We start from the raw sequence: 112349 nt of genomic DNA, 5'->3' as shown, positions 1-112349 counted from the left end.
ATCGCCGTCACCGAGGTCGGTGATGCCGTACTTCTCGCGCAGCAGCCGTGCGAACTGGAACGGGGAGGGGAACTTGCCGTTGTTCGTGACGTGCTGGTGGAAGGCCCCGTAGTACGCCTCGTCGCGCGGCATGTCGTCCGGCAGGTTCCCGAGCGGGGCGGCCGTCTCGTACGGCTCGGGCTCGCCGAAGGGCTCGTGGTCCCGCTGCGACGGCACGTAGGGGACCTGGCTGCTGGTGCCCTGTCCGCCGAGCGGCCGGACCCGGCCCCCCGCGCCGACCGGGGCGGTCAGCTGCGACCCGGTGTCCTGCGCCTCGTCGGCCTCCGCCACGGGCTGCTGAACCTGCTGCTGCGGGGCCTGGAGCTGCTGAACCTGCGGCTGCTGGATCTGCGGCTGTGGGATCTGGGATTGCTGGGCCTCGGCGCCCTGCGGCTGCGGCTGCGGCTGCGGCTGTCCGGCGGCCGGGTGCCCCGCGGCCTGCTCGAAGCCGGTCGCCGCCCGCCCGTCGTGCTCATGCGTGGCGGGCTGCTGGTACCCCTGCTGCTGGTACACCGGCAGCGGGAACGAGAGCGGAAGCTCACGCTCCTGGACCCCGGCCCGGTTCACCCCCGGCGCCCCGACGGCTCCCGGCACCTCCGCGCCCCCGGGAATCCCCAGGGCCCCGCCGGCCCCGGCGGCCCGGCCCCCGTAGGGCAGCGCGGCGGGCTGCGGCGTCGGCGTCAGCTCGGCCGGGTCCAGGCCCGCCGCGGCGAGCCCCGCCGGGGCGGTCTCGGCCAGCGGCACCCCGTAGCGCGCCAGGCGCAGCGGCATCAGCGACTCGACCGGGGCCTTGCGGCGCCAGGCGCGGCCGTAGCGGGCCCGTAGCCGGGCGCGGTAGACGAGCCGGTCCTGTTCGAGCCTGATGACCTGGTCGTAGGAGCGCAGCTCCCACAGCTTCATCCGGCGCCACAGTCGGAACGTCGGCACCGGCGCCAGCAGCCAGCGGGCCACGCGGACCGACTCCATGTGGCGGTCGGCGGTGATGTCGGCGATGCGGCCGATCGCGTGCCGGGCGGCCTCGACGGAGACGACGAACAGGATCGGGATGACGGCGTGCATGCCGACGCCGAGCGGGTCGGGCCAGGCGGCCGCGCCGTTGAAGGCGATGGTGGCGGCGGTCAGCAGCCAGGCCGTCTGGCGCAGCAGGGGGAAGGGGATCCGCAGCCAGGTCAGCAGCAGATCGAGCGCGAGCAGGACGACGATTCCCGCGTCGATCCCGATGGGCAGGACGTTGGCGAAGGCGCCGAAGCCCTTGTCGCGGGCGAGGTCGCGCACGGCGGAGTAGGAGCCCGCGAAGCCGATCGCGGCGATCACCACCGCCCCGGTGACGACCACCCCGATCAGTATTCGGTGCGTACGTGTCAGCTGCATCGCGGCCACCCGCGACCCCTCCCCCGTCCTACAACATTCGGCGCGCCCAGCGTCGCATACACGTCAAGGGCGGTGGACGGGGGGACGGGGAAGTGGCGGCGGGGGAAGGGTGTTGCCGGCTATGCGGCGCCGCCGCTGGAAGCGCCCGTTCCGGAGCTCTTCCCGGCGTCCTTCCCGATCGAGGCGACGACCTCCTTGGCGGCGGTCTGGGCGTCCTTGAGCAGCGCCTTGGGGTCGGGCGTCTTCTCGTCCTCGTAGCCCGCGCCGTCGTACTCGAGGGTCACGACCACATTCGCCGTGCGGACCACGACGGTCTGGTTCCGGAACTCGTCGCCGTCCTTCTTCGTCTCCGTGCTGACGGTGATGGCCGCGTCACCGAGGCCTGACACCTGCCCGGACTTGGCGTTCTTGGCGCCGTCCGCCGTGGCGGCCTTCTGGGCCTGGTCGGTGGCGTAGGTCTCGGCGCGCTTGTCGCCGGAGCCCAGCGACACCTCGGATCTGAAGAGCTTGAGGGACACGGTCAGCTGCCGGTACTTGAAGCCGTTGAGCCCGGCCCAAAGGCAGCTGGCCGACTGGTTGGCATCGGCGGAGGGGAGCTCCTTGCCCTTCTTGCTCTCGGCCTTGGGCACCAGCTGGTCGATGGTCTTCGCCGACAGGGTCGGGCAGACCTCGGGGAGCGTCTCGTACTTTGCGGCCGCGACGGTCGGCGTCGGGCTGGGCGTGGCCGACTTCGACGCGCCGTCCGAGTTCTTTCCGTCGTTTCCGTCCTTGTCGGAGCCGGAGGAGCAGCCTGCGACGAGCACCACCGGTACGGCTGCGCTGGCGAATATACGGGCGAGTCGAGGGGCTGTTCGGTGCATGGGTCCTTCGCTCGTTCTCGGTCGATGGGCGGCCGTCCCGCCCGCGTCATTAGTCGGCACGGTACGCGGCCGATGCGCGGGCGGCCCAATTCGGACGTCTTGCGCGGCGCCCCGTCGACCGGTCTATTCGTTGAGCCGCCCGGTCAGCTCCTGGGCCAGATCTTCCGCGTTGACCTGCAATTCTTCGCTGCTGGGAATGTGCGTCTTGTCGGTCGACCACTGGTCGTACTCAATGGTGGCAATCACATTCGAGGACCTGAAGACGACGGTGACATCGCGGTGGATGCCGGAGTCGGTGGTGATGAGCTGGTCGTCGAGGAACGCGTCGTCGCCGAGGTCGTCCAGGCGGCGCGGCGCGGCGGTCTCCTCGCTGTCGGCGTCGCCGGAGGGGCCGGTCCCGGACGTGTCGGTGCCGGAGGTGCCGCTCTTCGGCTCCTCGGTCGAGGAGCCGTCGTCCTTCGAGCCGCCGTCCCGGGGGACGTCGTTCCCGGAGATCCCGGAGGTTCCGGAGGTTCCGGAGGCCGAGGAGGACTCCTTCGACGCGCTCTTGCTCGGCGAGCCGGAACCGGAACCGGAGCCCGAGCCGGAGGGGGTGCCGGGGGAGGCCGAGGCGCCGGGGAGGTGCACGGCGGCGGCCTTCTTCTCGTACCGGTCCTTCGCCTGGTCGTCGTCGCTGACCGTCGGGTCGTACGAGACGACGCGCTCGAAGTCGATGGTGAGATAGCGGGTGCCGCTCCCCGTCTCCAGCTTCCAGCGGCAGCCGACCCGCCGGTCGGTGTCGTAGGTGACGGTGGCCTGGCCGTCGTACACCTCGGCGTCCTCGTCGGCGCCGGGCAGCAGGGTGCGCAGCGTCTTGGAGTCGACCGAGCCGCACGCCTCGGGGAGGGTGCGGTACTTGCCGGGCGCGGCGGCCACCGGCGCCCCGGAGTCGCCGGACTTGCCGTCGTCGAGGCCCGCGTTCGAGGCGGAGCTGGTGCAACCGCTGAGGCCGATGGTGGCGAGGAGGGCGGTGAGCACGGCGGCGGTCCGTGCGGCACCCGGCACATACGCCCTTCGCTGCTGCGCTGGCTGCACCAACCTTGTCCCTCCGCGTCTCTTCTCGCGTCTCTTCGAGCGAAAACTGCTTGCCGCCCGTGGGTGGGGGCTGAAGACAATGTCTATCGCACGCGCCGCCGCGTCTGCCGGTCGCCCGCCGATCTTGGGGGCCTTGGCCCGGCTTTTGCGTTTTCAGTCTTCTGTGGGGGAATGAGTAAAACATGTCGTATGTCGAGCTGCCCGGGGCGCAGGTTCCGATCCGTATGTGGACCGATCCTGCGACGGTCGAGGGCGTGGCCATGCAGCAGCTGCGGAATGTGGCGACGCTGCCGTGGATCAAGGGCCTGGCCGTGATGCCGGATGTGCACTACGGGAAGGGCGCCACCGTCGGGTCGGTGATCGCGATGCAGGGCGCCGTGTGCCCGGCGGCGGTCGGCGTCGACATCGGCTGCGGGATGTCGGCCGTGCGGACCTCGCTGACGGCCGAGGACCTCCCTGGGGACCTCTCGCGGCTGCGGTCGCGGATCGAGCAGGCGATTCCGGTCGGGCGCGGGATGCACGAGGACCCGGTCGACCCGGGGCAGCTGTACGGCTTCTCGGCGCCGGGGTGGGACGACTTCTGGGGGCGGTTCGGCGAGGTCGCCGAGGCGGTCAGGTTCCGTCAGGAGCGGGCCGTGAAGCAGATGGGTTCGCTCGGTTCCGGTAACCACTTCATCGAGTTCTGCCTCGACGAGGCGGGCTCGGTCTGGCTGATGCTGCACTCCGGCTCCCGGAACATCGGCAAGGAACTGGCCGAGTACCACATCGGCGAGGCCCGGAAGCTGTCGCACAACCAGGGCCTGGTCGACCGCGACTTGGCGGTCTTCATCGCGGACACCCCGCAGATGGCGGCGTATCGGCACGATCTGTTCTGGGCGCAGGAGTACGCGAAGTACAACCGCGCGGTCATGATGGCGATCTTCCAGGACGTCGTCCGCAAGGAGTTCAAGAAGGCCAGGCCGGTCTTCGAGCCCGTCATCTCGTGCCACCACAACTATGTGGCGGAGGAGCGCTACGAGGGCATGGACCTGCTGGTGACCCGCAAGGGCGCGATCCGGGCGGGCAGCGGCGAGTACGGGATCATCCCCGGCTCGATGGGCACCGGTTCGTACATCGTGAAGGGGCTGGGTAACGCGGCGTCGTTCAACTCCGCCTCGCATGGCGCGGGCCGGAAGATGAGCCGCAACGCCGCGAAGAAGCGTTTCTCTACGCGGGACCTGGAGGAGCAGACGCGGGGTGTGGAGTGCCGCAAGGACTCCGGCGTCGTGGACGAGATCCCCAGCGCGTACAAGCCCATCGAGAAGGTCATCGACCAGCAGCGGGACCTCGTCGAGGTGGTGGCGAAGCTCAAGCAGCTGGTGTGCGTGAAGGGCTGAGGCGCAGGACTGCCCGTGATCGATGGCCCCGACCGGTCAAGGTCGGGGCCATCGCGTTGCCCGCGCCCTGGCAATTCGAAAGAAATCGTGTCCAATTCACCATCAGTGGCACGTGATTGATCGCCGGCACGCAGCGGAGAATAGCCGTCTGCTTTCTGTTCGTGAATTTCTTGAGGTTCTTCTGAGGTTACCGGAGCGGAGCTACTTCACGGCACAAAGAGCTTGATCGCAGGCGGTTTTCACGGCCGCCTGAGGCCGCTAGCATCTCCGCAATCCAATTCCCTGATTCGCAGAAGAGAACAGGTGAGATTCATTTCCCGTGCCGCTTCCGCGGTCGGTGCCGCTGCTCTGATTGTGGGCGGCTTTTCCGCCGCCCCCGCCTCCGCCGCAGACGGCAAGACCTGCGTCAGCAACCAGCACCCGACCCTCGACGTGTGGACCGGCAGGGGGTGCTTCATCGGCAACGGCGACGACATCGAGGCCACCGACCTCTACGCGGACGGCCAGCGCACCGTGGTCGACTGGTACACCGACTACGGCCGCGAGGGCGAGTGCGACAACGCGCTCGGCACGGGCTGGACGGTCACCTGCGACTACGACATGACGGAGACCGGCCGGATCAAGTTCCGCGTCTGTGCCCGCAGCGGCGGAATCAACCGTGACTGCACCGGCTGGACCGGCTGGATCAGCATCCGCACCGGCGAAGCCGCCTGACCCGCGCACCGTCATCGACGACGGCCCGCCCCGGTGTTGTACCGGGGCGGGCCGTCGTCGTGCGCGTGAGAGGGCGGGTCAGCGCTCCCGGTGCACCTTGTGCTGGGCCGCCTGGGCGCGCGGGCGGATGACCATCAGGTCGATGTTGACGTGCGAGGGGCGGGTGACCGCCCACTCGACGGTGTCGGCGACGTCGTCGGCGGTGAGCGGCTCGGCCACGCCCTCGTAGACCGCGGCGGCCTTGTCCTCGTCGCCGCGGTAGCGGTTCACCGCGAACTCGTCGGTCCGGACCATGCCCGGGGCGATCTCGATCACCCGCACCGGGTCGCCGGACAGCTCGAGACGGAGGGTGGCGGCGATGGCGTGGGTGCCGTGCTTGGCCGCCACGTAACCGCCGCCGCCCTCGTAGGCGATGTGGCCCGCGGTGGAGGACAGAACGACGACGGTGCCGTCGCCGGAGGCGATCAGCGCGGGCAGCAGGGCCTGTGTGACGTTGAGCACGCCCACCACGTTGACCTCGTACATCGCCCGCCAGTCGGCCGGGTCGGCGGTCGCGACGGTCTCGGTGCCGACGGCCCCGCCCGCGTTGTTGACCAGTACGTCACAGCGGTCCAGGCCGGCGGCGAAGGCGTCCACGGCGGTGCGGTCGGTCACATCCAGCACCTGCGCCACGGCCTCGTGCCCGGCCTCCGTCAACTCGGCGGCGAGCGTCTCGACGCGCTCCTTGCGGCGGGCGGCGAGGACGACGCGGAATCCGGCGGCGGCGAGGCGGCGGGCGGTCGCGGCCCCGATCCCGCTGCTCGCGCCGGTGACGACTGCGGTACGGGTGGTCATCGACCCTCCTGAGGCGACGTAATGGGCATGATCAGCGCACATCCTGCGTGCTTGTGATCCATACGCAGGATATGACGTACAGATTTGACGCCAATCGGGGGACTGAAGATCGAAACCCGCTACGGCGGGAGGGGCCCGGGGAAGGGTGCACTGCGTCCGGCGCGCTGCCGGTCCGGAGCCTCCCTGTGCCAAGGAGTGAAAACAGCCCATGACCCAGCACATCAGATTCACCCAGCGGCCCCGCCGCGCCCTTCGCCGCTGGGGTGTCGCATCAGCCGGAGCTATCGCGGCCGCGGCACTCGTCACCGGTGCGCCGACGGCCGCTTGGGCGGCCGGCAGTGCCACCCCCGGTCCCCATTCCGGGGCGAACAGCAGCTGCCAGCAGGGCAACGAGGAGCAGGACGAGAACAAGCGCGAGCACGAGAACAAGCGCGAGCACGAGAACAAGCGCGAGCACGAGAAGAAGCGCGACCACGAGAATAAGCGCGACCACGAGAACAAGAACGAGGACGAGGACGAGAACAACAACAACGAGAACGAGAACAACGAGCAGAACAACAAGCGCGAGCACGAGAAGAAGCGCGAGCACGGCAACGGCGGTCAGTACGGCGGCGCTCAGCAGCGCAGCCTCGCGCAGCCCTCCGCCGACCGCGCGATGGACGAGGAGCAGGCCGCCGAGTCCGAGAGCGACGACCAGGGCAGCCAGGACAACGCCCTCCGCGCGGTCCCCGGCGTCGGCAAGGCATACGCCGCCCTCGCCCAGTACTCGAACCTCGGGCAGCAGTACGACTCCTCGGAGTCCGAGGCCGCCGAGCAGCCCCGCAAGGAAGCTCAGCCCCAGAACGAGGCCCGCCACGGGGGCGAGGAGCGGCAGGAGGACCAGCGCCGCCACGAGGACGAGGGCAAGCAAGAGGACGAGAACAAGCAGGACGACGAGGGCAAGCAAGAGGACGAGGGCAAGCAAGAGGACGAGGGCAAGCGCAGCGAAGGCCGCGTGACGCTCAACGAGGCCGTCGAGATCGCCGAGTGCGAGGTCGGTGGCCGGGCCATCAGCGCCGAGCTGGAAGACGAGTGCGAGGAGGAGGACGAGGCCGGCAAGGAGCAGAAGCACGGGGAGGACCACAAGCGCGAGGAGTCCAAGCACAAGGGCCCGCAGCAGCGGACCGACGACCACAAGGACCGCGAGAACAAGGACCGGGACCACAAGGACCAGGACCACAAGGACCACGGGAACAAGGACCGGGACCACAAGGACCGCGAGAACAAGGACCACGGGAAGAAGGACCAGGACGACAAGGACCAGGACCACAAGGAGTCCAAGAAGGTCTGGGACGTCGACGTCAAGCGCGGCCACGAGGTCTTCGAGGTCCTGATCGACCCGGACACCGGCTGCGTCCTCAGCGTGACCCGCGAGAACGACGAGGTCACCGCCTAAGCGGCGAATACCTGATCGCAGCCACGCCGGCCAGGCAGACCAGCCCGGGCGAATGACCCGGCGACGCCCCTCCCCTGTGCTCGCGCACCCCTGCCGGTAAAGGAGCGTGCGCTGAGCACGGGGGAGCGGTACGGGGCTCGGCACAGCCGTCCGTACCCCTCCCCGGAGCCGCGCTCTAGAGCCGCTTCGCGCTGCGGAACAGCTTGGCGTAGAAGCCGTTGCCGTCGATGCGCGAGGCACCGCCCTTGTCGCCCATGGTCGGGCCGTTGACCTCCTTGCGGCTGGAGATGAACACCCGGTGGCCGTCGGTGTCCACGCCGAGGTACAGGGCGACGTGGTCCATGTGGTTGCCGGTGCGGTGGTCCATCTTGAAGAAGAGCAGGTCGCCGGGTTGCAGCACGTCGATGTTGGTCGGGCGCGTGTACCACGGCGAGGGGCCCTGGAGCTTGATGATGTCGGTGCCCACGTTCGAGCGGGCCATGCCGTCGGCGGTGCGCGGCAGTCCGTCCCCGAGGGTGTTGGTGGCCCTCAGCGGGTAGCGGGCGCGGTAGCCCCACACCATGCGCATGAAGCCGGAGCAGTCCAGCGCCCGGTAGCGCTCCTTGCGCGGCTGCATGATGGAGCCGTTCCGGAAGGTGTACGGGATGCCCAGGTAGTCGAAGAAGTCGTTCTGCTCCAGGCGGTCGACGCCGTCCGCCTTGAACGGCCCGAAGACGGCGTCACCCGCGTACGGGATGCCCTCGTCGTCCTTCTTGACCGGCGCGCCCTGGATGTACTGGAAGGCGATCGCGAAGACGTCGTCCTCTTCGCTGTTGAAGAACTCCTGGAACCAGTCCTTGAACCACTTCTCCTTCTCCGCCCCCTTGCGCCAGGGCTCGGGCATCAGCCGCACCCAGTCCTCGGTCACCACGCGGGAGGTGGTGTTGGCGGGCTCGGCGAAGGTGCGGCTGGGGCCCTTGAGGGTGGCGGTGCGGGCGCCGTCGGTGAAGGTGGCGAGCACCTGGCCCTTCGAGCCGCGCAGCACGGTGCGCTCCGGGTTCTTCAGCCGCTCCCAGGTCCGCTCCCCGGTGTCCTGGGCGCTGTTCTCCAGTTGCGGGTCGTCGGTGACCTTCTGCACCGCCGGGGCCTTGGCGCTCTCCTCCTTGCGCAGCTCCACGGTCAGGAACGCGCTGGTGCCGAGCAGCGCGATCACGGTCGCGGCGTGTATGACGAGGCGTTTCTTCGAGTTCTTCTTGGCAGACATGGTCGGCTCCGGTGGTGGGGTCAGGAGGACGGCATGACGCCGAGGAGGATCCCGGCGGTGAGGACGACGTACGCCATGAGCGTCACCGAGCCGGTGGCCAGCAGCGTGGGGCCCTTGGGCTGGCGCACCAGCTGGTAGGCGATCAGGCCGGGCACGATGAATCCGAGCGTCTGGTTGCTGTACATCAGCGGGAACTCGATGGTCAGCGCGATCATCACCGTGGCCTGGAGCAGCACGCCGGTGAGCACGACGGCCGCGAACAGCCGCTTGCCGTAGAGGATCACAAAGCGCTGGAGCAGCAGGACGCACACGTAGGTGAGCACCGTGACGCCGACGACCATGGCGGCGCGCTGGAGGTCCTCGACGAGGGTGAGCGCGAGCCAGCCCGGGGTGATCATGCCGCCGGGCGAGAGGTTGGTCGTCAGATAGCAGACGAGCGAGAACAAGAGCCCGAGCGCGATACCGAGCGCGGCGATCTCGGGGGTGAGGACGGAGGGGATCAACGCGGCTCTCCTGGGCTCTGCCACTGCTGGTCTGCTGCGGGGGGCTGGTCTGCGACGAGGGGCGGATCTGCGACGAGGGGTGTGGGCGGTACCCGGGGCTCGAAGAAGCCGCGGGAGCCGGCCGAGCCGTCCTGCACGGGCTCCGGGGCGTACTGCCGCTGCCCGTACCGCGTCTCGTACGCCTCGGGGTAGCGCTGGTAGGGGTCGATACGGGGCGCGTACAGCTGCACCGTGTCGCCGTGTTCGGGCATGGCGGGGAGCAGTGTGCCGTCGGCGTCGGCCGGGGTGTGGCCGGCCGGGACCCCGCCGACGTGGGCCGGGGTGTCCACGGCCGCCGGTCCTGCGGGCGCCGGGTCGGCGGCGGCGTCGGAGGCGTCGGAGGCGTCCGGGTCGTCGTCCGGGGGGAGCTCGGCAAGGTGCTCCAGGAGCAGCTCGCCCTGGCCGTGGATGTTGCCGATGGCGACCAGCGAGGAGTCGGGGCCGAGCATCCCGAGCATCTGCTGCATGAACTCCTCCGGGTCGCGCCGGTCGCCGCCGAGATCGACGGCGCGCGAGCGGTACGCGGCCGGGATGGCGTCGATGGCGGACTTGGCCGGGTGGCCGATCACGAAGACGTGCTCGGGGTCGAGGCCGGGGATGATCTCGCCCATCTGGCCGTTGCGTTCGACGCGGTCGGGGCGGCAGTTGATCACCACGTTGAGCGGGCGGTGGATCGCGCCGAGGTCGAGCAGCTGGTTGATGTTCATCAGCGTCGACTCGGGGTCGTTGGCCGCGAAGACGTTGGCGAAGCGCAGCCGCTTGCCCTCGGGGGTGCGGTAGCGCTCGACCGACAGCACGCCGGGGTCCGGCGGCGCGTCGTACATGCCCTTCAGGGCCGTCTCGCGCTCCACGCCGAGGAGTTCGGCGACGGCGAGCGCGATCGCCACGTTCTCCTTGAACGTGAACCAGCTGAAGCCGCGCAGCTCCTCGTCGCTGACCGTCTCCGGGTCGGCGTAGATCAGGCGGCAGTCGCGGGCGTCGGCCTCCTCCTGGAGGATGTGCAGGCGCTCCTTCTCGGCGGTGACGCAGATGCCGCCCTCCGGCATGGAGCGGCACAGCGAGCGCGCCACGTCGTCCAGGGTCGGGCCCATCTCGGCGAGGTGGTCCTCGCGGACGTTGCACAGCACGCCGATCGTGGAGCGGATCAGCTTGGACTGGTTGATCTCCTGGAGGGCCGGCATGACGGCCATGCACTCGATGACCAGCGCGTCCGGGCGGTACGCGGCGGCGCGCCGCACGATGCCGATCTGCTCGACGACGTTGGCGATGCCGAACTTGCGGTAGACCGGCTCCTCGGTGGCGTCGGGGTGGATGAACCGGGCCGCCGTACCGGTGGTCTTGGCGACGGTGACCAGGTCGCCGCCGCGCAGCGCACCCGCGCACAACCGGGTGATGGACGACTTGCCGCGGATGCCGTTGACCAGCACCCGGGTGGGGATGTTGTCCAGGTTGGCGAAGTGCCGCCGCTGCTCCACGACCCCGGCGACCAGCAGGATCGCGCAGCACACCATGAGCACGGTGTAGAGGAAGAGCACGGTGTTCAGTTCCTTCCGGCGAGGGGGCGAGCGCCGTCGCGTCCGCGCTGCTGCTCTTGCAGCTGCTGCCGGATGAGCTCCAGGCTGCGGACGACGGCGCCGACCTCGTCGTGGTGGCGCGGGAAGAGGACGGTACGCCGGTCGCCGTCCGCGAGCGTCTCGGCCTGGTCGGCGAGGGCGCGCAGCGGGCGGACGACCACGATGTGCAGCCAGCCCAGGCAGGCCGCGGCCGCGGTGAGGCCGAGCAGTCCGACCAGCACGGTGCGGTTCTGGAGGGTGTACGCGGGGATTTCGAGCCGGGACGCGGGCTGCCAGCTGACGACGGTCCAGTCGAGGACCTTCGCCGCGCCGCCGCCCGTCATCGGGGCCGCGGCCGCGATCCGCACGTCGTCGCCGCGCTGGACCTCGGCGTGCGCCCGCTTGGCGTCGAACAGCCCGGTCAGGTGTCCGGGCATCTTCTGGAAGGCCAGATAGCCGGTGTTCCCGGCGATGACCCGGCCCTTGGCGTCGACCACCCGGACCTGGCCGAGGCCGTCGCGGCGCAGCAGCGCGTTGACGAAGTTGATGTCGAACTCGCCCACGACGGCGGCGCCCGCCTGCCCCTGGAGCGGGGCCGTGGCGCGGATGACGGGCTTCTTGCCGCCGTGCCCGGACACCTTGAGGGCCTGGGCGGCGGGGCGTTCGCCGGACGAGTGGTGCGGGGTGGACCCGGCCCGGGCGAGCACCTCGCCGTCGGCGCTCAGGACGTAGACGGACTCGTAGCGGGGGTGCTCCTCGATGGTGCGCTCCAGCACGGTGGTCATGTCGGCGGGCGTGGTGCGGCCGCCGATCAGGGTGGCGACGGCGGACAGGTCCGCGTCGCCCTCGTTGAGCCCCCGGCGCACCCGGTCGCTGATGGTCTCGGTGCGCGCCTTCTGGTCGCGGACCACCTGGGCCGGGATGCGTACGGTCGAGTCGGGGCGGTTGAGCAGCAGGGTCAGCGGGATCGACCAGGTCAGCAGCAGGACGGCGGAGACGGCGACCAGGGCGCGGGTGCCCAGGCGCCGGCCGCCGCGGGCACCGGACGGCGTGCCCTCGGGGGACTCCCCGTGCAGCTGCTGCCGCAGCCGCTCCAGGGCGCGGCCGATCCGGGCGGCCTCGCCGAACCGGGGCACGGTCACCGGGCGGGCCAGGTCGCCGCGGGTGAGCCGGCGGCTCTCCAGGAACAGCCGGATCAGGGGGCGCTGTACGGTGCCGAGCAGCAGCGCGATGGCGAGTCCGCCGATGAGCAGCAGCGCGCCCGCGGCGGCCAGCCCGAACGCCGGCCGGGCCAGCTGGGAGGCGCGCTCGGTGATGCCGACCTGGGTGACGATGCTCAGCCCCAGGCCGCTGGCCACCGTGGACTCGCCCGGCTCGGCGGCGGCGAGCGAGGCGTAGCCGCCGACGGTCCGCCGGTCGCCCGCGGAGTCGCCGGTGAAGCTGCCGCTGACGCCCGCGTAGCCGCCGGAGCCCGGCTCCTTGGAGCTGAGGGGGTTCTGCCGGGCCTTCTTGGCGGCGGTGGTGGCGAACTTCTTCAGCTGGGCCTGGGCCCGCTCGCTGTCGAGGGCGCCGTCGCTGCTGAGGATCGTGCCGGTCGAGTCGACGACGCCGATGCCGCGGCCCGTGCCCAGGCTCACCCCGGGCACCTTCAGATTGCTGGAGGCGATCAGCAACTGCTGGGGCTGGCCCTTCCAGGAGAGCAGGGCGAGGGCGATCAGCCGGGTCTGGCCGTTCTTCAGCCGGACCAGGCGGGGCGCCAGGCCGTCCTCGTCGGAGAGCTTGGTGCGGTCGATCACCGTGAGCGGCACGGTCTCGCCCCGGGCGGCGAGCAGCTTGCCCGACTTGATCTCGATGATCGCGGTGCCGCTCCACTTCTGGTAGACGCTGCCCGTCTTGTCGAGCACGGCGTCCGCGGAGACCGGGTTGCCCTCGTTGAAGAGGATCGCGGTGCGTTCGAGGTCGGTGACCGACTCGTCGAGGGAGGCGCGCAGTGAGACGGCCCCGTCTTCGGCGAAGCGCTGCTGGGAGGTCAGCACCGCCTTGGGGACGAGGACGTTCTCGGTCTTGCCGAAGGTGAGGGCGGTGATTCCCGCCAGGGAGAGGAGCAGAGCCGAAAGTACGGCTATAGGAGGACGAATGCCGCCTATCAGTGACATGTCTGCCCGTCGGCGGATCTTTCGCCGCCGCTTCGGCGCCGAAGCGGCCACGGGGGCTCCTCTCTGGAAATACCTGGATGTTCGCGCCATATGGGGGGGCGCGCCGATGCGCGGCCCCGCGGGCGCGCGGCCGCGCGCAAATACGCGACCCGTGGGGTTTGGATCAACCAGAGAGGTTAAAGGTTGCGTGAGGCGTTGAAAATGTGAGTCAGATCGCTCAATCCCGAGCGGCGCCGGTCGGGAGCGGAACTGGTTGCCCCGCTATCGTCCGTTTCATCATGAGAGCCGACTCCAGCATGAGAGCCGACCGCCCGCCCCGGAAGCCCCCGTTCGCCGCTTCCCGGAGGACCACCCTCGCCCTCGCCGCCCTGGCGCTCACCGCCACGGCCGCCCTGCTGACATGGGCCCTCGCCCTGCGCGGGGGCGGCGGCGACCATGGAACCACCCCCGACGGCGCGCCGGCCGGCACCGACCTGGAGCGCCGGGTCGACGACTACACCGCCCGGTTCGGCGCGGACACCGGCTATCTGCCGCCCACGCGCTCCGACCGCCGGGGCGTCGCCCGCGCCGTCGGGCTCCTCCTGGACGGCCACCGCGCCGAGGCCGCGGAGCGGCTGGACGCCCTGGACTTCGACCTCCGTACGATCACCGACAGCGCCACCGGCCGGCGCTACGCCGAGATCTCCGACCGCACCGACGCCGGCCCCTCGCCCCGCGGCTGGGGCCGCGTGTACCTCGACCTCTCGGCCCCCGTGCGCTGGTCCGTCCAGGTGCCCCACCCGATCGCGGACGCCCGCACCGAACAGCTGGGCGTCGGCGTGCTGCGCGGCACCCCGGGCGGCGTCCTCGTGCTCGCGGGCGCCCACCGCGCCGCCGGCACCGGCGACGCCGCCGACGTCGCCCACCGGCGCGACACCGTCTTCGCCGCAGTCTGCGCCGAACTCGCCGGACGCGGACTGCCCGGCATCCAGATCCACGGCTTCGCGGACGACACGGCCCCCGACTACGACGTGATCGCGTCGACCGGCCGCGCCACCCACCACAGCCGCACCGACGCCCGCGCCCTCGCGAGCGCCCTCCGCGCCCGCGACTTCACGGTCTGCCGCGCCTGGGTCCGCTCCTGCCCCCTGGAGGGCCGCACCAACGAACAGGGCCGCAACGCCGCGGAGGAGGACAGCCCCTTCCTCCACGTCGAGTTCGCCAACGCGGTCCGCACCGACCGCCGGGAGGCCGCCCGCGCCGTCGCGGCGGTGAACGTGGTGACCGCCCGCTGGTCGAAGCGGGCCCCCGAGCCGGGCGCGACCGACTGACCGGCCGCGCCCCGCACGGCTTCGAAGCCCTGGGCCGAAAACATTGCTTGACTCAGGCAAGCATCTGTATGGTGGTGCCATGTCCACACCGCCATCCTCAGCGGCACCCGTCTCGGCGGACCTGGTCGAGATCGAGCGCGCCCTGACGCGTATCGCCTACCTGGCCGGCCGAGCCCGGCAGCACGAGCGCCTGATGGCCCTGGCCGGACTGTCCCTGGACCGGGCCGCCGTGGCGATCCTGCGGCACATCGCCGAGAGCGAGCCGTTGCGCCCGGGGGTGCTGGCGGTCCGGCTGTCCGTGGAGGCATCCCATGTCACCCGGCAACTCGGGCAGTTGGAGAAGGCCGGCTATGTGATCCGCGTCCCGGACCCGGACGACCGCCGCGCCCAGCGCGTCCAGCTCACCGACGCCGGCCTGGCCGCGGTCGAGCGCATCCGGGAAGCCGGCCGCCGCGGCATGGCGATGGCCCTGGCGGACTGGTCGGCCGAGGACCTGGGACAGCTCGCCGGGCTCTTCCACCGCCTGGCCGACGACTTCGTCGCGCACGCCGAGGCGGATGTCGACGTCTCGCCACCGGCCTCATCCTGACGGGGCCGGTACCGGCTGGGGCGACCGCTCCGGCGAGCGACTCAGGATTCCGGAGAGGCGCGGGCGCCCAGGCCGGCCAGGTAGTCGTCCAGGAGCTCGACCTGCCGCTGTGGCGGGAGCGCCGCCGGGTCGAACAGGGCCTGCACCACCAGGCCGAGAACGAAGGACTGGGCGCCGGCCGCGATGTGCGCGGGGTTGCCCGGGGGTAGTTCGCCGAGCGCCTGGGCCGCGGCGACCCGCTCGCTCAGCCTGTCGCGGCTCTGGGCGTACTTGCGGGCGTAGTCGGTGCTCAGGGCGGGGTCGGAGAGTGCGGCGTCCCAGGAGGAGACCCAGATCCGGTTGCTGTCGGCGGCCTCGGGAGTCAGCGGCAGGATGTCGAGCAGTGCGTCCCTGAGGGCGGCCAGGCCTTGGCCCGCCTGGCGGCGGGGTCGGGAGATGGTGCGCTGTTCGAGGAGGTCGAGGGCGTACTCCACCAAGGCGTGCTTGGTGGGGAAGTAGTGCGTCAGCAGGCCGGTGGTCGCGCCGAGTTCGGCGGCGACGGCGCGCAGGGTCAGACCGGCGAAGCCGCGTGTCGCCATCACCTTCCAGACGGCTTCGGAGACATCGCGTCGGCGGGCCTCGTGATCTCCCTTGGTGCGTGGCATGCCGCCACGCTACATTGCCGTAACGAGTGTTATGTGAATGAGGAGGCCGCTCATGTTCTCGCTGTCGCTGCGCGACGGTGCACGCCTCGGTCCGCTGGAGGTCTGGCATGCCGAGGAGTTCGCCGACCATCTGGATCGGGCCCGCGAGCACATTCGCCCCTGGGTCGGACCCACGTTCGTCACCGACGATGTGGACGGCGCGCGGGCCACGCTCAAGCGGTACGCCGAACGCCAGGCCGGCGACGGCGCCCGCCTGTACGGCATCTGGCGGGGTGGAGTGCTGGTCGGCGGCGTGATGTTCACCGATTTCGACGCCGCATTCGGTTCGTGTGAGATCGGCTGCTGGCTGGAGCCCTCCGCCGAGGGCCACGGTCTGGTCACACAGGCGTGTGGCGCGTTGGTGGACTGGGCGTTCACGTCCCGGGGACTGCACCGGGCCGAGTGGCATTGCCGGGCCGACAACGACCGAAGCGCGGCGGTGGCCAAGCGGCTCGGCATGACGCTGGAGGGCGTGCGACGCGAGGCATGGCCGTACGAGGGCGTGCGCTACGACAAGCAGATCTGGGCGGTCCTCGCTCCCGAATGGCGAGCCCTGAGCCGGTGAGGCCGGTCGGCGGCGGGGCCGCCGTGGTCGCCACCGGCTCAACCCGGCGGGCGGCCCATGCGGGCCGGCCTGCCGGACATCGTGACCGGCCCACTGGAGAGGTCATCCGCCGCTACGAGCGTGATCGGCCCCACGAAACCCCAGGTCAGGGCCAGACCAGGCAGTACGGCTGGTGCCCCGCCTCGTGCAGTCGGTGGGAGAAGTCCTGCCACTCGTGCAGCAGCCGGTAGACCGTGAAGGCGTCGCGGGGGCCGCCGCGGTCGGGGACCGTGGACCAGATGAAGGCGGCGGCGCCGACCGCCTCCTCGCCGACGCCGCGGAGCGGGTCGACGGCGGTCATGGGGAGCTTGACGACGGCGTAGTCGGGGTGGAGGACGACGAGTTCGAGCGGCGGCACCTTGTGGAGGGGGACGCCCTCGATGCCGGTGAGGACCATCGCGGCCACGGTCTCCGGCTTGATCTTGGTGAACATGCCATGACCGAGCTCGTCGCCGCCGAGCTCCTCGGGGCGCATGGAAATGGGGACCCGCGCGGCGGTCGCGCCGTCGGGCGCGCCGAAGTACTTGTAGGTCACCCCCATACGACCGCTCCCGCCCCTGTGCGCCCCGCTCGTGTCCCCGCGCCTATGGCGTCCGGGGCGGGCGCGCTCGGGACCTCGGTCGTCGGTCCCTTCACCGAGTTCGCCACCGCGATGCATATCTCCACCCGACCACTCGCGGCTACCTGCCGCGCAACCCGATCATCGTGTCAGAGACCTCCCCCGCGCCAGTCGTGTGAAACGCCCGGCGGCAGTTCTTAGTCAGCCTCTGACAACATGGCATGCGTGAGCTATCCGTACGCAGCACCAGTTTCGCAGACGCTTTTCGACCGCGCGGCCGTCGTGACGCCCGGCGGCGTGAATTCTCCGGTGCGGGCGTTCCGCGCCGTGGGAGGTACGCCCCGGTTCATGGTGTCCGGTACCGGTCCGTACCTCACCGATGCCGACGGTCGGGAGTATGTCGACCTCGTGTGCTCGTGGGGACCGATGATCCTCGGCCATGCGCACCCCGAGGTGACGGCGGCGGTGCAGGCCGCCGTGGCGCGGGGGACCTCGTTCGGGACGCCGGGGGAGGGGGAGGTCGCGCTCGCGGAGGAGATCGTGGCGCGGGTCGTCCCCGTCGACCAGGTGCGCCTGGTCTCCTCGGGGACCGAGGCGACGATGTCGGCGATCCGGCTGGCGCGGGGGTTCACCGGGCGGGCGAAGGTGATCAAGTTCGCGGGCTGCTACCACGGGCATGTGGACGCGCTGCTGGCCGCGGCCGGGTCCGGGGTGGCCACCTTCGGGCTGCCGGACACGCCGGGGGTGACGGGCGCGCAGGCCGGGGACACGGTGGTCCTGCCGTACAACGATTTGGACGCGGTGCGGGCGGCCTTCGCGGCGTACCCGGACGGGATCGCGTGTGTGATCACGGAGGCGTCGCCGGGCAACATGGGCGTGGTGCCGCCGCTGCCGGGGTTCAACGCGGGGCTGAAGGAGCTGTGCGCGGAGTACGGCGCGCTGTACATCTCCGACGAGGTCATGACCGGCTTCCGGGTCTCGAAGGCCGGGTGGTTCGGGCTCGACGGCGTCGAGCCCGACCTGCTGACCTTCGGCAAGGTGATGGGCGGCGGCTTCCCGGCCGCCGCGTTCGGCGGGCGCGCCGATGTCATGGCGCGGCTGGCCCCGGCCGGCCCGGTGTACCAGGCGGGCACCCTGTCCGGGAACCCGGTCGCCACGGCGGCGGGCCTGGCCCAGCTGCGGCTGCTGGACGACGCGGCGTACGCGGCGGTGGACGCGGCGTCCGCGCGGCTGCGGGCGCTGGTGACCGAGGCGCTGGCCAAGGAGGGGGTCGAGCACCGGGTGCAGGCCGCCGGAAACATGTTCTCGGTGTTCTTCACCGGTGACGAGGTCACCGACTACGAGAAGGCGAAGGCGCAGCAGGCCTTCCGGTTCACCGCCTTCTTCCACTCGATGCTGTCCCAGGGCGTCTACCTGCCGCCGTCCGCCTTCGAGTCGTGGTTCCTGTCCACGGCGCACGACGAGCGGGCGCTGGAGCGGGTGGCGGAGGCTTTGCCGGGGGCGGCGCGGGCCGCCGCCGAGGCGACTGAATGATGGGCCCCATGACGAAGAGCGACAACGACATCACCGTCGTGCATGTGATGCGGCACGGCGAGGTCGACAACCCCACGGGGGTGCTGTACGGGCGGCTGCCCGGGTACCACCTCTCGGAGCTCGGTCGGCGGATGGCCGACCGGGTGGCCGAGCACCTGGCCGACCGCGACATCACGCATGTGGTGGCCTCGCCGCTGGAGCGGGCGCAGGAGACGGCGGCGCCGATCGCCAAGGCGCACGGCCTGGACGTGGCCACCGACGAGCGGCTGATCGAGGCGGCGAACGTCTTCCAGGGGAAGGCCTTCGGCGTGGGCGACGGCGCGCTGCGCAGGCCGGCCAACTGGAAGCATCTGACCAACCCCTTCCGCCCCTCCTGGGGCGAGCCCTATATCGACCAGGTCGTGCGGATGATGGCGGCCATCGGCGTGGCGCGGGACGCGGCGCGCGGGCACGAGGCGGTTTGCGTCAGCCATCAGCTGCCGATCTGGATCGTGCGCAGCTTCGTCGAGCGGCGGCGGCTGTGGCACGACCCGCGCAAGCGGCAGTGCACGCTGGCCAGCCTCACCAGCTTCACCTACCGCGGCGACCGGATCGTCTCGGTCGGCTACAGCGAGCCGGCCCGCGATCTGGTCCCGGCGCATCTGCTCGCGGGGGCCAAGCCGGTCAAGGGCGCCGCCAAAGGCTACGGCGCATAACCGGCGTGTAATGGATCGGAGACAGCGCGTCGACAATTCAATTCGGTGGTGCTGACCGGGAACCTCGGTATTCGCATCGCCATCTCACCGGGCGTCCGCGACACCTTGCGGACGTCGGATACGGCGAGAGTGAATTGAGGACGCGTGATGCGGGAGATCAGCCGGAGGGGGATTCTCGGTCTGGGAGCGGGAGCGGTGGCGTCGCTGGCCGTCGCCGGCTGCTCCTCGTCGGATTCCGGTTCCAGGCCGCGGGCGGGCAGGACGACCCAGGCCAGGCCGACGCTCCGGCCGATCGGCGACGGCTCGACCGCGTACTCCGGGAAGCAGCCGAACCAGCCGTCCGCGCCGGAGCGGCTGGAGCCGGGTCAGAAGCCGCCGCAGTTCGTGGTCTTCTCCTGGGACGGGGCGGGGGAGGTCGGCAACGGCCTCTTCCCACGGTTCCGCAAGCTCGCCAAGGACCATGGCGCGGGCATGACCTTCTTCCTGTCCGGTCTTTACTGCCTGCCGGAGTCGAAGAAGAACCTGTACCGGCCGCCGAACAACCCGGCCGGCGCCTCCGACATCGGCTATCTCACCGATGACCACGTCCGGATGACCTTGCAGAACGTGCGCGAGGCATGGCTGGAGGGCCATGAGATAGGCACCCACTTCAACGGCCACTTCTGCGCGGGGAGCGGCACGGTCGCCAACTGGACGCCCGCCCAGTGGCGGTCCGAGATCGACCAGGCTGTGTCGTTCGTCACGAAGTGGCGGACGAACACGGGGTTCACGGACCTCGACCCGCTGCCCTTCGACTACCGCAAGGAACTCGTCGGCGCCCGCACCCCGTGTCTGCTCGGCCAGGACAACCTGCTGCCGACCGCCCGGGAGCTCGGCTGGCGCTATGACGCGAGCTCGCCCGGCGGGCGCCAGGTGTGGCCCTCGAAGAAGCAGGGCATCTGGGACTTCCCGCTCCAGCAGATACCGTTTCCCGGGCATTCCTTCGAGGTCCTGTCGATGGACTACAACATCCTGGCCAATCAGTCGCGGAATTCGACGAATGCCCCGCCGGCCAACTACCCGGGCTGGCGCAAGCAGGCCACCGAGGCGTACATAGCCGGTTTCCAGCGGGCCTATGAGACAAACCGCGCCCCCTTCTTCGTCGGTAACCATTTCGAGAAGTGGAACGGCGGCATCTATATGGATGCCATCGAGGAAGCGATCAAGCACATCGCGGACGAAAAGCACAAGGACGTCCGGCTGGTGTCCTTCCGCCAGCTCACGGACTGGATGGACGCCCAGGACCCCGCGGTGCTGGCGCAGCTGCGCACGCTCGGCGTGGGCCAGCAGTGGAGCGCCGCGACCGCCTGAACGGGCGGGCCGGCGGCGTCGGGTGTGAGCCCGAAAGCAAGGCCGAAAGCAGGGCTGAGGGGGGTGCCGAAGATCCCCGAAAGGCGCATGCGAAACTTTTCACATGAGTGCCTGCCGCGCCCCTCGGCGCCTCGCGACCCGCCGTCGCGCAACCGTGCTGGCCACCGGAGCCGCCGTGGCCGCCCTGACCCTCTCCGCCTGTGGAGCAGGCGGTGCCTCGGGCGGCTCCAGCAACACCAAGTTCATCCAGGGCACCGGCGGGGTGGACACCGTGGCCAAGGGCGACCGCAAGCACGCCCCCGAGCTGGCGGGCAAGACCCTCGACGGCGGCAAGCTCGATGTCGCCGACTACCAGGGCAAGATCGTCGTCCTGAACATCTGGGGCTCGTGGTGCGCGCCGTGCCGGGCCGAGGCGCCCAACCTGGTCAAGGTCGCCAAGGACACCGAGGCGGACGGGGTGCGGTTCGTGGGGATCAACACCCGTGACCCCGACCCGGCCAACGCGATCCAGTTCGAGAAGGAATTCAAGGTCGACTACCCGAGCCTGTACGACCCGATCGGGAAACTGATGCTGCGCTTCCCCAAGGGCAGCCTCAACCCACAGGCCATCCCCACGACCATCGTCCTGGACCGGCAGGGCCGGATCGCGGCCCGCGCGCTCACCCCGCTCAGCGAGGAGAGCCTGCGCAAGATGCTCAAGCCGCTGATCGAGGAGAAGTGACGGCGTGAGCCTCCTCGCCGCCGCCGTCCCCGGCGCCAACGAGACCGTCCTGACCGGGGCGCTGCTGGTGGCGCTGCCGATCGCCGTCCTCGGCGGACTGGTCTCCTTCTTCTCCCCCTGCGTCCTGCCGCTGGTGCCCGGCTATATGTCGTATGTCACAGGCGTCACCGGTACGGATCTGGGCGAGGCCAAGCGCGGCCGGATGCTGGCCGGCGCCTCGCTCTTCGTGCTCGGCTTCACCGCCGTCTTCGTCTCCGCCGGCGCGCTCTTCGGCAACTTCGGCTGGACGCTCCAGGAGCACAAGGAGACGCTCTCCAAGGTGCTCGGGGTCGTCACGATCGTCATGGGCCTCGCCTTCATGGGGCTGCTCAAGGGCTTCGGGCAGCGGGAGTTCCGCTTCCACATCAAGCCCGGGATGGGGCTGGTGGGCGCGCCGGTGCTCGGCGCCCTGTTCGGCGTGGGCTGGACCCCGTGTCTGGGCCCCACGCTCACCGCGGTCAACGCCCTGGCCCTGAACGAGGCGAGCGCGGGTCGCGGGGCCCTGCTGATGGTCGCCTACTGCCTCGGGCTCGGACTGCCGTTCATCGCCGTGGCCATTGCCTATCGGCGCATGCTCGGCGCGTTCGGCTGGGTCAAGCGGCACTACGTCTGGGTGATGCGGATCGGCGGCGGCATGCTCGTCGCCCTGGGGATACTGCTCCTCACAGGTATCTGGGACAGCATCATGGGCGATATGCAGGCCTGGGCCCTGCGCTTCAACGTTGGGATCTGATCGATGTCCACCACCGATACCGACACCGCCACGGAGAACGGCCCCACGGGCAAGGCCGCCGACCCCGCCGACGAGCGTGAGCTCGGCGCGGCGGGGGCACAGCTGTCCACGGCCCCCGCCGAGGAGATCAACGTCCCCTCGATGGGGCCGATCGGCTGGGCCCGCTGGTTCTGGCGCCAGCTGACCTCGATGCGGGTGGCGCTGCTGCTGCTCTTCCTGCTGTCGCTCGGCGCGATCCCCGGCTCGCTGGTCCCGCAGACGGGCATCGACCCCGTCAAGGTGGACGACTTCAAGCAGCGGCACGAGACGCTCTCGCCGATCTACGAGAAGCTCGGGCTGTTCCACGTCTACAGCTCGGTGTGGTTCTCGGCGATCTACATCCTCCTGTTCGTCTCGCTGATCGGCTGCATCGTCCCGCGCACCTGGCAGTTCGTCGGCCAGCTGCGCGGCCGCCCGCCGGGCGCCCCGCGCCGGCTGACCCGGCTGCCCGCGTACACCACCTGGCGCACCGAGGCCGAGCCGGAGCGGGTGCTGGAGGCCGCCCAGCGGGTCATGAAGCGGCGCCGCTTCCGGACCCATACGGTCGGTGGCGCGGTGGCCTCCGAGAAGGGCTATCTGCGCGAGGCGGGCAACCTCCTGTTCCACATCGCGCTGATCGTGATGCTGGTGGCCTTCGCCGTCGGGCAGCTGTACAAGGCCGAGGGCGGCAAGCTGGTCGTCGAGGGTGACGGCTTCTCCAACAGCCTGGTGCAGTACGACGACTTCAAGTCCGGATCGCTCTTCGACAAGAACAACCTCGCTCCCTTCGGCTTCAAGCTGGACCGCTTCACGGCGACCTACGAGCGCAGCGGCCCGCAGAAGCGCACCCCCCGCACCTTCCGCGCCGATGTCACCTACTGGGAGGGCGCGGACGGCAAGGAGCACAAGACCTCGATCAAGGTCAACGAGCCCCTGGAGGTCGCGGGCTCCAAGGTCTATCTGCTGGGCCACGGCTACGCCCCGGTCGTCACGGTCCGCGACGGGCAGGGCAAGATCGCCTACCGCGGCGCCGTGGCCTCGCTGCCGTTCGACGGGGTCAACCTCACCGAGAACGTAGTGATCAAGGTGCCTGACTACCGCGACAAGAGCGGTAAGAAGGACCAGATCGGCTTCCAGGGACAGTTCGTGCCGACCCTCGACCTGAGCACGGGCACGATGTTCTCCCAGTTCCCGGCGCTGGACAATCCGGCGCTCATCCTGACCGCCTACCGCGGCAGCCTGGGGATCGACGGCGGGCTCCCGCAGAACGTCTACCAACTCGACACCTCCCGGATGAAGCAGTTCAAGAAGTCGGACGGGACGCCATTCGCGGACGCGCTCAAGGTCGGCGACACCATGAAGCTCCCGAACGGCGCCGGCACCTTGAAGTTCGAGGGCATCAAGACCTGGGCCACCTTCCAGATCTCCCACCGGCCGGGCAATGACTACGCGCTCGTGGGCGCCGTCGCCGCCCTGATCGGTCTCGCCGCCTCGCTGTTCATCCAGCGCCGCCGGGTGTGGGTCCGCGCGGAGACCGGAGCCGACGGCGTCACCGTCGTCGAGATGGCGGGGCTCGGCCGCAGCGAGTCCGCCAAGCTTCCCGAAGAACTCGCCGACCTCGCCGTGGCCCTCCAGTCCGAGGCTCCGCCCGCGCCGGACTCGGACCCCGAACCTGAAGCGGGCCCGGAACCGGAAACCGGCACCGCCGAAGCCGAGACCGACACCGCACAACCCGCTGATCCTGCCGAAGGAGCGCGCGCGTGAACCTCGCTGCCGAAACCAATGAGTCGCTGGCCCATTTCAGCAATGTGCTGATCTATTCGGCCATGGCGGTCTACACCCTCGCCTTCCTCGCCCATATCGCCGAGTGGGTGTTCGGCAGCCGCAGCGCCGTCGGCCGCACCGCAGCCGCCATCACCGCCGACTCCGCCACCTCCACGGCCTCCACCAAGGTGACCGTGCGGGCCGCCCAGGGCGGCGGCACCGCCGTGCTCGAACGCCCCAAGGTTGTCACCCGCTCCGCCGCGGGCACCCGCGACGTCCCCGACGGGCCAGGCGCCGCGGGCGGCACCGAGCAGGGCGATCTGTACGGCCGGATCGCCGTCGGCCTCACCGTGCTCGCCTTCCTGATGCACGTCGGCGCCGTGCTCACCCGCGCCCTGTCCGTACAGCGCGCCCCCTGGGGCAACATGTACGAGTTCTCCACGACCTTCGCCATGGTCGCGGTCGGGGCGTATCTCACGCTCCTCGTGCTCAAGAAGAACGTGCGCTGGATCGGGCTCCCCCTCGTCACCACGGTCCTCCTCGACCTCGGTCTCGCTGTCTCTGTCTTGTACACCGACAGCGCCCAGTTGGTTCCCGCCCTCCACTCGTACTGGCTGTGGATCCACGTCAGCTGCGCGATCATCTCCGGCGCGTGCCTCTACATCGGCGCCGTCTCCACGCTGCTCTACCTCTTCCGCGACCGGCACGAGGAGAAGCTCGCCAAGGGCGAGGAGCCCGGCCGCTTCGGGTCCGTCCTGGAGCGGCTGCCCGCGGCCGCCACCCTCGACAAGTTCGCGTACCGCATCAACGCCACGGTCTTCCCGCTGTGGACCTTCACGATCATCGCGGGCGCGATCTGGGCCGAGGCCGCCTGGGGCCGCTACTGGGGCTGGGACCCCAAGGAGGTCTGGTCCTTCATCACCTGGGTCGCCTACGCCTGCTACCTGCACGCCCGCGCCACCGCCGGCTGGAAGGGCCGCAAGGCCGCGTACCTCGCGCTGATCGCGTTCGGCTGCTACCTCTTCAACTACTACGGCGTCAACATCTTCATCACCGGCAAGCACTCCTACGCCGGAGTCTGACCCACCGCCGTCCCGAGGGCCGGTTCCCGTGACCAGCGTCACGGGAACCCGGGTCAACGGGGACACCCGGGACAACGCGCCCGAGGTGCTGGGCCGCATCGCGACCGTTGCCGAGCGCTCCGCGGCGCACTCGACGGCGAACTCCGCGGCGAGGCCGACGGGCAGGCCGGGCGAGAAGCCGCCGGCCGACGGGGGCATCCGCGACGACCAGTACGTCTACATCGACAGCAAGGTGGCCTTCGCGACCCAGGAGAACGGCGGGCCCGCCAAGCTGGACCCGCTGCACCGCCGGGAGATCTGGCTGTCGGTGGACGGCCTCCACACGGGGCTGCTGCGCGAGCCCGGCCGGGACGGGAACGCGCACCAGCCCCTGGACCCCGCCCCCGCCTCGGGCAAGTTCGCATACGACAGGTCGACCAGCTACCGCTACCTCCAGACCCTCCCCACCGACCCCGACCGGATGCTGAAGTGGATCTACGGCACGGTGGAGAAGCGCAAGGACCGCGAGCGGTCGCCGGACCAGGACGCGTTCGTCCTCGTCGGCGACCTCATCAGCGAGTCGCTGATGCCGCCGAAGGTGAGCGCCGCGCTCTACCGCGCGGCGGCGAAGATCCCCGGCGTGGTGGTGGTTCCCGACGCCGTGGACGCCGCCGGGCGGCACGGGGTCGCCGTCGCGCGGGTCGATTCCGGCCACTCCACGATCCGCGAGGAGCTGATCTTCAACGAGAAGACGGGCGAGTACCTCGGTGAGCGCAACGTCGCGCTCGAGGACGGCAACGGCTTTCGGACCGGGCAGGTCATCGGCACCGCCGCGGTCCTGAAGCGGGCGGTCGTGGACAGGCCGGACCAGCGCCCGTAGCGACGGCGGGACTGCCGGGCACATGTGAAGAGGCGTACGGGCCGACCGGCCCGTACGCCTCTTCACGTCGCCCTTAAGGGCTCACTCCTTGGCGTCCCCCGAGCCCTCTTCCTTCTCGCGGCGCAGCTCCTCCTCGCGGCGGCGGAGGTCCGCCTCCCAGTCCTTGAGCAGCGACTCGTCCTTCTTGTTCTCATCCTTGAGGGACTTGAGGAACTCGGGGTTGTCGTCCGGGGCCACCCACTGCTGCTGTCGCCGTCCGGCCGGGGAACCGCCGCCGGCGCCCCCGCCGGCCCCCGCGTGCGCGGGCCGGTTCTTGCCCGCCACCAGCCAGGCGATCGGACCGATCAGCACCTCGCCGAAGAGCAGCACGATGAGCACCCAGACCACCTTGGGCAGGTGGCGCACTTCGTCTTCGGGGGTGTTCAGGCAGTCGATGAAGGCGTAGATCCACAGCGCCAGGATGAGCAGGAAGGGCAGATACCTGAGCATGATGGCCGGTCCCCGGGGAATGATGGTGGGCCGTGCGTGGCCCCATGACGGATCCAGAGTAGTGCGTACCGGATACTGGGACGCATGGCTTATGACGATCTTCGCTCCTTTCTGCGGGCGCTCGACCGCGAGGGAGACCTCAGGCGCATCAAGGCCGAAGTCGACCCGTATCTGGAGATCGGGGAGATCGTCGACCGGGTGAACAAGTCGGGTGGCCCGGCGCTGCTCTTCGAGAACGTCAAGGGCTCGTCGATGCCGTTGGCGATGAACGTCTACGGCACCGACCGCCGCTTCCTCAAGGCCCTCGGGCTCGGCTCGTACGAGGAGATCGGCGAGAAGATCGGCGGGCTGGTCAAGCCGGAGCTGCCGCACGGCTTCGGCGGGCTGCGCGAGGCGTTCGGGAAGCTCGGCGCCATGGCGCATGTGCCGCCGAAGAAGGTGAAGGACGCGCCCGTCCAGGAGGTGGTGCTCACCGGCGACGACGTCGACCTGGAGGCGCTGCCCGCGCTGTTCACCTGGCCCGAGGACGGCGGGTCCTTCTTCAACCTCGGCCTGACCCACACCAAGCACCCCGAGACCGGGGCCCGGAACCTGGGCCTGTACCGGCTCCAGCGCCATGACCGCCGCACCATCGGCATGCACTGGCAGATCCACAAGGACAGCCGCAACCACTACCAAGTGGCCGCCAGGCGTGGCGAGAAGCTGCCGGTGGCGATCGCCTTCGGGGCGCCGCCCGCTGTGACGTACGCCTCGACCGCGCCGCTGCCCGGGGACATCGACGAGTACCTCTTCGCGGGCTTCGTCCAGGGCCGGCGGGTCGAGATGGTCGACTGCAAGACGGTGCCGCTCCAGGTCCCGGCGCAGGCGGAGGTGGTCATCGAGGGGTGGCTGGAGCCCGGAAAGACCCTGCCCGAGGGGCCGTTCGGCGACCACACGGGCTTCTACACCCCGCAGGAGCCCTTCCCGGCGCTCACCATCGACTGTGTGACGATGCGGCAGCGTCCGCTGCTCCAGTCGATCGTGGTGGGCCGCCCGCCGACCGAGGACGGGCCGCTGGGGCGGGCGACGGAGCGGTTCTTCCTCCCCCTGCTCAAGATCATTATCCCGGACATCGTGGACTACCACCTCCCGGAGTCGGGCGGCTTCCACAACTGTGCGATCGTCTCCATCGAGAAGAAGTACCCCAAGCACGCACAGAAGGTGATGCACGCCATCTGGGGCGCGCACATGATGTCGCTGACCAAGCTGATCGTCGTGGTCGACGCCGACTGCGACGTCCACGATCTGCACGAGGTGTCCTGGCGGGCGCTCGGCAACACCGACTACGCCCGCGACCTGACCGTCGTCGAGGGCCCCGTCGACCATCTCGACCACGCCTCGTACCAGCAGTTCTGGGGCGGCAAGGCGGGCATCGACGCCACGGCGAAGTGGCCCGAGGAGGGCTATACGCGCGACGGCGGCTGGCCGCACATGGTCGAGTCGGACCCCGACACGGCCGAACGGGTGACAAGGCGATGGAAGGAGTACGGGCTGTGACAGGCGCGTCGAGAACGGAGGCGGGCGGCGCGGGCCTGCTCCCCGCCCCCGCCGGGGTGGCCCGATGAGTGCGAATTCGGCCACCCCCGACCTCCTCGGCCCCGAGCCCGCGCCGCCCGGCCGCGTCCGCGCCTTTCTGCGGCTGGTGATGATCGAGCACTCGGTCTTCGCGCTGCCCTTCGCCTACATCGCCTCGCTGACCGCGATGGAGCTGTGGGACGGCACAGTCCACTGGCTGCGGCTGCTGCTGGTCACGGTCGCGATGGTGGGGCTGCGCACCTTCGCGATGGCCTGCAACCGGATCATCGACCGGGAGATCGACGCCCGTAATCCGCGCACCGCGGGGCGCGAGCTGGTGACCGGCGTGGTGCCGGTGCGCTCGGCCTGGATCGGCGCGCTGGTCGCGCTCGCCGTCTTCCTCGGCGCGGCCGCGCTGCTGAACCCGCTGTGCCTGGCCCTGGCGCCGGTCGCGATCGCCCCGATGGTGGTCTATCCGTACGGGAAGCGCTTCACGAACTTCCCGCACGCGATCCTCGGCCTCGCCCAGGCCATGGGCCCGGTCGGGGCGTGGATCGGGATCACGGGGGAGTGGTCCTGGGACGCGGTGATCCTCGGCCTCGCGGTCGGCATCTGGATCGGCGGCTTCGATCTGATCTACGCCTGCCAGGACGTGGCGGCCGACCGGGCCCACGGGGTGAAGTCGGTGCCGGCCCGCTTCGGCATCGCCGGGGCCCTGTACGGGGCGCGCGTCTGCCATGTCGTCACCACGCTGCTGCTGGGCTGGTACGGGCTGGCCACGGACGCCGGGTTCTTCTTCTGGCTCGGTCTGGTGATCGTGGCGGCGGCGTTCTGGTACGAGCACTCGGTGGTGCGGCCCGGCGATCTGTCCCGGCTGAACCGCGCGTTCTTCACGGTCAACGGCTTCGTGGGGATCGCGCTGTTCTGCTGCGCGCTGCTCGACCTGCTGGTGCGGGGACTGAGCCTGTGAGACGCGCCGGTTAGGCTCGTCATGTGGAGCCGCCGCATGAGCCGTACAGGCCGCACGAAGAAGTGAGCCGGCGCCGGCCCTGGGTGGTCGGTGTCTCCGGCGCGTCCGGGACGCCGTACGCCGCCTCCGTGCTACGCGCGCTGATGGCCGCGGGGGAGGCGGTCGACCTGGTGGTCAGCCGGGCCTCGCGGCTGACGCTGCTGGACGAGACGGGGATCTCCTTCCGGGACGCGCACTGGCGCCAGGACCTCGGCCGCTGGCTGGCGCGGGGCGCGGACGGCACGCCGGACGCCTTCGAGGCGCGGGTGGACGTGGCGGACGTACGCCACTGGGCGGCCGGGGACCTGGCCGCGGGCCCGTCCTCCGGCAGCTATGACGTCAAGGGGATGCTGATCGTCCCGGCGAGCACCGCGTGTGTGGCGGGGGTGGCGCTCGGCCTGTCGAAGGACCTGCTCCAGCGGTCGGCGAGCGTGACGCTCAAGGAGCGGCGCCCGCTCGTGGTGGCGGTGCGCGAGGCGCCGCTGAGCGGCCAGACCCTCCGTCACCTGGTCGCGCTGGACGAGGCGGGCGCGGTCGTGGTGCCCGCGTCGCCCGCGTTCTACGCGGGGGCGACCCATATCCAGGACCTGGTGGACTTCGTGGCGGGGCGGGTGCTGGACGCGGCAGGGGTGCCGCACAAGCTGTACCGCCGGTGGGAGGGGGAACTCCGGGGTGGGACCGGAGACGGCTAGCGGGCCGCACCGCCACGTCGCCTTGACGCGTGGCTCGCCCGCAGGTTCTGCGGGATTTAGAGGGTGCCATGCCCTGATGCCTTAGATTATATGTGTAAACTTGCTATATCTCTGAATAATGGAAGGCGCTCGGCATATGGACGCGGTGGATAGGCAGCTCATCCAGGCCCTGCGGGAGAACGGGAGGGCCTCCTACGCGGAGCTCGGCCGCCTCGTCGGCCTGTCCGGACCCAGCGTCACCGACCGGATCAACCGCCTGGAGGCGGCCGGTGTGATCACCGGCTACCGCGCGACCGTCGACGCCGCGTCCCTCGGCCTCGGGGTCACCGCCCTCATCGGCATCCAGCTCTCCGACGCCGCCGACCACGAGGACGTGGCGGGGCGGCTGCGCGAGCTGGCCGAGATCGAGGACTGCTGGTTCATCGCGGGCGACGACTCGTACATGCTCAAGGTGCGCGCCGGCGATGTGGACGGGCTGGAGCGGACCATCCGCCGGCTGTCCGGCACCAAGGGCGTCGCCCGGACGCGTACCACGATCGTGCTGTCCACCAAGTGGGAGAACCGGGTCGGCGAACTGCCCGACGACGTCGAGGCGTAGGCTCAGAAGGTCACTCAAGCAAAGGCCTACAAAAGCAGACGTATGGGAGGCGGCCGCATGACTGCGTCTATCGAAGATGCGGGTCTCAAGCGCGAACTGGAAGAGAAGGTCCGCGCCGGAGAGCGGCTGTCGCGCGAGGACGGCATCGCGCTGTACGCGTGCGACGACCTGGCATGGCTCGGCGGGCTGGCCCACGAGGTGCGCACCCGCAAGAACGGTGACGTGGTGCACTTCAACGTCAACCGCCACCTCAACATGACCAATGTGTGCACCGCCTCGTGCGCGTACTGCTCCTTCCAGCGCAAGCCCGGCGAGAAGGACGCGTACACCATGCGCATCGAGGAGGCCGTCCGCCTCGCCAAGGCGATGGAGAACGAGAACCTCACCGAGCTGCACATCGTCAACGGCCTGCACCCCACCCTCCCTTGGCGCTACTACCCGCGGTCGCTGAAGGCGCTCAAGGAAGCCCTTCCGCAGGTGTCCCTGAAGGCCTTCACCGCCACCGAGATCCACCACTTCGAAAAGATCTCCGGGCTGCCGGCCTCCGAGATCCTCGACGAGCTGATCGACGCCGGCCTGGAGTCGCTCACCGGCGGCGGCGCGGAGATCTTCGACTGGGAGGTCCGGCAGCACATCGTCGACCACGACACCCACTGGGAGGACTGGTCGCGCATCCACCGGCTGGCGCACGAGAAGGGCCTCAAGACCCCGTGCACCATGCTGTACGGGCATGTCGAGGAGCCCCGGCACCGGGTGGACCACGTGCTGCGGCTGCGCGAACTCCAGGACGAGACCGGCGGTTTCCAGGTCTTCATCCCGCTGCGCTACCAGCACGACTTCGTGGACATGAAGGACGGCAAGATCCGCAACCGGCTCCAGGCCAGGACCACCATGGCCACCGGCGCGGAGGCGCTGAAGACCTTCGCGGTCTCGCGGCTGCTGTTCGACAACATCCCCCATGTGAAGGTCTTCTGGGTGATGCACGGCGTACGGACCGCCCAGCTCGCGCTCAACCACGGCGCGGATGACATGGACGGCTCGGTCGTCGAGTACAAGATCACTCACGACGCCGACAACTACGGCACGCCGAACAAGCTGACCCGCGACGACCTGCTGGAGCTCATCCGGGACGCGGGATTCCGGCCGGTGGAGCGGAACACCCGCTACGAGATCATCCGCGAGTACGACGGACCGGACCCGGACCGGCGCGAGACGCCGCAGGCCATGCGCGTCTGACGACGGATCTCAGGGTCGTCGCCGGGGCGCTCGGCGGGCCGTGATTCACTGGATGGGCAGGATTTCCCAGGAGAACAGAAAGAAGACGGGCCGTGTCCTTCAAGCCGAGCGCGACGTTCCGCTACACCGCCATGCGCCTGGGGATCTTCGCGGGCTGCTTTCTGGTGATGTGGGGCCTGGTGTACTTCCGGTTGCTGCCCTCCGGGCTCGGCAACGCGAACCTCTTCTGGGTCGTGCTGCTGGCGCTGGTCGTCTCGGCGCCGCTGAGCTTCATTCTGCTGCGCAAGCAGCGCGACGACATGGCGGCCCAGGTCGCGGAGCGGGTGGACCGCGCCAAGGAGCGGCTCGCGGCTAACCAGGGCCAGGAGGACGGCGCCTGAGCCGCGCTCGGCCGCCCACCCCGTCCTGTAACGCTCCTCACACGCCTCCGACGCCCCGCCGGCCAGCTCCCGCTGGCCGGCGGGGCGTTGTTCGCTTCCGCCGCCGTGTGTAAAAGCTTGCCTATGGGGAACTCAAAGCCAGGGTGTTAATGTTTTCGTCATGACGACAGCAGCCGCGCCCCGCATCACCACGAGCGTTCCGCTCGTGGCGCGCCTGCACATCGATCTCTGCCGCTGCCGGTCGGCGGCCTGTCGCCGCCGCTGACCGCTTGTCCCCCGTCCCAGCGGCCGGAGATCCAAGCACGGACTCCTGGCTCACCCCTGTCCGCTTCTTCTCCCCCGACGTCGTCCCCCTGACTTCCCCTGCCTTTTCCTGCCCTCGGAGTGTGTCCGTTGTCATCCGTCCCCGAGACGCCGTCTCAGAGATCCTCCATACGCCTGCCCAAGGTGCCGTTCTGGGCGCAGATCCTGCTGGGCCTGGTGCTCGGCGTGCTGCTCGGCTGGGCCGCCCGCAGCGGTGACGTCGGCTGGCTGGTCACCACCCTCGACAAGATTGGCTCGATCTTCGTCCAACTGCTGAAGCTCGCCGTCGCCCCGCTGGTCTTCTTCGCGATCCTGGTCTCGATCACCAACCTGCGGAACGTCAACAACGCCGCGCGCCTGGCGACCCGCACCCTGCTGTGGTTCATGGCGACCTCGCTGATCGCGGTCGCCATCGGCCTGGCGATCGGCCTGGTCACCAACCCCGGCGCGGGCACCGGCCTCACCCCGCAGGACGGCTCCAAGCCCGAGCACGCGGGCTCCTGGCTGGACTTCCTCACCGGCATCGTGCCGACCGACGTCATCACGCCGTTCACCGAGCTGAACGTCCTCCAGATCGTCTTCATGGCCGCCGTCGCGGGCGTCGCCGCCCTCAAGCTCGGCGAGAAGGCACAGCCGATCCTCACCCTCAGCCAGGCCGTCCTGGAGCTGCTCCAGAAGGCCCTGTGGTGGGTCATCCGCCTCGCCCCGCTGGGCACCCTCGGCCTCATCGGCTACGCCATCGCCGAGTACGGCTGGGACCTCATCGGCAAGTACGCCACCTTCACGGCCGACATCTACGTCGGCTGCGCCCTGGTGATGTTCGGCGTCTACCCGCTGCTGCTGGCCACCGTCGCCAAGGTCAACCCGCTGCACTTCTTCAAGGGCGCCTGGCCCGCGATCCAGCTCGCGTTCGTCTCCCGCTCCTCGGTCGGCACCATGCCGGTCACCCAGAAGGTCACCGAGCGCCTCGGCGTCCCCAAGGAGTACGCCTCCTTCGCGGTGCCCTTCGGGTCGACGACGAAGATGGACGGCTGCGCCTCGATCTACCCGGCCATCGCCGCGATCTTCATCGCCCAGATCTTCGATGTGCACCTCGGCGTCGGCGACTACCTGCTGATCGCCTTCGTCTCGGTCATCGGCTCGGCCGCCACGGCGGGCCTCACCGGCGCCACCGTCATGCTGACCCTGACCCTGTCCACGCTCGGCCTCCCGCTGGAGGGCGTCGGCCTCCTCATGGCCATCGACCCGATCCTGGACATGATGCGCACCGCCACGAACGTGGCAGGTCAGGCGCTGGTCCCGGTCATCGTCTCGGCCCGCGAGAAGATCCTCGACCGGCAGGCCTACGACCACGCCTCGGCGTCCCCCCTGGACGACGCGGCCACCGTCGAAGACCGCCAGGTGGTCCCGGCCGCCGCGTAGCGGCCGCCCGGCCCCGACGTCGCCCCGCTCTCATGGCCCTCGGCCGAGAGCGGGGCGACGTGCTTTTCCGGCTACCGGTCGCGCTTGCTGGAACGGCAAGGAAGTTCGCCGTTCCGGCAGGGGCGGCGCATGGTGGGGGGCATGAGTGAGCACAAGGTTTCCGATGAGTTCGATGTCGTGGTGGTCGGAGGGGGTGTCGCCGGGCTGTCGGGCGCGCTGACGCTGGCGCGCGCCCGTCGCTCCGTATTGGTGATCGATTCCGGCGAGCCGCGCAACGCGCCCGCCGCCGCGGCGCATGGACTGCTGTCCCGGGACGGTGTGCCGCCGCTCGAGCTGTTGCGGATCGGCCGGGAGGAGGTGGTCGGCTACGGCGGGCGGATCCTGTCCGACCGGGCGGTCTCCGCGCGGCGGGTGGAGGGCGGCTTCGCCGTCGAGGCCGGGAGCGGCCGGGTCTTCCGGGCGCGGCGGCTGCTGGTGACGACCGGGCTGGTCGACGAGGTGCCGGAGGTGCCGGGGCTGCGGGAGCGGTGGGGGCGGGATGTGCTGCACTGCCCGTACTGCCACGGCTGGGAGGTCCGCGACGCGCCGATCGGTGTGCTGGGCGGCAGCCCGCTCTCCGTGCATCAGGCGCTGCTGTTCCGGCAGTGGTCGCCCCGGGTGACGCTGTTCCTGCACACCGGTGGCGATCTGGCCGAGGAGGAGTGGGAGCGGCTGGCCGCGCGGGGGATCGCCGTGGTCGACGGCGAGGTGACGGGGCTGGACGTGGTGGAGGACCGGCTGGCCGGGGTCCTGCTGGCCTCGGGCCGCCGGGTGGCGGTGGAGGCCTTGGCGGTGGGGCCGCGGATGGTCGCGCGCGGCGAGGTCCTCGCGGGCCTGGGGCTGAGCGCGGTGGAGCACTCCATGGGGGTCGGGACCTGTGTGGCGTCGGACGCGAGCGGGCTCACCGAGGTGGCCGGGGTGTGGGTGGCGGGGAACGTCACCGATCCGACGGCCGGCGTCCCGGTGGCGCAGGCCGCCGGGGTGCAGGCCGCCGCGGCGATCAACGCGGATCTGGTGAACGCGGACACCGAGGCCGCTGTGGCCCGCCGCAGGGCGGCCGTCTCCGGAGGTTCCGGGGGTGTTTTCAGTGCGGTCGCCGAGGCCGAGGTCGCCGCGCGGGTCCTGGGCGAGCGCCGGCATGGCCTGGACCCGCTGCGGCGCTCCGAAGGGCCCGCGCGACCGTAGCGTGGGCGGGGTCAGCCGGGGCGGACACGCAGGTGGGCGCGTTCGCCCTGCTGGCCGAAGATGATCAGGAGCTCGACCGGACGGTCATCCGCGGGGCCGAGCCAGTGGGGGACGTGGGTGTCGAACTCCGCCGCCTCGCCGGGCGCCAGGACGAGGCTGCGCTCGCCGAGGCGGAGGCGCAGCCGGCCGTTGAGGACGTAGAGCCACTCATAGCCCTCGTGGGTCTTCAGGTCGGGTTCGCCGACGCTGGGCGCGATGACGAGCTTGTGGGCGTGCAGACCTCCGGCGCGGCGGGTGAGCGGCACGAACGTCAGGTGGCCGCGGGTGACCGGGTGCAGATGGACCCGGGGGTCGCCGGTGTGCGGGGCGCCGACGAGCTCGTCCAGGGGGACTCCGTAGGCGCGGGCGAGCGGGAGCAGCAGCTCCAGGTTGGGCCTGCGCCCGCCGCTCTCCAGGCGGGAGAGCGTGCTCTCCGAGATGCCGGTGGTGTGGGCCACGGAGGCCAGGGTGAGGCCGCGCTCCCGGCGCAGCTCCCGGAGCCGGGGACCGACCGCGGCCAGCACGTTGTTGAACTCGTCCACACCCCTCATCGTCCCTCATCGTGCTGAGACGGCATGTTCCTTTGCGACAGCGGCCGGTGGGCGGCGCCGGTCAGCCCACGCCGTCCTCGGCCAGGACGCGGGCCATGTTGCGCTCGGCCAGGGCCGTGATGGTCACGAAGGGGTTGACGCCGATCGAGCCCGGGATGAGGGAGCCGTCGGTGACGTACAGCCGGTCGTAGCCGAGGGCCCGGCCGTACGCGTCCGTGGCGCGGCCCAGGACGCAGCCGCCGAGCGGGTGGTAGCAGAAGTCGGCGGCGAAGGAGCGGGTGTCGCCGAAGAGGTCGAAGCGGTAGATGGTGCCGTTGGCGGAGTTGACGCGGTCGAAGAGGGTCTTGGCGGCGGTGATGGAGGGGGCGCTCTGGGTGCTGGTCCAGTTCAGGACGGCCGCGTCCTTGGCCGCGTCGTAGCTGAAGGTGCCGCGCTCGGGGTTCTTGGTGATGGCCAGATAGAGGCTGGCCCAGGTCTCGAGGCCGGCCGGGAGCGGGGCGATCTCGGCGAAGACCGGGTTGGCGGCGTTGGACCAGTCGTCGAGGGCCATCACCGGGATGGTGGACTGGTTGGCGCCGGTCGGGTTCCAGATGTGGTTGGCGCGGCCGAGCATGACGTTGCCGTTGCCGCCCCAGCCCCGGCCGACCTGGGCGCTGAGGGCGGGCAGCGTGCCGGTCTCGCGGGCGCGCAGCAGGAGTTCGGTGGTGCCGAGGCTGCCGGCGCCGAGGAAGAGCGAGCGGCAGGAGACCTCGTCGGTGGCGATGACGGCGCCCGTGTCGTCGAGCCGGTCCACGGTGAGGACGTAGGTGCCGTCGGCGGCTCTCCGGACGGCTCTGGCGCGGCTGAGGGTGCGGATGGTGACGTTGCCCGTGCCGAGTGCCGCCGGGAGATACGTTTTGTCGAGGCTGCGCTTGCCGAAGTTGTTGCCGTAGATGACCTCTTGGGCGAGGGCGGACTTGGTCGCGGTCCCGGCCGCCTCGCGCTGCATGTAGTCGAAGTCGTAGACGTTGGGCACGAAGACGGTCTTCAGGCCCGCCGCCTTCGCCTGGTCGCGGGCGACCCGGGCGTACTTGTACCACTCGGTGGACTCGAACCACGCGGACGGGACGGGGGCGGCGCCCAGCATGCGGTTCGCGCGCGGGAAGTACGTGGCGTACATCGCGTCCGCGTCGACCTGCGGCAGGACCTCCTGGAGGTACGCGCGGGGCGGGGTGACCGCGATGCCGCCGTTGACGAGCGAGCCGCCGCCGACGCCGCGCCCGACGTAGACGGACATGTTGGGGAAGCGGACGCGGTCCAGGACGCCGGGGTAGGGCGTGATGTCCTTGTTGATGACGTCCAGCCACAGGAAGGTGGCCAGCGGGGCCTCGGTTCTGGTGCGGAACCACATGGAGCGCCGGTCGGGCGAGGTCATGGAGCAGTAGACCTTGCCGTCGGCGGCCGGGGCGTCCCACAGCCGCCCCATCTCCAGGACCAGGGTCCGCACGCCCGCCTCGCCGAGCCGCAGGGCGGCGACCGCCGCGCCGTAGCCGGAGCCGACGACCACGGCCGGGGCGTACTCGGTGCTCGCGGTGGCCGTGGGGCGGTCGGCGGCGGCCGCCGGGGAGAGGGCTATCCGGGTGAGCCCGAGGGCCGCGGCGCCGCGCAGGGCGGCCAGACCAAGAATGTGACGACGCGTCAGATTTGCTGTCATGCCCGCATCATGTGCGGAGGGTCAGGTTCCGGCCATACGGTTCACTCATGGTCTTTTGTCGACCACTCACGCCACACGCCCACCAAAGGGTCATAGCAGCCTCTTCCGCCCCATTCGCGTTATCAACGTCGGACGCGTACGGCGTCGGGTGGAGGAACGATGGCGGTAGAGGCGAGGCGGGCGGAGCAGCGGGAGCCCGATCCGGAGAGCCGGAACAGAGTGGGCACGGTCATCGTCGACTGGCTGACCACGACCGACCACAAGAAGATCGGCACCTTGTACATGGTGACGTCCTTCGTCTTCTTCCTCTTCGCCGGGCTGCTGGCGATGGTGATGCGGGCGGAGCTGGCGCGGCCGGGCACTCAGATCGTGTCCAATGAGCAGTTCAACCAGGCGTTCACCATGCACGGCACGATCATGATGCTGATGTTCGCGACCCCGCTGTTCGCGGGTTTCGCCAACGCCATCATGCCGCTCCAGATCGGCGCCCCGGATGTGGCGTTCCCGCGGCTGAACATGTTCGCCTACTGGCTCTATCTCTTCGGCTCGCTCATCGCGGTGTCCGGTTTCCTCACCCCGGGCGGAGCCGCCGACTTCGGCTGGTTCGCCTATACGCCGCTGTCCGACAAGGTGCATTCGCCGAATGTGGGCGGCGATATGTGGGTCATGGGGCTCGCCTTTTCCGGGTTCGGCACGATCATGGGCGCGGTCAACTTCATCACCACGATCATCACCATGCGCGCCCCGGGCATGACGATGTTCCGGATGCCGATCTTCACCTGGAACGTCCTGCTGACCAGCGTGCTGGTGATCATGGTATTCCCGGTGCTGGCCGCGACCCTCTTCGCGCTGGAGGCGGACCGCAAGTTCGGGGCGCGGGTCTACGACCCGGCCAACGGCGGGGCGCTGCTGTGGCAGCACCTGTTCTGGTTCTTCGGCCATCCCGAGGTCTACATCATCGCGCTGCCGTTCTTCGGGGTGATCACCGAGATCATTCCGGTCTTCAGCCGCAAACCGATCTTCGGATACGCGGGTCTGATCGGCGCGACCATCTCCATCACCGGGCTGTCGGCCACGGTGTGGGCGCACCACATGTTCGTCACCGGGGCGGTGCTGCTGCCGTTCTTCGCCTTCATGTCCTTCCTGATCGCGGTGCCCACCGGGGTGAAGTTCTTCAATTGGGTCGGGACGATGTGGAAGGGGTCGCTGTCCTTCGAGACGCCCATGCTGTGGGCCATCGGATTCCTGGTCACCTTCCTCTTCGGCGGGCTCACCGGCGTTCTTCTGGCCTCGCCGCCCCTCGACTTCCACGTCAGCGACAGCTATTTCGTGGTGGCCCACTTCCACTACGTCGTCTTCGGCACCGTGGTGTTCGCGATGTTCGGCGGCTTCTACTTCTGGTGGCCGAAGTTCACCGGGAAAATGCTTGACGAGCGGCTCGGGAAAATCCATTACTGGACGCTGTTCACCGGTTTTCACACCACCTTCCTCGTCCAGCACTGGCTCGGCGTCAAGGGAATGCCGCGCCGCTACGCCGACTATCTGGCCGCGGACGGATTCACCGGGCTGAACACCATCTCGACGATCGGCGCGTTTCTGCTCGGCATGTCCACCCTCCCGTTCCTCTACAACGTCTGGAAGACCGCCAAATACGGGGAGAAGGTGACCGTGGACGACCCCTGGGGATACGGCCGGTCGCTGGAGTGGGCGACCTCCTGTCCGCCGCCGCGCCACAACTTCCTGGCCCTCCCCAGGATCCGCAGCGAGTCCCCCGCCTTCGATCTGCGCCACCCCGAGATCACCGCCGAGCCGGTGCAGCACGAGCGGGCGTAGGCGCGGGTGCCAGGGCGCCGCGAGATGTCCCGCGAGACGCCGCGCGAGGTCGAGTCGGGCATCGCCCGGCTGGAGGGCTATCTGCTGTGCCGGAGCGAGCTCGACGACGCCCGGGCGGACGCCGAGGCGTTCGCGGGCCGCCTGGCCTGGCTCACCGCCGCCCAGCGCGAGGAGGTGGTCCGCCTGTACGCCGAGGAGCGCGTCGAGCTCTCCCGGCGGATGCTGCGCCGCATCGTCGACCGCTGCGAGGAACTGCGCGCCGAGTACACGGCGCGGTACGAGGAGCTGAGGCGGCGTCTGCTGTGCCGGTGCGTCGCGCTGGCCCTGGTGGCGCTGGCGGTTCTGGTGCTGGTGGCGCTGGTGGCAGCCCCGGCCGCCGTAGCGCTTGACCTTGATCTTCCGGACCCGGTGTGAGGGGTCCTCGGCACCCGTAGGCTTGGCGGCGATCAAGGCGGCCGAGGGGCGCCGGGGCACGGGCGAAGGGGGCGGCCGGCGTGGGCGGGGCGACGAAGAACAGGCGGATGCCGAGGGCGGTGCGCGAGCAGCAGATGCTCGACGCGGCCGTACGGACCTTCGCGCGGCGCGGCTACCGGAACGCCTCCATGGACGACATCGCCGAGCAGGCCGGGGTCTCCAAACCGCTGGTTTATCTGTATCTGCACTCCAAAGACGAGCTGTTCGCGGCGTGCATCCGGCGGGAGGCCGCCTCGCTGGTGGCGGCCATACGGGCCGCCGTCGAGTACGACGCGCCCGCCGACCGCCGGCTGTGGAGCGGGCTGCACGGCTTCTTCGCGCACACCGCCGAGCACCCGGACGGATGGGTGCTGCTGCACGTACAGGCCCGTACACACGGCGGTCCCTTCGCGCTGGAGGTCGTCGCGATGCGGGCGGAGATCGTCGAGTTCGTGACCCAGGCGCTCACGGCGGCCGCGCGGGAGAAAGCGCGGTGCGGGTCGGCGCGGGGGACGGGCCGGATAACCGGCGGCGAGGCGTCCGGGCTCGCGTACGCGCTGGTGGGCGCGGCGGAGTCGCTGGCCGAGTGGGCGGGCGACCCGGCGGGCGGGGGGCCTTCGGCCGAAGAGGCGGCGGCCACACTGATGAACTTCGCCTGGACGGGGCTCGGCAGCCTGATGCGGGGCGAGCGGTGGTCGTCCGGGGAGCACACACCGGCGTAGGCGCGCGCCCGTACGCGCAGGGCGTACGCGGACGCGGGCCTCAGCCGATGAGGGCCTTCGCGTACAGGGCCTTGGGGTCCTTGGCCCGGGAAACCCCGGAGGGGTGCGCGTACCGCTGCGTGGCCGGGTGCGCGGCGCCCTCCTGCCACACCGCGGACACATCGGCCCCGCTGCCCGAGCCGCCCTCGGCGGGGGACAGGTCCACCGGAGTGAAGTTGGACGGGGCGGTGTGCCAGCCGTCCGGGGCCAGCCGGGTGGCCAGGACGTAGGTTCTGCCCGGCTGGAGCGCCGGGGCGTCGCCCACCACGATCCGCTGCCGCCGCAGCGGGTCGTCGCCGCCCTCCTGGGCGACCCGCACGCTGCCGCTCACCTCGCCCTTGAGCGTCTTGCGCACCTCGACCACATAGGTCGTCCACAGCAGCCGGTCGCCGTCGGTGCGCCGCGGCCCCTCGCGCGCCGTGACCTCGCCGATGAACACGTCGTCGGCCCAGCCGGCGGCGAGCTCCGGGGTGTCGAGCCGTACCGCGTAGGTGGGGTGGTACCGCGTGGTGCCGTACGGCACGGTGAACCACGCGGCCGCGCTGCCGCCGATGGCGACGAGGGCCGTGCCGAGCGCGATCGCCATGCCGCGCGCTCCCGTGCGCGTCGCGCGCGCTGCTCCGTCGTAGCGAGAGCCGGTGAACACGGCGCCGTTCACCCCCAGATGGCCCGGTAGGCCGTGATGTCGAGGTCCGACGGGGCGATGGCGGTGCGGGTGTCGTCGCAGTACATGACCGCGCCGGAGGCGGTGCGGTGCCCCAGCCGCAGCGCGTGGCCGAGTTCATGGGTGACCACGCCGCGCCGGGTGTCGGCGGAGTAGTCCTTCAGGAAGTGGTCGTTGAGGATGATGTCGTCGGAGCCGAGGTCATGGGACTCCCACATGCCGGACCAGCCGACGTCGTCGCGGTCGATGTCGCTCGCGTCGACGTCCGCGTACGCGGTGTCCTTGCCCTTCGTGCCGGTGCCCGTGCCGGCGTCGGTCCCGGCCTCCGGCCTGATGTCGACCCGGCCCAGGGCGTTCCACTCGGCGCGGGCCCGGTCCCACTCCGCCGTGTACTTGGTGTGCAGCACATAGGTCAGCACCGCGCCGTCCACGGAGCCGACGGTGTCCGGGTCGTCCCCGCAGGCGGCGAGGGCGGGTGTGGCGGGCAGCCCGGCGCACAGCCCCGCGGTCAGCGAGGCGGTCGTCAGAAGGCGTACGGGGAGGCGTAGGGACCGCCTGGTGAGGCGGCCGCCGCCGGTGCGCACCATGTGCACCACCCCTCGTGGGTGTACGGCCCGAGGGCATCAACGTAAACAGGCGCCGCCACACGGCGCATGCGCACAGGTCTTCCCGGGGGAATCCAAGCATGATTACTCTGAAGTAAGGTTACTGACGGGTCAGGAGACGTCATGGCACAGCGGTCAGCACCTCCCACGGCCACCTCCACGGCCCCGCCCGCGGTCGCGTCCCCGCCCGCCCTCGCCCCGCCCGAACTGCGGTCCGTGGACGGCCGGATACGGCAGGCGGCCGTCCCGCCGCTCGCCCCGCACCCCACCCGCGGCAGCCTGGCCGACATCCCCTTCGACAACGCCGCCCAGGCCCCCGACGCCCCCGTCCTCAGCCGCCCGACCCCGGACGGCGGCTGGCGGGACGTCACCGCCGCCACGTTCGCCGCCGAGGTGCTGGCCTGCGCCAAGGGCCTGATCGCGCACGGTCTGCGCCCCGGCGACCGGCTCGCCATCATGGCCCGCACCACCTACGAGTGGACGCTGTTCGACTTCGCCGCCTGGGCCGCCGGTCTTGTCACCGTCCCCGTCTACCCCACCTCCTCACAGGAGCAGACGCTGCACATCCTGCGGGATTCGGGCGCGGTCGCCTGCGTCGTGGAGAGCGTCGAGCAGTCGCGGCTGGTCAGCGCCGTACGGCGGGAGCTGCCCGGCCTCGCCCACCTCTGGCAGTTCGACGCCGGGGCCGTCGCCAAGATCGACGCGGCCGGGCGGGCGGTCCCGGACGCGGACGTGGCGCGCCGCCGCGTCGGCCGCGGCCCCGACGACCTCGCGACCCTCGTCTACACCTCGGGCACCACGGGCCGTCCCAAGGGCTGTGCGCTCACCCATGGCAACTTCTTCGCCGAGGTGGACAACGCCATCGAACTGCTCCACCCGGTCTTCAAGTCGGTCAGCGTGGAGCCCGCCGCCACACTTCTCTTTCTCCCGCTGTCGCATGTCTTCGGGCGCATGATCGCGGTCGGCTGTCTGCGGGCACGGGTGCGGCTCGGCCACGCGCCCAGCCTCCGCACCGAGGACCTCCTCGCGGGCCTGGCCGGATTCCGGCCGACCTTCCTGCTGGCCATCCCCTATGTACTGGAGAAGGTCTTCAACTCGGGCCGCGCGACGGCCGAACGGATGGGCCGCGCCGCCTCCTTCGACCGCGCCGCCGGGGTGGCCCGGCGGTACGGCGTGGCGCTGGAGGAGGCCCGGCGCGGCGGCCGCGGCCCCGGGCCGGTGCTGCGCGCCGCCCACGCGCTGTACGACCCGCTGGTCTACCGCCGCATCCGGGACGCGCTCGGCGGCAAGGTGCGCTATGTGATCTGCGGCGGCTCCCCGCTCGGCCGCCGGCTCGGCGCCTTCTTCGCGGGCGCGGGCATCGAGATCTTCGAGGGCTACGGCCTGACCGAGACGACCGCGGCCGCCACCGTCACGCCCCCGCTGCGCCCGCGCCTGGGCACGGTGGGCTGGCCGCTGCCCGGCAGCGCCGTGCGGATCGCGGAGGACGGCGAGGTGCTGCTGCGCGGCGGGCAGGTCTTCTCCGGCTACTGGGACGCGGGGCTGGGGCGGGCGGTGCCCGAGGGCGGCGCGGAGGCCTGGTTCGCCACCGGTGACCTCGGGGCGCTGGACGACGAGGGCTATCTGGCCATCACCGGCCGCAAGAAGGAGCTGATCGTCACCTCGGGCGGCAAGAACGTGGCCCCCGCCCCGCTGGAGGACCGGCTGCGCGCCCATCCGCTGGTCGGCCAGTGCATGGTGATCGGCGACAACCGCCCGTATGTGACGGCGCTGCTCACCCTGGACCCGGACGGGCTGGCGCACTGGCGCCGGATGCGGCAGCGGCAGGGTGTCCCGATCCGCCGGCTGGTCGAGGACGAGCTGCTGCTCGCCGAGGTCCAGCGCGCGGTGGACGACGCCAATGAGCTGGTCTCGCGCGCCGAGTCGATCCGGCGCTTCACCGTTCTGCCGGTGCCCTTCACCGAGGAGTCCGGGCATCTGACCCCGTCCCTGAAGCTGCGGCGGGCGGCGGTCGCGCGGGACTTCGCGCGGGAGATCGAGGCGCTGTACGCGGGGGCCGCCGTAAAGGTCAGGGGCGAGGGGCGCGACGAGGGCCTATGAGGCCCTATGCGGGCCGATGGGGATAAGCGAGAGAAAACGCCGGAGAAACCCGAAGTGAATACGCGAATGCCGGAATGCGGGGGCGCGGCGGGCCGGAAAACAAAGGCAGGAGCCCCGGCCCCCGCCGAAGCGGGGTCGGGGCTCCTTGGGTACTGCGGATCAGACCGGGCTGACATTCTCCGCCTGCGGACCCTTCGGGCCCTGGGTGACGTCGAAGGTAACGGCCTGGTTCTCCTCGAGCGAGCGGAAACCACTCGCGTTGATCGCGGAGTAGTGAACGAAGACATCGGGGCCGCCGCCGTCTTGGGCGATGAAGCCGAAGCCCTTCTCGGCGTTGAACCACTTGACGGTTCCGGTAGCCATAAGCCCTCCTTGGGCCAAAGGGTTGCCCTGCTCCAGAACCTGCAAGAAGTCTGAAAATTACAAAAGCCCGCGGTTACATGCTCCGCAGGCTTTGTACTGCAAGGAAACCTAACTGCAACTTGCGGTGAGCTTAGCACGCTGCGTGTGCGCGGGGAAAGAGCCGAAGATCACGAATTCGAGGGGTTTCCCGGGCTGGTGGATTGGATAGTACCGCAGGTCGGGGCCTTACAGCCGGGCTCGGGGCGGAGGCGGGGCGGGCCCCGCCGCCGCCGCATGTGACGCGCGGGTCTAGCCTCCGTATGTGGACAATTCACCGAGTTCCCCCGCCCGGAGTACACCCGACGCCACGACCACCGAGGGCTACCACCCGCCCGGTCGTACTCGGCCAAGGGTCGGCCACATCCAGTACCTCAACTGTGTGCCCCTCTACTGGGGCCTGGCCACCAGCGGGGCCCTCCTGGACCTCGAGCTCACCAAGGACACCCCCGACGCGCTCAACGACAAGCTGGTACAGGGCGATCTCGACATCGGCCCGATCAGCCTGGTGGAGTTTCTGCGCAACGCCGACGACCTGGTGGCGCTGCCCGACATCGCGGTCGGCTGCGACGGGCCCGTCATGTCCTGCGTGATCGTCTCGCAACTGCCGCTCGAGCAGCTGGACCGGGCCCGGGTCGCCCTCGGCTCGGCCTCGCGCACCTCCGTACGGCTGGCGCGGCTGCTGCTCGCCGAGCGGTACGGGATCTCCCCGGACTACTACACCTGCCCGCCCGACCTCAGCCTGATGATGCAGGAGGCGGAGGCGGCGGTGCTCATCGGCGACGCCGCGCTGCGCGCCAATCTGCACTACGCCGAGAAGCTCGGCCTCCAGGTGCACGACCTCGGCCAGATGTGGAAGGAGTGGACGGGGCTGCCGTTCGTCTTCGCGGTGTGGGCGGCGCGCCGCGAGTATCTGGAGCGCGAGCCGGAGATCGTCCACCAGGTGCACCGGGCCTTCCTCGACTCCCGCGACCTGTCCCTGGTGGAGGTCGCCAAGGTCGCCGAGCAGGCGGCGCGCTGGGAGGCGCTGGAGGCGCCGGTCCTGGAGCGCTACTTCACCACCCTGGACTTCAGCCTGGGCGAGCGGCAGTTGGAGGGCATCGCCGAGTTCGTCCGGCGCACCGCCCCGGCGGCCGGCTACCCCGCCGACGTACGGGTACGGCCGCTGGACCTGGCCGGCCCGCGCGGGCTGGTGTAACGGCTTCGCGCCCATCAGGTATTGCCCCGGTGGCCTGTCCGGGGCAGCACCTAAGCTGGAGCGGCGCAGTCGAGGGGAGCGGGGGAGGCAGACGGGATGGAGCCGCTGGGGGCGGACGATCCGCGGGTCATCGGCGACTACCGGCTGCTCGGGCGGCTCGGCTCGGGCGGCATGGGCCGGGTCTTCGTGGGGCGCAGCGCGGGCGGCCGGACCGTGGCGGTGAAGGTCGTCCACGCGCACTTCTCGCTCGACGAGCAGTTCCGCGCCCGGTTCCGGCGCGAGGTGGAGGCCGCGCGGCGGGTCGGCGGGGCGTGGACCGCGCCAGTGCTGGACGCCGACCCGGACGCCCGGGTCCCGTGGGTGGCCACCGGCTATGTGGCGGGCCCGTCGCTGAGCCAGGCCGTCGCCGACGAGGGGCCGCTGCCCGAGCCGTCGGTACGGGCCCTGGGCGCCGGGCTGGCGGAGGCGCTGGCCGCCGTGCACGCGCTGGGGCTGGTCCACCGCGACGTCAAGCCGTCGAACGTACTGCTCGCCCTGGACGGCCCGCGCCTGATCGACTTCGGCATAGCACGGGCCACGCAGGGCACGGTGTCGCTGACCACCACCGGTGCCTCGATCGGCTCGCCCGGCTATATGTCGCCCGAGCAGATCCTGGGCAAGGGCGTGGACGGGGCGGCCGACGTCTTCTCGCTGGGCGCCGTGCTGGCGTACGCGGTGACGGGCGAGCCGCCCTTCCCCGGCGACAGCTCGGCCGCGCTGCTCTACAAGGTGGTCCACGAGGAGGCCCGGCTCGGCCCCGGCCTGACCGGTGACCTGCGGGACCTGATCGCCGCCTGCCTGGCCAAGGACCCGTCCGCCCGGCCCACCCCGGAGCGGATCGTGAGCCGCCTCGCCCCGGACGGGGGCGCCGCGAGCCTGGTGCGGCCGGGGTGGCTGCCGGGGCCGCTGGTCGAGCGGGTGAGCCGGCGGGCGGTGGAGCTCCTCGACCTGGACGCGTCGGATCCGCCCGCGCCCCCGGCGGCTCCGCCAACCCCCGCGGCCGTGTCGGCTGTGTCGGCATCGGGCGCGCCCGTGCCGCCCCTGGGTGCGTTCGGCCCGCCCGACCCCTCGTACGGCCGCCCGGCCCAGCAGGCGCCCGGCGCGCCCGCCCCGCCCGATGCGCCGCCGTCCGGCGGGCGGCCGTCCGAGGGCCGCAGGGTCTCGGTCTCCGCCGCCATCGGGCGCCGAAACCGTCCGAAGGCGCTCAGCTGCACGCTGGTGTTGTCCGTCGCGGGCGCGCTGGCCGCCGCCACGACCGCGGCCTTCGTGTTCCACCTGCTGCCGGGCACCGGCGGGGGCGAGGGGACGGGCGCCAAGGACTCCGCCTCGTCCCCGAGCCCGGGGTCGGAACCGACGGCGACGGAGGGCCCCGGCGACTACGGCGACGACCCCGGCGGCGACCCCGTCAAGAGCGTGCCCAAGGCGTTCCTCGGCACCTGGAAGGGGCAGCTCACCACCGAGTCCAGCATCCCCGGAGGCGAACTGACCATCACCATCCGCGAGGGGACGCCGGGGGAGAAGGTGGGCAGCGGCCGGGTCGAGCTGGCGGTGCTCCGCTGTGACAGCAGCTGGAAGCTGGTCTCGGCCACCTCGAAGGAGCTGGTCCTCGACTCGCGGGTCGGCAGCGGCGGCCAGACGCAGACCGGCTGCACCGATGGCTCGGCCGAGGATCGGTTCACCCTCACCTCCGACGGCTCGCTGCGCTACAAGACGGCCGATGAGCAGGGGGGCAACCCGAGCGGCACGCTGCGCAAGGTGACCGCCGGATCAGGGGACCGCTGAGGGCCGCGGCGGGGCCGCGGGGCCTCGGCAGAGGCCCATGACCACTGGCGTACGCTGGGGCAGTCCGTCCGCAACCCGCCGAAAGGGACGCCCCGGTGACCGAGAGCGCATCGCTTCAGGCCGTCCTCGACCGCGCCGCCGCCGGGGGCCGTATCACCCCGCAGGAGGCGCTCGACCTGTACCGGTCCGCGCCGCTGCACGCGCTCGGCGCCGCCGCCGACGAGGCCCGCCGCCGCCGTTACGCGGGCATCGAGCACATCGCGACGTACATCATCGAGCGGAACATCAACTACACCAACGTCTGCGTGACGGCCTGCAAGTTCTGCGCCTTCTACGCCGCGCCCAAGGACACCGCCAAGGGCTGGACCCGCGACCTCGACGACATCCTGCGCCGCTGCGCCGAGACCGTCGAACTCGGCGGCACGCAGATCATGTTCCAGGGCGGCCACCACCCGGACTTCGGGGTGGAGTACTACGAGAAGCACTTCTCGGCCATCAAGAAGGAATTCCCGCAGCTGGTGATCCACTCGCTGGGGGCCTCCGAGGTCGAGCACATGGCGCGGATCTCCGGTGTGCCGGCCGAGGAGGCGATCCGCCGCATCCACGACGCGGGCCTGGACTCCTTCGCGGGGGCGGGCGCCGAACTGCTGCCCGAGCGGCCGCGCAAGGCCATCGCGCCGCTCAAGGAGTCGGGCGAGCGCTGGCTGGAGATCATGGAGACCGCCCACAACCTGGGGGTCGAGTCCACCTCCACGATGCTCATGGGCACCGGCGAGACGAACGCCGAGCGGATCGAGCACATCCGCATGATCCGCGACGTACAGGACCGCACGGGCGGCTTCCGCGCCTTCATCCCGTACACCTACCAGCCCGAGAACAACCATCTGAAGGGGCAGACGCAGGCGACCGTCTTCGAGTACCTGCGCATGATCGCGATCGCCCGGCTGTTCCTCGACAACGTGGCCCATATCCAGGGCTCCTGGCTGACCGTCGGCAAGGAGGCCGGCCAGCTGTCGCTGCACTACGGGGCGGACGACCTCGGCTCGGTGATGCTGGAGGAGAACGTGGTCTCCTCGGCGGGCGCCCGGCACCGGTCCAACCGGATGGAGCTGCTCCATCTCATCCGTACGGCGGGGCGGGTGCCCGCGCAGCGCGCCACCACCTACGAGCACCTGGTGGTGCACGACGACCCGGCGAACGACCCGGTCGACGACCAGGTCGTCTCCCATCTGTCGTCGACGGCGATCGAGGGCGGGACCGCCCACCCCGAGCTGAAGCTCATCGACGCCTCCTGACCCCTCTCCTGACACCCCTTCCGATGCTCACCCTTCACGCGGCGCCCCTCGTCCGGCTCACCCCCGACGACGCGGCGCCGCTGCACGACGCCGCCGTCGCGGTCGACGGCGACCGGATCGCCGCGGTCGGGCCGCTGGACGCGCTGCTCCGCACGTATCCGCGGGCCAGGGTGCGCCACTGGCCCGGCACGCTGGGCCCGGGCCTGGTCCACGACGCGCCGGTGCCGGACGCGCCCAGCCCCCGCGAGCGGATCCACGCGCTGCTGCGGCGGGGCGCCACGGCGGTCGTCGCGGCGCGGGTCGCCGACCCCGAGCTGCTGGCCGCCGCGCGGCGGGGCGGCCTCGCCGTCCTGGACCGGCCGCGCCCGCCCGCGCTGGCGGAGACCGGCCGCGCCGACCTGGCGGCCTTCGACGCGGACGGCGCGTGCGTGGCCACGGTGCTCGCGGGGCGGCTGGTGCACCGGCGGCGTTGAGCGCGGCTCGCGCACCGGCGCCGACGGGCGGCGCGGGCGGGGTCCGGCGCCGGGCGCGGCGGGGGCCAGGTGAACAATGGGGGCATGACCCGAGCATCCCTGGACAAGCAGCCGCACGAAGTCGCCGCGATGTTCGACGGCGTGGCGGCCAAGTACGACCTCACCAACGATGTGCTCTCGCTCGGGCAGGCCCGGCTGTGGCGCAAGGCCGTGACGCGGGCCGTCGCCGCGCGCCCCGGCGAGCGCGTGCTCGACCTCGCCGCCGGCACCGGCACCTCCTCGCTGCCCTTCGCCGCCGCGGGCGCGTACGTCGTCCCCTGCGACTTCTCGCTCGGGATGCTGCGGGTGGGCAAGCGGCGCCACCCGGGGCTGCCGCTCACGGCGGGCGACGCGACCCGGCTGCCCTTCGCGGACGGGGTCTTCGACGCCGTCACGATCTCCTTCGGGCTGCGCAACGTCCAGGACACGGACGCCGCGCTGCGCGAGCTGCTGCGCGTGACCAGGCCCGGCGGACGCGTCGTGATCTGCGAGTTCAGCCACCCCACCTGGGCCCCGCTGCGCACCGTCTACACCGAGTACCTGATGCGCGCGCTGCCGCCGGTCGCCACCGCGGTCAGCAGCAACCCGGACGCGTATGTCTATCTCGCCGAGTCGATCCGCGCCTGGCCCGACCAGCCCGGGCTGGCGGCGCGGCTGGGCGAGGCGGGCTGGGCGAAGGTCGCCTGGCGCGATCTGTCCGGCGGGATCGTCGCGCTCCACCGGGGCGTCAAGCCGTAGGCCCACCAAGGCGTCAAACCGCGGGCGCCGCCGGGTTCTCCCGGGGGTGGCCCTCCGTATCGGCCGCGGCACGCCACATAGACTGCAACCGTTCCAGTGCCCGGCGTGACCGGCACGCCGTTACCGAGCCTTCGGGAGACCCGCGTGAGCGAGACCGCATCCACGGAGCGGACCGCCGATGTCATCGTCGTCGGCGCCGGGCCCGCCGGCTCCACCACGGCGTACTACCTCGCCAAGGCCGGGCTGGACGTGCTGCTGCTGGAGAAGACGGCGTTCCCTCGCGAGAAGGTGTGCGGCGACGGTCTGACCCCGCGCGCCACCAAGGAGCTCGTCGCCATGGGCATCGACGTCTCCGAGGAGGCGGGCTGGCTGCGCAACCGCGGCCTGCGGATCATCGGTGGCGGGGTGCGTCTTGAGCTCGACTGGCCGGAGCTGGCCTCGTATCCGGACTACGGTCTTGTCCGCAAGCGCGACGACTTCGACGAGCAGCTGGCGCGGCAGGCCCAGAAGGCCGGCGCCCGGCTGTACGAGCGCTGCAACGTGGGCGCCCCGCTCCTGGACGACCGTACGGGCCGGATCACCGGCGTCGAGGCCAAGCTCGGCGTGGAGAAGACGCCGGTCACCTTCCACGCCCCGCTGGTGGTCGCCGCGGACGGCAACTCCACCCGGCTCTCGCTGGCCATGGGGCTGCACCGGCGCGAGGACCGGCCGATGGGCGTGGCGGTGCGGACGTACTTCACCTCGCCCCGCCACGACGACGACTACCTGGAGTCCTGGCTGGAGCTGTGGGACCGGCGCGGCCCCCAGGACCGGCTGCTGCCCGGCTACGGCTGGATCTTCGGCATGGGTGACGGCACCAGCAACGTCGGGCTCGGCGTGCTCAACACCTCCGGCTCCTTCAAGGAGCTGGACTGGCGCGAGATCCTCAAGGTGTGGTGCGCCTCGATGCCCGAGGAGTGGGGCTACACCCCGGAGAACATGACCGGCCCGATCCGCGGCGCCGCCCTCCCGATGGCCTTCAACCGTCAGCCGCACTACACCCGGGGGCTGTTGCTGGTCGGCGACGCGGGCGGCATGGTCAACCCGTTCAACGGCGAGGGCATCGCCTATGCGATGGAATCCGGCCGGATCGCGGCGGATGTCATCGTCCAGGCCCAGGCCCGCGCCACCGCCGACCGCCGCGAACTGGCCCTCCAGCGCTACCCGAAGGTCATCAAGGACACCTACGGCGGCTACTACACGCTGGGCCGGGCCTTCGTGAAGCTGATCAGCAACCCGACGGTCATGAAGCTGGCGGCCCAGCGCGGTCTGACCCACCCGATGCTGATGCGGTTCACGCTGAAGCTGATGGCCAACCTCACCGACCCGACGGGCGGCGACGCGATGGACCGCGTCATCAACGGCCTGGCGAAGGTGGCCCCGAAGGCCTGACGCGGTTCAGCCCGCTCAGGAGGCCGTCGTCGCCGGGTTGGCGCTGGTGATGACGGCGAAGTGCGCGCCGGAGGGGTCGGCCAGCCAGGCCATGCGGCCGATGTCCTCGGCGGTCATGGCGGGCATCAGCACCGCCCCGCCGAGCTTCTCGGCCCGGTCGACGACGAGATCGCAGTCCGCCACCTCGACGTACGGCAGCCACTGCGCGACATCGTGCCCCTGCTGGAGCTGCGCCATGCCGCCGAAGGACCCCTCGCCGCCGCGCCCGCCCGTCGAGAGCACGGTGTAGGTCCCGCCGGAGAACGACATCTCCTCGGCGTCCCAGCCGAACACCGTGTGGTAGAAGGCGAGATTGGTGACCGGGTCCGGGGTGTGCAGCTCCACCCAGCACAACGTGCCCTGCTCGGTGACCGCTTCGAGGCCCTCGGTCTTGCCGGGCTGCCAGACGGCGAACCGGGCGCCACCCGGGTCGGTGAACTGGGCCATCCGCCCCTCGTCGAAGACGTCGAACGGCGCGGCGCGCACCGCGCCGCCCGCCTCCGCGACCACCGCGGCGGTGGCCTCGGCGTCGGTGGTGCGGAAGTACGGCGTCCAGGCGGGGCGCGCGCCCTCCTCGTGGAGCGGGCCGACGGCGGCGACCGTCCTGCGGTCCTTCTTGAAGAAGCCGTAGCCGCCCGCCTCGGGTCCGGCCGACTCCCAAGTCCAGCCGAACAGGCTGGTGTAGAAGGCGCCGGCCGCGTCGGTGTCGGGGGTGCCGAGGTCGAGCCAGTTGGGGGCGCCGGGGACGAAATCGGTGGTGAGCATGGGGGCTCCTTCGGCGGATCCTGGTCAGCCGGGGGCGTTGGGGCCGGATCCCGCGCCGCCGTGGGGGCGACGGCGGCCACCCCGGCAGTTCTCAGTCTGGCACCGGGGCCCGGGGGCCGCCGCTGGGGAGCGGGGACGCGGCGCCGGTCGCGAGGGCCCGCCGGCGGTGGTGACATGGAAGGAGGGGGCACCAGTCGGGTACCAGGAGGTACACATCATGACCAAGGCCGCAGACATCATGCACCCGGGCGCGCAGTGGATCCCCAAGACCCAGACGCTGGACCGCGCGGCGCAGCTGATGCGGGACCTGAACGTCGGCGCGCTGCCGATCGCCGACGAGAACGAGCGGCTGTGCGGCATCCTGACCGACCGCGACATCGTCGTCGGCTGTGTCGCCGAGGGCAAGGACTGCTCCAGGACGACGGCGGGGGAACTCGCCAAGGGCACGCCGCGGTGGATCCCGGCCGACGCGGACGTCACCGATGTGCTCCGGGAGATGGAGCAGAACAAGATCCGCAGGCTGCCGGTGATCGACAAGGACAAGCGGCTGGTCGGCATGATCAGCGAGGCTGATCTGGCCCACCACGTCAGCGAGCCCCAGATCGCCGAGTTCGTGGAGAAGGTGTACGCCTAGGCGGCTGGTCGGCTGCCGGCCGGCGCGGACAGGGAAAGCGGGCCGCGGACACGGAATGAGGCCGCCGCCCCGGACGTGGACGTACGGGAAGGCGGCCCCATGCGGCGCGCTCTCGGGTCGTGCTCGGGTCGTGAGAGGGCTCAGAGAAGGCGGACGGCGCCGGACGGCGGGTCGTAGCTCAGGTCGCGCTCGACGATGCCGGTGCTCGGGTTCTGGGCGCCGATGAACTTGCCGCCGCCGATGTAGACGCCGACGTGGTACGCGTTGCCGCGGGCGCCCCAGTAGAGGAGGTCGCCGGGCTGGAGGTTGTCCAGCGACACGGCGGTGCCCTGGTTCGACTGGTCCTGCGACACGCGCGGCAGGCTGATGCCGATCTGGTTGAAGGCGGCCTGGGTCAGGCCGGAGCAGTCGTACGAGGAGGGGCCGCTGGAGCCCAGCACGTACGCCTTGCCCACCTGGGCCTTCAGGAAGTTGATCAGCGTGGCGGCGTTGCCGGTCGCCTTCGTCGCGGTCGACGGGGACGGGGTGCTGTTGCTCGACGCGGTGCTGAGGCTGGTGCGCTCGGCGGTGCGGGACGCCCGCTCGGCCTTCTCCTGGGCCGCGCGGCGGGCTGCGGCCTTGCGCGCCGCCTCCCGGGCCTCCTGTGCCTTGCGGTCGGCCTCGGCCTTGGCCTTCTTCGCCGTGGCCTTGGCCTTGGCGGCGGCCTGGTCCTGCTGCGCCTGGAGCTGGTAGTCGGAGGCCGCCTGCTGGGTGGCGTCGGCGGACTGCGCGGCGGAGCTCGCCAGGGTGGAGCCGAGGGTCGGCATCTCGAGCGTCGACTCGGCGGCGGACGGCTCGGCGGCCAGGGCGGGCGCGGCGGCGCCGGCGACCGCGAGCGTCAGGAAACCACCGGTGACCCCGGCTCGGAGTGCACGCGTGGAGGAGGCGGCACGGCGGGGCTTCCGGTGGCTGGGTATCTGTGCGGTCTGGGACATGGACCCAACCGCTATCAGGGTTAGGAGGGCCGGATCAAGAAAAGTGGAGTGCGCCACATTTGACGCGTACATGCTTAGAAATGAGGGTGTTGGATCTTGATTGAGGCCCTCGGCGCCGTGTCCGAATTTTTCGATCATGCCCATACGCACGGCATTTTGTGGCCCCGGCGGCTACCCGCGCCGCCTACCATCAACCCGGTCCACATGCCAAGGATCCTGATCAAATTGAGATCCACAACCTTTTGCGAGGTGGGATACCTCACTCCCCGGCCCGGCTCGTGAACGAAAGCGCGTAGTAGTGATCAAGGGGGCCGCGGGGCGGGTGGCGGGGGTGGGTGACGGCGCGGCGGTCCGGGTGCGGGGTCGCTCGACGGCATGGTTGTCACATATCAGGTATGAGCGCCCATCGCAAATTTGTGTGTAGGTACCATAGCTTGTAAAGAGCGCAAGCCGCTCACCAGTGGCGACGGATTCTTATGTCACTTCTCGTGATCGATCGGATGCTTCGAGTGCAAGATCACCGCTCATCCGACTTCATGATCCTTCGTCAGGTGGTGGAGATCACAAAGACGTTGTTGCACCCCGTGTCGCAGATCACATAGCGGCGGGCATAGGATGCAGGCGAAACGGGCTTGTGAACTGCCTCACATGTGCGCGATCTTCGTGGGAGCGGTCCGGGAGTCCGTACGGTCCGCCAGCCAGTCACCGTCGACTGAAGGGAGCGGGGACGGTGAACGCATACGCGCCCATCCTCGTACTGGGAGCCCTCGGGGCAGCCTTTGCGATCTTCTCGGTCATCATGGCCGCGATCATCGGCCCCAAGCGTTACAACCGGGCCAAGCTCGAAGCCTATGAATGCGGCATCGAGCCGACTCCACATCCGGCCGGCGGTGGGCGCTTCCCCATCAAGTACTACCTGACGGCGATGCTCTTCATCGTCTTCGACATCGAGATCGTCTTCCTCTATCCCTGGGCCGTCACCTTCGACGCGATGGGGCTGTTCGGGCTGGTGGAGATGCTCCTCTTCGTGCTCACCGTCTTCGTCGCCTACGCATATGTCTGGCGGCGCGGAGGCCTGGAGTGGGACTGAGTGGCCGGTGTGGGACCAAGTGAGAGGAGAACCGTCACATGGGTATCGAAGACAAGCTTCCGAGCGGATTTCTGCTGACGACCGTCGAGCAGGCGGCCGGGCTGGCGCGCAAGTCCTCCGTGTTCCCGGCCACCTTCGGGCTCGCCTGCTGTGCCATCGAGATGATGACCACGGGCGCCGGGCGCTATGACCTGGCCCGCTTCGGCATGGAGGTCTTCCGCGGCTCGCCCCGACAGGCCGATCTGATGATCGTCGCCGGGCGCGTCAGCCAGAAGATGGCCCCGGTGCTGCGGCAGGTCTACGACCAGATGCCGAATCCGAAGTGGGTCATCTCGATGGGCGTGTGCGCCTCCTCGGGCGGCATGTTCAACAACTACGCGATCGTGCAGGGCGTCGATCACATCGTTCCGGTCGACATCTATCTGCCCGGCTGCCCGCCGCGGCCCGAGATGCTCCTGGACGCGATTCTCAAGCTGCACGAGAAGATCCGCGAGGAGAAGTTCGGCGTGAACCGCGAGCGCGCGGCCCGCGAGGCGGAGGAAGCGGCGCTGAAGGCACTCCCGACGATCGAGATGAAGGGGCTGCTGCGGTGAGTGAAGCGCCCAAGGCCAATGGGGTCAACCCGGATCAGGACCTCAACGCCGAGAACCTCCCCGGCCGGCGGGGCGACCAGGGCGAGCCCGTCCGCGTCCAGCGCGGCATGTTCGGCGCCAACAACGGCGGGGACACCTCGGGCTACGGCGGCCTGGTGCGGCCGGTGCGGCTGCCGGGGCCGGCCGGCCGACCGTACGGGGGCTGGTTCGACGAAGTCGCCGACGAACTCGAAGGCGCGCTCGAGGAGCAGTCCCTGGTCCCGGAGAACGCGATCGAGAAGACCGTCGTGGACCGCGGCGAGCTGACCTTCCACATCGCGCGCGAGCACCTGCCGCGGGTGGCCAGGACCCTGCGCGACGACCCGGCGCTCCGCTTCGAGCTGTGCACGGGCGTCAGCGGCGTCCACTTCCCCGGCGACAAGGGCCGGGAGCTGCACGCCGTCTACCACCTGCGCTCGATCACCCACAACCGGCTGATCCGGCTGGAGGTCAGCGTCCCCGACGACGACCCGCATCTCCCGTCGATCGTCGACGTCTATCCGACCAACGACTGGCACGAGCGCGAGACGTACGACTTCTTCGGCCTGATCTTCGACGGTCACCCCGCGCTCACGCGGATCATGATGCCCGACGACTGGCAGGGCTTCCCGCAGCGCAAGGACTACCCCCTCGGCGGCATCCCCGTCGAGTACAAGGGCGCCCAGATCCCGGCTCCGGACCAGCGGAGGTCGTACAGCTGATGTCTGCCACCCACGCAACCCCCTCCGCCTCCGCGCGCGAGACCACCGAAGGCACCGTCTACACCGTCACCGGCGGCGACTGGGACGAGGTCGTGGCCGCGGCGTCGCGGGCCGACGACGAGCGGATCATCGTCAACATGGGTCCGCAGCACCCGTCCACCCACGGCGTGCTGCGGCTCATCCTGGAGATCGACGGCGAGACGGTCACCGAGGCCCGCTGCGGCATCGGGTATCTGCACACCGGCATCGAGAAGAACCTCGAATTCCGGAACTGGACGCAGGGCACCACCTTCGTGACCCGCATGGACTATCTGACGCCCTTCTACAACGAGGCCGCGTACTGCCTGGGCGTCGAGAAGCTGCTGGGCATCGAGGAGCAGATCCCGGACCGGGCCACGGTCATCCGGGTGATGCTGATGGAGCTCAACCGGCTCTCCTCCCACCTGGTGGCGATCGCCACCGGCGGCATGGAGCTGGGCGCCACCACCATCATGATCTACGGCTTCCGTGACCGCGAGATGATCCTGGACATCTTCGAGCTGATCACCGGCCTGCGGATGAACCACGCGTACATCCGGCCCGGCGGGCTCGCCCAGGACCTGCCGCCCGGGGCGGTCGACCAGGTTCGCGCCTTCGTGAAGAAGATGCGCAAGAACCTGCCCGAGTACGACAAGCTGGCGACCGGGAACCCCATCTTCAAGGCCAGGCTTCAGGACGTCGGCTATCTCGACCTCGCCGGCTGCATGGCGCTCGGGGTGACCGGCCCGATACTGCGGTCCACCGGTCTGCCGCACGACCTGCGCAAGACCCAGCCGTACTGCGGCTACGAGACCTATGACTTCGAGGTCCCCACCGCCGACACCTGCGATGCCTACGGCCGCTTCCTGATCCGGCTGGAGGAGATGCGCCAGTCGCTGCGGATCGTCGAGCAGTGCCTGGACCGGCTGGCGCCGGGGCCGGTGATGGTCGAGGACAAGAAGATCGCCTGGCCGGCCCAGCTGGCGCTGGGGCCGGACGGGCTCGGCAACTCCCTCGACCACATCAAGAAGATCATGGGCACCTCGATGGAGGCCCTGATCCACCACTTCAAGCTGGTGACCGAGGGGTTCCGGGTTCCGCCGGGACAGGCGTACACGGCCGTCGAGTCGCCCAAGGGCGAGCTCGGTGTACATGTGGTCAGCGACGGCGGCACCCGCCCGTTCCGCGTGCACTTCCGTGACCCGTCCTTCACCAACCTCCAGGCCGTGGCGGCGATGTGCGAGGGCGGCCAGGTCGCCGACGTGATCGTCGCCGTGGCGTCCATCGACCCCGTGATGGGAGGCGTCGACCGGTGACCGACGTACACGCGGCCGCCGGGCCGCAGACGACGACGAAGGCCGCACCTCTGCGCCGCGTGGGCGGAGAAGGGAACGGGGAGACGCTATGACCGACGTACAGCTGGGGATGCCGCAGCTCCCCGCCCCCGACTACCCGGCAGAGGTCCGGGCGCGGCTCGAGGCGGATGCCGAGGACGTGATCGCCCGCTACCCCGACAGCCGCAGCGCACTGCTGCCGCTGCTGCACCTGGTGCAGTCGGAGGAGGGCCATGTCACCCGCACCGGCGTCCGGTTCTGCGCCGAGGTGCTGGGGCTGACCACCGCCGAGGTCACCGCGGTCGCCACCTTCTACTCCATGTACCGGCGGGGCCCCTCCGGCGACTACCAGGTGGGGGTGTGCACCAACACCCTGTGCGCGGTGATGGGCGGCGACGCGATCTTCGAGGCCCTCCAGCGCCATCTGGGCGTGGGCAACGGCGAGACCACCGAGGACGGCAAGATCACCCTCGAGCACATCGAGTGCAACGCGGCCTGCGACTACGCGCCCGTGGTGATGGTCAACTGGGAGTTCTTCGACAACCAGACCGTGGACTCCGCCAAGCGGATGGTCGACGACCTGCGGGAGGGCCGCACGGTCGAGCCGACCCGCGGCGCTCCGCTGTGCACCTTCAAGGAGACCGCGCGCATCCTCGCCGGCTTCCCCGACGCGCGCCCGGGCGCGGTCGAGGCGACCGGCGGCGCCGGCCCGGCCTCGCTCGTCGGGCTGCGGCTGGCCAAGGGCGAGGCCGCGCCGGGCCGGGTCGTATCGCCCAGGTCCGCGGACTATCCGTCGGACGAGCAGGCGTCCGGCCCGGTTGCTGAGGAGGGGGAGTGATGACCGTGACCGTCGAGCGGGGCGAGAGCAGCCCCGAGAAGCTGCTGGCACCCGTGCTGTCGTCGTTCTGGGACGACCCGAAGTCCTGGACGCTGGGCACCTATCTGCGCCACGACGGGTACGAGGGCATGCGCAAGGCCCTCGCCATGCCGCCCGACGATGTGATCGCGCTGGTGAAGGACGCGGGGCTGCGCGGCCGCGGCGGGGCGGGCTTCCCCACCGGGATGAAGTGGCAGTTCATCCCGCAGGGTGACGGCAAGCCGCACTACCTCGTCGTCAACGCGGATGAGTCCGAGCCCGGCACCTGCAAGGACATCCCCCTTCTCTTCGCCAATCCGCACGCCCTCATCGAGGGCATGATCATCGCCTGTCACGCCATCCGCTCCCAGCACGCCTTCATCTATCTGCGCGGCGAAGTCGTGCCCGTGCTGCGGCGGTTGCACGAGGCCGTGCGCGAGGCGTACGAGGCGGGCTACCTCGGCAAGGCCGACGCGCGCGGACAGAAGCTCGGGCGGGACGACCTCACCGATCTCGACATCACCGTGCACGCGGGGGCCGGCGCGTACATCTGTGGTGAAGAGACCGCACTGCTGGACTCCTTGGAAGGGCGGCGCGGCCAGCCCCGGCTCCGGCCTCCGTTCCCGGCGGTCGAGGGTCTGTACGCGTGCCCCACTGTCGTCAATAACGTCGAGTCCATCGCCTCGGTTCCCGCCATCCTCACCAAGGGCAAGGAATGGTTCCGGTCGATGGGCAGCGAGAAGTCCCCTGGCTTCACGCTCTACTCGCTGTCCGGGCATGTCGCGGCCCCCGGCCAGTACGAGGGCCCGCTGGGCATCACCCTGCGGCAGCTGCTGGACATGAGCGGCGGCATGCGCCCCGGCCACCGGCTGAAGTTCTGGACGCCGGGCGGCTCCTCGACGCCGCTGCTCACCGAGGAGCACCTGGACGTCCCGCTGGACTACGAGGGCGTGGGCGCCGCCGGGTCGATGCTCGGCACCAAGGCGCTCCAGTGCTTCGACGAGACGACCTGCGTGGTGCGCGCGGTGACCCGCTGGACGGAGTTCTACGCGCATGAATCCTGCGGCAAGTGCACGCCCTGCCGCGAGGGCACGTACTGGCTGGTCCAGCTGTTGCGGGACATCGAGGCGGGCAAGGGCCGCATGGAGGACCTCGCCAAGCTGGCCGACATCGCCGACAACATCAACGGCAAGTCGTTCTGCGCGCTGGGCGACGGCGCCGCCAGCCCCATCTTCTCCTCCCTCAAGTACTTCAAGGAGGAGTACGAGCAGCACATCACCGGCGGCGGGTGCCCGTTCGACCCCGCCAAGTCCACCGTCTGGGCCGACGATCCGAGCTCCACTCACCTGGGGGTGACCGCATGACCGTGACCACCAATGCACCCTCCGGAGGCGGAGAGGCGGCGGTGCCGCGCGAGGATCTGGTCTCCGTGACCATCGACGGGATCGAGATCTCCGTCCCCAAGGGGACCTTGGTGATCCGCGCGGCCGAGCTGCTCGGCATCGAGATCCCCCGCTTCTGCGACCATCCGCTCCTCGACCCGGCCGGCGCGTGCCGCCAGTGCATCGTCGAGGTCGAGGGCCAGCGCAAGCCGATGGCCTCCTGCACGATCACCTGCACCGACGGGATGGTGGTCAGGACGCAGCTCACCTCGCCGGTGGCCGAGAAGGCGCAGCGCGGGGTGATGGAGCTGCTGCTGATCAACCACCCGCTGGACTGCCCGGTCTGCGACAAGGGCGGCGAGTGCCCGCTCCAGAACCAGGCCATGTCCGCCGGGCAGGCCGACAGCCGCTTCGAGGGCCGCAAGCGCACATTCCAGAAGCCGGTGCCGATCTCCCCGCAGGTGCTGCTGGACCGTGAGCGGTGTGTGCTGTGCGCGCGCTGCACCCGGTTCTCCAACCAGGTCGCGGGCGACCCGATGATCGAGCTGCTGGAGCGCGGCGCCCTTCAGCAGGTGGGCACGGGCGAGGGCGACCCCTTCGAGTCGTACTTCTCCGGCAACACCATCCAGATCTGCCCGGTGGGCGCGCTGACATCGGCGGCGTACCGCTTCCGCTCCCGCCCCTTCGACCTGGTCTCCTCGCCGAGCGTGTGCGAGCACTGCTCGAGCGGCTGCGCGACCCGCACCGACCACCGGCGCGGCAAGGTCATGCGGCGGCTCGCGGCGGACGACCCCGAGGTCAACGAGGAGTGGATCTGCGACAAGGGGCGCTTCGGCTTCCGCTACGCGCAGCTGCCCGACCGGCTCACCACCCCGCTGGTGCGCGACCGGGAGACCGGCGAGCTGGCGCCCGCGAGCTGGCCCGAGGCGCTGGAGGCGGCTGCCGTAGGACTGGCCGCCGCCCGCGGCCGCGCGGGTGTGCTGACCGGCGGCCGGCTGACCGTCGAGGACGCCTACGCGTACGCGAAGTTCGCGCGGGTCGCCCTGGACACCAACGACATCGACTTCCGGGCCCGGGCGCACAGCGCCGAGGAGGCCGACTTCCTGGCCACCCAGGTGGCGGGCCGGGGCCGCGACCTGGACGGCGTCGGCCTGACGTACGCCACGCTGGAGAAGGCCCCGGCGGTCCTCCTGGTCGGCTTCGAGTCGGAGGAGGAGGCGCCCGGAGTCTTCCTGCGGCTGCGCAAGGCCCACCGCAAGCGCGGCCAGCGCACCTTCTCGCTCGCCACCCACGCCACCCGGGGCCTCACCAAGGCGGGCGGCACGCTGCTGCCCGCGGCCCCCGGCACCGAGACCGAGTGGCTGGACGCGCTCGCGGGCCGCACCGGACTGGACTCCGACGGGGAGCGGGCGGCCGAGGCGCTGCGCCTCGACGGTGCGGTGATCATCGCTGGTGAGCGGCTGGCCGCCGTGCCGGGCGCGCTGACCGCCGCCGTACGGGCCGCCGCGGCCACCGGCGCCACGCTGGCCTGGATCCCGCGCCGGGCGGGGGAGCGGGGCGCCGTCGAGGCGGGCGCGCTCCCCGGGCTGCTGCCCGGCGGCCGCCCGGCCACCGACTCGCGGGCCCGCGAGGAGACCGCCGAGGTCTGGGGCGTCGCCGAACTGCCCGGCCGGGCAGGCCGCGACACCGGCCGGATCGTCGAGGCCGCGGCCGACGGCGGGCTCGGCGCGCTGCTGGTCGCGGGCGTCGAGATCGCCGATCTGCCCGACCCCGCGCGGGCCGCCGAGGCCCTGGAGGCGGTCGGCTTCCTGGTCAGCCTGGAGCAGCGGCCCACCGAGGTCACGGCGCACGCGGACGTGGTGCTGCCGGTCGCGGCGGTCGTCGAGAAGACGGGCACCTTCCTCAACTGGGAGGGGCGGGCCCGGCCGTTCGAGGCGGCCATCAAGCCCGACCAGATGACCCGCCGCCACGTCCTTCCGGACGCGCGGGTGCTGCACATGCTGGCCGACGCGATGGACGTGCCGGTCGACCTGCCGGATGTGCAGGCCGTACGGGCCGAGCTGACGCGTCTCGGCACCTGGCACGGCACGCGCGGCCTGGGGCCGATGGAGACCGGAGGGCCGCTGCCCCGCCCCGGCGAGGGCGAGGCGCTGCTCGCCGGCCACCGGCTGCTGCTGGACCAGGGCCTGCTTCAGGAGGGCGACGCGGCGCTCGCCGCGACCCGGCACGCGGCGGTGGCCCGGCTGTCGCCGGCGACCGCGGCGGAGGCGGGGGTGGGCGACGGGGACACCGTCCGGGTCATCGGCCCGGCCGGGGCGGTCCAACTGCCCCTGGCGGTGACATCGATGCCCGACCGGGTGGTCTGGCTGCCGCTGAACTCCACGGGCGGCGGCGCGTATCGCGACCTGGGCGCGAGCCCCGGTGAACTGGTCAAGATCAGCGCTCTCGCGACCGAACCGGAGGTGACCTCATGAACCTGAGCTACCTCGCCGCAGAAGACCTGTCGATGTTCGGGCGCGACCCGTGGTGGCTGGTTCTGATCAAGGCGGTCTTCTGCTTCGCCTTCCTGATGGTGACCGTGCTGATCTCCATCGTCATGGAGCGCAAGGTCGTCGGGTGGATGCAGCTGCGCATCGGCCCGAACCGGCACGGCCCCTGGGGCATGCTCCAGTCCTTGGCTGACGGCGTGAAGCTGATGCTGAAGGAGGACATCGTCGTCAAGGGCGCGGACAAGGTGGTCTACGTCCTGGCGCCGGTCGTCGCGGCGATCCCGGCCTTCATGGCGGTCGCGGTCATTCCGTTCGGCCCGGCCGGCAACGAGATCTCGATCTTCGGTCACCGCACCACGATGCAGCTGACCGACCTGCCGATCGCGATCCTCTACATCCTGGCCACCGCCTCGGTGGGCATCTACGGCATCGTGCTGGCGGGCTGGTCGTCCGGCTCGACGTATCCGCTCCTCGGCGGCCTGCGCTCGTGCGCCCAGATGATCAGCTACGAGATCGCGATGGGCATGTCCTTCGCGGCGGTCTTCCTCTACTCCGGGTCGATGTCGACCTCCGAGATCGTCAACTCGCAGCACGACCGCTGGTACGCGCTGCTGCTGCCGGTCTCCTTCATCATCTACATCATCGCGATGGTCGGTGAGACCAACCGCGCCCCCTTCGACATGCCGGAGTCCGAGGGCGACCTGGTCGGCGGCTTCAACACCGAGTACTCGTCGATCAAGTTCGCGATGTTCATGCTCGCCGAGTACATCAACATGGTCACCGTCTCGATGGTCGCGGTCACCCTCTTCCTGGGCGGCTGGCGGGCGCCATGGCCGATCAGCACCTTCTGGCCGGATGCCAACCACGGCTGGTGGCCGATGCTCTGGTTCGTCGGCAAAGTCCTGTCGCTGCTGTTCGCCTTCGTCTGGATCCGCGGCACGCTGCCGCGCGTGCGCTACGACCAGTTCATGAAGCTGGGCTGGAAGGTGCTCATCCCGATCTCGATGGTCTGGCTGATGCTGGTCGCGACCGTGCGGGCGCTGCGCAACGAGAACTACGACTACCAGGACATCGTGCTGTACGTCGGCGGCGCGGTCCTCGTCCTCCTGCTGCTGTCGTTCGTCGTCGACGTCTTCCGCGACAAGGAGGCCCGCGACCGGGAGGCGGAGGCGGAGGCCGAGGGGGGCCCGGAGCCCGCCTTCGACCCGATGGCCGGCGGCTTCCCGGTGCCGCCGCTGCCCGGCCAGACCCTGCCGCCCGTACCGCGCCGACGCCCGCGACACGACCGCGAGCTGATTGTCAGTGGCGGGCCCGACACTGTCAGTGACGGAAAGGAGGCCGACGGTGTCTGACTTCCAGAACCCGGTGGCCGGCTTCGGCGTGACCTTCAAGGCCATGTTCAAGAAGCGGCTCACCGAGCAGTACCCCGAGCAGAAGAAGCCGACCGCGCCCCGATTCCACGGACGCCACCAGCTCAACCGCCATCCGGACGGGCTGGAGAAGTGCGTCGGCTGCGAGCTGTGCGCCTGGGCCTGCCCGGCGGACGCGATCTATGTGGAGGGCGCGGACAACACGGACGAGGAGCGCTACTCCCCGGGCGAGCGCTACGGCCGCGTCTACCAGATCAACTATCTGCGCTGCATTCTGTGCGGCCTGTGCGTCGAGGCGTGCCCGACCCGGGCGCTCACCATGACCAATGAGTACGAGCTCGCCGACCGCACCCGCGAATCGCTCATCTACACCAAGGAGGAGCTGCTCGCGGGTCTCGAGGAGGGCATGGTCGACTCCCCGCACGCGATCTACCCCGGCATGGACGAGCAGGACTACTACCGCGGTCTGGTGACCGAGGCCGCGCCGGGGACGGTGCGTCAGGTGGCGGTCAGCAAGGGCGAGACCGCTGCTGAGGGCGCGCCCGAGGACGCGTCGGAGGAGAAGCAGGAGGGGGTGCAGGCATGAGCAGCATGCTGGCCGCCGCCGCTTCCACCACCTCGACCGGCGAGGCCGTGCAGTTCTGGATCCTCGCCACGGTGGCGGTGGTCGGCGCCCTGGGCACGATCCTGATGCGCAAGGCCGTGCACAGCGCACTGTGCCTGGCCGGCACCATGATCGTCCTGGCGATCTTCTACCTGGCCAACGGCGCGTACTTCCTGGGCATCGTCCAGATCGTGGTCTACACCGGCGCGATCATGATGCTCTTCCTCTTCGTCGTCATGCTGGTCGGCGTCACCGCCGCCGACTCGCTGAAGGAGACGCTGAAGGGGCAGCGCTGGCTCGCCGCCCTGTGCGGGCTCGGGTTCGGCATCCTGCTGTGCGCCGGGATCGGCAATGCCTCGCTGAAGAGCTTCAACGGCCTGGGCCAGGCCAACTCCGGCGGCAATGTAGAGGGTCTGGCCACCCTGATCTTCACCAAGTACGTCTTCGCCTTCGAGATCACCGGCGCGCTGCTGATCACCGCGGCGGTCGGCGCGATGGTGCTGACCCACCGCGAGCGCACCGAGCGCGCGCTCAGCCAGCGCGAGCAGGCCGAGCGGCGGGTGCGCACCGGCAAGCAGGTGCCGCCGCTGCCCGCGCCCGGCGTCTACGCCCGGCACAACGCGGTGGACATCCCCGGTCTGCTTCCCGACGGCACCACCTCCGAGCTCTCGGTCAACGCGACGCTGCGCGGCCGCGGTCAGGTGCGGGACGTCTCCGAGGAGGCGCTGGCCGAGCTGGCCGCCCTGGAGCAGCGCTCGGCGCGCTGGCTGGGGCGGGGCGCCAAGGGCGCCAAGGGCGCCAAGCGCCGAGGAGGCGGTCAGAGCGTCGAGGGCGCCGACCGCCACGACAGTGCGAACGGCGCGGACACGAATGCCGCAGGCGCGAACGGCGCCGAGCATCCCGAGGACTCGAAGGGGGTCGCCAAGTGAATCCGGTCAACTACCTGTATCTGTCGGCCCTGCTGTTCACCATCGGCGCGGCCGGCGTGCTGATCCGGCGGAACGCGATCGTCCTCTTCATGTGCGTCGAGCTGATGCTGAACGCCTGCAACCTGGCGTTCGTCACCTTCTCCCGGATGCACGGCAATCTCGACGGCCAGATCATCGCCTTCTTCACGATGGTCGTCGCGGCCGCCGAAGTCGTGGTCGGCCTCGCGATCATCGTGTCGGTGTTCCGCGCCCGCCATTCGGCCTCGGTCGACGACGCCAGCCTGATGAAGCTCTAGAAGGGTCGCGTTCACGTGGAGAACCTCATCGGATTGCTTGTCGCGGCCCCGCTTCTCGGCGCGGCCCTGCTGCTGTGCGGGGGGCGGCGGCTGGACGGCAAGGGCCACTTGCTGGGCACCGCGCTCGCGGTCGCCTCCTTTGTGATCGGGGCGGTGCTCTTCGCCGACATGCTCGGCCGCGACGAGCACGACCGGGCCCTGCACAGCCATCTGTTCAGCTGGATCCCGGTCGGCGGCTTCCGCGCGGACGTCGCCTTCCAGCTCGACCAGCTGTCGATGACCTTCGTGCTCCTGATCACCGGTGTGGGCAGCCTGATCCACATCTATTCGATCGGCTATATGGAGCACGACGAGCGCCGCCGCCGCTTCTTCGGCTATCTCAACCTCTTCCTCGCGGCGATGCTGCTGCTCGTCCTCGCCGACAACTACCTGCTGCTGTATGTGGGGTGGGAGGGCGTCGGCCTCGCGTCGTACCTGCTCATCGGCTTCTGGCAGCACAAGCCCAGCGCGGCCACGGCGGCCAAGAAGGCGTTCATCGTCAACCGGGTCGGCGATGTCGGCCTGTCGATCGCCATCATGCTGATGTTCACGACCTTCGGGACGTTCGCCTTCGCCCCGGTGCTCTCCAACGCCGCTGACGCGGGCGAGGGCAAGCTCACCGCCATCGGGCTGATGCTGCTCCTGGCCGCCTGCGGCAAGTCGGCCCAGGTGCCGCTCCAGTCCTGGCTCGGGGACGCGATGGAGGGCCCGACCCCGGTGTCCGCCCTGATCCACGCGGCCACCATGGTGACCGCGGGCGTCTATCTGATCACCCGCTCGGGCGCGATCTTCAACAACGCGCCGGACGCGCAGACCGCGGTGGTCGCGGTGGGTGCGGTGACGCTGCTCTTCGGTGCGATCGTCGGTTGCGCGAAGGACGACATCAAGAAGGCCCTGGCGGGCTCGACCATGTCGCAGATCGGCTACATGATCCTGGCCGCCGGGCTCGGCCCGATCGGCTATGTCTTCGCGATCATGCACCTGGTCACCCACGGCTTCTTCAAGGCGGGGCTCTTCCTCGGCGCCGGCTCGGTCATGCACGGCATGAACGACGAGGTCGACATGCGCAAGTACGGCGGCCTGCGGAAGTACATGCCGGTCACCTTCGTGACCTTCGGGCTCGGCTATCTCGCGATCATCGGCTTCCCGGGCCTTTCCGGCTTCTGGTCCAAGGACAAGATCATTGAGGCGGCCTTCGCGAAGGGCGGCACGGAGGGCTGGATCCTGGGCGGCGTGGCGCTGCTCGGCGCCGCGATCACCGCGTACTACATGACCCGCGTGATGCTGCTGACCTTCTTCGGCGAGAAGCGCTGGGCCGCCGATGAGCAGGGCAATGAGCCGCACCCCCACGAGTCGCCGAAGTCCATGACCATCCCGATGATCGTGCTGGCCTTCGGATCGGTCTTCGCGGGCGCGCTGTTCAGCCTCAACGACGCGTTCCTGAAGTGGCTGGAGCCTGTCACCAGCCACAGCCACGGGAACTCCCCGCTCAGCGCCGCCACGGTCACCGCCGGGACCATGGTCGTCCTGCTGATCGGCGTCGCGATCGCCTGGGCGCAGTACGGGCGCCGGCCCGTCCCGCGCACCGCACCGCGCGGCAGCCTGCTCACCCGGGCCGCCCGGCGCGACCTGCTGCAGGACGACTTCAACCACGTCGTCCTCGTCAAGCCGGGCGAGTACCTCACCCGCGGGCTGGTCTATGTGGACCACAAGCTGGTCGACGGCGTGGTCAACGGCACCGCGGCCTCGGTCGGCGGCCTCTCCGGGCGGCTGCGCAAGCTCCAGAACGGCTACGCCCGTACGTACGCGGTCTCGATGTTCGGCGGTACGGCGGTGCTCATCGCCGCGACCCTGCTGATGAGGGCGGTCTGAGTCATGTCATTTCCCCTGCTGACGGTCACGGCCGCGGTGCCCGCGCTGGGCGCGGTCGCCACCGCCGCCGTGCCCGCCGCCAAGCGCGCCGCCGCCAAGTGGGTGGCCCTGGGCTTCTCGCTGGCCACGCTCGTCCTGGCGGCGATCGTGCTGGTGCGCTTCGACCCGGACGGCGCCCACTTCCAGCTCACCGAGTCCCACGCCTGGATCAAGGACTTCGGCGTGCGCTACGAGCTGGGGGTGGACGGCATCGCGGTCGCGCTGATCGCGCTGACCGCGCTCCTGATCCCCTTCATCATCCTGGCCGGGTGGCATGACGCCGACCCGCTGGAAGAGGCCGACCCCAACCGCCGCTGGCGGCCCACCCAGGGTTTCTTCGCCCTGATCCTCATGGTCGAGGCGATGGTGGTGATCTCCTTCGAGGCCACTGACGTCTTCCTCTTCTATATCTTCTTCGAAGCCATGCTGATCCCGATGTACTTCCTCATCGGCGGCTTCGGGGACGGGGCCGGGGGACGGTCCGAGGAGGAGACGGCCACCCAGCGCTCGTACGCCGCCGTCAAGTTCCTGCTCTACAACCTGGCGGGCGGCCTGATCATGCTGGCCGCGGTGGTCGGCCTGTATGTGGTCACCGCCGATGACCTGGGCGCCGGCACCTTCTCGCTCCAGCAGATCACCGACGCCCGGGCCAGCGGCACGCTGGACATCGCGACCAGCACCGAGCGGCTGCTGTTCCTCGGCTTCTTCTTCGCGTTCGCCGTGAAGGCGCCGCTGTGGCCGCTGCACACCTGGCTGCCCAACGCGATGGGGGAGGCGACGTCCCCCGTGGCCGTGCTGATCACCGCGGTGGTCGACAAGGTCGGCACCTTCGCGATGCTCCGCTTCTGCCTCCAGCTCTTCCCGGAGGCCAGCAAGTGGGCCACGCCGGTGATCCTCGTCCTCGCCCTGATCAGCATCATCTACGGGGCGCTGCTCGCGGTCGGCCAGCGGGACATCAAGCGGCTGATCGCGTATGCCTCGATCTCCCACTTCGGCTTCATCATTCTGGGCATCTTCGCCATGACGACGCAGGGCCAGGGCGGAGCCACCCTGTACATGGTCAACCACGGCATCTCGACCGCCGCGCTGATGCTGGTGGCCGGATTCCTGATCACCCGGCGCGGTTCGCGGCTCATCGCCGACTACGGCGGGGTGCAGAAGGTCGCCCCGGTGCTCGCCGGCACGTTCCTGATCGGCGGTCTGGCCACCCTGTCGCTGCCCGGTCTGGCCCCGTTCATCAGCGAATTCCTGGTCCTGGTCGGCACGTTCAGCCGCTATCCGGCGCTCGGCATCATCGCGACCGTCGGCATCGTGCTGGCCGCGCTGTACGTCCTGGTGCTGTACCAGCGCACCATGACCGGCCCGGTGAAGCCCGAGGTGCGGGGCATGCCCGATCTCAAGGTGCGCGAGCTGGTGGTGGTGGCGCCGCTGATCGCGCTGCTGCTCTTCCTCGGCGTCTACCCGAAGCCGCTGACCGACATCGTGAACCCGGCGGTCGATCACACGCTGTCCGTGGTGGACAAGAAGGATCCCAAGCCCGATCACCCCGTCACTGACGCGGGCTGGTTCAGCTACAGCCCGATGCACGACGGTGCTTCCGGAGGTGCCAAGTGAGCCACGCGGCCACTGTCCACAGCCTGTGGACGACAGCGGCGGTGTCGCCCCCCGACAAGATCCCCACGCCGCACATCGAGTACGGCCAGCTGGCGCCCACCCTGATCGTCCTCGGTGCCGCGATCGTCGGCGTGCTGATCGAGGCGCTGCTGCCGCGCCGCCACCGCTATGCGGCCCAGCTCTTTGTATCCGTGGTCGCCCTGGCCGCCGCCTTCGCCGCGGTCCTGGGCCTGGCGGCCGGGGACTACGGCACGAGCAAGGCGCGCATCGCGGCCATGGGCGCCATCGCGGTCGACGGCCCCGCGCTCTTCCTGGAGGGCACGATCCTCCTGGTCGCGCTGGTCGCGGTCTTCACTTTCGCCGAGCGGCGGCTCGACCCGGCGGCACACGGCAACCGCGTCGACTCCTTTGCCGCGCAGGCGGCCGCCGTCCCTGGCGGAGACGCCGAAAAAGCCGCGGTCAAGGCGGGGTTCACCACCACCGAGGTCTTCCCGCTGCTCCTCTTCGCGGTGGGCGGCATGCTCATCTTCCCCGCCGCCAACGACCTGCTGACGCTCTTCGTCGCGCTGGAGGTCTTCTCGCTCCCGCTGTATGTGCTGTGCGCGCTCGCCCGGCGCCATCGCATGCTCTCGCAGGAGGCCGCCGTCAAGTACTTCCTGCTCGGCGCCTTCTCGTCCGCCTTCCTGCTCTTCGGGATCGCGCTGCTGTACGGCTACGCGGGCACCGTCACCTACGGGGGCATCGCCGATGTGGTCGACGGCACGGTCCGCAATGTCACCCCGGCGCTCGCCGGGACCATGGGCAATGACGCGCTGCTGCTCATCGGTGGCGCGATGGTGCTGATGGGCCTGCTGTTCAAGATCGGCGCCGTCCCCTTCCATATGTGGACCCCGGACGTCTACCAGGGCGCCCCGACCCCGGTCACCGGCTTCATGGCGGCGGCGACCAAGGTCGCGGCGTTCGGCGCGCTGCTGCGTCTGCTGTATGTCGTCCTGCCGGGGCTGCGCTGGGACTGGCGGCCGGTGATGTGGGGCGTCGCGATCGTCACCATGCTGGGCGGCGCGATCGTGGCGGTGACCCAGACCGATGTGAAGCGGCTGCTGGCCTACTCCTCGATCGCCCACGCCGGCTTCATCCTGGCCGGTGTCATCGCCACGACGCCCGAGGGGATCTCCTCGGTCCTCTTCTACCTCGCCGCGTACTCCTTTGTGACCCTGGGCGCGTTCTCCGTGGTCACCCTGGTCCGCGACGCGGGCGGCGAGGCCACCCATCTGTCCAAGTGGGCCGGGCTCGGCCGCCGTTCGCCCCTGGTGGCCGCGGTCTTCGCGGTCTTCCTGCTGGCCTTTGCCGGGATCCCCCTGACGAGTGGTTTCGCGGGGAAGTTCGCGGTCTTCAAGGCGGCGGCGGACGGGGGCGCTGGGCCGCTGGTGGTGATCGGTGTGATCTCCTCGGCGATCGCGGCGTTCTTCTACATCCGGGTGATCGTGCTGATGTTCTTCAGCGAGCCGCGGACCGAGGGCCCGTCGGTCGCGGTGCCGTCCCCGCTGACCTCGGCGGCGATCGCGATCGGCGTCGCGGTGACGATCGTGCTCGGTGTCGCCCCGCAGTACTTCCTCGATCTGGCGGGCCAGGCGGGGGTCTTTGTGCGCTGAGCCGGCCGCTGTCTTCCGCGGCCGCTCGGCGGCCGTCCGCCCGGTCCCCGCGTGGGGCCGGGCGGACGTGGATCAGGGCCGCGCGGTCAGCCGCCGGTGATGCCGCCCACGCTCTCCAGGCCGGGGATGTCGGTCGGGAAGCCGGTGGGGATGTCGGCGGGCGTGGTCACCTTGGTGAAGGTGTCGTTCATGCCGGCGTCCCAGTCGACCGCGAGGGACTTGCCGTCCGCGCTCGCCTTCACCGAACCCATGGTGCGGTCGGTGTTGCCGTCGGCGCACGTGAGCATCAGCATCTTGTTCGCGGCGCCTGTGTCGGTGTACTTACCGGTACAGCTGTGCTTGCCCGCGACCAGGACCGCCGTGCTGCCGTTGATGGACAGGACCATCGCCTCGCCGTCGGACTTGGACATATAGACCCCGGCCGCGTCGCCGCCCGCGCCCCCCTCCGCCGGGGCGCTCGACTGCTCGGCCGACGGGGCCTTCTTGGACGGGTCCGACTTGCTGTCGCCCCCGTCGCTGTCGCTGCCGCACCCGGCCACCAGCAGGACGGCCGCGGCCGCCGCACCGGCGATGCGCACTGCCTTGATCACGTGTTTCTCCTCGGTTGTCAGGACGGGAACACGACAAGCTAGCAGCCGCTCACGGTGTGGACGGGGCGACGCAACCGGTTACTTCCCCGAGTGCGACACGGCTGTTATCGGGGCCGGGGGCCCAGGCCGTGAGGGTCACCTCGTCGCCGTCCTCCAGGAACGTCCGCTCGCCGCCGGGCAGTCGCAGCGGGTCGCGGCCGGACCAGGTCAACTCCAGCAGACAGCCGCGCTGGTGCGGCTCGGGGCCGCTGACGGTGCCGGAGGCGAAGAGGTCGCCGGTGCGCAGCGAGGCGCCGTTGACCGTCATATGGGCGAGCTGCTGGGCGGCCGTCCAGTACATGGCCGCGAAGGGCGGGTGCGAGACGGGGTGGCCGTTGACGGCGACCTCGATGCGCAGGTCGAGGCCGCCCGGCTCGGCGGCGGAGTCGTCGAGGTAGGGGAGGAGCGGGACGTCGCGGCCGGGCGGGGCGGTGCGGGCGGCGGCGAGGGCGTCCAGCGGGGTGATCCAGGCGGCTACGGAAGTGGCGAAGGACTTGCCGAGGAAGGGGCCGAGCGGGCGGTACTCCCAGCTCTGGATGTCGCGCGCGGACCAGTCGTTGAGCAGACAGACACCGAAGACGTGGTCGTGGAACCCGGAGAGCGGCACCGGTGTATTGAAGGGTGAAGGGGTACCGACGACGAAGGCGACCTCCGCCTCGAAGTCGAGCCGGAGCGAGGGGCCGAACGGGGGGAGTGCGGAATGACCAGGCGCGCCGAGCTGGCCGTGGGGGCGCACGACGGGCGTGCCGGAGACCACGACCGTGCCCGCGCGCCCGTGGTAGCCGATGGGCATGTGCTTCCAGTTGGGGGTGAGCGGCTCGCCGTCCGGGCGGAAGATCCGGCCCACATTGGAGGCGTGGTGCTCGCTGGCATAGAAGTCGACGTAGTCGGCGACCTCGAAGGGCAGATGGAGCGTGACGGTGGTGAGGGGTCGCAGAAGGGGCTCGATCGTGGGCCGGTGCACCGGCTCGGTCAGCCAGGCGCGCAGCTCTTCTCGTACGGCCCGCCAGACCGGACGGCCCGCGGCCATCAGCGGGTTGAGCGTCGGTTGGCCGAGCAGCGCGGCGTGCGGGGAGCCCACGGCGGCCGCGGCGGCGCCCGCGTCCAGCACATGGTCGCCGTAGCGGACCCCGATTCTGCGCAGGTCGGGTGCGTCGGATGGGGTGAAGACGCCATAGGGGAGGTTGTGCGGGCCGAAGGGATCGTGAGGGGGGAGGTCGAGCGGGCTCTGCTGTGGCATGGGGCTGCCTCGCCTTCTCGTCGTCGCCGGGGGTTGCCGGGATCGCCGGGCCACACCCTATGGGGCCCGAGCCTGAGGGGAGGAGTGTGCCGACTACCACCTAAACAGATGACAATGTCCGGATAGTTGTTGCTCTGGTCGTCAATTTCCCAGTAGCGTCCTTCACCGGGTCACGCACAGTGGGGGGCCACTGCGCCGCGGTGACCGAGGGGGGCTCGTGGCGAGCAGTGACATGCCGTTCGAGGTGGACCGCGCGGTGCCCGGTCTGATCGTGAAGATCGGCGGCTATCCGCTGCACCACGGGGGCGTCGGCGCCATCCGGTCCCTGGGCCGGCTGGGCATCCCGATGTACGCCGTCACCGAGGACTGTCTGACCCCGGCCGCGCTCTCGCGCTATCTGGAGCGCGCCTTCGTCTGGCCGACCACCGGCAAGGAGCGGCCGGAGCGGCTGGTGGAGGGGCTGCTGCGGATCGGGCGGGCGATCGGGCGGGCGACCGTCCTGGTGCCGACGGACGAGGAGGCTGCGGTGCTGATCGCCGAGCACGCCGACACCCTCGCCGGGGAGGGCCGCTTCCTCTTCCCGCGTGCCGAGCCGGGGCTGCCGAGGCGGCTGGCCAGCAAGCAGGGGCTGCATGAGCTGTGTCTGGAACACGGTGTGCCCACCCCGGCCGCGGCGTTTCCCGACTCGTACGCCGACGTCCGGGAGTTCGCGGCGACCGCGCGCTTCCCGGTGGTCGCCAAGAACCGGGAGGCGTTCGAGCGGCGCAGGAGGCCGGCGGTCGGCGGCACCACGCGGATCGCGGGCCCGCGTGAGCTGCTGGCGCTGGCGGCCGGGTGGGGGCCGCGGCCCGGGGTGATCCTTCAGGAGTATCTGCCGAGAGAGGAGGCCGAGGACTGGATCGTCCACGCGTACGTCGATGTGGAGAGCGTGCCGCTGGCGCTGTTCACCGGGGTCAAGGTGCGGTCCTGGCCGCCGCACGCGGGCATGACGGCCTGTGCCTACGCGGTGGACAACGCCGAGCTCGCGGAGCTGGCCGCCCAGTTCATCAGACGGATCGGCTTCTCGGGGATCGTCGATCTGGACTGGCGCTTCGACCGTCGGGACGGGCGGTACAAACTGCTCGACTTCAACCCCCGGATGGGCGCGCAGTTCCGGCTCTTCGAGAGCGAGGCGGGGATCGACGTGGTGCGCGCCCAGCACCTGGATCTGACGGGGCGCAAGGTCCCGGAGGCCGAACAACGGGCGGACCGGCGGTTCATGGTCGAGAACATCGACCTGCCCGCGCTGCTCGCCTACCGCCGCGGCGGCTACACCACACCGCACGCGCCCGCCCGTGCGAGTGCGACCGAGCTGGCGTGGGCCGCGCGGGACGACATGAAGCCGTTCTTCACGATGCTGGCGCGCATGGTGCGGCCCGGCGCGGTCCATCTGTACCAGCGGTGGCGCGCCACGAACAGGACGTCTCGGGGAGGGGACTTGTGAACGATCCGATAGTGGTCATCGGGGCCGGTCCGTACGGCCTGTCGGCGGCCGCCCATCTGCGGTCGCGTGGGCTGCCGGTCCGCGTCTTCGGAACACCGATGGTGAGCTGGCGTGAGCACATGCCGGCCGGAATGCTGCTCAAATCCACCCCGGTCGCCTCGAATATCGATGCGCCGCAGGTGGGGCACACCCTGCTCGACTTCTGCCGCGCCGAGGGCGGCAGGCGCTATGAGTCGGACTGGGACATCATCCCCGTGGAGGCCTTCGCGCGATACGGGCTGTGGTTCCAGGAGCGGCTGGTGCCGGAGCTGGAGCGGGTGCGGGTGGTGTCGGCCGACCGGCGGGGCGGCCGCTTCGAGCTGAAGCTGGACTCCGGGGAGCAGTTCGCCGCGCGCGCCGTGGTGGTCGCCAGCGGGCTGGCCGGGCTCGCCCATCTGCCCGCCGAGTTCGCCGCCGCCGTTCCTGACGGTCCCTCGCCCACGGGGCCCGTCTCGCACAGCTCGCAACACCGCGACCTGGCGAGTTTCGCCGGGCGTGAGGTGGTGGTGGTCGGGGCCGGGCAGTCGGCGCTGGAGTCCGCGGTGCTGCTGGCCGAGGCGGGCGCCGCGTCCGTGCGGGTGGTGGCGCGGGGGAAGCGGGCCGTGGCGTTCGGGGCGCCGCCGGACCGGCAGCCGCGGCTGCGCCCCGAGTCGCCCTTCGGGCGCGCCTGGTCGCTGTACGCGCTCTCGTACTACGCCGGGGCCTTCCGGCGGCTGCCCGCGCCGGCGCGGCGCTATCTGGTGCGCACGGTGCTGGGGCCGCTGGGCGCCTGGTGGCTGCGGGAGCGCTTCGCGGGGCGGGTGCAGGTCACCCAGGGGCAGCGGGTCGCCCGGGTGGAGGTGGAGAGCGGCGGGCGGGTGGCGCTCGCCCTGCGCGGCGGCGGGCGCGCCGGAGAGCTGGCCGTGGACCATGTGCTGGCCGCGACCGGCTACCGGATGAATGTGGCGGCGCTGGGCTTCCTCGGGCCCGAGCTGCGGGCCGAGGTGGTGACCCGCGCCGGAGGGCCGCTGCTGGACGTGGGCTACTGCTCCTCCGTACCGGGGCTGTACTTCACCGGGCTGCCCGCGGCGGCGAGCTTCGGGCCGGTCATGCGGTTCGTCTGCGGCACGGAGTACGCCTCGCCCCGGCTGGCCAAGGCGGTGGCCATGGCTCATGGATGACCTGTCGGTCCGGGGCGTCAACCGCCGGTGTCACAGCCGAACACGGGTTGACCGACCGTCGATCGGTGATAGACCCACGGTCGATCACTGAAAGATCGTGGACCGGAGCACGATTGATCTGCCGTTGATCGCGGAAAAAGTCGGGGGGAGCGGGTCGGCAGGGCGCGGAAGTGATAGCTCGCACAAGGCGGGAAGGCGCCCATGGTGATCGATAGCCGACCGGATACGCTGCCACTAGTGGAGACAGCGACACATCGACATTGCGTGTGACCGCAGGCAGACAGGAGCACCCCGTGAGCGTCGTCGGGCCCTTCGGGCTGAGCGTGCGGGACCGGTCTCTCGAAGCCGATACCCAGGCCGGGCTGACAGCCGTCGAAGACGGGCTGCTGGAGGCCACGAAGAGCGACGTGCCGTTCATCACCGAGGCCGCCCAGCACCTCATGCGGGCGGGCGGCAAGCGGTTCCGGCCGCTGCTGGTGCTGCTCGCCGCGCAGTTCGGCGACCCGTACGCGCCCGGGGTGGTGCCCTCGGCCGTCGTCGTCGAGCTGACCCACCTGGCGACGCTCTATCACGACGACGTCATGGACGAGGCGGACGTCCGCCGGGGGGTGGCCAGCGCCAACGCCCGCTGGGGCAACTCGGTGGCGGTCCTCACCGGTGACTTCCTGTTCGCCCGCGCCTCGCACATCCTGGCCGACCTGGGCCCGGAGGCGGTGCGGATCCAGGCCGAGGCGTTCGAGCGGCTGGTGACCGGGCAGATCCTGGAGACGGCCGGGCCGCGCGGCGGCCGTGACCCGATCGAGCACTACCTGGACGTGCTCGCGGGCAAGACGGGCTCGCTGGTCGCGGTCTCCGGCCGATTCGGCGCGATGATGTCGGGGGCCGACGAGTCCGTCGTCTCCATCCTCACCCAGTACGGCGAGCGGCTGGGCATCGCCTTCCAGCTGGCGGACGATGTGCTGGACATCGCCAGCGACAGCCATGAGTCGGGCAAGACCCCCGGCACCGATCTGCGGGAGGGCGTCGCCACCCTCCCCGTGCTCCATCTGCGGGCGCAGGCGGAGGCGTCCGGCTCGGCCGAGGACCGCGAGCTGTGCGAGCTGCTGACCGGCGACCTCGGCGACGACGGGCTGCTCGGCGAGGTGCTGCGGCGGCTGCGCGCCCACCCGGCGCTGGAGCAGGCCCGCAGGGACACGCTCCGCTATGCGGCGGAGGCCCGGGCGATGCTGGCGCCGCTGCCCGAGGGGTCGGCGAAGGCCGCGCTCGAGGGGCTGTGCGACGCGGTGGTGCACCGGGCCGGCTGACCCCGACTCCGCGGTGGGCCCCCGGGTTTCCCCTGACAGTGCGCTCCCCGGCGTCCGACTTGCGGGGCACCGGTGTCCTACCTCAGCCGTATCCGAAGGTGATCCTGTCGGCTGACGCGCGGGGACTGCCGATTTGGTGGGATTGAGGGACCACCACATGGCGGTATCGGGTGACAATGGCCCGAGAGGTGGACGAGTGCGAGGCTGACAACCGCCGCCGACGACGGAGGTAGAGCACATATGGCACGGATCCGACCGACACAGGTCGCCGACGACGGTTTCTGGGACGAGGATCGACCGAAAGGGCGCCATAAAGCCGTCCGGTACGCCGTGCCGGTGGCGGTGGCGGGAATCGCGGCGGCGACGATCGGGCTGGTCCCGGCCCTCGCCAGCACCGGGGACCCCGATCTGCCGAAGATCACCGCGGAGGAGCTGATCAGCAAGATCGCCGCATCGGACGCCGAGCAGCTGTCCGGCTCGGTGAAGATCACGACCGATCTGGGCATACCGTCCCTGCCCGGCGGCGGCTCGCTCGCCGACCTCGCGGGCGGGCAGCACGGCGACGGCGGCGCGGCGGCCTCGCCGGATGCCAAGCTCATCGAGCTCGCGTCCGGCTCGCACACCCTGCGGGTGGCCGCCGACGGCCCGGAGCGGCAGCGGGTCTCGATCATCGAGAAGGCCGCCGAGTACAGCGTCATCCACAACGGTGACGAGGTGTGGGCGTACAACAGCGCCGACAACTCCGTCTACCACGCCAAGTCCCCCGAGCGGTCAGCCAAGGGCGACCACCGGCGGGATCTGCCCGAGGACCTGAGCGGCCTCACCCCCCAGAAGGCCGCCGAGAAGGCGCTCGCCGCGGTGGACGACACGACCGAGGTCAAGGTCGACGGCACCGCGCGGGTCGCCGGGCGGGACGCCTACCAGCTGCTGATACGTCCCAAGCAGAGCGACGCGGCCCATTCGACGGTTGGATCCATCCGTATCGCCGTGGACGCGGACAACGGCGTGCCGCTGAAGTTCACCCTGGAGCCCAGGAGCGGTGGCAAGGCGGCGATCGACGTGGCCTTCACCCAGGTGGACTTCGGCAAGCCCAAGGCGAGCACCTTCGACTTCACCCCGCCCAAGGGCGCCAAGGTCACCGAGGAGAGCCGCACCGGGCACAAGGCCGAGGCCAAGGCCAAGGACAAGGCGAAGGAGAAGGGCCTCCAAGAGCTGTCCGGGCTGAATGTGGTCGGCAAGGGCTGGGACTCGGTGGCGCGGCTGGACCTCCCCGGCGGTCTGCCCGCCGGCGCGAGCGGCGGGGGCGGCCCCAGCGAGTTCCTCGGCGGCCTGGGCAAGAAGGTCAAGGGGGACTTCGGCTCCGGCACGGTGCTCAGCACCCGCCTGGTCAACGCCTTGATCACCGATGACGGCAAGGTCTTCGTCGGCGCGGTGGACAAGAGTGCCCTGATCGACGCCGCCGACGCGGCCAAGTGACCGCCTGACGAAAGGGGAGCCCGTGGAGGAGCCGTCCGCCGAGGACACGGCCGGGGCGGCCGGGGTGCCGCCCGCCCGGGCGGTGCCGGACGCCCGCGCCGTGCCGGACGCCGCGGTCGAGACCCGCGGGCTCACCAAGCGTTACCGAGGCGGACAGCTCGCCGTCGACGCGCTCGACCTGACCGTGCCGCGCGGCAGCGTCTTCGGCTTCCTCGGGCCCAACGGCTCGGGGAAGACGACGACGATCCGCATGCTCATGGGCCTGATCGAGCCCACCGCCGGAAGAGCCCGGCTGCTCGGCGCGCCCATGCCGCGGGCCGCCCGCAGCGTGCTGCCCAGGGTCGGGGCCCTCATCGAGGGCCCCGCCCTGTACTCGTTTCTGAACGGCCGGGACAATCTGATCCGCCTCGACGCCGCCGACCCCACCGCGGATCCGCGCACCCGGGCCGCGCGGGTCTCGACGGCCCTGGAGCGGGTGGGGCTGACGGCCGCGGCGCGCAAGAAGGCCCGCGCCTATTCCCTCGGGATGAAGCAGCGCCTGGGCCTGGCCGCGGCGCTGCTCCAGCCACGCGAGCTCCTCGTCCTCGACGAGCCGACGAACGGCCTCGACCCGCAGGGCATGCGGGAGATCCGCACGCTGGTGCGCGAGCTGGCCGACGACGGCACCACCGTCTTTCTCTCCTCCCACCTCCTCGACGAGATCGAGCAGGTGTGCACCCACGCGGCGGTCATGGCCCAGGGCCGGCTGATCGTCCAGGGCACCGTGGCCGAGCTGGCGGCAGGCAGCCGCGGTCGGCTGTCCGTCACCACCCCGGACCCCGCGGACGCGGTCCGCGTCCTGAAGGAACACGGGGTGACGGACCTCGTGGTCCTGGACGAGCGCGTCACGGGCGAGCTGCCCACGACCGGGCCGGCGCCGCTCGACCTCGCGGACCTCAACGCCGCCCTCGTCCACGCCGGGGTGCGGGTCCGGGCCTTCGGCGCCGAGCGGGCCTCGCTCGAGGACGCCTTTGTCGCACTGACCGGGGAGGGCTTCGATGTCGCGGGCTGAGGCGAGCGTGAGCGAGGGAGCGGGCCCGGCGAAGCCCGGCGGCCCGGCGCCCGTGGGGCAGGCCCGGCGGCCGAGCCCGCTGTGGACGCTGGCCCTGTTCCGCAGCGAGCTGGGCACCACCTTCCGCCGCTGGCGGACCATCGCCCTGCTCGGCGTGCTGGCGGCCGTCCCGGTCCTGGTCGGCATCGCGGTGAAGATCGAGACGAGCGACGGCGGTTCGTTCGGCGAGGGGCGCGGGGGAGACGGCCAGGGCCCCGCCTTCTTCTCCCAGATCACCAACAACGGCATCTTCCTGGTCTTCGCCTCGCTGGCCGCCACGCTTCCGGTCTTTCTGCCGATGGCCATCGGGGTGATCGCCGGTGACTCCATCGCGGGCGAGGCGGGCTCCGGGACGCTGCGCTATCTGCTGGTCGCCCCGGCCGGGCGGACCCGTCTCCTGCTCGCCAAGTTCACCACTGTGATGGCCTTCTGCCTGGTCGCCACGGTCGTGGTGGCCGCCGCCGGACTGGCGACCGGGGCGCTGCTCTTCCCCCTCGGCGATGTCACGCTGATCTCGGGCACCACCGTCTCGTTCACGGAGGGGCTGGTCCGGGCGCTGGCGGTGGCGGGCGTCGTGGCGTACTCCGTCATCGGCATCGCGACGGTGGGGCTGTTCATCTCGACCCTGACCAGCAGCGGGATAGCGGCCATGGCGGCGACCGTCGGTCTGCTGGTCACCGTGCAGATCCTGGACACCATCCCGCAATTGCACGCGATCCAGCCCTATCTGTTCCCGCACTACTGGCTGTCCTTCGCGGACGTTCTCCGGGAACCGGTCTATTGGGATCAGCTCACCAAGAACTTCGGCCTACAGGCGCTCTACGTGGCGATATTCGGCTCGGCGGCCTGGGCGCGATTCACCGCGAAGGACATCACCGCCTGAACGCCTGAACGCCTGAACGCCTGAACCCGGCCCGGCAGCGGTGCCATGAGCGGCGCCGCTGCCGGGGTGCCGAGCGTCGGCGTCAGCTGCTGAGGGTCCAGATGGCATAGGCGATGGCGTCGCTGTTGCGGTCCAGGGCCGTGTCGTTGACGTTGGCCGTGGTGTCGCAGGACCGGTGGTAGCAGCGGTCGAACGCCTGGCCCGAGGTGCCGCCCCACTTCTGCGCCTGGGCGGCGGTCTTGGTGGTCTCGGCGCCGCTGAACAGCCCGCCCACCGGCACGCCCACGTTCTTGAACGGCGCGTGGTCGGAGCGCCCGTCGCCCTCCGTCTCGATCTCGGTGGGCACGCCCTTCGTCGCGAAGAAGTCCTTGAACACGGACTCGAGCCGGGTGTCGTCGTCATAGACGAAGTAGCCGGGGTTGGGCGAGCCGATCATGTCGAAGTTGAGATACGAGTCGATCTTCGCGCGATTCGCGGTCGACAGGCTGTTCACGTAGTACCGCGAGCCCACCATCCCCAGCTCCTCGGCGCCCCACCAGCCGAACCGCAGGTGCTTGGTGGGCTTCAGCCCCGCCCGGGAGACGGCGAGCGCGGTCTCCAGCACGCCCGCGGAGCCCGAGCCGTTGTCGTTGATGCCGGGGCCCGCCGTGACGGAGTCCAGATGGGAGCCCGCGAACACCACGTTGTCGGTGTCGCCGCCGGGCCAGTCGGCGATGAGGTTGTAGCCGGTGGCGCCGCCGGAGGTGAACTGCTGCACGGTGGTGGTGAACCCGGCCGCGTCGAGCTTGGCCTTGATGTAGTCGAGCGAGGCCTTGTAGCCGGGGCGGCCATGGGCGCGGTTGCCGCTGTTGGCGGTGGCTATGGACTGGAGCTGGCTCAAGTGGGCCTTGACATTGGCGACCGGGATGTCGGGCGCGGCGAGGACGGCCGCGGCCGCGGGGGCCGGGGCCGGTCCTGCGGGGGACAGCTGCGCGGCGGGCGCCGCCGTGGCCAGGGTCGCGACGACCGCGCCGGCCGCCGTGACGGAGATGGCGGCGCGGCGTATCAGGGATCTTCCGGATGACGACATGGGGGGCTCCGAATTCCGAACGAGGACAGGACGGAATGAACGTGACGCTGCGTGGTGCACGCACCCGGTGGGGCGGGGGAGCGCTGAAGCGGTGGCACGGTATGGCGGTGGCACGTGGTGCGGAGTGTCGCAAAGGCAGATGCTCCGGCCCCGGCTGATACCGCGTCAAGGGCGGAAACCGGACAGTACGGGCCGCATATCGGTCCCGTCGCGAACCGGTTCGCCATATCCCGGCCCGGCGTCTCCCGGCCCCGCCGTATCCCGGTCCCGGAGCCGTGAGGGCTCAGCCGAGGACGGGGTCCTCGGCCGTGTCGCCGTTCCGCTTCGCCGTGGCGGCGCGCGCGGCGGCCTCGTGCAGCTGGGCGCGCGCCCGGCGGGCCGTGCGCAGCGCGTCCCAGATGAGCAGCGCGAGCGCGAGCCATACGAGGGCGAAGCCCGCCCATCGCTCGGGCGGCATGGACTCATGGAAGACGGCGACGCCGAGCGCGAACTGGAAGATCGGGGCGATGTACTGGAGCATCCCGATCGTCGACAGCGGCAGCCGCACGGCTGCCGTCCCGAAGCAGATCAGCGGCACCGCCGTGATCAGCCCGCTGCTCACCAGCAGCGCCGAGTGCCCGGCGCCCTCGCTGCCGAAGGTGCTCTCGCCGCTCGCCGTCAGGAAGATCACGAAGCCGAGCGCGGGCAGGAACTGGACGGCCGTCTCGGCGGCGAGCGACTCCAGGCCGCCCAGGCCGATCCGCTTCTTGACCAGGCCGTAGGTGGCGAAGGAGAAGGCGAGCGTGAGCGCGATCCAGGGCAGCGTGCCGTAGCCGATCGACAGGACGGCCACGGCGGCCACGCCGACGCCGACCGCCGCCCACTGCGCCGGCCGCAGCCGCTCGCGCAGCAGCACGACGCCGAAGCCGATGCTGACCAGGGGATTGATGAAGTAGCCGAGCGAGGTCTCCACGACATGGCCGCTGTTGACGCCCCAGATGTACAGGCCCCAGTTGACGGAGATGACGGCCGCGGCGATCGCGATCATCCCCAGCCGCGCGGGCTGGCGCAGCAGCGGGGGTATCCAGGACCAGCGGCGCATGACGAGCAGGATGAGCACGACGGCCAGCAGCGACCACACCATGCGGTGGGCGAGGATCTCGACGGCCCCGGTGGGCTCCAGCAGCGGCCAGAACAGGGGCACCAGGCCCCACATGCCGTAGGCGGCCATTCCGTAGGCGAGTCCGCTGCGGTGCTGCTGGCTCTGCGGCGTCACATGTCCTCCCCGACGGCACGGCGACGCGTCGAACGTAGCGCCGAAGCGGCCCGCCTGTCATCTCCGTATCGCCATACGGTCATGACAGGCGGGCCGCCGTGCCGGGGATCAGCCCTTGAGGGCCGCCGCGATCGAGTCCGCGATGGGGGTGGTCGGCCGGCCGATGAGGCGGGAGAGGTCGCCGGGCGTGGCGGCCAGCAGGCCGCGGGAGATCGCGGCGTCCACGTCCACCAGGATCTCGGCAAACGGCTGGGGAAGGCCGGCGCCGGTGAGGATGGTCTGGTGGGTCTCGGCCGGCACGGGGCCGTACGCGATCTCCTTGCCGGTCTGCTTGGCGACCTCGGCGGCGTACTCCTCGAAGCTCCAGGCGGTGTCGCCGCTGAGCTCGTACGCCTTGCCCTCGTGGCCCTCGCCGGTCAGCACCACCACGGCGGCGTCCGCGTAGTCGGCGCGCGCGGCGGAGGAGACGCGGCCGCCGCCCGCGCTGCCGACGACGGCGCCGTGCTCCAGCACGGGAGCCAACTGCTCGGTGTAGTTCTCGTTGTACCAGCCGTTGCGCAGCAGGACGTACGGCAGACCGGAGGCCTGGATGGCCTGCTCGGTGACCTTGTGCTCGTCGGCCAGCCTGAAGTCGGCCGCGGGGCCGCCGAGGACGCTGGTGTACGCGAGCAGGGCGACGCCCGCCTCCTTGGCGGCGTCGATCACGGCCTGGTGCTGCGGGACGCGCTGCCCGACCTCGCTGCCGGAGATCAACAGCACCTTGTCGCCGGCGGCGAAGGCGCCCTGGAGGGTCTCGGGGCGGCTGTAGTCGGCGATGCGCAGCTGTACGCCGCGCTCCGCCAGGTCGGCCGCCTTTCCGGGGTCCCGCACCACGGCCACGACCTGGTCCGCGGGGACCTTCTCCAGCAGGCCCGCGACGACGAGGCGGCCCAGGTGGCCGGTGGCTCCGGTGACGACGATGCTCATGTCTGTTTTCTCGCTTTCATCCTCTTGGTGTTGTTCTGGGAACCACCTTAATCTCAGCGCTAACTGATGGAAAGTACCCACTTTGAAGTAAGGTACTGGCATGCCGGTGAGTGAGAAGGTCAGCAAGAAGACGCGGGGCGGGCTGACAGTGGGCCCCGATGCCGCCATGTGTCCGTCGAGGCTGGTGCTGGAGCATGTCACCAGCCGCTGGGGTGTCCTCGTCCTCGCCGTGCTGATGGACGGCACCCATCGCTTCAGCGAGGTGCGGCGGGCGATCGGCGGCGTCAGCGAGAAGATGCTCACGCAGACCCTCCAGACCCTGGAGCGGGACGGCTTCGTGCGCCGCGAGGCCCACCCCGTCATTCCGCCGCATGTGGACTACTCGCTGACCGAGCTCGGCGAGGAGGCGGCGCGGCGGGTGGGGGCGCTGGCCCGCTGGACGGAGGAGAAGGTTCCGGAGGTCTTGGCCGCCCGGGAGGCGTACGACGCCGCCAAGGCGCGATAGAAGGCGCGATAAACGGGCGCGATAAACCGGCGCGATAAAAAAACGGGTGCCCACCCGGGGCGTCGTCAGACGCTCCGGGGGGCACCTCCCAGCGGTGGCTGGGGGAGGGCGACCCGCCCGCGTGTACAGGTCAGCCGACGACCGTCCAGGTGTCCTGGCCGGTGAGCAGGGCGCCGAGGTCGCCCTTGCCCTTCCGCTCCACGGCGGCCTCGAGCTGGCCCGCCATCTCGGCCTCGTAGACCGGACGGGTGACATCGCGCAGTACCCCGATGGGGGTGTGGTGCAGCGTGTCGGGGTCGGCGAGGCGGGTCAGCGCGAAGGCGGTGGTCGGGGAGGCGGCGTGGGCGTCGTGGACCAGCACCGCGCCGGTGCCCTCCCGGGTCACATCGATGACCTTGAGGTCGCCGGTGGCCGGGTCGCGGACGACGCCCTTGGAGCCGAGGCCGTCCCCGCCGTCCTCCTCGCTGAACGGCGTGCCGAAGCGGATCGGCTTGCCGTGCTCCAGCCGGATGACGGCCTCCTCCGCCTGCTGCTTGTCCTTGAGGACCTCGAAGGCGCCGTCGTTGAAGATGTTGCAGTTCTGGTAGATCTCCACCAGCGCGGTGCCCGGGTGGGCGGCCGCCTCCCGCAGCACCTGGGTGAGGTGCTTGCGGTCGGAGTCCACGGTGCGGGCGACGAACCCGGCCTCGGCGCCCAGCGCGAGCGAGAGGGGGTTGAAGGGCGCGTCGAGCGAGCCCATCGGCGTGGACTTGGTGATCTTGCCGACCTCGGAGGTCGGGCTGTACTGGCCCTTGGTGAGGCCGTAGATCCGGTTGTTGAAGAGCAGGATCTTCAGGTTGACGTTGCGGCGCAGCGCGTGGATCAGGTGGTTGCCGCCGATGGACAGCGCGTCGCCGTCACCGGTGACCACCCACACCGACAGATCCCGGCGCGAGGCCGCCAGGCCGGTGGCGATGGCGGGAGCGCGGCCGTGGATCGAGTGCATCCCGTAGGTGTTCATGTAGTACGGGAAGCGGGAGGAGCAGCCGATGCCGGAGACGAAGACGATGTTCTCCTTCGCCAGGCCGAGCTCGGGCATGAAGCCCTGGACGGCGGCGAGGACCGCGTAGTCGCCGCAGCCGGGGCACCAGCGCACTTCCTGGTCGGACTTGAAGTCCTTCATGCTCTGCTTCGCGCCGGCCTTCGGCACCAGCGAAAGCGCGTCGACGGAGGACAGCCCTTCCGCGATCGTCTCAGTCATCGATGGCCTCCTTAAGGGCCTTCGCAAGCTGCTCGGCCTTGAATGGCAGCCCCCGCACCTGGGTGAAGGAGCGGGTGTCGACCAGATACTTGGCGCGGAGCAGAGTGGCGAGCTGACCGAGGTTCATCTCGGGCACGACCACCTTGTCGTAGCGGGCCAGGACCTCGCCCAGGTTCGCCGGGAAGGGGTTGAGATGGCGCAGATGGGCCTGGGCGATGGAGTCTCCGGCGGCACGGACCCGGCGCACGGCGGCGGTGATCGGCCCGTAGGTCGAGCCCCAGCCCAGAACCAGGGTGCGGGCGTCGCCGGTGGGGTCGTCCACCGTGAGGTCCGGCACCTCGATGCCGTCGACCTTGGCCTGCCGGATGCGCACCATGTGCTCGTGGTTGGCCGGGTCGTAGGAGATGTTGCCGGTGCCGTCCTGCTTCTCGATGCCGCCGATGCGGTGTTCGAGGCCGGGGGTGCCGGGCACCGCCCAGGGGCGGGCGAGCGTCTCGGGGTCGCGCTTGTACGGCCAGAAGACCTCGGTGCCGTCCTCGAGCGTGTGGTTGGGGCCGGTGGCGAACCGGACCCGCAGATCCGGCAGATCGTCGACGTCCGGCACCCGCCACGGCTCCGACCCGTTGGCCAGATAGCCGTCGGAGAGCAGGAAGACGGGGGTGCGGTAGGTCAGCGCGATGCGCACCGCTTCCAGCGTCGCGTCGAAGCAGTCCGCCGGGGTCTTCGGGGCCACGATCGGCACCGGGGCCTCGCCGTTGCGCCCGTACATCGCCTGCAACAGGTCGGCCTGCTCGGTCTTGGTGGGCAGACCGGTAGACGGGCCGCCCCGCTGGATGTCGATCACCACCAGCGGCAGCTCCAGGCTGACCGCGAGCCCGATGGTCTCCGACTTGAGTGCCACACCGGGGCCGGAGGTGGTGGTCACGGCGAGCGCCCCGCCGAAGGCGGCGCCCAGGGCCGCGCCGATGCCCGCGATCTCGTCCTCGGCCTGGAAGCTGCGCACGCCGAAGTTCTTGTGCCGGGACAGCTCATGCAGGATGTCCGAGGCCGGCGTGATCGGGTACGAGCCCAGGAACAGCGGCAGATCCGCCTGGTGCGAGGCCGCGATCAGCCCGTACGACAGTGCCAGATTGCCGGAGATGTTCCGGTATGTACCCGGCGGGAACGCGGCGGAGGCGGGGGCCACCTCGTAGGAGACCGCGAAGTCCTCCGTCGTCTCGCCGAAGTTCCAGCCGGCCCGGAAGGCGGCCACGTTGGCCTCGGCGATCTGCGGCTTCTTCGCGAACTTCTGGCGCAGGAACTTCTCGGTGCCCTCGGTCGGGCGGTGGTACATCCACGACAGCAGACCGAGCGCGAACATGTTCTTGCTGCGCTCCGCCTCCTTGCGGGACAGCCCGAAGCCCTTGAGTGCCTCGATGGTCAGCGTCGTCAGCGGCACGGGGTGGACGTTGTACCCGTCCAGCGAGCCGTCCTCGAGCGGGCTCTGGTCGTAGCCGACCTTGGCCATCGGACGCTTGGTGAACTCGTCGGTGTTGACGATGATCTCGGCGCCGCGCGGCACATCGCCGAGGTTGGCCTTCAGCGCGGCCGGGTTCATCGCCACCAGTACGTTCGGCGCGTCGCCCGGCGTCAGGATGTCGTGGTCGGCGAAGTGCAGCTGGAAGCTCGACACGCCGGGGAGGGTGCCTGCGGGGGCACGGATCTCGGCCGGGAAGTTCGGCAGCGTGGACAGGTCATTGCCGAATGACGCCGTCTCCGAGGTGAACCGGTCACCCGTGAGCTGCATACCGTCGCCCGAGTCACCAGCGAACCGGATGATCACCCGGTCCAGACGGCGGACCTCTTTACCGCCGTCCGACGCTCGCTGTCCCCCGACGAGCGTCTGCCCGTCCTGCTGATCGGCTGGTTCGGCCTGCTCGGCCGGGCTACTGACCTGGCTGGTCACTGATTCGGACCTCCCTTGAGGCGGCGCTCGTGGACATCGGTGCCGACCGGTTGTCCCACGGCCATCGTACGTCGGTAAGGGTCGCCTTCCCTGACCGGATCGCATAGTGGACGGCCTGACACTGCCTCGTTATGTAGTGAATTGTCATGCTCTGCATGCGCCCCCGTACTCATGTCGAGCGATCCTCACCCCTCGGTCTTTGGTTCTACGACCATCACTCGACCGGGCGGTCGGCCGGCCGCACCGGCCGAGGGCCGGGACGCGTCAGGAGTCGAGATAGGTCAGCACCGCCAGCACACGGCGGTGATCCCCCTCGCTCGGCGACAGCCCGAGCTTCAGGAAGATGTTGCTGACGTGCTTCTCGACCGCGCCGTCGCTCACCACCAGCTGCTTGGCGATCGCCGAGTTCGTACGGCCCTCGGCCATCAGACCCAGGACCTCCCGCTCGCGCGGGGTGAGCCCGGCCAGCACGTCCTGCTTGCGGCTGCGCCCCAGCAGCTGCGCCACGACCTCCGGGTCGAGCGCGGTGCCGCCCCGGGCCACCCGCACCACGGCGTCCACGAACTCACGGACCTCGGCCACCCGGTCCTTGAGCAGATAGCCGACCCCGCGGCTGTTGCCCGCCAGCAGCTCCGTGGCGTACTGCTCCTCCACGTACTGCGACAGCACCAGCACACCGAGTCCGGGGTGGTCGCGCCGCAGACGGACGGCCGCCCGGATCCCCTCGTCGGTGTGGGTCGGCGGCATCCGTACGTCCGCGACCACCACATCCGGCAGCGTGCCCCCGTCGGCCAGCTCCCGGATCGACCTGATCAGGGCGTCCGCATCGCCGACCCCGGCGACCACCTCATGCCCTCGGTCGGTCAGCAGGCGGGTCAGCCCCTCCCGGAGCAGCACCGAATCCTCGGCGATGACCACCCGTACCCTGTCCTCCACAGCCCGCCCCCACTCGTCGGATCCTCGACCCCCAGCATCCCAGGGATCGGGCCCGCCCGGCGCCACCCACGCTCACCTGAGCGGAACGGGGGAGCGGGGGAGCGGGGCGGGGGTGCGGCGGCGGGAGCGCGGCGGCGGGGGTGCGGCCGCGGGTCACTCGCGCCAGGGCAGCTCGGCGGTGATGGAGGTCGGGCCGCCGGCCGGGGAGTGCACGACGAGGAGGCCGTCGACCGCGCCCAGCCGCTCGGCCAGCCCGGCCAGCCCCGACCCGGCCCTGGCGTCCGCCCCGCCCCGGCCGTCGTCCGAGACCTGGAGCATCACCCGGTCCTCCGAACGCCACACATCCACGGCGCCCGTCCGTGCCCCGCTGTGCTTGCTGATGTTCTGGAGCAGCTCGGAGACGGTGAAGTAGGCGATGCCCTCGATGGCGGGCGCGGGCCGCTCGGGCAGGTCCACCGTGACCTGCACCGGCACCGTGCAGCGGGCCGCCAGGGCTGACAGGGAGGGGCCGAGACCCCGGTCGGTGAGGATCGCCGGGTGGATGCCGCGGGCGAGGTCGCGCAGCTCCTGGAGCGCCAGCTTCACCTCGCCGTGCGCCTCGTCCACCATCCGCGCCGCCGCCTCCGGGTCCTCCTGGAGCTTCTCCTTCGCCAGCCCCAGATCCATGGCGAGGGCGACCAGCCGGGCCTGGGCCCCGTCGTGCAGATCGCGCTCGATGCGGCGCAGGTCCGCCGCCGCCGTGTCCACCACCACGCCCCGGTCCGACTCCAGCTCCCACACCCGCTCCGCGAGCCGCGAGGGGCCCAGCAGCCCGGAGACCATCAGCCGGTCGACCGAGGTAAGACCCCGGATCACAAACGGCGTCACCAGCAGCAACAGCACCCCGATGACGCAGGTGGCGGCTATCTCGAACGGGGTGTTCAGAAAGAAGCCGCGGCCGTCGTGCTCGAAGATCTGCGCGCCCGGCTGGTCGGTGTAGGTGGGGAAGACCCACCACCACAGCGGATAGACCGCGAACGCCCACGCGGTCACCCACAGCGTCAGCGACAGGACGAAGGCGAAGATCGCCCACGGGAAGTGGATCAGCGAGTAGATGACATGGCGCCATGAGGTGCCGCTCCTGATCAGCGCGCTCACCCAGGCGAACGGGCCGGACTTGCGCGATCCGCGGGTGATCGCCCGCACCGGCTCGGGGTCGGCGACCTCCAGCCGCAGCAGCGACCGCGCGCGGGCCCGTTCCATGGCCCCGAGCGCCCGGCACCCCGCCAGGGCGACACCGAGCACCGGAATGCCGAGGAAGGTGATCAGGAGCCCCACGCCGAGCGCGAGCATCGTGATCGCGTAGCAGAAGGTGACCAGGGCCACCGGAAGGCTGAGCATCAGATACAGGAACTCGCGCCAGACACGGGCCTGGAAGGGTGCCCGCAGTGCCGCGGGCACCAGGGAGCCGCGGGGCTCGGCCCCCGGCCCGTACGGTTCGTATGCGGTGGCCATCTCTCTTCCGTTCTCCCAAGGGTGAGGCTGGTGCCCGGTGGTGCGCGGCCTGACGTACCACCAGGTTCCCGGAACGGGGCCGGTGGGGCCATGGAGCAAGTAGGCGTCTTGACTGTGGGGTTAGCCCTACCGTCACGGTGGTCCTGGGCCTCATACCCGCCCCGCGCCGCCGGACCTCGCCCCGCGCCGCCGGACCCCGCCGTGCGAAGCTACGCCTTCGCCGTCCCCCGGTCGCGCCACGGCAGCTCGGCGGTCACGGCCGTCGGGCCGCCCACCGGCGAATCCACCGTGAACAGGCCGTCGACCGACCCGAGCCGCTCGCCGAGCCCGGCCAGGCCGCTGCCCCCGACCGGGTCCGCGCCGCCGCGCCCGTCGTCCCGCACCTGGATCAGCAGCCGCTCCTCCGACCGCCACACCTCGACATCGGCCATCCGTGCCCCGCTGTGCTTGCTGATGTTCTGGAGCAGCTCGGAGACGGTGAAGTAGGCGATGCCCTCGATGGCGGGCGCGGGCCGCTCCGGCAGGTCCACGAGGACCCGCACCGGCACCGTGCAGCGCGCCGCGACCGACGACAGCGCCGCGTCCAGGCCCCGGTCGGTCAGCACCGCCGGGTGGATGCCGCGGGCGAGGTCGCGCAGCTCCTGGAGTGCCAGCTTCACCTCGCCGTGCGCCTCGCCGACCATCGCGGCCGCCGCCTCCGGGTCCTCCAGCACCTTCTCCTTCGCCAGCCCCAGGCCCATGGCGAGGGCGACCAGCCGGGCCTGGGCCCCGTCGTGCAGATCGCGCTCGATGCGGCGCAGGTCCGCCGCCGCCGTGTCCACCACCACGCCCCGGTCCGACTCCAGCTCGGCGATCCGCCGCTCCAGCTCGTCGGAGGGGGACAGCAGCGCGCGCACCATCGCCCGGTCGGCGTTCGTCAGGCCCCGGGCGATCCAGGGCAGCACGGGCCAGGCGACGAAGAGGGAGACGAGGGTGACGCAGAAGGTGAGCACCGCCCAGGGCAGCCGCATGATGGCGTACAGCGTGGTCCGCCAGCCCACCGGATCCCGCAGCCGCGACCAGAGCCAGACGAAGAAGCCGCCGCCCGGACGGGCCCGCCACTGGCTCGGCTCGTCCACGCGCACCCCCAGCAGCGCGCGGGCGCGCCGCCGCTCGAACGCGCCGTACAGCCGGCTGCCGTGCAGCCCCAGGGCCAGCAGCGGCAGCCCCACCACGGTGACCGTCAGCCCCAGGCCCAGGGCGAACCACACGATGGCGCAGGCGAAGCCGAGGACGCCCACGGGCAGATTGGCGAGGAGGTGGGCGATCTCCTTCCAGGTCTGCGCGGGAAAGCCGAAGGCGGGCGGCCGGGGCAGCCGCTCCTCGCCCCCGTCGGATGAACTCGAGGTCATGGGGCCAAGATTGCCGCCCCGGCCCCCGCCCCGCCATGGGGTAGGTCGCCATACGTGGGTAGGGGTAACCCCACCGCATCCCGGACGGGCGGCTCACCTGGACGGCGGCAGGGCCTACACTCCCGTGCGTACGCAGCGTCGAACACACGGCTTCGACTGCGAATCCGACGGACAGCAGGCGGGACAGGGAGCGAGGGGCGGACGTGCCGGAGGCGACGACCGTGCACACCACAGCCATGCCGCTCGCGGCCGACTACTACCAGGGCTACTCGGTGGTCGGCCTGCTCGCCGTGGTCGGCGCGCTCTTCGTCGCCGTGGCCTTCGGGGCCGGGCGGCTGCTGCGGCCCGTGGTGCCGACCCCGGAGAAGCTGCTGACGTACGAGTGCGGGGTCGACCCCGTCGGCGAGGGCTGGGCCCACACTCAGGTCCGCTACTACGTCTACGCTTTTCTGTATGTGATTTTCGCGGTGGACTCGATCTTCCTCTTCCCCTGGGCGACGGTGTTCGCCGCACCGGGCTACGGCGGAACGACGCTGGTGGAGATGTTCGTCTTCCTCGGCTTCCTCGCCGTGGGCCTGCTGTACGCCTGGAAGAAAGGCGTCCTGGAATGGACGTGACACCGAACCCCGCCCCCGCGCCGGCCCCCACACCTGTGGATCTCCCGGAGCCGCGCCGCCTCGGGGCGCTCGCCAGACTGGCCCCCGAGCCGATGAAGGTGGTCCTGAACTGGGGCCGCCGCTACAGCCTGTGGGTCTTCAACTTCGGGCTGGCCTGCTGCGCCATCGAGTTCATCGCCGCGTCGATGGCCCGCCACGACTTCATCAGGCTCGGCGTGATCCCCTTCGCCCCCGGGCCGCGCCAGGCCGACCTCATGGTGGTGTCCGGCACGGTGACGGACAAGATGGCGCCCGCGGTGAAGCGGCTGTACGAGCAGATGCCCGAGCCGAAGTACGTCATCTCCTTCGGTGCCTGCTCGAACTGCGGCGGGCCGTACTGGGACTCGTACGCGGTCACCAAGGGCGTCGACCAGATCATCCCCGTCGATGTGTATGTGCCGGGCTGCCCGCCCCGGCCGGAGGCGCTGCTCCAGGGGATCCTGAAGCTTCAGGAGAAGATCGCGCGCGAGTCGCTCGGCGAGCGGTACGGGCGTGACGGCGGGGCCGCCCGGCCGTCCGCCTCGGCGCTGCGCAGCGGCCTGGTCGCGCCGCCCGCCCCGGCCGCCCCGTCCGCCGCCACGGACACGGAGGAGGGCACGCCGTGACCGCGCCCGACGACCGGAACCGCCCTGCCGATGCCGATGCCGATGCCGATGCCGTTGCCGAGACTGCCGGGGCCGCCGGGGCTGCCGCTCAGCCGCCGGTCGGCTGGCTGCCGCGGCCTGCCGCCGAGCTGTTCGGCGAGGGCGCGGCGGCGGCGGAGGCGTACGGGCTGCTCACCGTCGACGTCCCCGCCGACGCGTGGATCGCCGCGCTGGAGACCGCCCGCTCCGCGCTGGGCTGCACCTACTTCGACTGGCTGAGCGCGGTCGACGAGCCCGGCGAGGGCTTCCGCGTGGCCGCGCATGTCGTCGCCCTCGGACCGGCGACCGCCGCCGCGCCCGAGGCTCCCGCGACTCCCGCCGTGCGCGGGCTGCTCGTACGCACCACCGTCCCGCACGACGCGCCCGCCCTGCCGACCGCGACCGGCGTCTACGCGGGCGCGGCCTGGCACGAGCGCGAGACCCACGAGATGTTCGGCATCGACTTCCCCGGCCACCCCCACCTCGCGCCGCTGCTGCTCCCGGACGGCTTCGAGGGGCATCCGCTGCGCAAGGACTTCGTCCTCGCGGCACGGGTCGCCAAGGCATGGCCCGGCGCGAAGGAACCGGGGGAGTCCGAGGCCGCCCACGCGCCCAGACGGCGGCAGATGCTGCCGCCCGGCGTCCCCGACCCCAACGAGTGGGGCCCCCTCAAGGGCCAGCTCCCCCCTGCCCCCGCCCGCCCGGCGCGCGCGGCCCGCACAGCGGGCGCGGCAGGCGCAGCAGGTGCCGGGGGCGAGCGCCCGGCGCGCCGGGCCCGCAGCGCCTCCGCGGGCTCGGCCGGCCAGCGCGCCGCCACGGGCCCCGAGACATCGGCGGAGGAGGCCGCCCGGCCCGCGCGCCGGGCCCGCAGCGCGAGTGAGGGCTCGGCGAGCCAGCAGGGCACGAGTACGGAGACAGCGGCGGGCACGTCCGCGGAGGGGGCGCCGGGCGGCGCCGCCCGGCCCGCGCGCCGGGCCCGCAGCGCGAGCGAGGGCTCGACGAGCCAGCGCGCCGCGACGGGCGGTCAGGCCCAGGCGCGCGCGGACCGCCCCGCCGCCCGCCCGCGCTCGACCGACGCCCCGTGGCACCACGCCCGCCCGGCCCGGGACGAGCCGACGGCTCCCGGCTCCTCCGCCTCGGCGGAAGACGGCACAGGGACCGCCGCCGAGGGCGCCGCCGAACCGCCGCGCTCGGACGCTTCCCGTCCGTCGCAGGCCGTTCCGGGCGTCGCGTCGCCGTCGCGCGGTGAGGCGGCGGGCTCTGCCGCCGGGGCCGGGCCCAAGGCGCCCGCCACGGGCGGCCCCGTCCCCGGCGACGAGGAACAGCCTCGCGCGGGGGCAGCCGGTCAGGCTGATGGGCCGGACGGGCCCGAGCCCGCGCCCGGCGCCGCCGCTGCGCCGGAAATCGGTGCCGAGCCGCCGTCCGGCACCGGGGCGGACGGCGACCCTGCCGCACCCGACCCCGACAACGACGACCCGGCGGGAGGCACCGCGTGAACGACGTCCTGGACGTCGCGCTGCGACTGCTCGCCGTGCTGCTCGCCTTCCTCGTGCTGCCGCTGGTCGTCGGGCAGACCGAGCACAAGGTCATGGCCCATATGCAGGGCCGGCTCGGGCCGATGTACGCGGGTGGGTTCCACGGGTGGGCCCAGTTGGTCGCGGACGGGGTGAAGTTCGCGCAGAAGGAGGACGTCGTACCGGCCGGTGCCGACAAGCGGGTCTTCCAGCTCGCGCCCGCCGTCGCGCTCCTGCCGTATCTGCTCGTCCTCGTCGCGATCCCGGTCGGGCCGGGCGCCGTGGGCCGGTTCATCGACGCGGGGATCTTCTTCGTGCTCGCCGTGATGGGCGTCGGCGTGCTGGGCTCGCTCATGGCGGGGTGGGCGTCGGCCAACAAGTTCTCGCTGCTCGGCGGGTTGCGTACGGCCGCGCAGCTGATGGCGTACGAGCTGCCGATGCTGCTCGCCGCCGCCTCCGTGGCCATGGCCGCGGGCACCGTCTCGCTGCCCGGCATCCTCGACGCGTTCGAGTGGTGGTGGGTGCCGTGGCAGATCGTCGGCGGGCTGGTGTTCTTCACGGCCGGGCTCGCCGAGCTTCAGCGCCCGCCCTTCGACGCGCCGATCGCCGACTCCGAGATCATCTTCGGTGCGTACACCGAGTACACCGGGATGCGCTTCGCGCTGTTCCTGCTGGCCGAGTACGCGGGCATCGTGGTGCTCTGCGGGCTGACCACGGTGCTGTTCCTGGGCGGCTGGCACGGTCCGTTCGCCGATGACCTGGGCTGGGTGTGGACGCTGCTGAAGACGGCGGTGCTCGCCTTCGTGGTGATCTGGCTGCGGGTGAGCTATCCGCGGCTGCGCGAGGACCAGCTCCAGAAGCTCGCCTGGACCGGCCTCATCCCGCTCGCACTGGTCCAGATCGCCCTCACCGGCGTCGTCAAGGTGGTGATCTCCTGATGGGCATCCCCGGTTCCGGTCTGGCCAAGGGCCTGGCCGTCACCCTGCGCACGATGACCCGGAAGGCGCACACCGCGCAGTACCCGGACGTCCAGCCCGAGCTGCCGCCCCGTACCCGCGGCGTCATCGGGCTGTTCGAGGAGAACTGCACGGTCTGCATGCTCTGCGCGCGCGAATGCCCGGACTGGTGCATCTACATCGACTCCCACAAGGAGACGGTGCCGCCGGCCGCGCCCGGCGGGCGCGAGCGCAGCCGCAATGTGCTGGACCGGTTCGCCATCGACTTCGCGCTGTGCATGTACTGCGGCATCTGCATCGAGGTGTGTCCTTTCGACGCGCTGTTCTGGTCGCCGGAGTTCGAGTACGCGGAGGAGGACATCCGCGACCTCACCCATGAGCGCGACAAGCTCCGCGAGTGGATGTGGACGGTGCCCGCGCCGCCCGCGCTCGACCCGGGCGCCGAGGAGCCGAAGGAGATCGCCGCGGCCCGCAAGGCCGCCGACAAGATCGCCGCGGCCGAGGCGGCGCAGGCCGCGCAGGCCACGGGCACGGACACGGACTCCGGCCGGGACGGAGCGGCCTCGTGAGCGCCGCAACGCAGCTCGCGGCCGCCGGGCATGGCTTTCTGTCACCCACCGGTGTGGAGATCGCCTTCCTTCTGGTCGCGGTCGTGACCCTGGGCGGGGCCGTTGTCACCGTCACCACCAAGCAGTTGGTGCACGCCGCGCTGTGGCTGGTGGTCACGCTCGGCGGGCTCGCCGTCGAATTCCTCCTCCTCACGGCGGAGTTCATCGCCTGGGTGCAGGTGCTGATCTACGTCGGCTCCGTCGTCGTCCTCATCCTGTTCGGGCTGATGCTGACCAAGGCGCCCATCGGCCGGTCGCCGGACGCCGATTCGGGCAACCGCCCGGCCGCCCTGGCGGTGGCCGTGGCCTCCGCGGGCGCCCTGGTCTGGGTGGTCGTGGACGCCTTCCGGGCCACCTGGATCGACGTCGGGGAAGTGCAGGGGTCCACCAAGGTCACCGGTGAGAGCCTCTTCCGGCACTGGGTGCTGCCGTTCGAGGCGCTGTCCGTGCTGCTGCTCGCCGCGCTCGTCGGCGCGATCGTGCTGTCCCGGCTGCGCTCCGCCCAGCGGACCTCGGGCACCCCGTCTCGCGCAGGCGGCTCGCGCGCAGGCGGCTCCCGCGCCCCCGAGAAGGAGGGCTGATGCACCTCGCCTACCCCGCCGTGCTCGCCGCCCTCCTCTTCTGCACCGGCCTGTACGGCGTCCTTGCCCGCCGCAACGCGATCCTGGTGCTGATGTCCGTTGAGCTGATGCTCGGCGCCGTCAACCTCAACCTCGTCGCCTTCGACGTCTGGCTCCGCGACACGCTGCACGCGGGCCAGGCCCTCACGCTGTTCGTCATCGCCATCGCCGCCGCCGAGATCGGCATCGGGCTGGCCATCGTCCTCCTCGTCCACCGCGACCGCGGCACCGCCGACATCGACAAGCTCCGGGGCCTCGCCGAGCCCCCGCCCACCGAAGACAGCGTGACAGCCGCCACTGACAACGCCACTGACAACGGCGCCGACAACGGCCCAGGCGACGGCGCCGGCCAGGGAATCCCCGCCCGGAGGCAGACCGCGTGACGACCACGACCGCCGCCGTCCTCGTCCCCGTCCTGCCCTTCCTCGGCGCCCTTGCCGGACTGCTGCTGGGGCGCCGCGCCCCCGGTTTCGTACGCCCCCTCGCGGTGCTGCCGACCGTCGCCGCGACCGCCCTCGCCGTCCTCGTCGCCGTACGGCAGGGCGGCGGCAAGGGAGCCGTGGACGCCGCGACCCGGCTCACCGTCACCGGCTCGCTCCCCATCGATCTCGCGCTGCACATCGACGGCTTCGCCGCGCTGGTCGCGGTCCTGGTCGGCGTCGTGGCGTGCTGTGTGCAGATCTACTCGACCGGCTATCTGCGCGACGACCCGCGCTACCCCTCGTACGCCGCGCTCGTCTCCCTCTTCACCGCCGCGATGCTGCTGGTGGTCTACTCCGACGACCTGATCGTGCTGCTCGTCGGCTGGGAGGTCATGGGCATCTGCTCGTACTTCCTGGTCGGCCACTACTGGGAGACCGCGGCCGCGCGCTCCGCCTCCCTCAAGGCGTTCCTGGTCACCAAGCTCGGCGATGTGCCGTTCCTGATCGGGATCTTCGCGCTGGCGACCGACGCCGGTACGTTCCGCATCAGCGTCATCTACACCCGGCTGACCTCCTCCGTCGCCGACTTCCAGCTCGACCACCCCACCCTGATCGCGCTGCTGCTGCTGGCCGGGGTCGCGGGCAAGTCGGCGCAGTTCCCGCTGCACACCTGGCTGCCGGACGCGATGGCCGGCCCCACCCCGGTCTCCGCGCTGATCCACGCCGCCACCATGGTCGCCGCCGGTGTCTACTTCATCGCCCGGCTGCTGCCCGTCTTCGCCGCCTCCGCCGCCGCCCTCGCCGTGCTCGCCGTCATGGCCGCGGTCACCATGGTCGGCTCCGCGCTCGCGGCTCTCGCCCAGGACGACATCAAACGCGTGCTGGCCTACTCGACCATCGGTCAGCTCGGCTATATGACCGGCGCGCTCGCGGTCGACAACCGCGGCGCCGCCGTCTTCCACCTGCTGGCCCACGGTGCGTTCAAGGCCCTGCTCTTCCTCGGCGCGGGCGTGATCATCCACGCGGCCGGGACGAACTCGCTGGCCGCGATGTCGCGCATGAGCGGCCTGGCGGGGCGCATCCCCGACGCCTACTGGACGATGACGGTCGCGCTGCTCGCGCTCGCCGCCATCCCGCCGTTCGCGGGCTTCTTCTCCAAGGAGGCCGTCCTCGGCGCGGCCGAGCACGCGGCCACCGGCCACGCCCCGGCCGTCCCGGCGGCCGTCGGCTGGACCGTCCTGGTCGCCGGGCTGCTCACCGCCCTGCTCACGGCCGGCTACGCCGCCCGGCTGTGGCTGCTCGCCTTCCGCGGCAAGGGCACGGAGGCCCCCGACCACGGCCGGCAGCCCGTCGTCATGAACGCCGTCCTGTGGGTGCTCTTCGTCCCCGCCGCCGGGCTCGGCCTGGCCTTCGGCGCCCTCCCGGACTGGTTCGACGGCGAGTCCCTCGCCCCGACCCTCACCACCTCCGTGCTCGGCACCGGGCTGGCCCTCGTCGGCGTCCTCGTCACCTACGGGGCCTGGCGGCACACCACCGCGCCGGCCGCCCGCACCCCGCTCGGCGCCGTGGCCGCCCATCCGGACGCCGAGCCGGCGCTCTCCGAGGCCGAGGCCATCGCCGCCCACGAGCCCGCGTACGGCGACATCGCCGCGGCCGACGACCCGGCCGACCCCGGCCGTCTCCTCCTCGGCCCGCTGCACCGCCACGCGGCGGCGGGCTTCCACCTCGACGCCCTGTACGCCGCGCTGTTCGTACGCCCCGTGCGCGCCGCCGCCCGGCTCGTCGGCTTCCTCGACCGGGCGGTCGTGGAGACCTATGTGCGCGGCGCGGGCGGCGCCCCCCGTCTGCTCGGCGCGGCCGTACGGCGCGCCCAGACCGGCAATGTGCAGACCTACGTCGGCGCGCTGATCGCGGGCTCGCTCGTCCTGGCCGTCGCCGTCCTCGTCGCAGCGGGAGCCTGAGCCGTGAACCACACCGTCCTCCAGTCGCTCCTCGTGGCCCTGATCGCCCTCCCTCTGCTCGGCTCGGCGGCCGCGCTGCTCCCCGCCCCGCCCGGGCTGCGCGGGCGCGGTCCCGACCAGGCCGTGCTCCGGCACGGCGTCACGGTCACCGGGGTCGTCCTGGCCGTCGCCATCGCGCTCGCCGCGGGCTTCGACCACGACCGCCCGGCCGCCATGCAGGCGCAGACCGACGTCAGCTGGATCCCGGCGCTGGACATCCGGATCCACCTCGGCGTGGACGGCGTCTCGCTGCCCCTCCTCGTGCTGACCGCGCTGCTGACCTTCCTGTGCGCCCTCTACGGCTACTTCAACATGCCCGCCGGGCCCTCCCCGAAGGCGTTCGTCGCGCTGCTGCTGCTCCTGGAGGCCGGCAGCCTGGCCACCTTCGCCGTCCTCGACCTGATGCTGTTCTTCCTGGCGTTCGAGACGGTGCTCATCCCGATGTACTTCCTCATCAACCGGTGGGGCGGCGCGGGGCGCGAGCGCGCCGCCTGGAGGTTCATCCTCTACACGCTGCTCGGCTCCGTGATCATGCTGCTCGGCCTCCTCCTGGTCGGGCTCAAGGGCGGCACCTTCGACATGGTGGCCCTCGCCTCCGGCAATGGCGCGAAGCTCAGCCACACCACCCAGCTGATCGCGGTCCTGGCCATCGGCGTCGGCCTCGCCGTCAAGGCCCCCATGTGGCCCCTGCACAGCTGGCTCCCGGACGCCCACACCGCCGCGCCCACCGTCGGCTCGGTCCTCCTCGCGGGCGTGCTGCTCAAGATGGGCACCTACGGGCTGGTGCGCATCGTGCTGCCCATCGCGCCCGAGGGCGCCCACACCTTCGCGCCCTATCTCGCCGCCTTCGCCGCCGTCGGCATCATCTACGGGTCCCTCGCCTGTCTGGCCCTGGCCCGCACCGGGGCCAAGGGCGACCTCAAGAGGCTGATCGCGTACTCCTCCGTCGGCCATATGGGCTTCGTCCTGCTGGGCATCGCCACGCTCACCCCCACCGGGGTCAACGGCGCGCTGTTCGCCAACATCGCGCACGGCCTGATCACGGGCCTGCTCTTCTTCCTCGTGGGCGCACTCAAGGACCGCTTCGGCACCACCGATCTCGACCAGCTCTCCGGCACCGGGGGCGCCGCCCTGTACGGCAGGGCGCCGCGCCTGGGCGGCCTGCTCGCCTTCGCCGCGGTCGCCTCCCTCGGGCTGCCGGGGCTCGCCGGGTTCTGGGGCGAGATGCTCGCCATGTTCGGCGCGTTCGACCCCGCCGACGGGCTGAGCCGCCCCGCCTTCCTCACCTTCATGGCGCTCGCGGGCCTGGGCACCCTGCTGACCGCCGCGTATCTGCTCGTCGTCGTGCGCCGCGTCTGCATGGGCGAGCACCCGGAGACGGAGATGGGCGGGACGCTCACCGGGGCGCCCGCGCACGGGACCGCCGGCGGTCCCTCCGAGACCGCCGCGGGGGCCGCCGAAGCGCCCCCTGGACCGTCCCGCCCCGCCCTGGCCGACGTACGCGGCTACGAGTTCGCCGCCTGGACCCCACTGGTCGTCCTCACCGTCCTCGGCGGACTGTGGCCCGCGGCCATCCTCGGCCTCACCGACCCGGCCGTGCAGCAGCTCCTCGGGGGAGGCCACTGATGACCGCGCTCGCCGGGGGCACCGTCCAGTCCGTCGACTGGCTCGCGATCGCCCCGCCCACCATCGCCGCCGCGGCCGCCCTGGCCGTCCTGGTCGCCGACCTTTTCCTGGCCGAACGGAATAAACCCCTCCTGGGCTGGCTCGCGACGGGCGGCCTGGCCCTGGCCGCGCTGTTCCTGCTGCCGCTCCGCGACGGGGACCGCCGCACCTTCTGCCTGACCTCCGATCCAAACGTATGCAGCTACGCGGCCGACGATTTCGCCGTCGTCATCCAGTTCCTGGTGCTCGGCGGGGCCCTGCTGACGGCGCTGCTGTCGATGAGCGAGGTCCACGAGCGCCGGTCCCCGTCGGAGGTGTCGGAGGGCCTGTCCGGAGGCCGCGAGGGACACAGCAAACTTCCCGCCGGTGAATTCTGGTTCCTGCTGCTGTCCTCCGCCTCGGGCGCGGCCCTCCTGCCCGCCTCCCGCGACCTGGCCACCCTCGTCGTCGCCCTGGAGGTCGCCTCCCTGCCCGCCTTCGCGCTCGTGGGGCTGCGCCGCGGCGACCGCCTCTCCTCCGAGGCCGCCCTGAAGTTCTTCCTCTCCTCGGTCACCGCGACCGCCGTCATGCTGATGGGCGTCAGCTTTGTCTACGCCGCCACCGGCAGCCTCCACCTGTCCCGGATCGCCGGCGCCCTCGGCCACACCGACCCGCGGCTGGCCACCCTCGCCCAGGCCGGTGTCGTGCTCACTCTGGTGGGCTTCGCCTTCAAGACCGCCGCGGTGCCGTTCCACTTCTGGGTCCCCGAGACCTACGTCGGGGCCCCGCTCCCGGTGGCCGCGTACCTCTCCGTCATCGGCAAGGCGGTCGGCTTCTCCGGTCTCATCCTGGTGACGGTCCTCGCCTTCCCCGCGTACGCCGATGTGTGGGGCCCGGCCCTCGCGCTGCTGGCCGCGCTCACCATGACCGTCGGCAACGTCGCCGCGCTGCGCCAGCGCCCCGACCGCCCGCACAGCGCCGTACGCCTGCTGGCCTGGTCCTCCGTCGCCCAGGCTGGCTATCTGCTGGTCCCCATCGCGGCGGCCGGATACGCCGACACCTCGCGCGGCGCGTCCCGCGCCATCGGCTCCACGGTCGCCTACGCCCTCATGTACGCCGCGGTGAACCTCGGCGCCTTCGCCGTCGCCGCCCTGGTGACGCGCACCCACCCCACCGGCCGTCTGGCCGACTACCGCGGCCTCTACGCCGCCCGCCCCCTGGCCGCCCTCGCGCTCGGCTTCTTCCTGCTCTGCCTGGCGGGGCTGCCGCCCGGCGTCATCGGCCTGTTCGCGAAGGTCACCGTCTTCTCGGCGGCCGTCGACGCGGGGCTGGGCTGGCTCGCCGTCGTCATGGCCGTCAATGTGGTGATCGCGCTCTACTACTACCTCCAGTGGACGGCCGCCCTCTTCCGCGCCCCCGCGACCGCCGCCGGGGCCGCGGCCCCGGAGCCGACGGCCCCCGCCGCCCGCGCGGTCCCCGCCTCCCTCACCGTGGTCATCGGCCTCGCCGCCGTGCTCGGCGTCGCGCTGTCCGGGGCCCCGCAGCTCGTCCTGCGCTTCGCCTCCGGCGCCCTGCTCTGACCCCACCCTGAGCCCCCGCCCGAGCCCCCGCCCCGAGACCTCACCCGGACGGCCCAACTGCCCGCCGCGTGTGCACGAGGGAACCAGCGACCTTCATATGGCGTTGACCAATGCGGAAGGGTCCACTGGAAGGTGGAGACACCGCGAAAACCGCGAAAAAAGGGTTCCCTTGCGGCATCTTTTGGAGGGCACACCGTGCATCGTCGGCACAACGGGCTCAAGACCGCCGTACTTCTCGGAGGACTGTCCGCCCTCATCATCGTCGTCGGCAGCCTCTTCGGCCGCACGGGCCTGATCATCGCGGTCCTGGTCGCGCTGGGCACCAACGCGTACGCGTACTGGAACAGCGACAAGCTCGCCCTGCGCGCCATGCGCGCGCGGCCCGTGAGCGAGTTCGAGGCCCCCCAGCTCTACCGCATGGTCCGCGAGCTCTCCACCGCCGTGCGCCAGCCCATGCCGCGCCTCTACATCTCCCCGACCGAGGCCCCCAACGCCTTCGCGACCGGCCGCAACCCGCGCAACGCGGCCGTCTGCTGCACCGAAGGCATCCTGCGCCTGCTGGACGAGCGCGAGCTGCGCGCCGTCCTCGGCCATGAGCTCAGCCACGTCTACAACCGCGACATCCTCATCTCGTCCGTCGCGGGCGCGCTCGCCAGCGTCGTGATGTTCCTGGTCAACTTCGCCTGGCTGATCCCGATCGGCCGGTCCGACGACGACGAGGGCCCCGGCTTCCTCGGCATGCTGCTGATCATGATCCTCGGCCCGCTCGCGGCCACCATCATCCAGCTGGCCGTCAGCCGCTCCCGCGAGTACGAGGCCGACGCATCCGGCGCCCAGATCACCGGCGACCCCCTGGCGCTCGCGGGCGCCCTCCGCAAGCTCGAAGCGGGCACCCAGCAGCTCCCGCTGCCGCCCGAGCCCAGACTGGAGACCGCGAGCCACATGATGATCGCCAACCCTTTCCGCGCCGGTGAGGGCATGGCCAAGCTCTTCTCCACCCACCCGCCCATGGCGGAGCGCATCGCCCGCCTCGAGGAGATGGCAGGTCGCCGCCCGTGAAGACCATCCTCAATCTGATCTGGCTCGTACTCTCCGGCTTCTGGCTCGCCTGCGCCTACGTCATCGCCGGGCTGATCCTCTTCATCACCATCATCGGCATCCCCTTCGCCTTCGCCTCCTGGCGCATCGCGGGGTTCGCCCTGTGGCCCTTCGGCCGCACCGCCGTCCCCCGCCGCGACGCCGGCGCGCCCTCGTGCATCGGCAATGTGCTGTGGCTGGTCCTCGCGGGCTGGTGGCTGGCGCTCGGCCATGTCATCACCGGCGTCATCCTGTGCGTCACGATCATCGGCATCCCGCTCGGCCTGGCCAACTTCAAGCTGATCCCGATCTCCCTGACCCCCCTGGGCCACGAGATCGTCTCCACGGACCGCCCCTTCACGGCCGCCCGCTGGTAGACCGCGCCCCACTCGTCACCCAGGAAGACACCGAGGGCGGGCGGCCCGAACACAGGCTGCCCGCCCCACTGTCACCGGTAGTTGACGAACTGCACCGCGAAGTCCAGGTCCTTGCCCTTGAGCAGCGCGATGACGGCCTGAAGGTCGTCCCGGCTCTTGGACGACACCCGCAGCTCGTCGCCCTGTACCTGCGCCTTGACGCCCTTCGGGCCCTCGTCACGGATGATCTTGGCGACCTTCTTGGCGTTCTCCTGGGAGATCCCCTCCTCCAGCGAGGCGAAGATCTTGTACTCCTTGCCGGAGGCCTGCGGCTCGCCCGCGTCCAGCGCCTTCAGTGAGATCCCGCGCTTGATCAGCTTGGACTGGAAGACATCGAGGATCGCCTTCACCCGCTCCTCGGAGTTGGCACGCATCTCGATCCGCTCGCCCGACCACTCGATCGAGGCGCCGACGTTCTTGAAGTCGTAGCGCTGGGAGATCTCGCGGCTCGCCTGGTTGAGAGCGTTGTCGACCTCCTGCCGCTCGACCTTCGAGACGATGTCGAAACTGGAGTCGGCCATCTTGAGTTGGCTCCTCGTACATAGATCTGTCAGGGGCACGGCCCGCCGGACCGCACGGGCCAGCCTAGCCATCTCAGCCATGATCGAGACGGGATCAACCCGGTGGCGGAGCACCCCCTGTCATCGGGTATTGTTTACGTCGTCGCCAGGGGGTTCCCGACAGTGGGAACGGAGCCCCTGGTCACATCCCAGGCGGTGTGCCCGAGTGGCCAATGGGAGCGGACTGTAAATCCGTCGGCTTAGCCTACCCAGGTTCGAATCCTGGCGCCGCCACGCCAAAGAAACGGCCCCTGAGCTGCGAAAACGCAGCCAGGGGCCGTTGGTGTTCGGCAAGGACATACGCTGAGATGGTCCGGCCTCCCGAGGACGGTGAGCGCCCTATGGCCAAGCACGAGCGGATCGCCGAGAGGCATGGCACGGTGGCCTTCGCCCACGAGCCGCGTCGGCGGGTGGAGCGGAACAACGACCGGCATCAGTGGGAGAAGGGCCGGGTGCGCCGGTCCCGGGCCGAGCGCCTGAAGACGGGCGTAACGGAGCGCGACACCGGCCTGGCGGTCACCGACCTCTCCTTCCGCGCCGAGTACCGCGCGGCGAAGGCCGACGAGGATCACGCGGCGGCGTTCGGTGTGCCGGTGGGTACCCGGCTGCTGGAGCGGAGGTACCGCGCCAACTGCCGTGAGGAGGGCTCGCCCTTCGCGCTGGTGCGCTCGTATCTCGTCCACGATGTGGTCGCGGCCAACCCGGAGCTGCTCGACGACGCGAACGAACCGTGGCCCGGCGGCACACAGAACCAGCTCTACACGATCGGCGTGGAGCTGGACCGTGTGGAGGAGCGGATCACGGTCCGGCCGCCGACCGCCGAGGAAGCCGGGGAACTCGGCCTCAAGAAGGGCGTCCCGGTGATCGTCCTCCGGAAGATCTCCACCGACACCCAAGGCCGGGTCGTGGAGGTCTCCGACGTCATCCTGTCCGGAGACCGCACCGAGCTGGTCTTCACCACCCTCCTGAAGCGGTGGTGACCGAACGCCGGCACCATCACCGCCGCAGCTCGCCCGGACCGTCCTCCGCGCACGCCCCCAGCTTCTCCCGGAGCTCGGCCGCGGTCGAGAGGTCGATCTCGTCGGCGATCTTCAGGGCGAGTTGCCATACGGACCGGGCCGCGTCGGGCGCGCCGCGGGCGGCGTGGCTGTCGCCGAGGTGGCCGAGGACCTCGACCTCCCCGCACCGGTCGCCGAATTCACGCACGAGGTCCAGGGCCCGCTGGTAGCAGGTGACGGCCTCGGTGTGGCGGCCGAGGTGGTGGTGCGCGTAGCCCAGGCTGTCCCAGGCCCCGGCCTCGGCGTGGCGGTTGCCGGACTTCTGGTTGAGCTCGATGGCTTCGGTGCAGTAGTCGAGGGTGTGCTCGTATTCGCCGAGCATGGCGTGCAGCCAACCGGCGTTGTTGAGCGACTTGGCCCGTCCGGTGGGGTGGTCCGTCCGCCGGTAGATCGAGAGGGCCTGTTCGTTGTGGACGAGGGCCTCGCGCAGGCGGTCCTGCTCCACGAACACCCAGCTCAGTCCCCGGTGGGCATGTGCCTCACCGAGGGGTTCGCCCGAGTCGCGGTAGAGGTCGAGGGCGTGCTGGAAGTGGGTGTGGCCGTCGTCGAGGCGTCTTATCTGGGTGTGGACCGCGCCGAGGCCGCGATGGGCGCCGGCCTGCCAGGACGGGTCGCCGAGGCGCTGGGCGGCGAGCAGCGCGCTGTGCTGGGCGTCGGCCCAGTCGCGCCAGTGGCCGCGGTAGTCGAAGAACGGCTCGAGGGCCTGAGCGAGCAACCAGACGTGGGAGTCGAAGCCGAAGGCGCGGGCCAGGTCCAGCGCGCCGAGCAGAAACGGGTGCTCGGTGGTGAACCACGTCAGGGCGCTCTCCTCGTCGGTGAACTCCTGGAGGGTGACGCCCGGCCGGGGGTCGGGGAGGGGGATCCGGTCCCGGTGCGGGTCGAGGAGTCCGGCGGCGGCGCCGGCGGTGTGGACGCAGAAGTCCAGCAGGCGGAGCCGGGCGGACTGGCGGTGGGCGGTGGGCAGGGACTCGGCCTGTTCGGCGGCGTAGAGGCGGACGAGGTCGTGCATGCGGTGGCGCTGGGGGGAGTGCTGCTGGAGCAGATGCGCGGCCTGAAGGGTGCGCAGGTGTTCGCGGGCCCGGGGCGCGGGGAGGCCGGTGAGGCTCGCGACCGCGGGGACGCTGATGTCGGGCCCGGGGGCGAGGCCGAGCAGGCTCAGGGTCTCCGCCGCGTCGGATCCGAGGGCGCGGTACGAGGAGGAGAACACCGCCCGCAGATCGGCGGCCACATCACCGGTGTCCAGGGCGTCGAGCCTGGTGGCGGCCTCCTCGACCTCCTCGGCGAGGGCCGAGAGGGGGAGGTCCGGGTGGGCGGCGGCGCGGGCGGACAGGATGCTGACGGCCAGCGGAAGTCCTCCGCAGTGGTTCAGGAGCGTGTGGACGGCGGCGGGTTCGGCCGCCACACGATGGTCGCCGAGGTGGCGGGTGAGGAGCGTGCGCGCCTCGGCCTCGGAGAGTACGTCGAGGCCGAGGGCGCGGACCCCATGGGTGGCGGCGAGGCCGGTGAGGCGGTGGCGGCTGGTGATCAGCACGGTGCAGGTGGGGCTGCCGGGCAGCAGGGGCCGGACCTGGTCGCTGTCGCGGGCGTTGTCGAGCAGGACGAGCAGGCGTTTGCCCGCGACCAGGCTCCGGTACAGCCCGGCCTGCCCCTCCACATCCGACGGTATGGCCGCGGGGTCGGCCCCGAGGGCGTCGAGGAGGCCGCGTATCGCCGCCGCCACCGGAACGGGCTCGGCGGAGGGGTCGAAGCCCCGCAGATTGACGTAGAGCTGTCCGTCGGGGAAGTCCGGCAGACGGTGATGCGCCCACTGAAGGGCCAGCCAGGTCTTGCCGATGCCGCCCGGCCCGGTGATCGCGGCCATCATCAGGGGGCCGTCGTGTCCGGGCCCTCCGCCCAGGAAGCGGGCCAGCTGGTCCAGTTCATGGGCGCGGCCGGTGAACCTGGCCGGCGGAGCCGGGAGATGGGCGGGCACCGGGTGGCGTGCCGACCGGGCCGGCGCGGGGGCGGGGGTGGGGGCGGGCGAGGTGAGCTCCGGGTCCGAGGTGAGGATCCGCTGGTGCAGCAGCCGGAGTTGCGGCCCGGGGTCGACGCCCAGCTCCTCGGCCAGCCGGCGCCGGAGGCCTTCGTAGTGGGTCAGCGCCTCCGCGGCCCGGCCGCTGCGGTACAGCGCCAGCATGATGTGGCCGGCCAGGCGCTCGTTGAGCGGCTGCTCCTCGACGAGGGCGAACAGCTCGGTCAGCAGCTCCTGGTGGCGGCCGAGCAGGAGCTGGGCGTCGCCGCGGTCCAGCAGGGCGGCGAGCCGCTCCTGCTGTAACCCCTCACGCACGGAGCCGATCCACGGGGTGTCGCAGGACGCGCAGAAGTCCCCCTGCCAGGAGCCCAGCGCCTGATCGAAGAGCGGCGCGGCGACCGAGGGCTCGCCGGCCGCGCGAGCCTGCTCGACCAGGGCGCGGAAGCGGTGCAGGTCCACGGCTTCGGGGTCGACCAGCAGCGCGTATCCGCCCGAGCGCCGGGCGATCCGGCACTCCTCCCCGGCCTCGGCCAACGCCCCCCGCAGCCGCGACATATAGCTGTACAGCGTGGATTTCGCGCGCTGCGGGGCGTCGTCGCCCCAGATCCGGTGGACGATCTGCTCCACCGACACCGTGCGCCGGGCCTCCACCAACAGCACGGCCAGAACCGAGCGCTGCTGTGCATGGCCCAGATCCAAGGCCCTTCCGTCGAGGTACGCCCCGACGTCGCCGAGCACACGGAACTCAACCGGCATGGGCTCACTCCCCGTTGTCAGGCCTCCACCCTGCCAAAACCGGCTTCGAGCAGCCAGTTCAAGTTCAGGCCAAGGTTCCGCCAACAGCGCCGCGGCACGCTGCTGACCATGTCCTTCAGCGAGCTCCCCTGGCACAACGCCGCGTATCTGCACGAGAGGCCGCCGTCGCCGGCGGAGGGCGATCCGAGGCGCTGGAGAGACACGCTCGGCCCGGGCGGGGCCCTGGAGCCGGCCGTCCGCGCGCTCGGCCTCACCTACGACGGCTTCCTCAGCCGCCTCGGCCCGCAGTGCCGGCAGGACTGGCCGACGCCTACCCCGGAGTGGGTACGGGCCGCCGACCGCCGCGCGGCCCTGGGCGAGGCGGACCCGGCGGCGCAGGCGTATCCGCACCCGTATCCGTATCTGGTCCGCGACGACGAGATGGCGCTCCTGCGCCCGGCCGCCGCCCTGGTCCGCGGCAGCCAGCGCGAACTCCGCGCCCGGGTCGCCGAGAGCACCGCGGGGTCGCGGCTGACGGCCCTCCCCGACCTGCTGGCCCGGGCGTGGCCCGGCGAGGACATCGAGCGGATCATGGGGCGCACCATGGCGCTCGAACTCGGCACGGCCAGGCTCGAGGGGCCGCTGCGCGGGGACACGCCGCAGGAGCGGTACGCCGACTACGTCCGACTGCTCGGCGAACCCGCGACGCAGCGGGCGCTGTGGGCGGAGTACCCGGTGCTGCTGCGCCATATCGGGGACCTGCTGACGGGCTGGGTGGACTCGCGCGCCGAGCTCGCGGAGCGGCTGGTGGCCGATCTGGGCGAGCTGGACACATGGTGCGACGGCGGGCTCGGCGAGGTCACCGACGTACGCTTCGGGACGGGCGACACCCACCGGCGCGGCCGGAGCGCGGCCGTCGTCTCCTTCACCGGCGCCACCGTCGTCCACCGGCCGTGGCCGCCCGACGCCGATCAGGGCTGGGACGAGGTCCTGGACTGGTTCCACCGGCAGGCCCCGCCACGCGACCTGATCGCCCGGGCCACCCTGGCCCGCGACGGCTACGGCTGGTCCCGGTTCGTTGAGGCCCTGCCGTGCCGGACACCCGAGGAGGTACGCGCCTTCTCCTGGCGCACCGGGGCGCTGCTCGCCCTGCACCACGCCCTGTGCGGGGTGGATGTGCACCACGAGAACCTCATCGCCCACGGCGCGTACCCGTTGGTGGCCGACATGGCGGCGCCGTTCCGCCGCGCCCTGCCCGCCTCCGCCGCCCGGACGTCGCCCACCCCGGCCGACCTGGAGGCGGGCTTCGCATGGACGTACCGGGCGATCGCGGCGGACCGGGCGGGCTGGACCGCTCTGCTGGACCGGTTCGCCGACGTCGAGCTGCGCCACATCCCGCGCGCCACCGCGTACTACTCCGCCCTGCTGGAGGACAGCCGGCACCCCGACGTCCTCCGCGACGCGCTCGACCGCGACCGGCTCCTCGCCCGGCTGGCGCTCGGCGCGGACGGCAGCCGGCCCTGGGAGCGGCTGGTGCCCTCGGAACTGCGCGACCTGCGCCGCGGAGACCTGCCCTGCTTCGCGTCGACGCCCGGCTCGCGGGACCTCGTGGACGGCGACGGCCTACGGATCCCCGACTGCCTGGAGGAGGCCCCCATCGAGGTGGCCCGCCGACGGCTCGCCGGGTTGGGCGAGGAGGACCTGGCCGCCCGGACGACGCTGATCAAGCGGGCCTTCGCAGACTGACGACCTTCGCCCTAAGGCGCGGTCGGCTGTTGCTGCTGCTGTTGTTGCGGGTCCGGCTGGGGCGGCGGCTGCTGCTGCGGCTGGGACTGGTTCGGGTCCGGCTGCTGCTGCTGGTTCGGGTCGGACGGCGGGGGCGGGGGCGGGGGCGGCGGCGGGTTCTGCTGGTTCTGGTCCGGTGAGGGCTGCTGGGACTGGTCGGACGGGGGCGGCGGGGGCGGGGGAGGGTTGGGCTGGGTCTGGTCAGGCGTGGGCTGCTGGGTGTCCTGGGGCTGCTGGGTGTCCTGCGGCTGTTGGGACGGGGGCTGCTCGGGTGTCGGCTGATCGGACTGATCCGTGGGGTCCTGCGCGGGCTGCTCCGCGGACGGGGGATCGGACGACGGGGGCGAGGCATCCGCCGCGGGCGGGTCGGTCGCGTCCGCCGAGGAGTCGGATTTGGGTGGGGCGGCCGACTCGGAGGCGGAATGGGATTTCTTGGGTGTGTTCGACTTGGGTGGGGAATTGGCGCTCGACGCATAGAAGACCGCGAAAACGATCAGGGCGGCCGCCGCGAAGGCGGTACCGACGATCATTGCGATGCGACGCGAGGTGAAACGCCATGAGTGCATACTCATATCTCTCCATCCTTCCGTCGCTTCCACTGTGCGTCCGCCACGGTCCGCGCACCTCCCCCGGGGGCGGGGGAATATCCCCCTACCTTTGGGGGGCTGCCGCGGCGAATTCGCCCGGTCGGAGAACGCGGCGGCGGCCTGTAATACGCGATTTATCGTCGAGCGCGCCGCGATAACCCGTATTCCTGCCGCTGAATTCGGGTGGCTCAGAGGCGCCGGGAGGCGGTCTGTCGCGCGGCCCGCGGGGACGGGACCATCGGGGGATGTCGACCTTGAAGCCGCGTGCGCGGCTCGCCGCCGTCGGAGTGGCCTTCGCCCTCGCCGCGGCCACCCCCGTCGCCGCGTACGCCGCGCTCGACGACGAGCCCGCGTCCGCCACGTCCGCGTCCGCCGCCTCCGCCGTGAGCCGGGGCAAGCCCTATGTCGAGACCCGGCTGTTCTTCGGGACGCAGCGGCCCGACGGCGGCCCGCCCGTGACCGACAAGCAGTTCATGGCCTTCGTCGACGAGGAGGTCACGCCGAGCTTTCCGTCCGGGCTGACGATCCAGGACGGCCGGGGGCAGTGGCGGGACCAGAACGGCACGATCGAGCGGGAGCGCTCGTACGAGCTGATCCTGCTGTACCCGGTGTCCGAGGCGCGGGCGCAGGACCCGCAGATCGAGCGGATCCGGGACGCCTACGAGCAGCGTTACGCGCAGGAGTCCGTGGCCCGCGCGGACGACACCACCCGGGTGGACTTCTAGGGAGGTGTCCGGCGCAGGCGGCGAGATCCGCCGGGCAGGGCCTAGGCCGGCGCCCCGACCGCGTCGGCGATCGGCGTCGGGCCGTTCACCAGCTCCAGCGTGCGGCCCGCCGCGCGGGGTTCGTCGAGGAGGGCCAGCAGCACGGCGGCCACGTCGTCGCGGGTGACCGAGCCGTACTCGACGTGGTCGGCCAGGGTCACCCGGCCGGTGCCCGGGTCGTTCGTCAGCCGGCCCGGGCGCAGGACGGTCCAGTCGAGGGCCGTGCGGGCCCGTACGGCCGTGTCCGCCTCGGTCTTGGCGTGCAGATACGCGGCGAAGACCGGGTCGGTGTCCCGGGGGATCTCGCGGTCGGCGCCCATGGAGGAGACGATCAGGAACCGCCGTACGCCGGCTCGCTCGGCCGCGTCCGCGAAGAGCACGGCGGCGGCGTGGTCGACCGTCTCCTTGCGGGCGGCGCCGCTGTTGGGGCCCGCGCCGGCCGCGAAGACCGCGGCGTCGGCGGCCTCCAGATGCCGGGCGACATCGTCCACCGACGCCTTTTCCAGGTCGCAGACGACCGGTTCGGCCCCGGCGGCCAGCAGGTCGCCCGCCTGTTCGGGGTGGCGGACGATGCCCGCGGACTCGTCTCCGCGCCGGGCGAGCAGCCGCTCCAGCCGCAGCGCGATCTGACCGTGTCCTCCAGCGATGACAATGCGCATGATCCCGACCGTACGCCGTGCAACCTTCCCTGGCACTCGGGAGTCTGATCGGAAGATCAGGTGCTCTGTCTGATCAGCCCATCCGAGGAGTCCCGATAACAGCCATGAGCGCCATCCGTATGTCCCCGGTCAAGTCCCGGGCCACGTCCCTGGTCAAGCCGCTGGTCGCACTCGGCTGCACCACCGCACTGGTCACGGGCGTCGCCGCGTGCGGTGCCGTCGAGAACATCTCGGCGGGCAAGCGGCTGGAGAACGCGACCGACAAGCTCGGTGAGCGCAGGTCCCTGTCGGTGGAGCTGGATCTCGACGCGACGCCCGAGCAGCTCATCGCGCTCTCCAAGAGCGACAGTTCGGCGGAGCCGATGACGCGCGAGGAGGCCGAGGCGCTGGCCGGGATGCGGGTCAGCGTGGCCGTGCAGGCCAAGAAGCCGCTGGCGGAGGCCGGTGACAAGGACATCACCGGCGTCCGGATGAAGCTCAGCGGGCCCGACGGCGATCTCGTCGAGTACCGGATCATGGGCGAGACGGCGTACATCCGGCTGGACGTGAAGGCGTTCGGCGAGCTGAGCGGCGCGCCCGTGCCGTCCGCCGACGAGCTGCCCGAGGACGTGCCGGGCGGCAAGGTGCTGCGGAAGCTCTTCGATGGCGGGTGGGTCAAGGTCGACACCGCCGAGATGAAGAAGGCCCAGGAGGAGCTCGGCGCCGGGGGCGGGCAGAAGAAGGGGGCCGGCGGGGCCGATATCGACCCCGAGACCAGCCGGAAGATCACCAAGCAGCTCAAGAAGCTCTTCGCGCGCGAGGTCACCATCAAGGACGAGGGTCGCCGTGACGGGGCGGACCACCTGGTGGCCACCGGGCCCGTCAGGACCCTGCTGACCGGCGTCTTCAACGAGCTGCGGCCGTTCACCGACGAGATCCCGGGCGGCGAGGACCTGCCGACCGCCAAGGACTTCAAGGATGTGCCCAACAAGAAGATCGCGGTCGACTTCGCCATCAAGAACGGCGCGCTCACCGAGGCCAGCGCGGATCTCGCGCCGTTCGCCGAGGGGCTGAAGAAGGGCGACAAGCTGCCGCTGAAGCTGACGTTCGGCGAGGCCGGGAAGATCGCCGCCCCGTCCGGCGCCACCGAGCTCGACATCAAGGAGCTGATGGAGGCGGCCGGCGCGATGATGATGGGCGGCATCGACGACGCCGGCGCCGTCTCCGACGACGACTTCATCGTGGACGACGATGTGCAGGGGGGTCCCGACGGCATCGACGGCCTGGACATCGACCTCAGCGACCTGGAAAAGGCGGACGCCTCGAACAGCTGACCCATCCAGCCCCCCTCTTCTACTCCGTTCTTCTACTCCGTCCGCGCCTGCCGCGGCAGCTCCAGCGCGGCCGCGGCGGCCGAGGTGCAGTACTCCCGCACCGCGCTGGTGCGCGCCACCACGCGCCCCTGGTGGACCACCACCCGGCTGTAGGCGAGCGAGAGCACGCCCGGCAAGCCGTCCCCGCGCACCGCGAGCAGCTCCGCCGGGAACCCGGCCTCCACGCGCACCTCGGGCAGCCCCAGCGCGGCCCGGGCGCGCTCGCAGACCGCCTCGTACGCCTCCTCGGGCTCCGCCTCGCCCCGCGAGGCCAGGAGGAACGCGGCCTCCAGCGGGTCGCCGCGGCCGACCGGGTTGGCCGCGTCCCGCAGCGCCCCGCTGCCCGCGGCCACCCGGACCCCGGCCGAGCGCAGCAGCCGCACCGGCGCGCAGCCCGGCGGGTGCGCCCCTCGCGCGCGCCGGTCGTCCAGCCCGGCACAGTCGCCCTGGGGCAGGCAGACGACGGTGACCCCAGCCGCCGCGAGCCGCTCCGCCACCCGTGCCACCACGTCGTGCGGCAGCCGCGCCAGCCCCGTGCAGGGGCCGATCGTC

The 112349-nt window shown here is 71.2% G+C and carries 103 protein-coding genes and 1 tRNA gene (2 of these 104 cut by a window edge); 71 read left to right on the top strand and 33 right to left on the bottom strand.

The features are described 5' to 3' along the window. The 3 genes from ACZ4WQ_RS41950 to ACZ4WQ_RS41940 all read right to left on the bottom strand — a co-directional run. On the bottom strand, window positions 1-1419 hold the 5' portion of the coding sequence (locus ACZ4WQ_RS41950) for a DUF2637 domain-containing protein (RefSeq protein WP_468022811.1). Its footprint begins 60 nt before the window's first position; only the first 1419 of its 1479 coding nucleotides appear in the window; it begins with the start codon at window positions 1417-1419; its stop codon lies beyond the left edge, outside the window. A 110-nt stretch (window positions 1420-1529) separates the two neighbouring features. Then, complete coding sequence (locus tag ACZ4WQ_RS41945) at window positions 1530-2270, bottom strand: hypothetical protein (RefSeq protein WP_311726528.1); 741 nt, start codon at window positions 2268-2270, stop codon at window positions 1530-1532. 123 nt (window positions 2271-2393) lie between these two features. Next, the gene (locus ACZ4WQ_RS41940; RefSeq protein WP_398377155.1) at window positions 2394-3344 is read right to left on the bottom strand and encodes a DUF3558 domain-containing protein; all 951 of its coding nucleotides are present in this window, start codon (window positions 3342-3344) and stop codon (window positions 2394-2396) included. Between the two features lie 182 nt (window positions 3345-3526). Here ACZ4WQ_RS41940 and ACZ4WQ_RS41935 point away from each other — a divergent pair, with 182 nt between their 5' ends. Together ACZ4WQ_RS41935 and ACZ4WQ_RS41930 are read left to right on the top strand one after the other, a co-directional pair. After that, window positions 3527-4720 carry an RtcB family protein gene (locus tag ACZ4WQ_RS41935; RefSeq protein ID WP_385344952.1) on the top strand — a complete coding sequence of 398 codons (1194 nt, stop codon included), beginning with the start codon at window positions 3527-3529 and terminating at the stop codon, window positions 4718-4720. Between the two features lie 303 nt (window positions 4721-5023). Further along, on the top strand, window positions 5024-5434 hold the full coding sequence (locus ACZ4WQ_RS41930; RefSeq protein WP_398377070.1) for a hypothetical protein: 411 nt from the start codon (window positions 5024-5026) through the stop codon (window positions 5432-5434). A 78-nt stretch (window positions 5435-5512) separates the two neighbouring features. Here ACZ4WQ_RS41930 and ACZ4WQ_RS41925 read toward each other — a convergent pair whose 3' ends face one another. After that, a complete protein-coding gene (locus ACZ4WQ_RS41925; protein WP_385344948.1) occupies window positions 5513-6268 on the bottom strand; it encodes an SDR family NAD(P)-dependent oxidoreductase in 756 nt (251 codons plus the stop codon). Window positions 6269-6476: 208 nt separating this feature from the next. Here ACZ4WQ_RS41925 and ACZ4WQ_RS41920 point away from each other — a divergent pair, with 208 nt between their 5' ends. Next, window positions 6477-7703, top strand: coding sequence for a hypothetical protein (locus ACZ4WQ_RS41920; protein ID WP_468022810.1), 1227 nt, complete (start codon window positions 6477-6479; stop codon window positions 7701-7703). A 175-nt stretch (window positions 7704-7878) separates the two neighbouring features. Here the strand turns inward: ACZ4WQ_RS41920 and ACZ4WQ_RS41915 are convergent, their stop codons facing one another. Genes ACZ4WQ_RS41915 through ACZ4WQ_RS41900 form a run of 4 tightly spaced genes read right to left on the bottom strand, consistent with a single transcriptional unit; the run spans window position 7879 to window position 13197 of the window. After that, window positions 7879-8946 (bottom strand): C40 family peptidase, encoded by a 1068-nt coding sequence (locus tag ACZ4WQ_RS41915; protein WP_311726533.1) that lies wholly within the window; start codon window positions 8944-8946, stop codon window positions 7879-7881. 20 nt (window positions 8947-8966) lie between these two features. Then, window positions 8967-9449: a poly-gamma-glutamate biosynthesis protein PgsC/CapC gene (locus tag ACZ4WQ_RS41910; protein WP_311726534.1), complete on the bottom strand. Its 483-nt coding sequence runs from the start codon at window positions 9447-9449 to the stop codon at window positions 8967-8969. Continuing rightward, complete coding sequence (gene pgsB, locus ACZ4WQ_RS41905) at window positions 9446-11023, bottom strand: poly-gamma-glutamate synthase PgsB (protein ID WP_398377073.1); 1578 nt, start codon at window positions 11021-11023, stop codon at window positions 9446-9448. The genes ACZ4WQ_RS41910 and pgsB overlap by 4 nt, the downstream gene beginning before the upstream one ends. Window positions 11024-11028: 5 nt before the next feature. Then, window positions 11029-13197 carry a HAMP domain-containing protein gene (locus tag ACZ4WQ_RS41900; protein ID WP_398377074.1) on the bottom strand — a complete coding sequence of 723 codons (2169 nt, stop codon included), beginning with the start codon at window positions 13195-13197 and terminating at the stop codon, window positions 11029-11031. Between the two features lie 278 nt (window positions 13198-13475). Between ACZ4WQ_RS41900 and ACZ4WQ_RS41895 the strand changes: the two genes are divergently transcribed. Together ACZ4WQ_RS41895 and ACZ4WQ_RS41890 are read left to right on the top strand one after the other, a co-directional pair. Further along, window positions 13476-14507, top strand: a complete 1032-nt coding sequence (locus tag ACZ4WQ_RS41895; RefSeq protein ID WP_398377076.1) for a hypothetical protein — start codon at window positions 13476-13478, stop codon at window positions 14505-14507. 79 nt (window positions 14508-14586) lie between these two features. Beyond that, on the top strand, window positions 14587-15096 hold the full coding sequence (locus ACZ4WQ_RS41890) for a MarR family winged helix-turn-helix transcriptional regulator (RefSeq protein ID WP_398377077.1): 510 nt from the start codon (window positions 14587-14589) through the stop codon (window positions 15094-15096). 41 nt (window positions 15097-15137) lie between these two features. Here the strand turns inward: ACZ4WQ_RS41890 and ACZ4WQ_RS41885 are convergent, their stop codons facing one another. Continuing rightward, window positions 15138-15740, bottom strand: a complete 603-nt coding sequence (locus tag ACZ4WQ_RS41885) for a TetR/AcrR family transcriptional regulator (protein WP_398377079.1) — start codon at window positions 15738-15740, stop codon at window positions 15138-15140. A 52-nt stretch (window positions 15741-15792) separates the two neighbouring features. Here ACZ4WQ_RS41885 and ACZ4WQ_RS41880 point away from each other — a divergent pair, with 52 nt between their 5' ends. Continuing rightward, entirely contained in the window at window positions 15793-16344 is a 552-nt protein-coding gene (locus ACZ4WQ_RS41880) for a GNAT family N-acetyltransferase (protein ID WP_398377080.1), read from the top strand. 145 nt (window positions 16345-16489) lie between these two features. On the opposite strand, the gene ACZ4WQ_RS41875 is transcribed toward ACZ4WQ_RS41880, so the two are convergent. Continuing rightward, window positions 16490-17041, bottom strand: a complete 552-nt coding sequence (locus ACZ4WQ_RS41875) for a hypothetical protein (RefSeq protein WP_352133160.1) — start codon at window positions 17039-17041, stop codon at window positions 16490-16492. A 117-nt stretch (window positions 17042-17158) separates the two neighbouring features. On the opposite strand from ACZ4WQ_RS41875, the gene hemL reads away from it, so the two are divergent. From hemL to ACZ4WQ_RS41835, 8 genes are all read left to right on the top strand, one after another. Beyond that, window positions 17159-18475 (top strand): glutamate-1-semialdehyde 2,1-aminomutase, encoded by a 1317-nt coding sequence (gene hemL / locus ACZ4WQ_RS41870; protein WP_398377081.1) that lies wholly within the window; start codon window positions 17159-17161, stop codon window positions 18473-18475. A gap of 8 nt (window positions 18476-18483) precedes the next feature. Then, window positions 18484-19170, top strand: coding sequence for a histidine phosphatase family protein (locus ACZ4WQ_RS41865; protein ID WP_385344922.1), 687 nt, complete (start codon window positions 18484-18486; stop codon window positions 19168-19170). 147 nt (window positions 19171-19317) lie between these two features. Continuing rightward, complete coding sequence (locus ACZ4WQ_RS41860) at window positions 19318-20520, top strand: polysaccharide deacetylase family protein (protein ID WP_311726547.1); 1203 nt, start codon at window positions 19318-19320, stop codon at window positions 20518-20520. A gap of 103 nt (window positions 20521-20623) precedes the next feature. Next, window positions 20624-21241 carry a TlpA family protein disulfide reductase gene (locus ACZ4WQ_RS41855; protein ID WP_311726548.1) on the top strand — a complete coding sequence of 206 codons (618 nt, stop codon included), beginning with the start codon at window positions 20624-20626 and terminating at the stop codon, window positions 21239-21241. A gap of 4 nt (window positions 21242-21245) precedes the next feature. Further along, the gene (locus ACZ4WQ_RS41850; RefSeq protein ID WP_398377084.1) at window positions 21246-22013 is read left to right on the top strand and encodes a cytochrome c biogenesis CcdA family protein; all 768 of its coding nucleotides are present in this window, start codon (window positions 21246-21248) and stop codon (window positions 22011-22013) included. Window positions 22014-22016: 3 nt separating this feature from the next. Next, window positions 22017-23795 (top strand): cytochrome c biogenesis protein ResB, encoded by a 1779-nt coding sequence (gene resB, locus ACZ4WQ_RS41845; RefSeq protein WP_398377085.1) that lies wholly within the window; start codon window positions 22017-22019, stop codon window positions 23793-23795. Then, window positions 23792-24877 carry a c-type cytochrome biogenesis protein CcsB gene (ccsB, locus tag ACZ4WQ_RS41840; RefSeq protein WP_398377086.1) on the top strand — a complete coding sequence of 362 codons (1086 nt, stop codon included), beginning with the start codon at window positions 23792-23794 and terminating at the stop codon, window positions 24875-24877. The genes resB and ccsB overlap by 4 nt, the downstream gene beginning before the upstream one ends. 28 nt (window positions 24878-24905) lie before the next feature. Further along, window positions 24906-25736, top strand: coding sequence for a CU044_5270 family protein (locus ACZ4WQ_RS41835; RefSeq protein WP_311726552.1), 831 nt, complete (start codon window positions 24906-24908; stop codon window positions 25734-25736). 81 nt (window positions 25737-25817) lie between these two features. On the opposite strand, the gene ACZ4WQ_RS41830 is transcribed toward ACZ4WQ_RS41835, so the two are convergent. Beyond that, window positions 25818-26225 (bottom strand): PLD nuclease N-terminal domain-containing protein, encoded by a 408-nt coding sequence (locus ACZ4WQ_RS41830; RefSeq protein WP_311726553.1) that lies wholly within the window; start codon window positions 26223-26225, stop codon window positions 25818-25820. Between the two features lie 84 nt (window positions 26226-26309). Here ACZ4WQ_RS41830 and ACZ4WQ_RS41825 point away from each other — a divergent pair, with 84 nt between their 5' ends. The 8 genes from ACZ4WQ_RS41825 to ACZ4WQ_RS41790 all read left to right on the top strand — a co-directional run bounded on the left by ACZ4WQ_RS41825 (window position 26310) and on the right by ACZ4WQ_RS41790 (window position 34643). Next, on the top strand, window positions 26310-27761 hold the full coding sequence (locus tag ACZ4WQ_RS41825; protein WP_311726554.1) for a menaquinone biosynthesis decarboxylase: 1452 nt from the start codon (window positions 26310-26312) through the stop codon (window positions 27759-27761). Between the two features lie 64 nt (window positions 27762-27825). Continuing rightward, the gene (mqnP, locus tag ACZ4WQ_RS41820; protein WP_311726555.1) at window positions 27826-28749 is read left to right on the top strand and encodes a menaquinone biosynthesis prenyltransferase MqnP; all 924 of its coding nucleotides are present in this window, start codon (window positions 27826-27828) and stop codon (window positions 28747-28749) included. A 62-nt stretch (window positions 28750-28811) separates the two neighbouring features. Further along, the gene (locus ACZ4WQ_RS41815; protein WP_311726756.1) at window positions 28812-29480 is read left to right on the top strand and encodes a UbiX family flavin prenyltransferase; all 669 of its coding nucleotides are present in this window, start codon (window positions 28812-28814) and stop codon (window positions 29478-29480) included. A 136-nt stretch (window positions 29481-29616) separates the two neighbouring features. Next, window positions 29617-30078, top strand: coding sequence for an Lrp/AsnC family transcriptional regulator (locus tag ACZ4WQ_RS41810; RefSeq protein WP_311726556.1), 462 nt, complete (start codon window positions 29617-29619; stop codon window positions 30076-30078). A gap of 57 nt (window positions 30079-30135) precedes the next feature. Continuing rightward, window positions 30136-31314 carry an aminofutalosine synthase MqnE gene (mqnE, locus tag ACZ4WQ_RS41805; protein ID WP_311726557.1) on the top strand — a complete coding sequence of 393 codons (1179 nt, stop codon included), beginning with the start codon at window positions 30136-30138 and terminating at the stop codon, window positions 31312-31314. Window positions 31315-31406: 92 nt separating this feature from the next. Beyond that, complete coding sequence (locus ACZ4WQ_RS41800; protein WP_311726558.1) at window positions 31407-31694, top strand: DUF4229 domain-containing protein; 288 nt, start codon at window positions 31407-31409, stop codon at window positions 31692-31694. 393 nt (window positions 31695-32087) lie between these two features. After that, window positions 32088-33419: a dicarboxylate/amino acid:cation symporter gene (locus ACZ4WQ_RS41795; RefSeq protein ID WP_311726559.1), complete on the top strand. Its 1332-nt coding sequence runs from the start codon at window positions 32088-32090 to the stop codon at window positions 33417-33419. 141 nt (window positions 33420-33560) lie between these two features. Then, window positions 33561-34643, top strand: a complete 1083-nt coding sequence (locus tag ACZ4WQ_RS41790; RefSeq protein ID WP_398377090.1) for an NAD(P)/FAD-dependent oxidoreductase — start codon at window positions 33561-33563, stop codon at window positions 34641-34643. Between the two features lie 11 nt (window positions 34644-34654). Here the strand turns inward: ACZ4WQ_RS41790 and ACZ4WQ_RS41785 are convergent, their stop codons facing one another. Together ACZ4WQ_RS41785 and ACZ4WQ_RS41780 are read right to left on the bottom strand one after the other, a co-directional pair. After that, window positions 34655-35233 (bottom strand): helix-turn-helix domain-containing protein, encoded by a 579-nt coding sequence (locus tag ACZ4WQ_RS41785; RefSeq protein WP_311726561.1) that lies wholly within the window; start codon window positions 35231-35233, stop codon window positions 34655-34657. Window positions 35234-35294: 61 nt separating this feature from the next. Next, window positions 35295-36926 (bottom strand): GMC oxidoreductase, encoded by a 1632-nt coding sequence (locus tag ACZ4WQ_RS41780; RefSeq protein ID WP_398377092.1) that lies wholly within the window; start codon window positions 36924-36926, stop codon window positions 35295-35297. 219 nt (window positions 36927-37145) lie between these two features. On the opposite strand from ACZ4WQ_RS41780, the gene ctaD reads away from it, so the two are divergent. The 3 genes from ctaD to ACZ4WQ_RS41765 all read left to right on the top strand — a co-directional run bounded on the left by ctaD (window position 37146) and on the right by ACZ4WQ_RS41765 (window position 39934). Continuing rightward, window positions 37146-38759, top strand: a complete 1614-nt coding sequence (ctaD, locus tag ACZ4WQ_RS41775) for an aa3-type cytochrome oxidase subunit I (RefSeq protein WP_385345005.1) — start codon at window positions 37146-37148, stop codon at window positions 38757-38759. Between the two features lie 24 nt (window positions 38760-38783). Next, window positions 38784-39173 (top strand): hypothetical protein, encoded by a 390-nt coding sequence (locus ACZ4WQ_RS41770; protein WP_311726563.1) that lies wholly within the window; start codon window positions 38784-38786, stop codon window positions 39171-39173. Window positions 39174-39280: 107 nt separating this feature from the next. Next, the gene (locus ACZ4WQ_RS41765; RefSeq protein WP_398377094.1) at window positions 39281-39934 is read left to right on the top strand and encodes a TetR/AcrR family transcriptional regulator; all 654 of its coding nucleotides are present in this window, start codon (window positions 39281-39283) and stop codon (window positions 39932-39934) included. Between the two features lie 40 nt (window positions 39935-39974). On the opposite strand, the gene ACZ4WQ_RS41760 is transcribed toward ACZ4WQ_RS41765, so the two are convergent. Together ACZ4WQ_RS41760 and ACZ4WQ_RS41755 are read right to left on the bottom strand one after the other, a co-directional pair. Continuing rightward, window positions 39975-40559: a hypothetical protein gene (locus ACZ4WQ_RS41760; protein WP_398377096.1), complete on the bottom strand. Its 585-nt coding sequence runs from the start codon at window positions 40557-40559 to the stop codon at window positions 39975-39977. Window positions 40560-40627: 68 nt separating this feature from the next. Next, entirely contained in the window at window positions 40628-41224 is a 597-nt protein-coding gene (locus ACZ4WQ_RS41755; RefSeq protein WP_311726566.1) for a zinc metalloprotease, read from the bottom strand. Window positions 41225-41365: 141 nt separating this feature from the next. Between ACZ4WQ_RS41755 and ACZ4WQ_RS41750 the strand changes: the two genes are divergently transcribed. Further along, window positions 41366-43342, top strand: coding sequence for an AMP-dependent synthetase/ligase (locus ACZ4WQ_RS41750; RefSeq protein ID WP_311726567.1), 1977 nt, complete (start codon window positions 41366-41368; stop codon window positions 43340-43342). Window positions 43343-43501: 159 nt separating this feature from the next. Here the strand turns inward: ACZ4WQ_RS41750 and ACZ4WQ_RS41745 are convergent, their stop codons facing one another. After that, entirely contained in the window at window positions 43502-43705 is a 204-nt protein-coding gene (locus ACZ4WQ_RS41745; RefSeq protein ID WP_311726568.1) for a cold-shock protein, read from the bottom strand. Window positions 43706-44006: 301 nt separating this feature from the next. On the opposite strand from ACZ4WQ_RS41745, the gene ACZ4WQ_RS41740 reads away from it, so the two are divergent. The 6 genes from ACZ4WQ_RS41740 to ACZ4WQ_RS41715 all read left to right on the top strand — a co-directional run bounded on the left by ACZ4WQ_RS41740 (window position 44007) and on the right by ACZ4WQ_RS41715 (window position 50736). After that, window positions 44007-44939 carry a menaquinone biosynthetic enzyme MqnA/MqnD family protein gene (locus ACZ4WQ_RS41740; RefSeq protein ID WP_398377098.1) on the top strand — a complete coding sequence of 311 codons (933 nt, stop codon included), beginning with the start codon at window positions 44007-44009 and terminating at the stop codon, window positions 44937-44939. A gap of 96 nt (window positions 44940-45035) precedes the next feature. Then, window positions 45036-46760 carry a serine/threonine-protein kinase gene (locus tag ACZ4WQ_RS41735; protein WP_398377100.1) on the top strand — a complete coding sequence of 575 codons (1725 nt, stop codon included), beginning with the start codon at window positions 45036-45038 and terminating at the stop codon, window positions 46758-46760. 95 nt (window positions 46761-46855) lie between these two features. Beyond that, window positions 46856-48055, top strand: coding sequence for a cyclic dehypoxanthinyl futalosine synthase (gene mqnC, locus ACZ4WQ_RS41730; RefSeq protein ID WP_311726570.1), 1200 nt, complete (start codon window positions 46856-46858; stop codon window positions 48053-48055). Window positions 48056-48078: 23 nt separating this feature from the next. Then, complete coding sequence (locus ACZ4WQ_RS41725) at window positions 48079-48528, top strand: imidazolonepropionase-like domain-containing protein (protein ID WP_311726571.1); 450 nt, start codon at window positions 48079-48081, stop codon at window positions 48526-48528. An 84-nt stretch (window positions 48529-48612) separates the two neighbouring features. After that, the gene (locus ACZ4WQ_RS41720) at window positions 48613-49305 is read left to right on the top strand and encodes a demethylmenaquinone methyltransferase (RefSeq protein ID WP_311726572.1); all 693 of its coding nucleotides are present in this window, start codon (window positions 48613-48615) and stop codon (window positions 49303-49305) included. Between the two features lie 105 nt (window positions 49306-49410). Further along, entirely contained in the window at window positions 49411-50736 is a 1326-nt protein-coding gene (locus ACZ4WQ_RS41715) for a geranylgeranyl reductase family protein (protein WP_311726573.1), read from the top strand. Window positions 50737-50751: 15 nt separating this feature from the next. Here the strand turns inward: ACZ4WQ_RS41715 and ACZ4WQ_RS41710 are convergent, their stop codons facing one another. Next, on the bottom strand, window positions 50752-51540 hold the full coding sequence (locus ACZ4WQ_RS41710; protein WP_311726574.1) for a VOC family protein: 789 nt from the start codon (window positions 51538-51540) through the stop codon (window positions 50752-50754). Between the two features lie 217 nt (window positions 51541-51757). Between ACZ4WQ_RS41710 and ACZ4WQ_RS41705 the strand changes: the two genes are divergently transcribed. Further along, window positions 51758-52174 carry a CBS domain-containing protein gene (locus ACZ4WQ_RS41705; protein WP_358844096.1) on the top strand — a complete coding sequence of 139 codons (417 nt, stop codon included), beginning with the start codon at window positions 51758-51760 and terminating at the stop codon, window positions 52172-52174. 140 nt (window positions 52175-52314) lie between these two features. Here the strand turns inward: ACZ4WQ_RS41705 and ACZ4WQ_RS41700 are convergent, their stop codons facing one another. Continuing rightward, window positions 52315-53148 carry a C40 family peptidase gene (locus ACZ4WQ_RS41700; RefSeq protein WP_311726576.1) on the bottom strand — a complete coding sequence of 278 codons (834 nt, stop codon included), beginning with the start codon at window positions 53146-53148 and terminating at the stop codon, window positions 52315-52317. A 730-nt stretch (window positions 53149-53878) separates the two neighbouring features. On the opposite strand from ACZ4WQ_RS41700, the gene ACZ4WQ_RS41695 reads away from it, so the two are divergent. The 14 genes from ACZ4WQ_RS41695 to nuoN all read left to right on the top strand — a co-directional run bounded on the left by ACZ4WQ_RS41695 (window position 53879) and on the right by nuoN (window position 70065). Continuing rightward, window positions 53879-54238 (top strand): NADH-quinone oxidoreductase subunit A, encoded by a 360-nt coding sequence (locus ACZ4WQ_RS41695; protein ID WP_311726577.1) that lies wholly within the window; start codon window positions 53879-53881, stop codon window positions 54236-54238. Between the two features lie 38 nt (window positions 54239-54276). Further along, entirely contained in the window at window positions 54277-54831 is a 555-nt protein-coding gene (locus ACZ4WQ_RS41690; protein ID WP_311726578.1) for a NuoB/complex I 20 kDa subunit family protein, read from the top strand. Then, complete coding sequence (locus ACZ4WQ_RS41685) at window positions 54828-55571, top strand: NADH-quinone oxidoreductase subunit C (RefSeq protein ID WP_311726579.1); 744 nt, start codon at window positions 54828-54830, stop codon at window positions 55569-55571. Before ACZ4WQ_RS41690 ends, ACZ4WQ_RS41685 begins: the two co-directional genes overlap by 4 nt. Beyond that, on the top strand, window positions 55571-56905 hold the full coding sequence (locus tag ACZ4WQ_RS41680) for an NADH-quinone oxidoreductase subunit D (protein ID WP_311726580.1): 1335 nt from the start codon (window positions 55571-55573) through the stop codon (window positions 56903-56905). The genes ACZ4WQ_RS41685 and ACZ4WQ_RS41680 overlap by 1 nt, the downstream gene beginning before the upstream one ends. Before the next feature lie 88 nt (window positions 56906-56993). Then, window positions 56994-57761 (top strand): NADH-quinone oxidoreductase subunit NuoE, encoded by a 768-nt coding sequence (gene nuoE / locus ACZ4WQ_RS41675; protein ID WP_398377103.1) that lies wholly within the window; start codon window positions 56994-56996, stop codon window positions 57759-57761. After that, window positions 57761-59143, top strand: a complete 1383-nt coding sequence (gene nuoF / locus ACZ4WQ_RS41670) for an NADH-quinone oxidoreductase subunit NuoF (RefSeq protein ID WP_311726582.1) — start codon at window positions 57761-57763, stop codon at window positions 59141-59143. Before nuoE ends, nuoF begins: the two co-directional genes overlap by 1 nt. Then, window positions 59140-61635, top strand: a complete 2496-nt coding sequence (locus ACZ4WQ_RS41665; RefSeq protein ID WP_398377106.1) for an NADH-quinone oxidoreductase subunit G — start codon at window positions 59140-59142, stop codon at window positions 61633-61635. Before nuoF ends, ACZ4WQ_RS41665 begins: the two co-directional genes overlap by 4 nt. Next, on the top strand, window positions 61632-63002 hold the full coding sequence (gene nuoH / locus ACZ4WQ_RS41660) for an NADH-quinone oxidoreductase subunit NuoH (protein WP_311726584.1): 1371 nt from the start codon (window positions 61632-61634) through the stop codon (window positions 63000-63002). The genes ACZ4WQ_RS41665 and nuoH overlap by 4 nt, the downstream gene beginning before the upstream one ends. Then, complete coding sequence (nuoI, locus tag ACZ4WQ_RS41655) at window positions 62995-63606, top strand: NADH-quinone oxidoreductase subunit NuoI (RefSeq protein WP_311726585.1); 612 nt, start codon at window positions 62995-62997, stop codon at window positions 63604-63606. Before nuoH ends, nuoI begins: the two co-directional genes overlap by 8 nt. Continuing rightward, window positions 63603-64553, top strand: coding sequence for an NADH-quinone oxidoreductase subunit J (locus ACZ4WQ_RS41650; RefSeq protein WP_398377108.1), 951 nt, complete (start codon window positions 63603-63605; stop codon window positions 64551-64553). The genes nuoI and ACZ4WQ_RS41650 overlap by 4 nt, the downstream gene beginning before the upstream one ends. Next, window positions 64550-64849 (top strand): NADH-quinone oxidoreductase subunit NuoK, encoded by a 300-nt coding sequence (gene nuoK / locus ACZ4WQ_RS41645; RefSeq protein WP_311726587.1) that lies wholly within the window; start codon window positions 64550-64552, stop codon window positions 64847-64849. The genes ACZ4WQ_RS41650 and nuoK (ACZ4WQ_RS41645) overlap by 4 nt, the downstream gene beginning before the upstream one ends. A 15-nt stretch (window positions 64850-64864) precedes the next feature. After that, window positions 64865-66760 (top strand): NADH-quinone oxidoreductase subunit L, encoded by a 1896-nt coding sequence (gene nuoL, locus ACZ4WQ_RS41640; RefSeq protein ID WP_352133196.1) that lies wholly within the window; start codon window positions 64865-64867, stop codon window positions 66758-66760. A gap of 3 nt (window positions 66761-66763) precedes the next feature. Next, window positions 66764-68413: an NADH-quinone oxidoreductase subunit M gene (locus tag ACZ4WQ_RS41635; protein ID WP_311726589.1), complete on the top strand. Its 1650-nt coding sequence runs from the start codon at window positions 66764-66766 to the stop codon at window positions 68411-68413. After that, the gene (nuoN, locus tag ACZ4WQ_RS41630) at window positions 68410-70065 is read left to right on the top strand and encodes an NADH-quinone oxidoreductase subunit NuoN (RefSeq protein ID WP_311726590.1); all 1656 of its coding nucleotides are present in this window, start codon (window positions 68410-68412) and stop codon (window positions 70063-70065) included. The genes ACZ4WQ_RS41635 and nuoN overlap by 4 nt, the downstream gene beginning before the upstream one ends. Before the next feature lie 86 nt (window positions 70066-70151). Here nuoN and ACZ4WQ_RS41625 read toward each other — a convergent pair whose 3' ends face one another. Together ACZ4WQ_RS41625 and fahA are read right to left on the bottom strand one after the other, a co-directional pair. Continuing rightward, on the bottom strand, window positions 70152-70655 hold the full coding sequence (locus ACZ4WQ_RS41625; RefSeq protein WP_311726591.1) for a hypothetical protein: 504 nt from the start codon (window positions 70653-70655) through the stop codon (window positions 70152-70154). Between the two features lie 49 nt (window positions 70656-70704). Then, window positions 70705-71934 (bottom strand): fumarylacetoacetase, encoded by a 1230-nt coding sequence (fahA, locus tag ACZ4WQ_RS41620; RefSeq protein WP_398377110.1) that lies wholly within the window; start codon window positions 71932-71934, stop codon window positions 70705-70707. Between the two features lie 232 nt (window positions 71935-72166). On the opposite strand from fahA, the gene ACZ4WQ_RS41615 reads away from it, so the two are divergent. The 6 genes from ACZ4WQ_RS41615 to ACZ4WQ_RS41590 all read left to right on the top strand — a co-directional run bounded on the left by ACZ4WQ_RS41615 (window position 72167) and on the right by ACZ4WQ_RS41590 (window position 79369). Further along, window positions 72167-73417 (top strand): carboxylate--amine ligase, encoded by a 1251-nt coding sequence (locus ACZ4WQ_RS41615; protein WP_311726758.1) that lies wholly within the window; start codon window positions 72167-72169, stop codon window positions 73415-73417. Further along, window positions 73414-74616, top strand: a complete 1203-nt coding sequence (locus ACZ4WQ_RS41610) for an FAD-dependent oxidoreductase (protein ID WP_311726593.1) — start codon at window positions 73414-73416, stop codon at window positions 74614-74616. The genes ACZ4WQ_RS41615 and ACZ4WQ_RS41610 overlap by 4 nt, the downstream gene beginning before the upstream one ends. Before the next feature lie 293 nt (window positions 74617-74909). Next, window positions 74910-75920, top strand: coding sequence for a polyprenyl synthetase family protein (locus tag ACZ4WQ_RS41605; RefSeq protein WP_358844087.1), 1011 nt, complete (start codon window positions 74910-74912; stop codon window positions 75918-75920). A 240-nt stretch (window positions 75921-76160) separates the two neighbouring features. Continuing rightward, window positions 76161-77396 carry an outer membrane lipoprotein carrier protein LolA gene (locus tag ACZ4WQ_RS41600; protein ID WP_398377112.1) on the top strand — a complete coding sequence of 412 codons (1236 nt, stop codon included), beginning with the start codon at window positions 76161-76163 and terminating at the stop codon, window positions 77394-77396. Window positions 77397-77460: 64 nt separating this feature from the next. After that, the gene (locus ACZ4WQ_RS41595; RefSeq protein ID WP_394816799.1) at window positions 77461-78447 is read left to right on the top strand and encodes an ABC transporter ATP-binding protein; all 987 of its coding nucleotides are present in this window, start codon (window positions 77461-77463) and stop codon (window positions 78445-78447) included. Further along, window positions 78434-79369: an ABC transporter permease gene (locus ACZ4WQ_RS41590; RefSeq protein ID WP_311726596.1), complete on the top strand. Its 936-nt coding sequence runs from the start codon at window positions 78434-78436 to the stop codon at window positions 79367-79369. The genes ACZ4WQ_RS41595 and ACZ4WQ_RS41590 overlap by 14 nt, the downstream gene beginning before the upstream one ends. A gap of 82 nt (window positions 79370-79451) precedes the next feature. Here ACZ4WQ_RS41590 and ACZ4WQ_RS41585 read toward each other — a convergent pair whose 3' ends face one another. The 3 genes from ACZ4WQ_RS41585 to ACZ4WQ_RS41575 form a co-directional block, all read right to left on the bottom strand. After that, window positions 79452-80438, bottom strand: a complete 987-nt coding sequence (locus ACZ4WQ_RS41585; RefSeq protein ID WP_311726597.1) for a M28 family metallopeptidase — start codon at window positions 80436-80438, stop codon at window positions 79452-79454. Window positions 80439-80721: 283 nt separating this feature from the next. After that, on the bottom strand, window positions 80722-81648 hold the full coding sequence (rarD, locus tag ACZ4WQ_RS41580; protein WP_398377157.1) for an EamA family transporter RarD: 927 nt from the start codon (window positions 81646-81648) through the stop codon (window positions 80722-80724). A 153-nt stretch (window positions 81649-81801) separates the two neighbouring features. Beyond that, window positions 81802-82659: an SDR family oxidoreductase gene (locus ACZ4WQ_RS41575; protein ID WP_361187546.1), complete on the bottom strand. Its 858-nt coding sequence runs from the start codon at window positions 82657-82659 to the stop codon at window positions 81802-81804. Window positions 82660-82759: 100 nt separating this feature from the next. Here ACZ4WQ_RS41575 and ACZ4WQ_RS41570 point away from each other — a divergent pair, with 100 nt between their 5' ends. Further along, a complete protein-coding gene (locus ACZ4WQ_RS41570) occupies window positions 82760-83164 on the top strand; it encodes a winged helix-turn-helix transcriptional regulator (RefSeq protein ID WP_398377115.1) in 405 nt (134 codons plus the stop codon). A gap of 130 nt (window positions 83165-83294) precedes the next feature. Here ACZ4WQ_RS41570 and ACZ4WQ_RS41565 read toward each other — a convergent pair whose 3' ends face one another. From ACZ4WQ_RS41565 to ACZ4WQ_RS41545, 5 genes are all read right to left on the bottom strand, one after another. Continuing rightward, window positions 83295-84404 carry a 2-oxoacid:ferredoxin oxidoreductase subunit beta gene (locus ACZ4WQ_RS41565; RefSeq protein WP_358844083.1) on the bottom strand — a complete coding sequence of 370 codons (1110 nt, stop codon included), beginning with the start codon at window positions 84402-84404 and terminating at the stop codon, window positions 83295-83297. Further along, window positions 84397-86349: a 2-oxoacid:acceptor oxidoreductase subunit alpha gene (locus tag ACZ4WQ_RS41560; protein WP_358844082.1), complete on the bottom strand. Its 1953-nt coding sequence runs from the start codon at window positions 86347-86349 to the stop codon at window positions 84397-84399. The genes ACZ4WQ_RS41565 and ACZ4WQ_RS41560 overlap by 8 nt, the downstream gene beginning before the upstream one ends. Window positions 86350-86613: 264 nt before the next feature. After that, entirely contained in the window at window positions 86614-87285 is a 672-nt protein-coding gene (locus ACZ4WQ_RS41555; RefSeq protein ID WP_311726603.1) for a response regulator transcription factor, read from the bottom strand. Between the two features lie 153 nt (window positions 87286-87438). After that, the gene (locus tag ACZ4WQ_RS41550; RefSeq protein WP_311726604.1) at window positions 87439-88779 is read right to left on the bottom strand and encodes a sensor histidine kinase; all 1341 of its coding nucleotides are present in this window, start codon (window positions 88777-88779) and stop codon (window positions 87439-87441) included. Between the two features lie 209 nt (window positions 88780-88988). Further along, window positions 88989-90170 (bottom strand): sensor histidine kinase, encoded by a 1182-nt coding sequence (locus ACZ4WQ_RS41545; RefSeq protein WP_385344843.1) that lies wholly within the window; start codon window positions 90168-90170, stop codon window positions 88989-88991. A 236-nt stretch (window positions 90171-90406) separates the two neighbouring features. Here ACZ4WQ_RS41545 and ACZ4WQ_RS41540 point away from each other — a divergent pair, with 236 nt between their 5' ends. The 12 genes from ACZ4WQ_RS41540 to ACZ4WQ_RS41485 all read left to right on the top strand — a co-directional run bounded on the left by ACZ4WQ_RS41540 (window position 90407) and on the right by ACZ4WQ_RS41485 (window position 102247). Then, a complete protein-coding gene (locus ACZ4WQ_RS41540) occupies window positions 90407-90787 on the top strand; it encodes an NADH-quinone oxidoreductase subunit A (RefSeq protein WP_311726760.1) in 381 nt (126 codons plus the stop codon). Further along, the gene (locus ACZ4WQ_RS41535; RefSeq protein ID WP_311726606.1) at window positions 90778-91431 is read left to right on the top strand and encodes an NADH-quinone oxidoreductase subunit B; all 654 of its coding nucleotides are present in this window, start codon (window positions 90778-90780) and stop codon (window positions 91429-91431) included. The genes ACZ4WQ_RS41540 and ACZ4WQ_RS41535 overlap by 10 nt, the downstream gene beginning before the upstream one ends. After that, window positions 91428-92945, top strand: a complete 1518-nt coding sequence (locus tag ACZ4WQ_RS41530) for an NADH-quinone oxidoreductase subunit C (protein ID WP_398377119.1) — start codon at window positions 91428-91430, stop codon at window positions 92943-92945. Before ACZ4WQ_RS41535 ends, ACZ4WQ_RS41530 begins: the two co-directional genes overlap by 4 nt. Continuing rightward, window positions 92942-93901, top strand: a complete 960-nt coding sequence (locus ACZ4WQ_RS41525) for a complex I subunit 1/NuoH family protein (protein ID WP_311726608.1) — start codon at window positions 92942-92944, stop codon at window positions 93899-93901. Before ACZ4WQ_RS41530 ends, ACZ4WQ_RS41525 begins: the two co-directional genes overlap by 4 nt. Next, window positions 93901-94488: a NuoI/complex I 23 kDa subunit family protein gene (locus ACZ4WQ_RS41520; RefSeq protein WP_311726609.1), complete on the top strand. Its 588-nt coding sequence runs from the start codon at window positions 93901-93903 to the stop codon at window positions 94486-94488. The genes ACZ4WQ_RS41525 and ACZ4WQ_RS41520 overlap by 1 nt, the downstream gene beginning before the upstream one ends. Beyond that, window positions 94485-95108 (top strand): NADH-quinone oxidoreductase subunit J, encoded by a 624-nt coding sequence (locus ACZ4WQ_RS41515; protein WP_398377120.1) that lies wholly within the window; start codon window positions 94485-94487, stop codon window positions 95106-95108. Before ACZ4WQ_RS41520 ends, ACZ4WQ_RS41515 begins: the two co-directional genes overlap by 4 nt. Then, entirely contained in the window at window positions 95108-95530 is a 423-nt protein-coding gene (gene nuoK, locus ACZ4WQ_RS41510) for an NADH-quinone oxidoreductase subunit NuoK (protein ID WP_311726611.1), read from the top strand. The genes ACZ4WQ_RS41515 and nuoK (ACZ4WQ_RS41510) overlap by 1 nt, the downstream gene beginning before the upstream one ends. Continuing rightward, window positions 95527-97530: an NADH-quinone oxidoreductase subunit L gene (locus ACZ4WQ_RS41505; RefSeq protein WP_398377122.1), complete on the top strand. Its 2004-nt coding sequence runs from the start codon at window positions 95527-95529 to the stop codon at window positions 97528-97530. The genes nuoK (ACZ4WQ_RS41510) and ACZ4WQ_RS41505 overlap by 4 nt, the downstream gene beginning before the upstream one ends. 3 nt (window positions 97531-97533) lie before the next feature. Beyond that, window positions 97534-99195, top strand: coding sequence for a complex I subunit 4 family protein (locus tag ACZ4WQ_RS41500; RefSeq protein ID WP_361187562.1), 1662 nt, complete (start codon window positions 97534-97536; stop codon window positions 99193-99195). Next, window positions 99195-100793 (top strand): NADH-quinone oxidoreductase subunit N, encoded by a 1599-nt coding sequence (locus tag ACZ4WQ_RS41495; RefSeq protein WP_311726614.1) that lies wholly within the window; start codon window positions 99195-99197, stop codon window positions 100791-100793. The genes ACZ4WQ_RS41500 and ACZ4WQ_RS41495 overlap by 1 nt, the downstream gene beginning before the upstream one ends. Before the next feature lie 195 nt (window positions 100794-100988). Continuing rightward, entirely contained in the window at window positions 100989-101852 is an 864-nt protein-coding gene (htpX, locus tag ACZ4WQ_RS41490) for a zinc metalloprotease HtpX (RefSeq protein WP_311726615.1), read from the top strand. Beyond that, complete coding sequence (locus ACZ4WQ_RS41485) at window positions 101849-102247, top strand: YccF domain-containing protein (RefSeq protein ID WP_311726616.1); 399 nt, start codon at window positions 101849-101851, stop codon at window positions 102245-102247. The genes htpX and ACZ4WQ_RS41485 overlap by 4 nt, the downstream gene beginning before the upstream one ends. Window positions 102248-102318: 71 nt before the next feature. On the opposite strand, the gene ACZ4WQ_RS41480 is transcribed toward ACZ4WQ_RS41485, so the two are convergent. Then, window positions 102319-102807 carry a YajQ family cyclic di-GMP-binding protein gene (locus ACZ4WQ_RS41480; RefSeq protein ID WP_311726617.1) on the bottom strand — a complete coding sequence of 163 codons (489 nt, stop codon included), beginning with the start codon at window positions 102805-102807 and terminating at the stop codon, window positions 102319-102321. A gap of 191 nt (window positions 102808-102998) precedes the next feature. Between ACZ4WQ_RS41480 and ACZ4WQ_RS41475 the strand changes: the two genes are divergently transcribed. Beyond that, window positions 102999-103080: transfer RNA gene (locus tag ACZ4WQ_RS41475), tRNA-Tyr, on the top strand. A 107-nt stretch (window positions 103081-103187) separates the two neighbouring features. Next, window positions 103188-103826: a UTRA domain-containing protein gene (locus ACZ4WQ_RS41470; protein ID WP_398377125.1), complete on the top strand. Its 639-nt coding sequence runs from the start codon at window positions 103188-103190 to the stop codon at window positions 103824-103826. A 16-nt stretch (window positions 103827-103842) separates the two neighbouring features. Here the strand turns inward: ACZ4WQ_RS41470 and ACZ4WQ_RS41465 are convergent, their stop codons facing one another. After that, window positions 103843-106671: an AfsR/SARP family transcriptional regulator gene (locus ACZ4WQ_RS41465; RefSeq protein WP_398377126.1), complete on the bottom strand. Its 2829-nt coding sequence runs from the start codon at window positions 106669-106671 to the stop codon at window positions 103843-103845. Between the two features lie 108 nt (window positions 106672-106779). On the opposite strand from ACZ4WQ_RS41465, the gene ACZ4WQ_RS41460 reads away from it, so the two are divergent. After that, a complete protein-coding gene (locus ACZ4WQ_RS41460; protein ID WP_398377128.1) occupies window positions 106780-108396 on the top strand; it encodes a DUF4135 domain-containing protein in 1617 nt (538 codons plus the stop codon). A gap of 11 nt (window positions 108397-108407) precedes the next feature. Here ACZ4WQ_RS41460 and ACZ4WQ_RS41455 read toward each other — a convergent pair whose 3' ends face one another. Further along, the gene (locus ACZ4WQ_RS41455) at window positions 108408-109007 is read right to left on the bottom strand and encodes a hypothetical protein (protein WP_398377129.1); all 600 of its coding nucleotides are present in this window, start codon (window positions 109005-109007) and stop codon (window positions 108408-108410) included. 260 nt (window positions 109008-109267) lie between these two features. On the opposite strand from ACZ4WQ_RS41455, the gene ACZ4WQ_RS41450 reads away from it, so the two are divergent. Next, complete coding sequence (locus ACZ4WQ_RS41450) at window positions 109268-109747, top strand: DUF3574 domain-containing protein (protein ID WP_311726622.1); 480 nt, start codon at window positions 109268-109270, stop codon at window positions 109745-109747. A 41-nt stretch (window positions 109748-109788) separates the two neighbouring features. On the opposite strand, the gene ACZ4WQ_RS41445 is transcribed toward ACZ4WQ_RS41450, so the two are convergent. After that, window positions 109789-110445 (bottom strand): NAD(P)H-binding protein, encoded by a 657-nt coding sequence (locus ACZ4WQ_RS41445; RefSeq protein ID WP_398377132.1) that lies wholly within the window; start codon window positions 110443-110445, stop codon window positions 109789-109791. Window positions 110446-110549: 104 nt separating this feature from the next. Here ACZ4WQ_RS41445 and ACZ4WQ_RS41440 point away from each other — a divergent pair, with 104 nt between their 5' ends. Continuing rightward, window positions 110550-111758, top strand: coding sequence for a hypothetical protein (locus ACZ4WQ_RS41440; protein WP_385347823.1), 1209 nt, complete (start codon window positions 110550-110552; stop codon window positions 111756-111758). A 32-nt stretch (window positions 111759-111790) separates the two neighbouring features. Here the strand turns inward: ACZ4WQ_RS41440 and ACZ4WQ_RS41435 are convergent, their stop codons facing one another. Further along, a protein-coding gene (locus ACZ4WQ_RS41435) for an amidohydrolase family protein (protein WP_385347820.1) crosses the window boundary here: on the bottom strand, window positions 111791-112349 show its 3' portion. It continues 701 nt past the right edge of the window; only the last 559 of its 1260 coding nucleotides appear in the window; its start codon lies off the right edge, out of view — the gene reads right to left on this strand; its stop codon occupies window positions 111791-111793.

The organism is Streptomyces sp. NPDC028305, from assembly GCF_055569495.1.
The sequence above is the reverse complement of the archived record's forward strand: the minus strand, read 5'-3'. Positions and strand labels throughout refer to the sequence as shown.

What these genes read in the sequence shown, in the direction of transcription:
- ACZ4WQ_RS41565 (WP_358844083.1), bottom strand. Translation starts at nt 84,404, where the DNA reads ATGACTGAGACGATCGCGGAAGGGCTGTCCTCCGTCGACGCGCTTTCG.
- ACZ4WQ_RS41460 (WP_398377128.1), top strand. Translation starts at nt 106,780, where the DNA reads ATGTCCTTCAGCGAGCTCCCCTGGCACAACGCCGCGTATCTGCACGAG.
- ACZ4WQ_RS41925 (WP_385344948.1), bottom strand. Translation starts at nt 6,268, where the DNA reads ATGACCACCCGTACCGCAGTCGTCACCGGCGCGAGCAGCGGGATCGGG.
- ACZ4WQ_RS41480 (WP_311726617.1), bottom strand. Translation starts at nt 102,807, where the DNA reads ATGGCCGACTCCAGTTTCGACATCGTCTCGAAGGTCGAGCGGCAGGAG.
- ACZ4WQ_RS41650 (WP_398377108.1), top strand. Translation starts at nt 63,603, where the DNA reads ATGAGCAGCATGCTGGCCGCCGCCGCTTCCACCACCTCGACCGGCGAG.
- nuoE (WP_398377103.1), top strand. Translation starts at nt 56,994, where the DNA reads ATGACCGACGTACAGCTGGGGATGCCGCAGCTCCCCGCCCCCGACTAC.
- hemL (WP_398377081.1), top strand. Translation starts at nt 17,159, where the DNA reads ATGGCATGCGTGAGCTATCCGTACGCAGCACCAGTTTCGCAGACGCTT.
- ACZ4WQ_RS41440 (WP_385347823.1), top strand. Translation starts at nt 110,550, where the DNA reads ATGAGCGCCATCCGTATGTCCCCGGTCAAGTCCCGGGCCACGTCCCTG.
- ACZ4WQ_RS41540 (WP_311726760.1), top strand. Translation starts at nt 90,407, where the DNA reads ATGCCGCTCGCGGCCGACTACTACCAGGGCTACTCGGTGGTCGGCCTG.
- ACZ4WQ_RS41535 (WP_311726606.1), top strand. Translation starts at nt 90,778, where the DNA reads ATGGACGTGACACCGAACCCCGCCCCCGCGCCGGCCCCCACACCTGTG.
- ACZ4WQ_RS41855 (WP_311726548.1), top strand. Translation starts at nt 20,624, where the DNA reads ATGAGTGCCTGCCGCGCCCCTCGGCGCCTCGCGACCCGCCGTCGCGCA.
- ACZ4WQ_RS41680 (WP_311726580.1), top strand. Translation starts at nt 55,571, where the DNA reads ATGTCTGCCACCCACGCAACCCCCTCCGCCTCCGCGCGCGAGACCACC.
- ACZ4WQ_RS41920 (WP_468022810.1), top strand. Translation starts at nt 6,477, where the DNA reads ATGACCCAGCACATCAGATTCACCCAGCGGCCCCGCCGCGCCCTTCGC.
- ACZ4WQ_RS41720 (WP_311726572.1), top strand. Translation starts at nt 48,613, where the DNA reads ATGACCCGAGCATCCCTGGACAAGCAGCCGCACGAAGTCGCCGCGATG.
- ACZ4WQ_RS41465 (WP_398377126.1), bottom strand. Translation starts at nt 106,671, where the DNA reads ATGCCGGTTGAGTTCCGTGTGCTCGGCGACGTCGGGGCGTACCTCGAC.
- ACZ4WQ_RS41635 (WP_311726589.1), top strand. Translation starts at nt 66,764, where the DNA reads ATGTCATTTCCCCTGCTGACGGTCACGGCCGCGGTGCCCGCGCTGGGC.
- ACZ4WQ_RS41895 (WP_398377076.1), top strand. Translation starts at nt 13,476, where the DNA reads ATGAGAGCCGACTCCAGCATGAGAGCCGACCGCCCGCCCCGGAAGCCC.
- mqnE (WP_311726557.1), top strand. Translation starts at nt 30,136, where the DNA reads ATGACTGCGTCTATCGAAGATGCGGGTCTCAAGCGCGAACTGGAAGAG.
- ACZ4WQ_RS41945 (WP_311726528.1), bottom strand. Translation starts at nt 2,270, where the DNA reads ATGCACCGAACAGCCCCTCGACTCGCCCGTATATTCGCCAGCGCAGCC.
- ACZ4WQ_RS41725 (WP_311726571.1), top strand. Translation starts at nt 48,079, where the DNA reads ATGCTCACCCTTCACGCGGCGCCCCTCGTCCGGCTCACCCCCGACGAC.
- ACZ4WQ_RS41875 (WP_352133160.1), bottom strand. Translation starts at nt 17,041, where the DNA reads ATGCATCGCGGTGGCGAACTCGGTGAAGGGACCGACGACCGAGGTCCC.
- nuoK (WP_311726611.1), top strand. Translation starts at nt 95,108, where the DNA reads ATGCACCTCGCCTACCCCGCCGTGCTCGCCGCCCTCCTCTTCTGCACC.
- ACZ4WQ_RS41860 (WP_311726547.1), top strand. Translation starts at nt 19,318, where the DNA reads ATGCGGGAGATCAGCCGGAGGGGGATTCTCGGTCTGGGAGCGGGAGCG.
- mqnP (WP_311726555.1), top strand. Translation starts at nt 27,826, where the DNA reads ATGAGTGCGAATTCGGCCACCCCCGACCTCCTCGGCCCCGAGCCCGCG.
- ACZ4WQ_RS41450 (WP_311726622.1), top strand. Translation starts at nt 109,268, where the DNA reads ATGTCGACCTTGAAGCCGCGTGCGCGGCTCGCCGCCGTCGGAGTGGCC.
- nuoH (WP_311726584.1), top strand. Translation starts at nt 61,632, where the DNA reads ATGAACCTGAGCTACCTCGCCGCAGAAGACCTGTCGATGTTCGGGCGC.
- ACZ4WQ_RS41495 (WP_311726614.1), top strand. Translation starts at nt 99,195, where the DNA reads ATGACCGCGCTCGCCGGGGGCACCGTCCAGTCCGTCGACTGGCTCGCG.
- ACZ4WQ_RS41750 (WP_311726567.1), top strand. Translation starts at nt 41,366, where the DNA reads ATGGCACAGCGGTCAGCACCTCCCACGGCCACCTCCACGGCCCCGCCC.
- ACZ4WQ_RS41700 (WP_311726576.1), bottom strand. Translation starts at nt 53,148, where the DNA reads ATGTCCCAGACCGCACAGATACCCAGCCACCGGAAGCCCCGCCGTGCC.
- ACZ4WQ_RS41865 (WP_385344922.1), top strand. Translation starts at nt 18,484, where the DNA reads ATGACGAAGAGCGACAACGACATCACCGTCGTGCATGTGATGCGGCAC.
- ACZ4WQ_RS41520 (WP_311726609.1), top strand. Translation starts at nt 93,901, where the DNA reads ATGGGCATCCCCGGTTCCGGTCTGGCCAAGGGCCTGGCCGTCACCCTG.
- ACZ4WQ_RS41880 (WP_398377080.1), top strand. Translation starts at nt 15,793, where the DNA reads ATGTTCTCGCTGTCGCTGCGCGACGGTGCACGCCTCGGTCCGCTGGAG.
- ACZ4WQ_RS41470 (WP_398377125.1), top strand. Translation starts at nt 103,188, where the DNA reads ATGGCCAAGCACGAGCGGATCGCCGAGAGGCATGGCACGGTGGCCTTC.
- ACZ4WQ_RS41765 (WP_398377094.1), top strand. Translation starts at nt 39,281, where the DNA reads ATGCCGAGGGCGGTGCGCGAGCAGCAGATGCTCGACGCGGCCGTACGG.
- ACZ4WQ_RS41760 (WP_398377096.1), bottom strand. Translation starts at nt 40,559, where the DNA reads ATGGCGATCGCGCTCGGCACGGCCCTCGTCGCCATCGGCGGCAGCGCG.
- ACZ4WQ_RS41585 (WP_311726597.1), bottom strand. Translation starts at nt 80,438, where the DNA reads ATGTCGTCATCCGGAAGATCCCTGATACGCCGCGCCGCCATCTCCGTC.
- ACZ4WQ_RS41710 (WP_311726574.1), bottom strand. Translation starts at nt 51,540, where the DNA reads ATGCTCACCACCGATTTCGTCCCCGGCGCCCCCAACTGGCTCGACCTC.
- ACZ4WQ_RS41575 (WP_361187546.1), bottom strand. Translation starts at nt 82,659, where the DNA reads ATGAGCATCGTCGTCACCGGAGCCACCGGCCACCTGGGCCGCCTCGTC.
- ACZ4WQ_RS41665 (WP_398377106.1), top strand. Translation starts at nt 59,140, where the DNA reads ATGACCGTGACCACCAATGCACCCTCCGGAGGCGGAGAGGCGGCGGTG.
- ACZ4WQ_RS41935 (WP_385344952.1), top strand. Translation starts at nt 3,527, where the DNA reads ATGTCGTATGTCGAGCTGCCCGGGGCGCAGGTTCCGATCCGTATGTGG.
- ACZ4WQ_RS41890 (WP_398377077.1), top strand. Translation starts at nt 14,587, where the DNA reads ATGTCCACACCGCCATCCTCAGCGGCACCCGTCTCGGCGGACCTGGTC.
- ACZ4WQ_RS41705 (WP_358844096.1), top strand. Translation starts at nt 51,758, where the DNA reads ATGACCAAGGCCGCAGACATCATGCACCCGGGCGCGCAGTGGATCCCC.
- ACZ4WQ_RS41550 (WP_311726604.1), bottom strand. Translation starts at nt 88,779, where the DNA reads ATGGCCACCGCATACGAACCGTACGGGCCGGGGGCCGAGCCCCGCGGC.
- ACZ4WQ_RS41445 (WP_398377132.1), bottom strand. Translation starts at nt 110,445, where the DNA reads ATGCGCATTGTCATCGCTGGAGGACACGGTCAGATCGCGCTGCGGCTG.
- ACZ4WQ_RS41770 (WP_311726563.1), top strand. Translation starts at nt 38,784, where the DNA reads ATGTCCCGCGAGACGCCGCGCGAGGTCGAGTCGGGCATCGCCCGGCTG.
- ACZ4WQ_RS41810 (WP_311726556.1), top strand. Translation starts at nt 29,617, where the DNA reads ATGGACGCGGTGGATAGGCAGCTCATCCAGGCCCTGCGGGAGAACGGG.
- ACZ4WQ_RS41915 (WP_311726533.1), bottom strand. Translation starts at nt 8,946, where the DNA reads ATGTCTGCCAAGAAGAACTCGAAGAAACGCCTCGTCATACACGCCGCG.
- ACZ4WQ_RS41745 (WP_311726568.1), bottom strand. Translation starts at nt 43,705, where the DNA reads ATGGCTACCGGAACCGTCAAGTGGTTCAACGCCGAGAAGGGCTTCGGC.
- ACZ4WQ_RS41780 (WP_398377092.1), bottom strand. Translation starts at nt 36,926, where the DNA reads ATGACAGCAAATCTGACGCGTCGTCACATTCTTGGTCTGGCCGCCCTG.
- ACZ4WQ_RS41900 (WP_398377074.1), bottom strand. Translation starts at nt 13,197, where the DNA reads ATGTCACTGATAGGCGGCATTCGTCCTCCTATAGCCGTACTTTCGGCT.
- ACZ4WQ_RS41690 (WP_311726578.1), top strand. Translation starts at nt 54,277, where the DNA reads ATGGGTATCGAAGACAAGCTTCCGAGCGGATTTCTGCTGACGACCGTC.
- ACZ4WQ_RS41455 (WP_398377129.1), bottom strand. Translation starts at nt 109,007, where the DNA reads ATGAGTATGCACTCATGGCGTTTCACCTCGCGTCGCATCGCAATGATC.
- rarD (WP_398377157.1), bottom strand. Translation starts at nt 81,648, where the DNA reads ATGGCCGCCTACGGCATGTGGGGCCTGGTGCCCCTGTTCTGGCCGCTG.
- resB (WP_398377085.1), top strand. Translation starts at nt 22,017, where the DNA reads ATGTCCACCACCGATACCGACACCGCCACGGAGAACGGCCCCACGGGC.
- ACZ4WQ_RS41570 (WP_398377115.1), top strand. Translation starts at nt 82,760, where the DNA reads ATGCCGGTGAGTGAGAAGGTCAGCAAGAAGACGCGGGGCGGGCTGACA.
- ACZ4WQ_RS41790 (WP_398377090.1), top strand. Translation starts at nt 33,561, where the DNA reads ATGAGTGAGCACAAGGTTTCCGATGAGTTCGATGTCGTGGTGGTCGGA.
- ACZ4WQ_RS41600 (WP_398377112.1), top strand. Translation starts at nt 76,161, where the DNA reads ATGGCACGGATCCGACCGACACAGGTCGCCGACGACGGTTTCTGGGAC.
- ACZ4WQ_RS41755 (WP_311726566.1), bottom strand. Translation starts at nt 41,224, where the DNA reads ATGGTGCGCACCGGCGGCGGCCGCCTCACCAGGCGGTCCCTACGCCTC.
- ACZ4WQ_RS41545 (WP_385344843.1), bottom strand. Translation starts at nt 90,170, where the DNA reads ATGACCTCGAGTTCATCCGACGGGGGCGAGGAGCGGCTGCCCCGGCCG.
- ACZ4WQ_RS41885 (WP_398377079.1), bottom strand. Translation starts at nt 15,740, where the DNA reads ATGCCACGCACCAAGGGAGATCACGAGGCCCGCCGACGCGATGTCTCC.
- ACZ4WQ_RS41830 (WP_311726553.1), bottom strand. Translation starts at nt 26,225, where the DNA reads ATGCTCAGGTATCTGCCCTTCCTGCTCATCCTGGCGCTGTGGATCTAC.
- ACZ4WQ_RS41825 (WP_311726554.1), top strand. Translation starts at nt 26,310, where the DNA reads ATGGCTTATGACGATCTTCGCTCCTTTCTGCGGGCGCTCGACCGCGAG.
- ACZ4WQ_RS41615 (WP_311726758.1), top strand. Translation starts at nt 72,167, where the DNA reads ATGCCGTTCGAGGTGGACCGCGCGGTGCCCGGTCTGATCGTGAAGATC.
- nuoF (WP_311726582.1), top strand. Translation starts at nt 57,761, where the DNA reads ATGACCGTGACCGTCGAGCGGGGCGAGAGCAGCCCCGAGAAGCTGCTG.
- fahA (WP_398377110.1), bottom strand. Translation starts at nt 71,934, where the DNA reads ATGCCACAGCAGAGCCCGCTCGACCTCCCCCCTCACGATCCCTTCGGC.
- ACZ4WQ_RS41785 (WP_311726561.1), bottom strand. Translation starts at nt 35,233, where the DNA reads ATGAGGGGTGTGGACGAGTTCAACAACGTGCTGGCCGCGGTCGGTCCC.
- ACZ4WQ_RS41590 (WP_311726596.1), top strand. Translation starts at nt 78,434, where the DNA reads ATGTCGCGGGCTGAGGCGAGCGTGAGCGAGGGAGCGGGCCCGGCGAAG.
- ACZ4WQ_RS41735 (WP_398377100.1), top strand. Translation starts at nt 45,036, where the DNA reads ATGGAGCCGCTGGGGGCGGACGATCCGCGGGTCATCGGCGACTACCGG.